The organism is Geodermatophilus sp. SYSU D00691, from assembly GCF_054050275.1.
In genome coordinates this window covers 1-112,804 of sequence record NZ_JBJGYZ010000006.1, presented here as the reverse complement: position 1 = coordinate 112,804, position 112,804 = coordinate 1, and the positions used below count along the sequence as shown (strand labels likewise).

Genomic DNA, 112,804 nt, shown 5'->3' with positions numbered 1-112,804 from the left:
CCACCTCCAGCTGGTCGAGCTGCGCCGGGGCGCCCGCGTCCGGTCCTCCGTCGGCGCCGGCGCAGCCGGCCAGCAGGAGCGCGGCGAGCAGCAGCGGCGCGCGCACGGCTCAGATGCGCGACGCGTGGATCTTCGTGACCAGGATCGCGCGGGCGCCGAGCTCCCAGAGCTCGTCCATCAGCCGGTTGGTCTCGCCCTGGGGCACCATCGCGCGCACCGCCGACCAGCCCGGCGTCTGCAGCGGGCTGACCGTCGGCCCCTCCAGGCCGGGCGTGATCGCGGTGGCCTTCTCGAGCAGCTCGTTCGGGCAGTCGTAGTCGAGCATCACGTACTGCCGGGCCACCAGGACGCCGCGCAGCCGCCGGCGCAGCTGCGCCACGGCCGGGATCTCCTCGGCGCCCTCCCGGCGGACCAGGATCGCCTCGCTGCCCAGCACCGGCTCGCCGATGATCTGCAGGCCCGCCGCGCGCAGCGTCGTCCCGGTCTCGACGACGTCGCACACCGCGTCGGCCACGCCCAGCCGGCAGGCGGTCTCGACCGCGCCGTCGAGCTTGACCACCGCGGCCTTGATGCCGGCCTCGGCGAGGTGCCGCTGCAGCAGCACCGGGTAGGCGGTGGCGATCCGCTTGCCGGACAGCTGCTCGATGGTCGAGATGCCCGACTCCACCGGAACGGCGAAGCGGAACGACGAGCGCCCGAAGCCCAGCGGCATGACCTCGACCGCTGCCGGTCCCTCGCCGTCGGCCGGCGCGGTCTCCATGAGCATGTCGCGGCCGGTGATGCCGACGTCGAGCGTGCCGGAGGCGACGTACACGGCGATGTCCCGCGGCCGCAGGTAGAAGAACTCGGTGTCGCTCTCGGGGTCGTAGACGGCGAGGTCCTTGGTGCTGCGCCGCTGCCGGTAGCCGCTCTCGGCGAGCATCTCGGCCGCGGGCTCGCTCAGGACGCCCTTGTTGGGCACGGCGATGCGCAGCACGGGACGAACTCCTAACCGACGGGGATCACAGGTGAGCGTAGACGTCGTCGAGGGTGAGACCCCGCGCCAGCATGAGCACCTGCACCCGGTAGAGGAGCTGGCTGATCTCCTCCGCCGTCCGGTCGAGCGACTCGTGCTCGGCGGCCATCCACGACTCGGCGGCCTCCTCGACCACCTTCTTGCCCGCCGCGTGCACGCCGTCGCGGACGGCGGCGACGGTGCCCGAGGCCGGGTCCCCGGCGGCGACCTTGCCGGCCAGCTCGCCGAAGAGCTCGTCGAAGGTCTTCACGCGCGACCGTCCCCGGCCGGCGTGATCCGGAAGCCGGTGGGCCGGGCCGGGGTCCGCAGGTCGCGGAGCACCAGCGCGGTCCGCAGCGCCGCGATGGTGGCCTCCCAGCCCTTGTCCTCGGCCGAGCCGGGCAGCCCGGCCCGGTCGCGGGCCTGCTGCTCGTCGTCGGTGGTCAGGACGCCGTTGCCCACCGGCTTGCCGGCGTCGAGGGCGACCCGGGTGAGCCCGGCGGTGACCGAGTCGCAGACGTACTCGAAGTGCGGGGTGCCGCCGCGGACCACCACGCCGAGCGCGACGACGGCGTCGTGCCGCTCGGCCAGCGCCTGGGCGACGACCGGCAGCTCCACGGCCCCGGGCACCCGGACGACGGTCGGCGCCGCGACGCCGCTGGCCTCGGCGGCGGCCAGCGCCCGCCCGAGCAGGGAGTCGGTGATCTCGGCGTGCCAGGTGGTGGCCACGATGCCGACGGACAGGCCGGCGGCGTCGACCGGCTGGGCCTCCGGCGCTCCCTGGCCGCTCACAGCTGCTGCTCCTGCTGGCCGAGGGGCACGTCGGTGCCCGGGACGGTGTCGGCCGGGCCGGCCTCGGTCTCCGGCTCGATGATGTCGAGCAGGTGGCCCATGCGGTCGCGCTTGGTGCGCAGGTAGGCCAGGTTCTCCTGGGTGACGTGGCTGGGCAGCGGCACGCGGCCGACGATCTTCAGCCCGTAGCCCTCCAGCCCCGCGCGCTTGGCGGGGTTGTTGGTGAGCAGCCGCATGGTGTGCACCCCGAGGTCGACCAGGATCTGCGCGCCGGTGCCGTAGTCGCGGGCGTCGGCGGGCAGGCCCAGGTCGAGGTTGGCGTCGACGGTGTCCACGCCGGCGTCCTGCAGCTGGTAGGCCTGCAGCTTGTGCAGCAGGCCGATCCCCCGGCCCTCGTGCCCGCGGATGTAGAGCACGACGCCGCGGCCCTCCTGGGCGACCGCCTCCAGCGCGGCCTGCAGCTGGGGGCCGCAGTCGCAGCGCAGCGAGCCGAAGACGTCGCCGGTGAGGCACTCGGAGTGCACGCGGACGAGCACGTCCTCGCCGTCCCCGATGTCGCCCATGACGAACGCGACGTGCTCGCGGTTGTCGTAGCTGCTGGCGTAGCCGACCGCGGTGAAGGTGCCCGGCGCGAGCGGCACGGTCGCCTCGGCGACGCGCTCGACCAGCTTGTCGAAGCGCTTGCGGTAGGCGATCAGGTCGGCGATCGAGATGAGGCAGAGGTCGTGCTCGTCGGCGAAGACCCGCAGCTCGTCGGCCCGGGCCATGCCGGTGGGGTCCTTCTCGCTGACCATCTCGCACAGCGTCCCCGACGGCCGCAGCCCGGCCAGGACGGCGAGGTCGACCGCGGCCTCGGTGTGGCCCGGCCGGCGCAGCACGCCGCCGTCCTTGGCCCGCAGCGGCACGATGTGGCCCGGCCGCGACAGGTCGGCCGACGACGTCGACACGTCGGCGAGCAGGCGGATCGTGTGCGCGCGGTCGGCCGCCGAGATGCCGGTGGTGACGCCCTCGCGGGCGTCGACGGTCACCGTGTAGGCGGTGCCGCGGCGGTCCTGGTTGACCCGGAACATCGGCGGCAGGTCGAGCCGGTCGGCGTCGGCCTCGGTGAGCGCCACGCAGATGTAGCCCGAGGTGTAGCGGACCATGAAGGCCACCAGCTCGGGGGTGGCGAGCTCGGAGGCGAAGATCAGGTCGCCCTCGTTCTCGCGGTCCTCGTCGTCGACGACCACGACGGGCTTGCCGCTCTTGACCGCCGCGATGGCGTCCTCGATCGAGTCGAGCCGCGTGCCGCTCACCGCCGGGCCTCCAGCAGTCGTTCCACGTACTTCGCGATCACGTCGACCTCCAGGTTGACCGGGTCCCCCGGAGCGCGCGTGCCGAGCGTGGTCTCGCGCAGGGTGGTGGGGATGAGGCTGACCTCGAGCCAGGGCTCGGGGGCTGTGTCGGCTGACCCGCCCGCCGTCCCCAGCGGGCTGACCGCGCTGACGGTCAGCGAGACGCCGTCGACGGTGATCGAGCCCTTCTCGACGACGTAGCGGGCCAGCTGCGGCGGCACGGCGATCCGCACCACCTCCCAGTGCTCACCGGGGGTGCGGGAGACGACCGAGCCGACGCCGTCCACGTGGCCCTGTACCAGGTGCCCGCCGAGCCGGGTGTGCGCGGTCACCGCGCGCTCCAGGTTGACCGGGTCGCCCGCGCCGAGCGCGCCGAGGCTGCTGCGCGACAGGGTCTCGGCCATCACGTCGGTGCCCCACACCGCGGCGTCCCCGTCGGGGCGGACGTCGGTCACGGTCAGGCAGACGCCGTTGACCGCGATCGAGTCGCCGAGCGCGACGCCGTCCAGGACCTTGCGCGCCCGGATGGACAGGCGGACGGCGTCCGACTGCTCCTCGCGGACCAGCAGGGTGCCGACCTCCTCGACGATCCCGGTGAACACCTTCACGACCTCCCGTTCGCGCGCGCTGCGCCACCCTCAGTGTGCCGGGTGGGGCGCAGCAGGAGCTGCACGTCCCCGCCCAGCAGGGTGACGTCGACGACTTCCAGGGTCAGCGCGTCGGCGATCGTCCCGATTCCCAGGTCCCCCACCAGGGAGGGACCGGCCCCGAGCAGCTTCGCGGCGAGGTGGACGACGACCTCGTCGACCAGCCCGTCGCGGAGGAAGGCGGCGGCCAGCGTGGGGCCGCCCTCCAGCAGCACCCGCCGCACGTCGCGGGCGAACAGCTCGTCGAGGACGGCGCGCGGCGTCGCGGCGGCGGTGACCAGGGTGGGCGCGGCGTCGTCGAGGACGCGCGCGGTCCGCGGCAGCCGGCCGCGTCGGTCGACCACGACCCGCAGCGGCTGCCGGGGGGCGTTCCGGCCCCCGGCGTCGCGCACGGTCAGCTGCGGGTCGTCGGCCAGCGCCGTCCCGCCGCCGACGACCACGGCGTCGCAGGCGGCGCGGATCCGGTGCACCGCGGCGCGGGCCTCGGGGCCGGTGATCCAGCGGCTGGTGCCGTCGGCGGCGGCCACCCGGCCGTCGAGGGTGGCGCCCGCCTTCCACACCACCCGCGGGCGGTGCTCGCGGACGCCGGTGAGCCACGAGGCCAGCGCGCCGTCCTCCGCCTCGGCCTGCTCGACGGGCAGGACGACGTCGACCCCGGCGGCGCGCAGCCGGTCCGCGCCGCCGACGGCGAGCCGGGTGGGCTCGGGGACGGCGACGACGACGCGGGCGACGCCGGCAGCGATCAGGGCGTCGGAGCAGGGGCCGGTGCGGCCGGTGTGCGCGCACGGCTCGAGGGTGACGACGGCGGTGCCGCCCCGGGCGCGCCCGCCGGCCTGCGCCAGCGCGCGCACCTCGGCGTGCGGCCCGCCGGGCGGGGACGTGGCCCCCTCCCCCGCGACCGCGCCGTCGGCGTCCAGGACCACGGCCCCCACCGGCGGGTTGGGGCTGGTCGTGCCGAGCACGCCGAGCCCGAGCTCGCGGGCGCGCGCCATCGCGGCCCGCTCGGCCGGGGTGACCTCCACGGTCAGCCGCGGAACGCCGTGCTCGCCTGCGCGCGCAGCGCGGCGATCGCCTTGGCCGGGTCGTCGGCGCCGTAGACGGCGGAGCCCGCGACGAACACGTCGGCGCCGGCCGCGGCGGCCTGCTCGATGGTGTCGGCGTTGATGCCGCCGTCCACCTCGACGAACAGCTGCAGGTGGCCGCTCTGCACCAGCTCGCGCGCCCGGCGCACCTTCGGCAGCACCTCGGCCATGAACTCCTGGCCGCCGAAGCCGGGCTCGACGGTCATCACCAGCAGGGTGTCGAAGTCGGGCAGCACCTCGAGGACGTCGTCCAGCGGCGTCCCCGGCTTGATGGCGAGGCCGGCGAGCGCCCCCGCCGCGCGCAGGTCGCGGGCGACCGACCGCGGGTCGCCGGTGACCGCCTCGGCGTGGACCGTCACGTTGCGGGCGCCGGCCTCGGCGTAGCCCGGCGCCCAGCGCTCGGGCGCCTCGATCATCAGGTGGCAGTCCAGCGGCACCGGGCTGACCTCCTGGATCGCCCGGACCACCGGCAGACCCAGCGTCAGGTTCGGCACGAAGTGGTTGTCCATGACGTCCACGTGCAGCCAGTCGGCGTCGGCGACCCGCTGCGACTCCTCCGCCAGGCGCGCGAAGTCGGACGAGAGCAGGCTCGGCGCGATCAGGGGGGCACGGGACACGTCTGCCGAGTCTAGGTGCGGCCTGATCAGCTCCTGACCTAGCCTGCGCCCGTGACGGATGCGCAGTTCACCGGGGGCGTCGCGGCCCGGGTCGCCGCCCTGTGCCTCGACCGCCGCGGCCGCGTGGGCGACTGGACCATCTGCGGCCCCGCCGTCCGGGCGGGGCTGCTGCTGGACCTGGCGCTGGCCGGCCGGATCGAGCAGACCGCCGACAGCGTGGTCGTCGACGAGACCCCGACCGGGTTCGCCCCCGCCGACCGGCTGCTCGCCGCGATCGGTGCCGAGCCGGAGCGCTCGCTCGACGGCTGGCTGGACGAGCGCCGGATCGGGCTCCGCGACCTCGTCGAGGCCAACGTGGCCTCCGGGCGCTGGCACCGCCGGCGGTTGCGCTTCCGCCGGGACCGGTACGACGCGCCCGGCCGGGACGACGACCTGGACCGCGACCCCGCGCACCCGGACGGCACGTGGACGCCCGCCGACGCCTGCGTGACCGCCGTCGCGCAGGCCGCCGACCTGCTCAACCGCACCCGCCTCCCGTCGGAGCTGCCGTCCCCGGCGCTGGTGGCCGCCGGCGGGCCGGTCGCGTGGCTGTGCCAGGCCGTCGTCGAGCACCTGCACCGCACGAGCCGGCGGATGCACTCGCAGGCCGGCGCGCTCCGCGTCGGCGACGCGGGGCCCGGCTGAACCGTGCTCACCCCCGACGACCTGCGCACCGCCGCGGCGTGGGCGGGGCGGCGCTTCGCCCTGCTGCCCGACGCCGACCTCGCGCCGCCGGCCCCCGGGTGGACCGCCCGCCGCACGCTGGACCACCTGGTCGACACGATGGAGCTCTACGCCGCGCACGTCGGCACCCGCGCCACCGGCCGGCTCCCGCCGCCGCGGGACGGCGACCCGGGGGCCGGCCGCGCCGAGCTCGCCGCCCAGCTCGCCCTGCCGGCGGAGGAGCTGGCCCGGCTGCTCGACGGCATGGGCGACGACGAGCGGGCCTTCCACCCCTCCGGCCGGGCCGACCGCACCGGCTGGGTCGGGATGGCCTGCACCGAGCTGCTGGTGCACACGCGGGATGCGTGCGGCCCCGACCCGGTGGACGCGGCGCTCGAGCCGCTGGCCGCCGCCGTCGTCGACCGCGTGCTGCCGTGGACGCCGCCCGGTGCGGGGTGGGCGCGGTTGCTGCAGGCGACCGGCCGCGCGCCCCTGGGCGACGTGCCGCCCGCGGACGCCGACTGGTGGTGGCAGAGCGCGCCGCTCGCCGAGTGGGACGGCGCCCCGCGGCGCCGCACCAGCCCGCCCCAGTGGCGCTGAGCCCGGTTCCCGCCCCACCGGGATGCGCACGGGGAACGCAACGGCGGGCCGGGTGACGTCCCTCGTGCGCATCCCGGCGCCGGAGGTGGCGCTGCTCCCGTGAACGGTCAGTCGCGGTCTGGCAGGGCGGTCCACTGCGCCCAGGTCAGGTCGCGGCCGACGTAGCGGGGCGCGCGCAACGGCCACTCGCGGGCCAGCCAGGCCGGCACGAGTTCGTCGAGGGCGCGCTCGGTGTCGCTGCCGACCAGCCGGTCGACCACCCACCAGGAGACCTCCGCGTCGGCGTCGCCGGCCTTCTCCGGCGGGTCGACGTACACGCAGCCGAGCAGCTCCGACTCGTCGTCGGGGAAGAGCCCGTAGAGGAAGCTCTCGTGCGCGGCGATCTCCCGCGCGTGCCGGGCGAGGTCCTCGCGGTCCTGCTCGACGGTCATCGTCGCCGGCGGCCACCCCCAGGCCTCGCCGTAGGTGGCCCACAGCCGCTCGCGCGAGCCCATCACGGCCGGATGGTCGATGTCGGTGTCCGCGTCGCTCATCGGGCGCAGGTGCTCCCCGGTGGGCAGGTCGACGCGGAGGGGGTGCTCCCACCCCTCGGGCAGCCACGGCACGGGGGGCACCGTAGCGGTCAGGTGGTCCGGCGGAGCAGGGCCATGAACATGGCGTCGGTGCCGTGCCGGTGCGGCCACAGCTGCGCGTACCGGCCGCGCTCTATGCCGGGCACCTCGGGGAACAGCGGCGCGACCGGCAGCACCTCGACGTCGTCCCGCCCGGCCGCGGCGTGGACCACGGCGGCGGTCTCGGCGGTGTGCGGCGAGCAGGTCACGTACGCCACGACGCCGCCGGGCCGGACCGAGCGCAGCGCGCCGGCCAGCAGCTCGGTCTGCAGCTCGGCCAGCGGGCCGACGTCGTCGGGCGTCCGCCGCCACCGCACCTCGGGCCGGCGGCGCAGCGCGCCGAGACCGGTGCACGGGGCGTCGAGCAGGACGCGGTCGAAGGACGCCTCCGGCCACGGCGGCTGCCGGCCGTCGGCCACCTCCACCGCGACGTCGTCGGCGCCGGCGAGGGCCCGGCGGACCAGGTCGGCCCGGTGCGGGGCGCGGTCGGCGGCGGTCAGCCGCACGCCGGGCGGGCGGACGGCGGCGAGCAGCCCCGCCTTGCCGCCCGGGCCGGCGCACATGTCCAGCCAGGCGCGGTCGGGCCCCTCCAGCGGGGCCCGGGTCAGCGCGAGCGCGGCGAGCTGGCTGCCCTCGTCCTGCACCGCGGCGGCGCCGTCGCGCACCGCGGCCAGCCGGCCGGGGTCACCGCCGTGCAGCCGGACGGCGAACGGCGACCACGGCCCCGGCTCGCCGCCGGACTGCGCCAGGAGCTCCTCACGGGAGATCCGCCGGGCCGCGAGGTGCACCTCGGGCGCGGCGTCGTCGGCCAGCAGCGCCGCCTCCAGTTCCGCGTCGTCGAGGGGGTCGCCCCCGAGGGCCTCCCGCCAGGCCCGCACGATCCACAGCGGGTGGTCGGTGGCCAGCCCGAGCCGCTCGTCGCCGCCGGCGCCGAGCTCCGCGAGCCACGCCGCCCGGTCGCCCCCCGCGGCCACCCTGCGCAGCACCGCGTTGACCAGGCCGGAGGCGCCGGGACCGACGATCGCCCGGGTCAGGTCGACGGTGGTGTCGACGGCGGCGTGCGCGGGGACGCGCAGGTCGATCAGCTGGTAGGCGCCCAGCCGCAGCAGGTCGAGCACGCGGGGGTCGAGGTCGGCCAGCGGCCGGTCGACCAGCCGGGCGAGGATCGCGTCGAGCGTGCCCTGCGCGCGCAGTGCCCCGTAGGCGAGCTGCGTGGTGAAGGCGGCGTCGCGCGGCTCCAGCTGCCGCTCGCGCAGCAGCTGCGGCAGCAGCAGGTTGGCGTAGGCGTCGCGGGAGGTGACGGCGTCCAGCACGTCGTAGGCGGTCAGCCGGGCGCCGTCGAGCTCCCGGCGCGGGACCGGCCGGCGGGGCCGCCGTCCCGACCTCGGACCGCCGCCGGGACGACGGGGCGGGCCGCTCATGCGAGCCGCTCCCCCGCCTCCGGGCGCGCCCCGCGGGCCCAGTCGGCGGCCGGCAGCACGCGCTTGCCCGCCGGCTGCACCTCGCCGAGCCGGACCGGGGCCGAGCCGGTGCCGACCAGCACGTGCTTGCCCACCGCCAGCTCCCCCGGCGCGAGCGCGGGGCCGTCGGCGACCGGCTCGACCGGGCCGACCCGCAGCCGCTCGCCGCGCCAGGTGGTCCACGCCCCGGGCGCGGGCGTGACGCCGCGGACCCGCCGGTCGACCACGTGCGCCGGCAGCGCCCAGTCGACGCGGGCGTCGGCGGTCTCGATCCGCGGGGCGAGGCTGACGCCGTCGGCCGGCTGGGGCTGCGCCTCCAGGGCGCCGGCCGCGATGCCGTCGAGCGTGGCCACGAGGAGCCGGGCCCCGCTGACCGCGAGCCGCGCGAGCAGGTCACCGGCGGTGTCGCGCGGGCCGATCGGCTCGGTCAGCGTGCCGAACACCGGCCCGGTGTCCAGCCCCTTCTCGATGAGGAAGGTCGAGGCGCCGGTGACGTCGTCGCCGGCCATGATCGCGTGCTGCACCGGCGCCGCCCCGCGCCAGGCCGGCAGCACGGAGAAGTGCAGGTTGACCCAGCCGTGCCGGGGGATCTCCAGGGCCGGCACGGGGATCAGCGCGCCGTAGGCGACCACCGGCACGCAGTCGACGGCGAGCCCGGCGAGCTGCGCCTGGAACTCCGGGTCCTTGGGCGAGGCCGGCTGCAGCACGGGCACGCCGGCGGCGTCGGCCCGCTCCGCGACCGGTGAGCGGCTCACCCGGCGGCCGCGGCCGGCCGGGGCGTCGGGCCGGGTGAGGACGGCGACGACCTCGTGGTCGGAGGCGAGCAGCGCCTCCAGCGAGGGGACGGCGGGCGCCGGCGTCCCGGCGAAGACGAGCCTCAGTGCGGGCTCACCTTCACCACCGGCACGGGCTCGCCGGCCGGCTGGTAGGCCTGCTCCCCGGCCCACTCCGCGTCGCGCAGCACGGCCAGCGCGGCCTCGCGGGCCTCGGCGTCGAGCCGGTCGACGAAGAGGACGCCGTCGAGGTGGTCGACCTCGTGCTGCACCGCCCGGGCCAGCATGTGCGAGCCCTCGACCCGGACCGGCTCGCCGTGCACGTTCCACCCGGTGGCGGCGACGTAGAGGTGCCGGCGGCAGTCGAACCGGAAGCCCGGGATGGACAGGCAGCCCTCGGGGTCGATCTGCTCCTCGTCGCCGACCGCGGTCACCTCGGGGTTGACCAGGTGCCCGACCTCGCCGTCGACGTACCAGGTGAACACGCGCAGGCCCACGCCGATCTGCGGGGCCGCGAGGCCGGCGCCGCCGGCGGCGTGCATGGTGTCGGTCAGGTCGGCGACGAGCTGGCGCAGCTCGGCGTCGAAGTCGACGACCTCCTCGGCCCTGCGGCGCAGGACGGGGTCGCCCATCAGGCGGATCGGGGTGACGCTCACCGATCCAGGGTAAGCGGGCCGCTCCCTACCCCAGCGCGGCGGCCACGGCCGCCTCGACGTGCAGCTGCGTCGTCGGGAACACCGGCAGGTCGACGTCGCCGGCCCCGAGCAGCAGCTCGATCTCGGTGCAGCCCAGCACGACCCCCTCGGCACCCCGGCCGGCCAGCCGGCCGACGACGTCGCGGTAGAACTGCCGCGACTCCTCCCGGACGACGCCGAGGCAGAGCTCCTCGTAGATGACCCGGTGCACCTCGGCGCGGTCCTCGTCCCCGGGGACGAGCACCTGGAGGCCGTGCGCGGCCATCCGCTCGACCAGGAACGGCTGCTCCATCGTGAACGCGGTGCCGAGCAGCCCGACCCGGGTGAGCCCGGTCGCCCGGACCGCCGCGGCGGTCACGTCGCCGATGTGCAGCAGCGGGACGCCGAGGACGTCGGTCAGCGCGTCGGCGACCCGGTGCATGGTGTTGGTGCAGAGCAGGACGAGCTCGGCGCCGGCGGCCTCGACCGCCTTCGCGTCGGCGGCCAGCAGCTCCCCGGCCCGGGCCCAGTCGCCGCTCACCTGCAGCCGCTCGATCTCGGCGAAGTCGACCGACAGCAGCACGCAGCGCGCCGAGTGCAGCCCGCCCAGCCGGTCGCGCACCCCCTCGTTGAGCAGCCGGTAGTACAGGGCGCTGCTCTCCCAGCTCATCCCGCCGAGCAGTCCGATCGTCCTCACCGGCGCATCACACCAGATCCAGGGGGTCCAGCTGGACCCGCACGTGCTCGGCGACCTTCTTCGCGCTGCGCACGCCCTGCACCTCGGCCAGCGCCCGGGCCAGCGCCAGGCCCTCGCCGCGGGGCACGCGCACCAGGTAGCGCTCGCGCTCGTCGTCCTGGCCCGGCCGCGGCGGCTCGGGGACGGGACCCAGCAGCTCGGCGTCGGCGGGCAGCCGGGCGGCGTCGAGGAACTCGGCCACCGCCGCGGGCGTGCCCGAGACCGCGGCCATGCGGGTGACCGGCGGGAAGCCGAGCTCGCGGCGGTCGGCGAGCTCGCGCTCGGCCAGCCAGGCGGGGTCCCAGCGGACCAGCGCCTGGACGACGGGGTGCGCGGCGTCGGCGGCGACCACGACCTGCCCGCCGGCGCGCACCAGCGTCGCCGCGTTCATCCAGCGGCGCAGGGTCTCCTCCCCCGCCCGCAGGTCGGCCCGCCCGAGCAGCGCCCAGGAGTCGAGCAGCAGCGCGGCCCCGTACCCGCCCTCGGCGACCGGCTCGGCGCCGGGTGTGGCGACGACGACGGCCGGGCCGCCGGGGACGGTCGCCAGCACCCCGGAGCCGCGGCCCGAGACCCGCACGGTCGCCCCCGCGAAGGCGCGGCCCAGCTCCTCGGCGGTGCGCGCGGCCCCGACGACGGAGGCGCGCAGCTTGGTGTGGTGGCAGTGCGGGCAGTCGAAGGTGGCGGCCGGGCGGGCGCACCAGCGGCAGGCCGGCACCCGCGAGCCGCCGGGCCCGGGCGTGGCGGAGATGCCCAGGGGCCCGGAGCAGACCGCGCAGCGCGCCGGCGCCCGGCAGCGGGCGCAGGACAGGCCGGGCGCGTAGCCGGCCCGCGGCACCTGCACGAGCACCGGGGCACCGTCGGCCAGCGCCTGCCGCGCCACCCGGTGGGCCAGGCTGGGCAGCCGGGCGGTCCGCGCGGCGGGGTCGCGGGCGAGCTCGGCGTCCTCGCCCAGGGCCTGCACCCGCGGCGCGGCGGCGCGCAGCGTCGCCCGGTCGGCGACGAGCTCGTGCGCCCAGCCGGACTCGACGAGCAGCGCCGCCTCGGCGGTGCGCGCCGTCGCCGCGAGCACGGCCGCGCACGAGGCCAGGTGCGAGCGGTGCACCAGCACGTCGCGGGCGTGCGCGTAGGGCGCCCGGGGCTCGGCGTGCAGGTCGTCGCCGTCGTCCCAGATCGCCACCAGCCCGAGGTCGGCGACCGGGGCCAGCGCCGCCGCGCGGGTGCCGAGGACGACCTTCGCCGTGCCCCGCGCGGCCTCGAGGAACCGGCGGTAGCGGGTGTCCGGGGCGGCGTCGGCCCGCAGGACGACGAACGAGCCCGTCGGCAGCACCCGGTCGGCCGCGGCCTCCAGCCGGTCGAGGTCCTTGCCGTCGGGGACGACGACGAGCGCGCCGCGGTCGCCGGAGAGCGCCGCGCGGCACAGCTCGGCCAGCCGGGTCGGCCAGTCCTCGCCGGGCAGCGACGTCCAGACCGCGCGGGCCGGGGCGCCGGAGGCGATGGCGTCGAGCAGCATCGGCCCCGTCGGGTACCGGGCGAAGCCGGCCGGGTCGGGCGGCTCCGGGAGCGGCGGCGGGTCGGCCGGCGGCCGCTTCTCGGCCGACGCCCGGCGCGGCGGGACCGCCAGCCGCAGCACGTCGGTCACCGTGCCGCCCCACCGGTCGGCGACCGACCGGGCCAGCGCGGCCACCTCGGGGGTGAGCACCGGCTCGGGCGAGACCACCTTGGCCAGCGGCGCCAGCCTGCCCGTGTGCTCGGTGGAGTCGCCGAGCTCGAGCACGAACCCGTCGACCAGCTGCCCGGCGAAGCGCACCCGCACCCGGCACCCGGGCCGGACCTGCTCGGCGAGCTCGTCGGGGACGGCGTAGTCGAACGGCCGGTCGAGGTGGGCCAGGGGCACGTCGACGACGACTCGGGCCACCCGCGCGTGGCGGGTGCCCGGGTCGGCGTCGGTGGTCTCGACCGCGGTCAGCGGGGTCTCCGTTCGGGCCGGGAGCGGTGGTCCGGCCCAGTGTCGCCCCGGCTGACGACGATCCTGCGCGCGCTTAGGCCCCGACCGCCGAGCGCAGCGCGTCGGCGCGGTCCACCCGCTCCCACGGGACGTCGAGGTCGGTGCGGCCGAAGTGGCCGTAGGCGGCGGTCGGCTTGTAGATCGGCCGCAGCAGGTCGAGGTCGCGCACGATCGCACCCGGGCGGAGGTCGAACACCGAGGTGATCGCCTTCTCCAGGACCTCGTCGGCCACCGTGCCGGTGCCGAACGTCTCGACGAACAGGCCGACCGGGTGGGCGGCACCGATGGCGTAGGCGACCTGCACCTCGCAGCGCTTCGCCAGCCCCGCGGCGACCACGTTCTTGGCCACCCAGCGCATCGCGTAGGCCGCCGAGCGGTCCACCTTCGACGGGTCCTTCCCCGAGAAGGCGCCGCCGCCGTGCCGCGCCATGCCGCCGTAGGTGTCCACGATGATCTTGCGGCCGGTGAGGCCGGCGTCGCCCATCGGGCCACCGATGACGAACTTGCCGGTGGGGTTCACCAGCAGCCGGTAACCGTCGGTGGGCAGGTTGAGCGCCGCCAACTCGGGCTCGACCACCAGCTCGCGCACGTCGGGGGCGAGCAGCTGCTCGATCGAGATGTCCTCGGCGTGCTGCGAGGAGACGACGACCGTGTCGACGGCGACCGGCCGGTCGTCCTCGTAGACCACCGTCACCTGCGTCTTGCCGTCCGGGCGCAGATAGGGGACGGAGCCGTCCTTGCGCACCGCGGACAGCCGCCGGGCCAGGCGGTGGGCCAGCGCGATCGGCAGCGGCATGAGCTCGGGGGTCTCATCGGTCGCGTAGCCGAACATCAGGCCCTGGTCGCCCGCGCCCTGCCGCTCGATCTCGTCCTCGGCCGAGCCGGAGGTGCGGGCCTCGTAGGCGGTGTCGACGCCCTGGGCGATGTCCGGGGACTGCTGACCGATGGAGACGCTCACGCCGCAGGAGGCACCGTCGAAGCCCTTGCGCGAGGAGTCGTAGCCGATCCCGAGGATGGTCTGCCGGACGATCTCGGCGATCTCGACGTAGCCGTTGGTGGTCACCTCCCCGGCGATGTGCACCTGGCCGGTGGTGATGAGGGTCTCGACGGCGACCCGGCTGCGCGGGTCCTGCTCGAGCATCGCGTCCAGGATCGAGTCGCTGATCTGGTCGGCGATCTTGTCGGGGTGGCCCTCGGTCACCGACTCGGACGTGAAGAGACGGCGTGCCACTCGGAACTCCTCGGGTCGTCGGACGGGTGCGGCGGCAACCCGGCGTGCGCAACGTTACCGGCGCAGTGGGCGGGGTCGGTGATCAGCCGTCGGCAGGGGCGGGCAGGCGGCCGCCGACCGCGGCCCAGATCCCCGCGGCGACGGCGTCCTTGCTGCCCCGCGGGATGTCGGTCGCGGCGCCGTCGGCGGCCAGCACGACGGCGGCGTTGTCGGGCCGGCCGAACGCCTGGCCGGCGGAGACGTCGTTGACGACGAGCAGGTCGCAGCCCTTGCGGGCCAGCTTCGCGCGGCCGTGGGCCAGCACGTCGCCGTCGGCGTCGCCGGTCTCGGCGGCGAAGCCCACCACGAGCTGACCGGGCGCCCGCGAGCCGACCAGCTCGGCGAGGACGTCGGGGTTGCGCACCAGGGGCACCGAGGTGGGCTCCCCGGCGGTGCCCTTCTTCATCTTGGTGGCGGCCACCGTCTCGGGGCGGAAGTCGGCGACGGCGGCGGTCATGACGACGACGTCGGCGTCCTTGGCCTCGGCCAGCACCGCGGTGCGCAGCTCCTCCGCCGTCCCGACCGGGACGACGCGGACGCCGAACGGCGCGGGCAGGTCGACGTTGGCGGCGACCAGCACGACCTCGGCGCCGCGCGCGGCGGCGACCCGGGCCAGCGCCCAGCCCTGCTTGCCCGAGGAGCGGTTGCCGAGGTAGCGCACGGGGTCCAGCGGCTCGCGGGTGCCGCCGGCGCTGATGACGACCCGGCGCCCGGCCAGGTCGGGGGCGAGCGCGGCGGCCCCCTGCTCGAGGACGACCAGCGCGAGGGCGGCGATGTCGGCGGGCTCGGGCAGCCGGCCGGGGCCGGAGTCGGGGCCGGTGAGCCGGCCCACGGCGGGCGGCAGGACGACGGCGCCGCGGCGGCGCAGTGTGGCGACGTTGTCCTGGGTGGCCGGGTGCAGCCACATCTCGGTGTGCATCGCGGGGGCGAACACGACCGGGCAGTGCGCGGTGAGCAGGGTCGCGGTGAGCAGGTCGTCGGCGCGGCCGGCCGCGGCGCGGGCGAGCAGGTCGGCGGTGGCCGGGGCGACGACGACGAGGTCGGCGGTCTGGCCGATGCGCACGTGCGCCACCTCGGGCACGTCGTCCCAGACGTCGGTGGTGACCGGGTTGCCGGACAGCGCCTCGAACGTGGCGGCGCCGACGAAGTGCAGGGCGCCCGGGGTGGGGACGACGCGGACGTCGTGCCCCGCCTCGGTGAACTGGCGGAGGAGCAGGGCGGCCTTGTACGCGGCCACGCCGCCGCTGACGCCCAGCACGATGCGACTCACGCCGTCCATCCTCCCGACACGACAACGCACCCGGCAGGAGCTGCCGGGTGCGTTCTCACCCATTGGGGTGCTGGAACGGCCCCCTTGCAGGGTCCCGCCGCGAGCCTGCGAGCGGTGGGGGCAAGGGGGTCCTTTGTCAGTTCTCGCCCGCGGTGTGGGTGAGCAGACCCTCGTTGATCTCGCGCAGGGCGATCGAGAGGGGCTTCTCCTGCGGGGCGGTGTCGACCAGGGGGCCGACGTACTCGAGCAGGCCCTCGGAGAGCTGGCTGTAGTAGGCGTTGATCTGCCGCGCGCGCTTGGCGGCGAAGATCACCAGGCCGTACTTGCTGCTGGTGCGCTCGAGCAGCTCGTCGATCGGCGGGTTGGTGATGCCCTCGGGGTGGGGTGCGACTCCGGACACGTGCGGGCGAGCTCCTCAGTCGGTGGTGGGAGCGCCGCTGCCCTGGCACAGGCCGGGCGCAGGCGCAGTCAGCAAGCCTACCAACTCGTCGGCGGCCCTGGCCACGTCGTCGTTGACGACCACCACGTCGAACTCCCCCGCGGCGTCCAGCTCGGCCTGCGCGATGGCCAGCCGGCGCTCCTGGACGGCGGCCGGTTCCGACCCGCGGCCGGCCAGCCGGCTGACCAGCTCCGACCAGGACGGCGGGGCGAGGAACACCAGCTGGGCCTCCGGCTCGCGGGCGCGGACCTGGCGCGCGCCCTGCAGCTCGATCTCCAGCAGGGCCGGCGCCCCGGCCGCGAGCCGTGCGCGGACCGGGGCGGCCGGGGTGCCGTAGCGGTTGCCTGCGTACTCGGCCCACTCGAGCAGGCCGTCCTCGGCGATCAGCCGGTCGAACTCCGCGTCGTCGACGAAGTGGTAGTGCACGCCGTCGACCTCGCCGGCGCGGCGGGCCCGCGTGGTGGCCGACACCGACACCCACACGTCGGGGTGGCGCCGCCGGACCTCCGCGATCACGGTGCCCTTGCCCACCCCGGAGGGGCCGGAGAGCACGGTGAGCCGTGCCGGGGTGCGTTCTGCCACGCGTCGAGTCTCTTACGCGGGGTCGGCCACCGGTCGCCCGGGGGTGGCAGGGCTCAGGAGGAGACCTTGTCCCCGCCGAACTCGGCCTCCAGCGCCTTGCGCTGGTTGGCGCCGAGGCCCCGCACGCGGCGGGTCGGCGAGATCTCCAGCCGTTCCATGATCTTGGCCGCCCGCGCCTTGCCCACGCCGGGGAGGGACTCGAGCACGGCGGAGACGCGCATCTTGCCGATCACCTCGTCGGTCTCGCCCTTCTTCAGGACGTCGCCGACCGTGGCGCCCTTGCTCTTGAGCTGCTCGCGGAGTTCGGCGCGGGCCTTGCGGGCCGCGGCGGCCTTCTCGAGAGCGGCGGCACGTTGCTCGGGGGACAGGGAGGGGAGAGGCATGGTTGCGACCCAATCGTGTCGTCGCCGGCGATCTGGACCCGGCGGGTCGGGTGGTGCTTCTTTCGGTGCCGGGCACGCCGTTGCGGGCCCGGCGATCAACCTAGTTCCCGGCATATGCGCTGGTCACGCGCCCTCTGGCGAAGATCGTCGACGGATTCGGCCGGTTCGTTCACCCGTCGTTCCCGCATTCGGTGACGGATAGTCATCTGCGCTGGTCAGCGGGATTCTGGACGCTTGCGTTCCGTAGTGGTTGCAACCTGCACCGGTTCGACACGCCGGTTGCGACACGCCGAGGGGTGATCCGGCGGTGACCGAGGAGCGGCTCTGAGCAGGGACTTTGGACCCGCTCCACCCACTCGCGGCGGGCGGGCGAGCAGGCGTCAGGGGCGCGCCAGCTCGTCGGCCCAGCGGTCGGCGGCGGCCCGCAGCGCCGCGGCGTCCGGCCCGGCGGCGAGCACGTCGCGCGAGACGGTCGGGACGACGGCGGGGTCGCGGCCGAACAGGCGCCGGAGGCCGGCCACCGAGCCCCCCTGCGCGCCCAGGCCGGGGGCCAGGACCGGCCCGCCGAGGCCGGTCAGGTCGACGTCCAGCTCGGGCAGCGTGGCCCCCACGACCAGGCCGAACGAGCCCGAGCCGTCCTCGGCGTTCCACGCCCGCACGGTGTCGACGACCACCTGCGCGGCCGACCGCTCCCCCACCAAGGCGTGCTGCAGCGTGCCGGCGTCGGGGTTGGAGGTGCGGGCCAGCACGAACAGCCCGCCGCCGCAGCGCCGGGCGGTCTCCACGGCCGGCTGCAGGGAGCCCGGGCCGAGGAAGGGGCTGACGGTCATCGCGTCGACGGCGAGCGGGTGCGCCGGGTCGAGGTAGTCGGCGTAGGCGTCCATCGTCGAGCCGATGTCGCCGCGCTTGGCGTCGAGCAGCACCAGCGCCCCGGCGGCCCGGGCCCGCGGGACGGCGTCCTCCAGGACGGCCAGGCCGCGCGAGCCGTGCCGCTCGTAGAACGCCAGCTGGGGCTTGAGGACGGCGACGTGCCCGGCGAGCGCGTCGACGACCGCGTCGGTGAACCGGGCCAGGCCCTCGGGGCTGTCGGGCAGCCCCCACCTCGCCAGCAGCGGCACGTGCGGGTCGATGCCCACGCACAGCGGCCCGCGGGCGGCCACGGCCTCGGCCAGCCGCTGCCCGAAGCTCATCGGTGCGCGTACCCGACGGCGTCGGCCAGCGAGCCGAACCCGCGGGCGGCGAGCGCCTGCTCGAGCTCGGCGTGCACCCGGGCGACGGCGGACGGGTCGTTGAACACCGCCGTCCCGACGCTGACGGCGCTCGCCCCGGCGAGGACGAACTGCAGGGCGTCCAGGCCGGTGCGGATGCCGCCCATGCCGAGGACCGGCACCTCGGGCAGCGCCTGGTGCACCTGCCAGACGCAGCGCAGCGCCACCGGGCGGATCGCCGGGCCGGACAGCCCGCCGGTGACCCCGCCGAGGACCGGCTTCATCGTGTCGGGGTCGATGACCAGCCCGAGCAGGGTGTTGATCATCGAGAGCCCGTCCGCGCCCGCGTCGGCGACCGACCGGGCGACCGCGACGATGTCGGTGACGTCGGGGCTGAGCTTGGCGTAGACCGGCTGCGCCGGGTCGGCCGCCTCCCGCACCGCCCGCACGACGTCGTGCGCCGCCACGGGGTCGCAGGCGAACACCTCGCCGCGGCTCTCCACGTTCGGGCAGCTGATGTTGACCTCGAGGCCGAGGACGCCGGGGACGCCGGCGAGGCGGCGGGCCAGCTCGGCGAAGTCCTCGACGCGGGTGCCGGCGATCGAGACGAACGAGCGCACCCCGCGCTCGGCCAGCCACGGGAGCTCGTCGGCGAGCAGGCCGTCGATGCCGGGACCCTGCAGGCCGATCGAGTTGAGCATCCCGCTCGGGGTCTCGGCCATCCGCGGCGTGGGCCGGCCGGAGCGCGGGCGCAGCTGCACCGACTTGGTGACCACCGCCCCGATGGCGGTGAGGTCGACGAACGGCTCGAGCTCCCGGCCGAACGACGAGCAGCCCGACGCCGTGAGCACCGGGCTCGGGATCTCGGCCTTGCCCAGCCAGGTGGTCATGTCGACGGCGGTCATGCCGGCAGCACCCCCATCGCGTCGGCGCCCACGACGTCGGCGGGCAGCGAACCGACGTCGGCGAAGCGCACCCGGTCGCCGCCGAACACCGGCCCCTCGGTGCAGGAGCGGGTGAAGCGGCTGCGGCCGTCGGCGCCGATCACCGGCAGCACGCAGGTCATGCAGACCCCGATCCCGCAGGCCATGGCCTCCTCGACGGCGACGTACGAGGGCAGCCCCCGTGCGCTCGCCGCCCCGGCCACCGCCCGCAGCATCGGCATCGGCCCGCAGGCGTAGACGACGCCGGCGTCGGCGAGCCGTTCGTCGACCGCGACCGTGACCAGGCCCTGCCGCCCGGCGCTGCCGTCGTCGGTGGTGACGACGACCTCGGCCCCGGCGGCGGCCAGCTCGTCGAGGGAGCACAGCCGGTCGGCCGAGGCCGCCCCGGCGACGGCGGCCACCCGTGAGCCGCGGCCGGCCAGCAGCGCGGCGAGGCCGACCAGCGCCGCGGCGCCGTAGCCGCCGCCCACGAGCAGGGCGGGCGTGCCGGGGTCGGGCAGCGGGAACGGCCGGCCCAGCGGGCCGATCACGTCGACGGTGTCCCCGGGCTGCAGCTGCGCCAGCCAGGTCGAACCGGCGCCGTGCGGCGCGACGACGACGGTGACCCGGCCGTCGCCGGTGCCGGCGATGGCGATGGAGCGGCGCAGCAGCGCGGCCGACAGCGGCCCGCCGACGGCGAAGGCGACGAACTGGCCGGGTTCGGCGGCCGCCGCGATCTCCGGGGCGTCGAGGGTCAGCTCCACGTAGGCGGCCACCGGTCGGCGGCCGACGACCTCGACCACCCGCTGCACGGGCGGGTTCGCCGCCGGCTCCGCCGGCCGGGTGAGCAGCCCGCTCACGGCCGCCGCCCGTCCAGGGAGGCGGCGAGGCCGGCGTGGACCTCCTGCAGGCTGCGCACGCCCAGCGCACCGGCCCGCAGCGCCTCCACCGCCTGCACCGCCGCGGCGATGCCCTGCACCGTGGTCATGCACGGGATCCCGGCGGTGACGGCGGCCGTGCGGATCTCGTAACCGTCCAGCCGCGGCCCGCTGTTGCCCGGGGCGCCGAACGGCGTGTTCATGACCAGGTCCACGTCGCCGGCCTGGATGCGCTCCACGACGTTGCCCGGGCCCTCGCTGTACTTGCCGACGACCTCGCAGGTCACCCCGTTGCGGCGCAGCACCTGGGCGGTGCCCGACGTGGCGAGGACCTCGAAGCCGAGGTCGGCCAGCCGCTTGACCGGGAAGATCGCCGAGCGCTTGTCGCGGTTGGCCAGCGACACGAACACCGTGCCCGAGGTGGGCAGCTCCCCGTAGACGGCGGCCTGCGACTTGGCGAACGCCGTCCCGAAGCCGGTGTCGAGCCCCATGACCTCGCCGGTGGACTTCATCTCCGGGCCGAGCACGGTGTCGACGTTGTGCCCCTCGACGGTGCGGAACCGGTGGAACGGCAGCACCGCCTCCTTGACCGCGATCGGCATGTCCTCGGGCAGGTCGGCGCCGTCGCCGGTGGCCGGCAGCACACCGGCCGCGCGCAGTTCGGCGATCGACTCCCCCACCGAGATCCGGGCCGCGGCCTTGGCCAGCTGCACCGCGGTCGCCTTGGACACGAACGGCACCGTCCGGCTGGCCCGCGGGTTGGCCTCGAGCACGTAGAGGACGTCGTCCTTGACCGCGTACTGGACGTTCATGAGGCCGCGCACGCCGATCCGCGCGGCCAGCTTCTCGGTGGCCGCGCGGATGCGGACCAGGTCGCCCGAGCCGAGCGTGATCGGCGGCAGCGCGCACGCCGAGTCCCCGGAGTGGATGCCGGCCTCCTCGATGTGCTCCATGACGCCGCCGAGGTAGAGCTCGGTGCCGTCGTAGAGGGCGTCGACGTCGATCTCGACGGCGTCCTCCAGGAACCGGTCGACCAGCACCGGGTGCTTCGGGCTGACGTCGGTGGCCTTGGCGATGTAGCTCTCCAGCGTGGCGTCGTCGTAGACGATCTCCATGCCCCGCCCGCCGAGCACGTACGACGGGCGCACCAGCACGGGGTAGCCGATCGCCGCGGCGATCTCCCGCGCCTCGGGGAACGCCGTGGCGGTGCCGTGCTTGGGCGCGAGCAGGCCGGTGTCGGCCAGCACGCGGGAGAAGGCGCCGCGGTCCTCGGCGGCGTCGATCGCCTCGGGCGCCGTCCCCAGCACCGGGACGCCGGCGTCCTTGAGCCGCTGCGCCAGGCCCAGCGGGGTCTGCCCGCCGAGGGTGCAGATGACGCCGGCCACCGGGCCGGCGGCGCGCTCGGCCTCGACCACCTCGAGGACGTCCTCGAAGGTCAGCGGCTCGAAGTAGAGCCGGTCGGCGGTGTCGTAGTCGGTCGAGACGGTCTCGGGGTTGCAGTTGACCATCACGGCCTCGTAGCCGGCGTCCTTGAGCGCCATGACCGCGTGCACGCACGAGTAGTCGAACTCGATGCCCTGCCCGATCCGGTTGGGCCCGGAGCCGAAGATGAGCACCGCCGGCTTCTCGCGCGGCTCGACCTCGGTCTCCTCGTCGTAGGACGAGTAGTGGTACGGCGTGCGGGCGGCGAACTCGGCCGCGCAGGTGTCGACGGTCTTGTAGACCGGCCGGACGCCGAGGCGCCAGCGCAGCCGCCGGACGCCGTCCTCCCCCGCCAGCTCCGGCCGCAGCGCCGCGACCTGCCGGTCGGACAGGCCGTGCCGCTTGGCCTTGCGCAGCAGCGCCCCGGTGAGCGCCGGGGCGTCGCGCACCTCGTCGCCGACCTCCTGGACCAGCGCGATCTGGTCGACGAACCAGGGGTCGAAACCGCTGGCCTCGGCGACCTGCTCGACGCTCGCGCCGGCCGCCAGCGCCCGCTCGGCGAGGTAGAGCCGGCCGTCGACCGGGGTGCGCAGCTGCTCGAGCAGCTCGGCGGGGTCGGCGTCGGGGTCCTCGGCGCCGGTCCAGAAGCCGGCCACCGACGTCTCGGTGGACCGCATCGCCTTGCCCAGCGCCTCGGGGAAGTTGCGCCCCAGGGCCATGATCTCGCCGACGCTCTTCATCGTCGTCGTCAGCCGCGGGTCGGCGCCGGGGAACTTCTCGAACGCGAACCGCGGGATCTTGACCACGACGTAGTCCAGGGCGGGCTCGAACGCCGACGGGGTGACCCCGGTGATGTCGTTGGGGATCTCGTCGAGCGTGTAGCCGATCGCCAGCTTCGCCGCGATCTTGGCGATCGGGAAGCCGGTCGCCTTGGACGCCAGGGCGCTGGACCGGGAGACGCGCGGGTTCATCTCGATGACGACGAGCCGGCCGTTGTCGGGGTTGACCGCGAACTGGATGTTGCAGCCGCCGGTGTCGACGCCGACCGCCCGCAGCACCGCGATGCCGACGTCGCGCATCCGCTGGTACTCGCGGTCGGTGAGGGTCATCGCCGGGGCGACGGTCACCGAGTCGCCGGTGTGGACGCCCATCGCGTCGATGTTCTCGATCGAGCAGATGACGACCACGTTGTCGCTGCGGTCGCGCATCAGCTCGAGCTCGTACTCCTTCCAGCCGAGCACCGACTCCTCGATCAGCACGGTGTGCACCGGCGAGTCGGCCAGGCCGTGCGCGGCCATCCGCCGCAGCATCGGCTCGTCGGTGGCGAAGCCCGAGCCGAGGCCGCCCATGGTGAACGACGGCCGGATGACGACCGGGTAGCCGACCTCGGCCGCGGTCTCCAGGGCCTCCTCGACGCTGGCGCAGACCCGCGACCGGGGCGCGTCGGCACCGACCGAGCGCACGATCTCCTTGAACAGCTGCCGGTCCTCGCCGCGGTTGATCGCGTCGACGTCGGCGCCGATGAGCTGGACGCCGTACTTCTCGAGCACGCCGCTCTCGTAGAGGCCGATCGCGAGGTTGAGCGCGGTCTGCCCGCCGAGGGTGGCCAGCAGCGCGTCGGGGCGCTCCTTGGCGATGACCCGCTCGACGAACTCCGGCGTCAGGGGCTCGACGTAGGTGGCGTCGGCGACCTCGGGGTCGGTCATGATCGTGGCCGGGTTGCTGTTGACCAGGCTGACCCGCAGCCCCTCGGCCTTGAGCACGCGGCAGGCCTGGGTGCCGGAGTAGTCGAACTCGCTGGCCTGGCCGATGACGATCGGCCCGGAGCCGATCACCAGCACGTGGTGGATGTCGTCCCGCTTGGGCATCAGGCCTTCTCCCCCATGAGGTCGACGAAGCGCTGGAACAGCGGGGCGGCGTCGTGCGGCCCGGCGGCCGACTCGGGGTGGAACTGCACGCTGAAGGCCGGCGCGTCCAGCAGCCGCAGCCCCTCGACGACGTCGTCGTTGAGGCCCACGTGGCTGACCTCGACCGGCCCGAACGGGGTGCCGGTCGGCCGGTCGAGCGGGGCGTCGACGGCGAAGCCGTGGTTGTGGCTGGTCACCCGCACCGTGCCGCTGACCCGGTCGAGCACCGGCTGGTTGAGGCCACGGTGGCCGAAGCGCAGCTTGTAGGTGCCCAGGCCCAGCGCGCGGCCGAGGATCTGGTTGCCGAAGCAGATGCCGAACAGCGGCCGGCGCGCCTCCAGGACGCCGCGGACGGCCGCGACCGCGTAGTCGGCGGCGGCCGGGTCGCCCGGGCCGTTGGAGAGGAAGACCCCGTCGGGACCGGCGGCCAGCAGCTCCTCGGCGGTGGCCGTCGAGGGCAGCACGTGCGTCTCGACACCCAGCTCGGCCAGGTGCCGCGGGGTGGCGGTCTTGATGCCGAGGTCGAGCGCGGCGATGGTGAACCGCCTCTCCCCCACCGCCGGGACGACGTACGGCTCCGCGGTGCTCACCGTCGGGGCGAGGTCGGCGCCGACCATGCTCCCGGCGGCCCGCACCCGCTGGCGGAGGGCCTCGGCGCCGAGCTCGGTGCTGATGCCGGCCCGCATCGCGCCGCGCTCGCGCAGGTGCCGGGTGAGCGCCCGGGTGTCGACGCCGCTGATGCCGACGACGCCCTGCGCGGCCAGCTCGTCGTCCAGGGTCCCGGTGGCCCGCCAGTTGGCCGGGCGGCGGGCCGGGTCGCGGACGACGAAGCCGGCCACCCACATGCGGCGGCTCTCGTCGTCCTCCTGGTTCACGCCGGTGTTGCCGATGTGCGGCGCGGTCATGGTGACGATCTGGCCGGCGTAGCTGGGGTCGGTCAGCGTCTCCTGGTAGCCGGTCATCCCGGTGGCGAACACCGCCTCGCCGACCGTCGTCCCGACCGCGCCGTAGGCCTCGCCCCGGAACGTCCGCCCGTCCTCGAGGACGAGTACCGCCTCTGTCAACGCACTGCCTTTCCGTCGAGCACGGTCGCCGTCCCGCGCAGGAACGTGGCGACCACCCGGCCGGGCAGCTCCCGGCCGGCGTAGGGGCTGTTGCGGCTGCGGCTGGCCAGCGCGGCCGGGTCGACGGTGGCCCGGTGCGTCGGGTCGAGCAGCAGCAGGTTGGCCGGCTCGCCGGGGGCGAGCGGGCGGCCGTGGCCGGCCAGCCGGCCGATCGCCGCCGGGCGGACCGACATGCGGTCGGCGACGCCGCGCCAGTCGAGCAGCCCGGTCTCCACCATCGTGCGGACGACGACGCCGAGCGCCTGCTCCAGCCCGAGCATGCCGGGCCGGGCCAGCGCCCACTCGCACTCCTTGTCCTCCACGGCGTGCGGGGCGTGGTCGGTGGCGACCGCGTCGATGGTGCCGTCGGCCAGGGCCGCCCGCAGCGCCTCGACGTCCTCGTCGGTGCGCAGCGGCGGGTTGACCTTGAACACCGCGTCGTAGCCCTCGACGCACTCGTCGGTGAGCAGCAGGTGGTGCGGGGTCACCTCGGCGGTCACCTGGACGCCGCGGCCCTTGGCCCAGCGGAGGATCTCCACCGACCCGGCGGTGGAGACGTGGCAGACGTGCAGCCGCGCGCCGACGTGCCCGGCGAGCAGCACGTCGCGGGCGATGACCGCCTCCTCCGCCGCGGCCGGCCAGCCGCCGAGCCCGAGCCGGGCCGAGCGGTCGCCCTCGTTCATCTGCGCGCCGGCGGTGAGCCGCGGCTCCTCGGCGTGCTGGGCGACGACGCCGTCGAAGGCCTTGACGTACTCCAGCGCCCGGCGCATCAGCGCGGGGTCGGCCACGCACCTGCCGTCGTCGGAGAAGACCCGGACGCGGGCCGCGGAGTCGGCCATCGCGCCGAGCTCGGCCAGCCGCTCGCCGGCCAGCCCGACGGTCACCGCGCCGACCGGGACGACGTCGACCAGCCCGGCCTGCTGGCCGAGCCGCCACACCTGCTCGACCACGCCGGCGGTGTCGGCGACCGGGTCGGTGTTGGCCATCGCGTGCACCGCGGTGAACCCGCCGAGCGCGGCGGCGCGGCTGCCGGTCTCGACGGTCTCGGTGTCCTCGCGGCCGGGCTCGCGCAGGTGGGTGTGCAGGTCGACCAGGCCGGGCAGCGCGACCAGCCCGTCGGCGTCGACCACCTCGGCGTTCGACACCGACAGCCCGGCACCGATCGAGGTGACCACGCCGTCCTTGAGCACGAGGTCGACGGGGTCCTCGCCGTAGAGGCGGGCCCCCTTGATGAGCGTCGTCACTGGGTCGCGCCTCCGAGCAGCAGGTACAGGACGGCCATGCGGACGCTGACGCCGTTGCCGACCTGCTCGACGATCGTCGAGCGGACCGAGTCGGCCACCTCGGCGGCGATCTCCATGCCGCGGTTCATCGGGCCGGGGTGCATGACGATCGCGTCGTCGGCGAGCGCCGCCATGCGGACGGCGTCGAGGCCGTAGCGCCGGCTGTACTCGCGGGCGCTGGGGAAGAACGAGGCGTTCATCCGCTCGGCCTGGACGCGCAGCATCATCACCACGTCGGCCTTGGGCAGGACGGCGTCGAGGTCGTAGCCGACCGAGACCGGCCAGCTGCCCACACCCACCGGGAGCAGGGTCGGCGGGGCCACCAGGGTCACCTCGGCGCCCAGGGTGTGCAGCAGCCGGACGTTGGAGCGGGCGACCCGGCTGTGCAGCACGTCGCCGACGATCGCCACGCGGACGCCGTCGAGCCGGCCCAGCCGCTGCCGGATCGTGTAGGCGTCGAGCAGCGCCTGGGTGGGGTGCTCGTGGGTGCCGTCGCCGGCGTTCACCACGCTGCCGCGCACCCAGTGCGCCAGCCGGTGCGGGGCGCCGCTCGCGCTGTGCCGCACCACGATCGCGTCGGACCCCATCGCCTCGAGGGTGAGCGCGGTGTCCTTGAGGCTCTCCCCCTTGGACACGCTCGACCCCTTGGCCGAGAAGTTGATGACGTCGGCCGACAGCCGCTTGGCGGCCAGCTCGAAGCTGATGCGGGTGCGGGTGGAGTCCTCGAAGAAGAGGTTGACCACCGTGCGGCCGCGCAGCGTCGGCAGCTTCTTCACCTCGCGGCCGGCCAGCGCCGACTCGATCTGCGCGGCGGTGTCGAGGACCAGGGTGGCGTCGTCGCGGTCGAGGTCGGCCGCCTCCAGCAGGTGGCGCTTCACTTCTCCCCCTCGGTGAGCAGCACCTCGTCGGCGCCGTCCACCTCGGCGAGGTGGACCTTGACCGACTGGCTGCGCGACGTGGGCACGTTCTTGCCCACGTAGTCGGCGCGGATCGGCAGCTCGCGGTGCCCGCGGTCGACGAGGACGGCCAGCTGCACCGCCCGCGGCCGGCCGAGGTCGCGCAGCGCGTCGAGCGCGGCCCGCACCGAGCGGCCGGAGTACAGGACGTCGTCGACGAGGACGACGAGCCGCCCGTCGATGCCCGCGTCGGGCACCACCGTGGGCTCCAGCGCGCGGACCCCGCGCATGCGCAGGTCGTCGCGGTAGAGCGTGATGTCGACGGTGCCGACGTCGATCGCGGTACCGGAGAACGCCTCGACGCGCGCGGCGAGCCGGCGGGCCAGCGGGGCGCCGCGGGTGGGGATGCCGATCAGCACGAGGCCGGCGAGTTCGTCGCCGGCCTTCTCGATCAGCTGGTGGGCCATCCGGTCGACCACTCGGGCGACGTCGGTGGCGGAGAGCAGCGCCCCGGGCGCTGCGGTGCTGCGGGCTTCTCGGCTGCTCGGCGCAGCCGGGGACGAGCCGGCCATCAGGCCTCCTTCCCCGCCTCACGGGACGGGTCGTTAAAGGAGTGGGGTGGTCCGGCGCCCACCGTACTGCACGGCCCGCGTTCCCCCGACCGGGTGTCCGGGTCCCGCCCCTCGGCCGGACCTCCCTCGCGCGAGTACCCCACAGGCGGGACGCGCCTGCCACCGTGTGTCTCCTGTTGCGTGTATGAAGTGACCAGTACGCTCAGTCACCGATGATCACCACCGCCGACGACGGACAGTGAGCAGGACGCCCATGAGCACCGACTACTCACGGGCCCTCGGGGCCCGCCTCCGCGCCATCCGCAACCAGCAGGGCCTGTCCCTGCAGGGCGTGGAGGACAAGTCCCACGGCCGCTGGAAGGCCGTCGTCGTCGGCTCGTACGAGCGGGGCGACCGCGCCGTGACCGTGCAGCGGCTCTCCGAGCTGGCCGTCTTCTACGGCGTGCCGGTCTCCGAGCTGCTCCCCGACCCGCGGCCGAGCTCCGCGGTCACCTCGACCACCAAGATCGTGCTCAACCTGGAGTCGCTGGGCTCGCTGCCCGCCGACGAGGCCGGCCCGCTGGCCCGGTACGCCTCGACCATCCAGGCGCAGCGGCACGACTACAACGGCAAGGTCCTCTCCATCCGCGCCGAGGACCTCAAGTCGCTGGCCATCATCTACGACATGAGCCCCGACGAGCTGACCTCGAAGCTCATCGAGTGGGGCGTGCTCAACCCGGGCATGGAGGGCATCGCCGGCGGGGACGACGACGACGACGACCCCGACCCGCACTGGGAGCGCCGCCGCTCGCCCCGCTGACGGCGGCGCGCCCCGCGCGGTAGCTGTACGCGCACGTCTCGCTGTGCCAGGGTGCCCCCACCCTGCAGCGAGGAGGTGCCGTGCCCGCAGTGGAGATGACGGGGGTCACCAAGACCTACCGGCGACGCGGCCGGCCCCCGCAGAAGGCGCTCGACGGCCTCGACCTGCTCGTCGAGACCGGCGGGGTGCACGGTTTCCTCGGCCCCAACGGCTCGGGCAAGACCACGACCATCCGGGTGCTGCTCGGGCTGGTCGCCGCTGAGGCCGGCGACGTCCGCCTGCTCGACCGGCCGGTGCCCGGCGCGCTCCCCGAGGTGGTAGCCGACGTCGGCGCGCTGGTCGAGACCCCGCTGTTCTTCCCCGAGTTCTCGGGCCGGCTCAACCTGCGGCTGCTGGCCGAGGCAGCCGGCCTACCGCGCACGCGGGTCGAGGAAGTCCTCGAGCTGGTCGACCTGCACGACCGCGCCGACGACCGGTTCAAGGGCTACTCGCTCGGCATGAAGCAGCGGCTGGGCATCGCCGCGGCGCTGCTGAAGGCGCCGCGCCTGCTGATCCTCGACGAGCCGAGCAACGGCCTGGACCCGGCCGGCATCCGCGACGTCCGCGAGCTCATCCGCCGCCTGGGCGGCGACGGGCGGACGACGGTGCTGCTGTCCTCCCACCTGCTCGCCGAGATCCAGCAGGTCTGCGACTCGGTGTCGATCCTCGCGCGCGGCCGCCGCGTCGCCAGCGGGCCGGTCGCCGAGGTGCTGGCCAGCCGCTCCAGCGGTGACGTGCGGGTGCGCGTCCCCGAGCCGGTGAGCGCCGCCGCCGTCCTGACCGGGGCGGGCTTCGCCGTCTCCCCCGCCGACGGCGCGCTGCTCGTGCACGCCGTGGCCAGTCCGGGCGAGATCACCCGCGTGCTCGCCGAGCACGGCCACTACCTCGAGGAGCTGACCCCGGTGAGCGCCGACCTGGAGAGCGCGTTCCTCGCGATCACCGGGGACCAGACGTGAGCGCCCCGCCCGTCACGCCGGCCGCCGGGCTCGGCGGCCTGGTGCGCGCCGAGGCGCACCGCTTCCGCGCCCGCCGGTTCATCCAGGTGCTGCTCGGGCTGCTGCTGCTCGGCTGGCTGACCGCCGTCCTCGTCGCGCTCCCCCAGTTCGGGCAGCCGACCGCCGACGAGCTCGCCGCGGCCCGGCAGCTGCAGGCGGAGAACGTCACGGCGTCCAACGAGGGGCGCGCCGAGTGCCTCGCGGACCCGGACCTGCCCGACGACGTCCCGCCCGAGGAGTTCTGCGGACCGCCGATCACGGCGGAGGACCTGCCGCTCGGCATGTTCCTCGAGGAGGCGCCGTTCTCCTTCGTCGCCGCGGCCCGGGCCGGCGCGCTCGGGTTCGCCGCGGCGGCCGCCGTCCTCGCGTTCCTGCTGGGCGCGACGTGGATCGGCGCCGAGTGGTCGACGCGGTCGATCGTCGCCCTGCTGTTCTGGGAGCCCCGGCGGTACCGGGTCATGGGCGTCAAGCTCGGCGTGCTGGCCGCCGGGGGTGCGCTGCTCGGCGTCCTGGCCCAGGCCGCGTGGCTGGCCATGGCGGGGATCCTCTCGGCGGTCGCCGGCGACGGCGCCGCCCCGCCGGAAGGATTCTGGAGCAGCTTGCTCGCCCTGCAGGGGCGGGCCGTCGTCCTCACCGTGCTCGCCGCGCTGGCCGGCTTCGGCCTGGCCAACCTGGTCCGCAACACCGGCGCCGCCCTGGGCGCGGGCTTCGTCTACTTCGCTGTGCTGGAGACCGCGATCCGGGCGCTGCGGCCCACGTGGCAGCCGTGGCTGCTGACGAACAACGCCGTCGCGCTGGTCAACCCGGGCGGGCTGCAGCTCTTCCTCGAGACCGGGGCGCCGGACGAGAACGGCTTCGTCGCGATGACCGGGTACGTCGTCGGGAACCTGCAGGGCGGCCTCGTCCTGGGCGGGGTGACGGCGGCCCTGGTGGTCGCCGGCGTGGTGCTGTTCGCCCGGCGCGACCTGCACTGAACGCGAGCGCAGTTCTCCACAGGGATTGATGCTGACCTGCGCGTTCTGTCGGCGCTGCCACTAGGATCGAACACATGATCGAGGCGGAGCCGGCGACGGCGGGTGTCGCGCTCGCGGTCGAACTGCTCCCCCACGACGAGCAGCTCTCGCCGCAGGCGCCGCGGCGCCGGCTGGGCCAGGTCCTGCCGGTCGGGTCCAGGTCCGACGTCGAGCTGTGCACCGAGCTGCAGCGCATCGTGCAGATCGAGTCCATGCTGGCCGCCTACAAGATGGAGGTCACCCTCGCGCTGGCCGCGCTGCGCCCGGCCGACGACCTCCCACCCGGTGCGGAGCCCACGTGGGGTGCGGGCGAGGTGCGGCTGCCGGACGTGTCGGAGTCCTTCTCCGACGAGCTCAGCGCGGTGCTCAACTGCTCGCGTGCCACGGCCACCGGGCTGGCCGAGCTGTCCAACGTCCTGCTCACCCGGCTGACCGCCACCTGGGGGCGGCTGGCCGACGGGCAGCTCGAAGCCCCGTGCGCGTGCGATGGCCGCCGAGCTGGGCTGGCCGGCTCGCGACGTGCCCGACGCGGTCGTGCACGCCGTGGAGGCCGAGGTGCTGCCCCGGGCCGGAGAGCTGTCGGTCCGCCGGCTGCGGGAGCTGATCCGCGCCCGGCTGCTCGCCCACGACGTCGACCTGTCCGAACGCCGCCGCAAGGACGCCGAGGAGCTGGCCCACGTGCGCGTGGCCCACCACCGCGACGGCATGTCCGAGCTGATCGCGTTCCTGCCCACCGCCTCGGCCACCGCCTGCGCCGACGCGGTCGACCAGTACGCCCGGATGCTCAAGGCCGACGGTGACACCCGCCCGATCGGCCTGCTGCGCGCGCTGGTGCTCGAAGACCTGATCCTGCGGCCGTGGGACACCTCCCGGCCGCCGGTCACGGCCCAGCTGCACCTCACCGCCCCCGTCCGCGCGACCCGGGCGGACGCCACCGACGTCGCCGACCTCGACGGGCAGCCGATCACCGGCGCGCTGCTGCGCGACCTCCTCGAGCAGCTCGACGCGGTCTGCCCCGGTGGGCTGCAGGCCCCCGCCGGCGGCGCCCTGCACCTCTCGCTGGTCGACCCGGTGTCGGGGAAGCTTCGCGCGGTGGTCGATCGCGCGCAGCTGGCCAAGCTGGCCGCCCGCGGCTGCCCCGACCACCCGGCGGGCGACTGCAGCTGCCCGGTGCTCGAGTCCCCCGGGACGGTGGACCGCTACCGGCCCAGCCCGGGGCAGTACGAGTTCGTGCGCACCCGCGACCGTGGCTGCCGCTGGCCCGGTTGTCCGAACACCGCAGCGTGGGCCGATCTGGACCACGTCGTCCCGCACGCCTGCGGCGGCGAGACCGCCTGCGACAACCTCTGCTGCCTGTGCCGGCGCCACCACCGGATCAAGACCCACGACCGGCGGTGGGGCTTCCGGCTCGACCCCGACGGGACCTTCTCCGTGACCACCCCGGCGGGGGTCACCCGCACCAGCCGACCACCCGGCCTCGCCCCGCCCACCCGCCCGCCACCGGCGCTCCCCGACCAGCCGCCCTTCTGACCGACCTCAGCCGACCGGCGCCTGCACCCGGCATCCCGCAGGCGCCCATCGGCACGTCGTCCCGCAGGTGTCGCCCGGGCAGGCCGGGGCGTCAGCTCGGGCGACGCGCGGCGAGCGCCACCTGCGGTCGCCCGGTCTGGTCCTCCGACAGCCTGAGCTCGGAGACGACCTCCAGCCCCGCACCGGCGAGCATCGCGGCGAGCTGCTCGGGGCGCCACAGGTGCGTCGTCCACCTGACCGGCACGCCGCCGTAGGCCTCCGTGCGGACGACGTCGCCGTCCCCGACGTGCGTGCCGATGAGGACCAGCCCGCCGGGCACCACCGCGTCGGCGAAGGACGCCAGGACGTCGGGCAGCACGGAGCGGGGCAGGTTGAACAGCGACCACCAGCCCAGCACGCCGCCGAGGGAGGCGTCGTCGACGGCGAGGTCTGTGGCGGACGCGACGTCGAACCGCAGGTGCGGGTGCAGCCTTCGCGCCTGCGCCACCATGCGCGGCGACAGGTCGACTCCCCGGGCATCGACACCCAGACCGGCGAGATGCGCCGTCACGTACCCCGGGCCGCAGCCGACGTCCAGCACCGGACCGCGCCAGCGCACCTCCTCGGCGAACGCGGCGAGCACCGCGCGCAGCCACGGGTAGGGGTCCAGCTCGCCGACGCCCATGGCGACGTAGCGATCGCCACCCGGTCGTAGGAGTCCCGCACGGCCTCCAGGTCGGCGGGTCTCGCCACAATCCTCGGCACGCCGACACCGTAGGGAGCCCCGGCTGCGCCTCCCCGGGGCCGCTACTCCTGCGGTGGGGTCGCCGGTGCCGGTGCCGCCACCGCGCCCCGCCGCCGCACCAGGCGGATCGTCCCGAGCACCGCGGCGGCGACGACCAGCGCGAGCGCCGCCCACGGCAGGAGCAGGCCGATCCCGACGACCACCGCCCCCAGGGCCGAGACCAGGGCCCGCCAGCCGGTGCCGAGCCCGTCGACGAAGCTGTCCGGGCCCCCGGCCGGCGCCACGCCGAACGGCTCGAGGTGGAGGTTCACCGTCGACAGCTCCACCTGGTCGGCCAGCAGCGCCCGCTGGGACTGCAGCGACTCGAGCTCGGCCTGCCGCTCGGAGAGGGCCGACTCGACCTCCAGGAGGTCCCGCGTGCTGGCCGCGGTCTGGATCAGGGTCTCCAGCCGCGCCACCGACGCCTGCAGCGCCGAGATCCGGGCGTCCAGGTCGACCACGGTGGAGGTCACGTCGGAGCGGGACACCGACACGCTCTCCACGTCGCCGAGGTCCTCCAGGTCGGCCAGGAAGTCGGTCAGCCCGTCGGCCGGCACCCGCACCACCAGGTCGGCGGCGGCGCCCTCGGCCCCGTCCTCCCCGGACGCCGTCCGCTCGCTGCGCTCCTCGACCCGACCGCCGGCGGACTCCACCATCTCGCTGACCTGCTGGGCGCCGTCCGCCGGGTCCTCCACGGCGAGGAAGGCCGTGGCGGTCGTGACCACCTGCCGGTCGCTGTCGACCACCGGCGTGCCCCCGGGGTCCGCGGGGCCGGCGGGAACGGGCCCGCCGGAGTCCTCGCCCGCACCGCCGGCCGAGCCGGACGAGTCCGCGCCGGGGCCGGTGCAGCCGACGAGCAGGGCCAGGACCAGCGCCGCGAGTGCCGCGCCCGGGGAGCGCCTCATCTCCGGGACGCTAGGCGCGGGATCGAGCCGCCGACCAGCGCCGATGCCCAATCGTGCCTGCGTCGACACCCGATCGTGACACCCGGTCAGCCGGCCGGTGCCGGCCACCGCAGGACCCGCGGTGCCCTGACGTCCTCGAGGTCGACGAGCACGTCGGCCCGCGCCTCCGGGTCGGGCCGGGCGGCGCCCGGCAGCCCGGCGAGCCGGTCGGCGGGGTCCTTCCTCAGACCTTCGCGGCGGCGATCGCGGAGAGGACGCCGTTGACGAACGCCGGCGAGTCGTCGGTGGACAGCGACTTGGCCAGCTGCACCGCCTCGTCGATCACCACGGCGTCCGGCACGTCGTCGGCCCACAGCAGCTCGAAGGTGGCCATCCGCAGGATGGCCCGGTCGACGTCGGGCAGCCGCTCCAGCGCCCAGCCGGTGGCGTGGTCGTCGATCAGCCGGTCGATGTCCGCCCCGTGCTCGACGACGCCCTCGACCAGCCGGACCGTGTAGTCGTTCAGCGGCGGCTGGCCGGCGCCCACCTCGTCGCCGAGCTGCTCGCGCCGGTCGCGACCGCGGAGGTCGGCCGCGTAGAGGACGTCGACGGCGCGCTTGCGCGCCTTGGACCGTGCGGCCATCAGCTGGCGGAGCTCAGTTGGCGCGGCCGAGGTACCGGCCGTCCCGGGTGTCGACCTTGAGCTTGTCGCCGGTGTTGACGAACAGCGGCACCTGGATCTGCGCGCCGGTCTCCAGCGTGGCGGGCTTGGTGCCGCCGGTGGAGCGGTCGCCCTGGAGGCCCGGGTCGGTGTGCTCGACGACGAGCTCCATGGTCACCGGCAGCTCGACGTAGAGCGGCGTCCCCTCGTGCACGGCGACGACGGCCTCGGTGTTCTCCAGCAGGTAGTTCGCGCCGTCGCCGACGGTCTCCGCCGGGACGTGGATCTGGTCGTAGGTCTCCAGGTCCATGAAGACGAAGTCGCTGCCGTCCTTGTACAGGTAGGACATCGAGCGCTTGTCGACCGTGGCGGTCTCGACCTTGGTGCCCGCGTTGAACGTCTTGTCGACGACCTTGCCCGAGAGCACGTTCTTCAGCGTGGTGCGCACGAACGCGCCGCCCTTGCCCGGCTTGACGTGCTGGAACTCGGTGACGGTCCAGAGCTGGCCGTCGAGGTTGAGGACCAGGCCGTTCTTGAGGTCGTTGGTGGTAGCCATCTAGAGGACCAGCAGTTCCTTGCTCGTGAGGGTCAACAACTCGGGCGCGCCCTCCGTGACGACGAGCGTGTCCTCGATCCGGACACCGCCGTGCCCGGGCAGGTAGACGCCCGGCTCCACGGTGACGGCCATGCCGGCGGCCAGGGTACCCGCGCCCAGCGGTCCGATGCCCGGCGCCTCGTGGATCTCCAGGCCCACGCCGTGCCCGAGCCCGTGCGTGAAGTGCTCGGCGTGGCCGGCGGCGGCGATCACGTCGCGGGAGGCCTTGTCGACGGCGACGACGTCGGCCCCCACCGCCAGCGCGGCCCGCCCCGCCGCCTGCGACTCCGCGACCAGCGCGTAGACCTCCCGCTGCCAGTCGGCCGCGGCGCCCAGCACGAGCGTGCGGGTCATGTCGGAGTGGTAGCCGTCGACCGTCGCCCCGAAGTCGAGCTTGAGGAAGTCGCCGGCGCGCAGCTCGGTGCGGTCCGGCCGGTGGTGCGGGATCGCCGAGTTGGCCCCCGTCGCGACGATCGTCTCGAAGGACGGCGCCTCGGCACCCAGCGCCAGCATCCGCGCGTCCAGCTCGCGCCCGACCTCGAGCTCGGTGCGGCCGGGCCGCAGCGCCCCCTCGGCGGCCAGCTCCGCCAGCGCCTGGTCGGCGACCGCGCAGGCCCGGCGCAGCGACTCGATCTCGGCGTCGTCCTTGACCGCCCGCTGCGCCTCGACCGCCCGGCGGATGCTGGCGAGCTCCGGCAGCGGACCGCCGCCGGCGGCCTCGGCCAGCACCTTCTCCAGCGCGGCCAAGCCGTCGACGGTGAGGTCGTGGCTCTCGTAGCCGATCCGGCCGGCGCCCCGGCGCACGGCCTCGGTGGCCAGCCCGGCCACCGTGGCGCGGTCGACCAGCAGCTCGACGTCGGGCACCTGGGTGCCCGCCTGGGTGGTGTACCGCCCGTCGGTGCCGAAGACGTCGGCGCCGTCGGTGCGCACCAGCAGCGCGCCGTTGGAGCCGGTGAACCCGGTCAGGTAGCGCACGTTGAGCAGGTTGGTGACCAGGACGGCGTCGAGGCCCCGCTCGGCGGCGGTGGCCCGCAGCACGTCCCGGCGCTGCGCGGTGCGGCTCACCGGATCCCCCGCAGCGCCATCCACTGCAGCGCCAGCACGTACCCCTCGATGCCCAGCCCGGCGATGACGCCGTCGGCGACCCCGGAGACGTACGAGTGGTGCCGGAACGCCTCCCGCTTGTGGATGTTGGTGATGTGCACCTCGACCAGCGGCGCGTCGAGCCCGGCGAGGGCGTCGCGCAGGACGACGGAGGTGTGCGACCAGCCGCCGGGGTTGAGCACCACCGGGTCGCGGGCGTCGGCCGCGGCGTGCACCCAGCGGATCAGCTCGCCCTCGTCGTCGGTCTGCCGCACCGCCACGTCCATCTCGAGCTCGTGCGCCGTCTTCTCCACGATCTCGACCAGCTGCGCGTAGGTGGTCGAGCCGTAGATCTGGGGCTCGCGCAGCCCCAGCCGGCCGAGGTTGGCGCCGTTGAGGACCTGGATCGTCACGCGTTCTCCTCGCGTACGGCCGCCCAGGCGGCGTCGAGCCACGCCTGGTCGGGGTCGGTCAGGATCGTCGGGTTGCCGAGACCGTCGAGGACGACGAAGCGCAGCGAGGCGCCGCGGGCCTTCTTGTCGACCCGCATGACCGCCTGCAGCCGCGCCCAGTCGCCGGCGTACCGGGTGGGCAGCCCCATCCGCTCGACCAGCGAGCGGTGCCGGTCGACGTCCGCGGCGGTCAGCAGCCCGGCCTGGTGCCCGAGCTCGGCGGCGAAGACCAGGCCGACGGCGACCGCCTCGCCGTGCCGCCAGCCGAAGTCCTCGACCCGCTCGATGGCGTGGCCGAGGGTGTGTCCGTAGTTCAGGAACTCGCGCACGCCGGTGTCGAAGAGGTCCGCCCCCACGGCGTCGGCCTTGACCTGCACCGAGCGCTCGATCAGCTCGGCGGTGCCGGACCGGCCGGTCGGGTCGGCGTCGAGCAGGTCGAGGATCCGGCCGTCGGCGATGAAGCCGCACTTGACCACCTCGGCCAGGCCGGAGCGGAACTCCGGCTCGGGCAGCCCGGTGAGGACGTCGGTGTCGGCCAGGACGGCGGCCGGCGGGTGGAACGCCCCGACCAGGTTCTTGCCGGCCGCGGTGTTGATGCCGGTCTTGCCGCCGACGGCCGCGTCGACCATGCCGAGCAGGCTGGTGGGCACCTGCACGACCCGCACGCCGCGGGTCCAGGTGGCGGCGAGGAACCCGGCGAGGTCGGTGACCGCTCCCCCGCCGACGCCGACCACGGCGTCGGAGCGGGTCAGCCCGAGCCGGCCGAACTCCTCCCACACCTCCGCCGCGACCTGCGCGGTCTTGGCCGCCTCGCCGTCGGGGACGACGACCGCCTCGGCGGCGACGCCGGCCGTCTGCAGCGCCTCGACCGCCGCCCCCGCGGCCGCGGCCAGCGGCGGGGCGTGCACCACGGCGGCGCGGGCGGTGCCGGCGAGTACGCGACCGAGCTCGGCGGCCGCGCCGGGGCCGATGACGACCTCGTAGGGCTTGTCGCCCGCGACGGTCACCACGCGCCTCATGCGCGCGCCTCCCTCGCGGCACGCACCAGCGCGCTCACGTCGGCGATGACGTCGCCCGGCTCGCGGCCGCCGGTGGGCACGGTGTGCGTGGACACCTCGGCGTAGAGCGGCGCCCGGGTCTCCAGCATCTGCCGCAGCATCGCGCGCGGGTTCACGCCCAGGATCGGCCGGTCGCGGGAGAGCCCCACCCGCTTGGCGGCCGACGGCAGGTCGACGTCCAGCCACACCACCGTGCCGCCGGCCCGGGCGTGGGCGACCAGCAGCTCGCGGGTGGCCGCGCTGGTCACGGCGCCGCCGCCGAGGGCCAGCACGCCGTCGTGCTCGGCCAGGGCGCGGGCGACGGCCTGCTCCTCCAGCGCGCGGAAGTGCGGCTCGCCGTGCTGCACGAACAGGTCGGCCACCGTCGTCCCGGCGACGTCCTCGACGTCGGAGTCGGTGTCGCGGAACACGACCCCGAGCAGCTCGGCGACCCCGTTGCCCACCGTCGTCTTCCCGCTCGCCGGGGGCCCGACGAGCACCAGCACTGGGCCGGTCACCGGATCGCGAGGGAGTCGAGGTAGGCCTGCGCGTTGCGGCGGGTCTCGGCCACCGAGTCGCCGCCGAACTTCTCCAGCGCGGCGTCGGCCAGCACGAGGGCGACCATCGCCTCGGCGACGGCGGTGCCGCGCGGCACGGCGCAGGCGTCGCTGCGCTGGTTGATCGCCACCGCCGGCTCGCCGGTGGCGACGTCGATGGTGGCCAGCGCGCGCGGCACGGTGGAGATCGGCTTCATCGCCGCCCGCACCCGCAGCACCTCGCCGTTGGTCATGCCGCCCTCGATGCCGCCGGCGCGGTCGGTCAGCCTCCGGACGTGCCCGTTCTCGGTGACGATCTCGTCGTGGGCCACCGAGCCGCGGCGGCGGGCGGTCTCCAGGCCGTCGCCGACCTCGACGGCCTTGACCGACTGGATGCCCATGAGCGCGGCGGCCAGCCGGGCGTCGAGCCGGCGGTCCCAGTGCACGTGGCTGCCGAGGCCCGGCGGCAGGCCGTGCACCACGACCTCGACGACGCCACCGAGGGTGTCGCCGTTCTTCCGGGCGTCGTCGACCTCGGCGACCATCAGCTCGCTGGTGGCCGGGTCGGCGCAGCGCACCGGGTCCTCGTCGATGCGCTCGTTCTCCCCGGGGCCGGGGACGACGCCGTCGGGCACCGTGACCGGGCCGATGGCCACGACGTGGCTGACCACCTCGACGCCCAGGGTCTGCCGGAGGAAGGCCTGCGCGATGGCGCCGAGCGCCACGCGGGCCGCGGTCTCGCGGGCGCTGGCCCGCTCGAGCACCGGCCGGGCGTCGTCGAAGCCGTACTTCTGCATGCCGGGGAGGTCGGCGTGGCCGGGCCGCGGGCGGGTCAGCGGGGCGTTGCGCGCCTGGCCGGCGAGCACCTCCGGGTCGACCGGGTCGGGCGACATGACCGTCGTCCACTTGGGCCACTCCGTGTTGCCCACCTGGACGGCGATCGGGCCGCCCATCGTCCGCCCGTGCCGGATGCCGCCGGTGAGGGTGACCTCGTCCTGCTCGAAGGACATGCGCGCGCCGCGGCCGTGGCCGAGGCGGCGGCGGGCCAGCGCGGCGGGGGGGGGGGGGGGGGGGGGGGGGGGGGCGCCCCCGCGGCGCGGGGGGGCGGGGGGGGGGGGGGTGGGGGGGGGGGGGGGCGGGCCGGCGGGGGGGGGACCGGACCCCGGCGGCCGTCGCGCGTCTCAGCCGCGCGGGTCGGTGAGGTCCGGGCGCAGCGCGGGAGGCCGGGTTCCGACGCAGACCGCGGGTGGCGCGGCCGCCGTACCGTGAGGTCATGACCGCATCCGCTGAGCAGCAGCCGAAGGTCGTCAAGAGCGACGAGGAGTGGCGGGCGCAGCTCTCGCCGGAGGAGTTCGCCGTCCTGCGGCAGGCCGGCACCGAGCGGCCGTGGACCGGCGAGTACGTCGACACCAAGACCGTCGGCGTCTACTCGTGCCGGGCGTGCGGGGCCGAGCTGTTCCGGTCGGAGACGAAGTTCGACTCGCACTGCGGCTGGCCGTCGTTCTGGGAGCCGTCGGCGTCGGACGACGTCGTCCTGCGCGAGGACCGCAGCTACGGGATGGTGCGCACCGAGGTGCTGTGCGGCACCTGCCACAGCCACCTGGGCCACGTCTTCGACGACGCCCCGCAGACGCCGACCGGCGACCGCTACTGCATCAACTCGCTGTCGATCCGCCTCGAGCCGGTCGAGGGCTGAGGACGCCCACCGGGCACGACCGTGCTCGAGCTCGACCACGTGTTCTGCATGGTCGACCCGGCGGAGCCCTGGCCGGAGCGGCTCGCCGCCGGCGGCTGGACGCTGGACAGCGGGTCGGCGCACCCCGCGCAGGGCACCCGCAACCGCCGGCTGAGCTGGGGCGAGCAGTACCTGGAGCTCGTGTGGGTCGAGGACCGCGACCGCGCCCGGGACAACCCGCTGCGCCTGGACCGCCGGGCCGACTGGGCCGGGACGGGCGCCAGCCCCTTCGGTGTCGGGCTGCGCGGACGGTTGGCGCCGCGGCAGGAGCCGGCGTTCTGGCGCTACACCGACCTCGGCTTCCCGATCTGGGTGCACCGGGACGGCGAGCGGCACCCGGAACGGCCGCTGGTCTTCGTGCTGGACCTGCCGGCCCGCCGGCCCGCCCGGCCGACGCCCGGGACGCTGCGGGAGGTGCACCACCGCGGTCCGGCTGCCCCGGACCTGCCCGACCACGTCGGACCGCCCTGGATCCACCGCCCCGGCCCGCACCGGCTGCAGCTCGTGGTCGACGGCGGCAGCCCGGTCGAGGTGACCGACCAGCTCGCCGTCGTGCGGACCGCGTCCCTCCCGCCGGCTACGGCAGGTCGGTGACGAGCTCGGCGACGGGCTTGCGGACGCCGGTGTAGAACGGCACCTCCTCGCGGACGTGCCGGCGGGCCCGGGAGGCGCGCAGGTCGCGCATCAGGTCGACGATGCGGTGCAGCTCGTCGGCCTCGAAGGCGAGCATCCACTCGTAGTCGCCGAGGGCGAACGAGGCGACGGTGTTGGCGCGCACGTCGGGGTAGCCCCGGGCCATCCGGCCGTGCTCGGCCAGCAGCTCGCGGCGCTCCTCGTCGGGCAGCAGGTACCACTCGTAGGACCGCACGAACGGGTAGACGCAGACGAAGCGCCGCGGCTCCTCCTCGGCGAGGAACGCCGGGATGTGGCTGCGGTTGAACTCGGCCGGCCGGTGCAGCGCCATCTGCGACCAGACCGGGTCGAGGTGCCGGCCGAGCGCGGTGCGGCGCAGCCGGCCGTAGGCCTCCTGCAGCGCCTCCGCCGACGGCGCGTGCCACCAGACCATGAGGTCGGCGTCGGCCCGCAGCCCGGAGACGTCGTAGGTGCCGCGGACGACGACGTCCTTGCCGGCGAGCTCCTCGAACAGGGCGGCGACCTCGTCGGCGGCGGCGGCGCGCTGCTCGTCGCCGAGCGGCCGGGCGAGCCGGAACACCGACCACATCGTGTAGCGGATCGTCGCGTTGAGCTCGTTCGCCCGCTTGCCGATGCTGCGCTCCTCGGGCTGTCCCTGGGTCTGCTCGCTCATGCCCCCATCATCCCCCGCACCCGGCACCCGCCCGACGGCGGCGGGCGCCGGTGCGAGGAGGCTCACGGCAGCGCGGGGGTGAGCCAGGCATCGATCGCGATGCGCACCGTGCGGCCGACGACGACCGACGGCACCCGGATGCCCACCGCGGTCCGGTCGAGGACGCCGGCGGCGCGGACCCGCAGCCACGCACCGTCCGGGGCCGCCGCCTCCGGCCCGCCCACCAGGGTGAGCGGCGCCGAGGTCCCGCGCAGGGCGAGCACGCCCTCGGCGGTCCACGCGCCGTCGCCGTCCCGGGAGAACCGGTCGGCCGACCAGGTCATCACCGGGTGCCGGTCGATGTCGAGGAACCGCGGCTTGCGCAGGTCGGAGTCCCGCTTCGCGATGCCGGTGTCCAGGCTCTCCAGGTCGATCTCGGCCTCGACCCGCAGCGGGGCGCCGTCCGGACCGAGCTCCACCCGGCCCCAGCGGCAGGCGACCGAGCCGTGCACGGCACGGCCGAAGTTGCCGACGCCGAAGGTGACCCGGGTGCGGCTGTCGGAGACCGACCAGGTCCCGGCGGCCAGCCGGGCCTGGAGCTGCGCCGTCACGACCGCACCGCCTGCGGGACGTCGGCGCGCACGACGCGGCCGAGCTCGAGGCGGTCGGCGCCCGGCAGCAGTGCCGGGTCCTCGCCGGGCAGCAGCGGGGTGCGCGCGATCCGGTCCTGCACCTCGGTGTGCGCCTCCAGCGAGGTGGCGGTGCCGAGGACGACGATGCGGTGGTCGGCCGACTCGAGGACGAGGCCGCCGACGAGGCCCTCGACGTCGCGGATCGCGGGGTTGATCCGCTCCCGGCCGCCGAACTCGGCGGCCCGGGCGACGGCGGGGTCGCCGGTGCCGTTGACCCAGGTCAGCTGGGCGAACAGCGGCGCCCTGCCGGCGGCTGGGCCGTCGAAGGCGTCGACGACCCGGTAGACCCGCTCGCCGGCCGGCGCCGAGTCCTCGTCGGGCCAGAAGGCGATCGTGGTGCTCTCGGCGCCGTCGAGGTGGGCGACCTCGACCGAGCCGACGGGCTCGCCGCTGGGCGGGGTGGCGGTGACGGTGGCGAACACGGGTGCTCCCTCCGGTTCGGGGGCCGGTGGTTCCGGTCCCGGCGCGGAGAACGATCCGGCGCCGGGAGACCCGGGACATCCGTGGAAGCACGGGACCCGGGCACTGAAACGCGGTACTCAGGAGCGCCGCGGCCCTGGATACTGCGCGCCGTGTTCGTCGGACGCACCGCCGAGCTGGACGAGCTCACGGGGCGCATCGCCGCGGCCGCCGGGGGCCGGGGCGGCCTGCTGCTGCTCTCGGGGCCCGCGGGCATCGGCAAGACCCGGACCGTGGAGGAGGCGACCGCGACCGCGCCGGCCGTCGCCTGGGGCCGGTGCGTCGACGACCCCGGCGCGCCCCCGCTGTGGCCGTGGCGGCGGGTGATGCGCACCCTGCCCGCCGTCCAGGCGGCGGTCGCCGAGGCGCTGGCGGGCGTCGACGGCGCCACCGACCTGGAGGCCGCCCGCTTCGCGCTGGTCGCCACCACGACCGAGGCGCTGCTCGACGCGGCCGAGCCGGACGGGCTGGTCGTCGTGCTGGAGGACCTGCACTGGGCCGACGAGACGTCGCTGCGGCTGCTGCGCCACCTCGCCGGTGAGCTGCACGGCTCGCGGCTGCTCGTGGTCGGCACCTACCGCGACCCGGCCGGCCCGGTCGCCGAGCGGCTGGACGCTGCGCTGCCGGACCTGCTGCGCTGGCCGTCCAGCGGCTCGCTGCCCCTGGCCCCGCTGACCGAGGACGACGTCCGCGCCTTCCTGCCCGGGGCGACGGTCGACGCGGTCCGCGCCGCGCACCGGCGCAGCGGCGGCAACCCGCTCTACCTGCGCGCGGTCGCCCGGGCACCCGCCACGGGGGACGGCGACGGCGGCACCGAGCTGCGGCACCTGGTGCGGACGACGCTGACCGCCCTGCCGCCGGCGGCGCTGGACCTGCTCGACACCGCGGCCGTCCTGGGCGAGGAGGTGGACGCCGACCGGCTGGCCGCGGTGACCGGGCGCCCGCCCGGCGAGGTGCGCGCCGGGCTGGACGCCGCCGTGCGGGCGGGCGTGCTGACCGCCGTGCCGGACGCGCCGGGCCGGCGGCGCTTCGCCCACGCCGTCGTCCGCGACGCCATCCACGCCGACCTCTCCCCCAGCACGCGCGAGGAGCTGCACCGCCGGGCCGCCGAGGCGCTGGAGCGGTTCGCCGGGGACGACGACACCGGCGCCGGCGTCGTCGCCGGGCACTGGCTGCGCGCGGCCGCGGAGCCCGCCACCCTGCGCCGGGCGGCGAGGTGGGCGCGCCGCGCGGCGGTCGCCGCGACCCGCTCGCTGGCGTTCGAGGAGTCGGCGCGGTTCCTCGCGACGGCGCTGGACGCCGCCGACCGGGCCGGCGTCGAGCCCGGGGAGCGGGCCGAGCTGCTGCTGGAGCTGGCGACGGCGGAGTTCCGGGCCGGCCGGTCCGGCGAGGCGCTGGAGCACGCCACCGCCGCCTCCGACCTGGCGGCCGCCTGCGGGCGGACGGACCTGCACGCGCCGGCCGCGCTGACCGTGCACGACATCGCCGCGCCCGGCTTCCCACCCGCGGTTCTGCGGATGTGCGAGCGGGCGCTGGCCGACCCGGCGCTGCCCGCCGCGGTGCGGGCCCGGCTGCTCGCCCAGTCGGCGTCGGTGCTCGCCGACGCGGGGCGGCTGGCCGCCGCCGCGGCGCGGTCGGCCGAGGCGCTGGCCCTCGCCGAGGGGACCGGGGACCCGGAGGCGGTGCTCGACGCCGTCCGGGCGCGGATGAAGGCCAGCCCCGCCGCGCTGCCCCGCGAGGAGCGGATGCGGCTCGGGCTGCTGGCGATCGAGCACGCCGGGACGACGGGCCAGCCGCTGGTCGAGCTGTGGGGCGCGAAGTGGCGGATCGACGCGGCGCTCGAGGCCGGCGACACCGCCACCGCGGAGGACGAGCTGGCCCGCGTCAGCGCGCTGGCGCGGCGCACCCGGCTGCCGCTGGTCCGGTGGCACGACCTGCGGCTGCGGGCGTCGGTGGCCGCGCTGTACGGCCGGTTCGACGAGGCGCTCGCGCTCAACGAGGAGGCCCGGGTCGTCGGCGAGCAGGACCTGGCGCAGGACATCTCGGCGGCCGGCATGTCGGGGGCGTTCCTGTACCAGCACTCCCTGGTCACCGGCGTGCAGATGGACCTCGACGCCAACCCGGTGCGGCTGCTGCAGCTGGCCGACGACGTGCCGATCGTGCAGGCGAGCCGGGCGGTGACCGCGCTGGTCGGCGGGCTGCGTGACGAGGCCGCGGCGCGGTACGCCCAGCTGCGGCCGCGGATGGTCGAACCCGACTTCGTGGAGTCCGCAGGGGTCGCGGAGACGCTGGTACCGCTGGTGGAGGCGTTCGGCGACGCGGCCGCGGCGGTCGACCTGACCCCGATCGTCGCCGGGCTGCAGCGGATCGCCGCGAGCGGTGCCGGCGTCTACTGCTGCGGGTCGGTGGAGGTGCTGCTGGGCCGGCTGGCCGTCGTCCGGGCCGAGTGGGACGCGGCGGTGGCGCACTTCGAGGAGGCGCTGGCGGTGGACACCCGCACGGGTGCCCGCCCGGCCGCGGTGAACGACCGGGTCGGGCTCGCGGGTGCGCTGCTGGCGCGGGGCCGGGCCGCCGACCTGGCGCGGGCCGGGGAGCTGGCCCGGTCGGCGCTGCCGGAGGCGCGGCGGCTCGGCATGCCGGGGCCCGAGCGGCAGGCCGCGGCGCTGGTGGAACGGGCGGGCCGGGCGGCGCGCGCGGCAGACCCGCTCACCGAGCGGGAGCGGGAGATCGCCGCGCTCGTCGCCGAGGCCCTGACCAACCGGCAGATCGCCGATCGGCTGGTGCTCTCCGAGCGGACGGTGGAGAGCCACGTGCGGAACATCCTGGCCAAGCTCGGGCTGGCCAACCGCACGGAGATCGCGACGGCGGTCGTCAGCGGGCCGTCGCGGTCCGCTCCTCGGTCCGGCCGCTGACCTGGGCGGAGTGCGCGGCGCGGCAGTCGTCGCAGACGGCCATCCAGACGCTGTGCCGGAGGCAGCGGACGGGTCGGTCGGGGATCAGGTTCGTCTTGGCGTGGAGGTGGTGCTGGTGGTTCACCCCGAGCGCAACGCCGGCGCCTGTCCCGGCATGCCCGCGCCCTCCGTGGCGTCGGCCACCTACCCGAGGGCGTCCAGCGCGTGGTGGGCGTCGCGGATGCAGGCGGGGACGCCGACGCCGCGGAAGGCCGCGCCGGCGATCGCCAGCCGCGGGACCTCGCTGACCGCGGCCCGGACCGCGTCCACCCGGTCCTGGTGGCCGACCAGGTACTGCGGCAGCCCGCCGCCCCACCGCGTCAGGTGCGTGGCCACCGGCTCGGGGCGCTCCAGGCCCAGCAGGTCGGCCACGTCGGCGACGACGGCGGCGGTCAGCTCGTCGTCCCCCCGTTGCAGCTCCGACTCGTCGCGGAACCGGCCGACCGAGGCACGGACCAGCAGGTGCTCCCCCGCGAGGTGCGGCCACTTGGCCGAGGAGACGGTGACGCCCTTGACCAGCCGGCCGGCCACCGGCGGCACGAGCAGCCCGGAGCCATCGGCGACCGGCTGCGCCGGGAACGCCATCGCGACCACGGCCATCGAGGCGTACGGGATGCCGGTCAGCGGCTCGACCGCGGCCGGGACGACGTCGGCGAGCAGGCGGGCCGCCTTGGGCGCGGGCGCCGTCACGAGGACGGCGTCGGCGGTCAGCGTCTCCGGCCGGGCGACCGGCCCGACCGAGAGCTCGAAGCCGCCGGCCGTGCGGCGCAGGCCGTGCGCGGGCGTGCCCAGCCGCACCTCGGCGCGGGCGGCGGCGACCAGCGCGGCCGGCAGGGCGCCGATGCCCTCGCGCACGGTGGTGAACACCGGACCGTCGTCGTCCCCCCGGCTGCGGGTGCCGGCGTCCCGCGCGGCCGCCGCGGCGGCCAGCACCGACCTCGCCCCCGGCAGCTGCGCGGCGAGCGCCGGCATGGTCGCGGCGAGCGAGAGCTCGTCGGCCCGGCCGGCGTAGACCCCGCCGAGCAGCGGCTCCACCAGGCGGTCGACCACCTCGTCGCCGAGCCGCTCGCGCAGCAGCACGCCCACGCCGACGTCGCCGTCGAACGCCGGCGGCGGCAGTTCGACCTCGGCGCGCACCCGCGCGACGCCGTCCGGGGAGAGCAGCCCGTCGAGACCGTCGGCCGACGCCGGCACGCCCAGCACGGTGCCGGCCGGCAGCGGGTGCCGCCCGTCGGGCAGGACGACGGCGGCCTGCGTGGTCGCCGGCGCCACCAGCTGGTCGCCCAGGCCGAGCGCCTCGACCAGCGCGACCGCCTCGGGCACCCGCGCCAGGAGGGCCTCGGGCCCGGTGTCGTACCAGTGCCCGGCCAGCTCGACGCGGTGCAGCTTGCCGCCGATCCGGTGGCCGGCCTCGAGGACGACGATCTCGTCGTCCGGACGCCGGCGGCGCCACTCGAACGCGGCGGCCAGGCCGGTGATGCCGGCCCCGACGACGACCAGCCGGCTCATCGGGCCGAGAGCTCGTGGACCAGCTCGACGACGTGGGTGAGCACGTCGGGGTCGGTCTCGGGCAGCACCCCGTGGCCGAGGTTGAAGACGTGCCCCCGGGCGGCGCGGCCCTGCTCGACCACCCGGCGCACCTCGCGGTCGACGGTCGCGCGGTCGGCGAGCAGCACCGCGGGGTCGAGGTTGCCCTGCAGCGAGTAGGCCGGGCCGACGCGGCGGGCCGCCTCGTCGAGCGGCACCCGCCAGTCGACGCCGACGACGTCGGCCCCCGCGTCGCCGATCAGCGGGAGCAGCTCGCCGGTGCCGACGCCGAAGTGGATCCGCGGCACGTCCCGCTCCCCCAGCCCGTCGAACACCGCCCGGGAGTGCGGCAGCACCCGCTCGGCGTAGTCGGCGGCCGACAGCACGCCGGCCCAGCTGTCGAAGAGCTGGACCGCGCTCGCGCCGGCGTCGACCTGGGCGCGCAGGAAGGTGGCCGCGGAGATGGCCAGCCGGTCGAGCAGCCGGCCCCAGGCCTCCGGCTCGGCGTACATGAAGGCCTTGGTCCGGGCGTGCTCCTTGGACGGGCCGCCCTCGATCAGGTAGGTGGCCAGGGTGAACGGCGCCCCGGCGAAGCCGATCAGCGGCGTCGCGCCCAGCTCGGCGACCAGCCGGCGGACGGCGGTCTGCAGGAAGCCCAGCCGCTCGGGCTCGAGGGGCGGCAGGGCGTCGACGTCGGCGACCGTGCGCACCGGCGCCGCCACCACGGGGCCGACGCCGGGCTTGATCTCGATGTCGACGCCGGCGACCACCAGCGGCAGCACGATGTCGGAGAAGAGGATCGCCGCGTCCACGCCGTGCCGCCGCACCGGCTGCAGGGTGATCTCGGTGACCAGGTCGGGGTCCTGGCAGGCCTCGAGCATCGCCGTCCCGGCGCGCAGTGCCCGGTACTCGGGCAGCGACCGGCCGGCCTGGCGCATGAACCAGACCGGCGTGCGGTCCACCGGCAGCCCCCGGGCGGCGCGGACGAGGGCGGAGTCGGCAGCGGCGGCGCTGTCGGGTGCGGCGTTCACGACCGCCGAGTCTCCCAGACGGAGAACGGCACACCCTCTGCGACCAGGGAATCACGGACGGAAGCGGGCTGGCCGGATGCGGCGTGGCGGGCGCGCGACGGCCGTTCTCGCCCTACCCTGCGTGCGTGGAGCCGCACAGCCTGGCGGGCGGCGGGGACGCGGCCGACGGCCCGCCCCCCGCGGCGTTCCGGGCTGCGCTCGAGGCCATGGCCAGGGTCGCCCCCCGCGAGGAGATCGTCCTCGAGACCATCCCGGCGCCGCAGCGCCTGGCCCCCTTCGCCCACGCCCTCGGCGCGCAGGTCTTCGAGCCCGACGGCGACGAGGAGGTCGAGGTCGCCAGCGGGCGGTTCATCGTGCTGTTCGACCCCAACGGCCACCAGGCCTGGGACGGCACCACGCGCTGCGTCGGCTACGTCTCCGCGGTGACCGACGAGACCCTCGTCGACGACACGATGTTCTCCGAGGTCGCGTGGAGCTGGCTCACCGACGCCCTCGCCGAGGCCGGCGCCGGGCACCACGCCGTGGGCGGCACGGTCACCCGCACCGCGTCCACCCGCTTCGGCGACCTGGCCGGCCCCGAGCACTCCGTCGAGGTGGAGATCCGCGCCTCGTGGACGGCGGAGGACAACAGCCAGCTCGACCGGCACCTGTCGGCCTTCCTCGAGGTGCTGGGCACCGCGGCCGGGCTGCCCCCGCCCGGGGTGCACCTGCTGGGTCCCTCCGGCCGCCCGGGCGGCGAGACCACCTAACATCGCAGGGCGGCCGTGCCTGCTGCACGGCATCGAGACTGCGAGAAGGTGGACGAGCGCTGAGCACCGTGCCGCTGAGAGACGAGGCCACCCCGGCGCCCGAGGAGGACGCGCCGTCCGCCGTTCCGCTGCTCGCCCCGCGGGACGGCCTGCCTCCGGTCATCGAGACGTCGACCCAGCTGGTGGACTACGCCGCGGCGCTGCGCGCCGGCAGCGGCCCGGTCGCCGTGGACGCCGAGCGGGCGTCGGGCTACCGCTACGGCCAGCGCGCCTACCTCGTGCAGCTCCGCCGCGCCGGCTCGGGCACGGGGCTCGTCGACCCCGTCCCCCTGCCGGACCTGTCGGTGGTCCAGGAAGCGATCGCCGGCGAGGAGTGGGTGCTGCACGCGGCCAACCAGGACCTGCCGTGCCTGGCCGAGATCGGGCTGGTGCCCGGGCGCATCTTCGACACCGAGCTGGCGGCCCGGCTGGCCGGCCTGCCCCGCGTCGGGCTCGGCGCCGTCGTGGAGTCGCTGCTCGGGTACTCGCTGCAGAAGGGCCACTCCGCCGCCGACTGGAGCACCCGGCCGCTGCCCGAGGAGTGGCTGGTCTACGCCGCGCTCGACGTCGAGGTGCTGGTCGAGCTGCGGGACGCGCTGGCCGCGCTGCTGGAGGAGCAGGGCAAGACCGAGTGGGCGCGGCAGGAGTTCGACGCGATCCTCGCGTCCGGGCCGCCCGCGCCGAAGCCCGACCCGTGGCGGCGCACCTCCGGCGTGCACGGGCTCCGCAACCGCCGGCAGCTGGGCATGCTGCGCTCGCTGTGGCAGGCCCGCGACGACCTGGCCCGCCGGCGCGACCTCGCCCCCGGCCGGGTGCTGCCCGACGCCGCGATGGTGTCCGCCGTCCAGGCCGACCCGAAGACCGAAGCGGCGCTGCTGGAGCTGCCGGTGTTCCGCGGCCGCGCCAACCGCAAGCTGGTGAGCACGTGGTTCGGCGCGCTCGCCCGCGGCCGCGCGCTGCCCGAGGCGGAGCTGCCGCTGCAGAGCCGGCCGGGCGACGGCCCGCCGCCGGTGAACCGCTGGGCCGACCGCGACGCCGCCGCCGCGGCGCGGCTGCAGCACGCCCGCGCCGGGCTGGCGGAGCTGTCGGAGGAGCACTCCGTGCCGGTGGAGAACCTGCTCTCCCCCGACCTGGTGCGGCGGCTGATGTGGACCCCACCCGAGCCGCGCACCGCCGAGGTGGTCGCCGAGGCGCTGCGGGCCGGCGGTGCCCGCGAGTGGCAGGTCGAGCTGACCCGCGACCTGCTGACCGAGGCCGTCACCGCCGCCTGAGCGCGGGCCGCACCGCCCTTCGGGGTGCCGTGCCTGGCCCCGGCGGTTACCAGCGGGTAACTTGAGCCGCGCCGGTTGCTACCGGCCGGTAATCACCCCCGCTGCGGAGGTCCCATGTCCCGCTCCCTGCGCGAGGTCGTCTTCGTCGACGGCGTCCGCACCCCGTTCGGCAAGGCCGGCCCCAAGGGCCTGTACGCCGAGACGCGCGCCGACGACCTGGTCGTCCGCTGCATCCGCGAGCTGCTGCGCCGCCACCCGGCGCTGCCGGCCGACCGGATCGACGAGGTCGCCATCGCCGCGACCACGCAGATCGGCGACCAGGGCCTGACCATCGGGCGGACGGCGGCGCTGCTCGCCGGGCTGCCGAAGTCGGTGCCCGGCTACGCGATCGACCGGATGTGCGCCGGCGCGATGACCGCCGTGACGACGACGGCCAGCGGCATCGCCTTCGGCGCCTACGACGTCGCCATCGCCGGCGGCGTCGAGCACATGGGCCGCCACCCGATGGGCGAGGGCGTCGACCCCAACCCGCGGATCGTCAGCGAGAAGCTGGTCGACCCCTCGGCGCTGGTCATGGGCTCCACCGCGGAGAACCTGCACGACCGCTTCCCGCACCTGACCAAGGAGCGCGCCGACGCGTTCGCCCTGGCCAGCCAGCAGAAGTACGCCAAGGCCGTCGCCAACGGGCAGATCGGGCCCGAGCTGGTGACCGTGGCGACCCGCTCCGCCGAGAACGGCTGGGGCCTGGCCGCCGTCGACGAGCCGCCGCGACCGGGCACCACCCTCGAGGGCCTGTCGACCCTCAAGACGCCGTTCCGCCCGCACGGGCACGTCACCGCCGGCAACGCGGCGGGCCTCAACGACGGCGCCACCGCCTGCGTGCTCGCCGACGAGGAGACCGCCCGCGAGCTGGGGCTGCCGCTCGGCATGCGGCTGGTCGGCTACGGCTTCGCCGGCGTCGAGCCCGAGGTGATGGGCGTGGGCCCGGTGCCCTCCACCGAGAAGGCGCTGGCGCGCACCGGCCTGTCCATCGGGGACATCGGCCTGTTCGAGCTGAACGAGGCCTTCGCCGTCCAGGTGCTCGCCTTCCTCGACCACTTCGGCATCGCCGACGACGACGAGCGGGTCAACCCGTGGGGCGGGGCGATCGCCGTCGGCCACCCGCTGGCCTCCTCGGGCGTGCGGCTGATGACCCAGCTGTCCCGCCAGTTCGCCGAGCGGCCCGACGTCCGCTACGGCCTGACCGCCATGTGCATCGGGCTCGGCATGGGCGGCACCGTGATCTGGGAGAACCCGAACTGGGAAGGGGCTGCTGCCGCGTGACCGCCGTCTTCGAGAACGAGGTCGTGACGGCCGCGCACGTCCGGTACCTGCGGGTGCCCGGGCTGGCCGGCGAGCTGGCGCTGATCACCCTGGACAACGGCCACGACCACACCCGGCCGTCCACCTTCGGCCCGGGCGGGCTCGCCGCGCTCGACGCCGCGCTGGACCAGGTCGCGGCGCACTCCCCCGCGCCGGTGGCCATCGGCGTCACCGGCAAGCCGTTCATCTTCGCCGTGGGCGCCGACCTCTCCGGCGTCCCGGCGCTCACCTCGGCGGCCGACGCGCGGGAGATCGCCTCGACCGGGCACCGGGTGTTCCGCCGGCTCAAGGACTCGGCCGTCCCGACGTTCGCCTTCGTCAACGGCGCCGCCATGGGCGGTGGCCTGGAGCTGGCGCTGCACTGCCACTACCGCTCCATCGCCTCGACCGCCGTCGTCGCCTTCCCCGAGGTCTTCCTCGGCCTGGTGCCCGGCTGGGGCGGCACGCAGCTGCTGCCGAACCTCATCGGCATCGACCCGGCGGTCACCGTGGTCGTCGAGAACGCGCTGGCACAGAACAAGGTGACGCCCGGCCCGAAGGCGGCGGCGCTCGGCATCGCCGACGTCGTGCTCGAGCCGGCCGACTTCCTCGAGCGGTCGCTGGAGTGGGCGGCCGGCGTGCTGTCCGGCGACGTCGCCGTGGCGCGTCCCGACGTCGACCGCTCGGCCTGGGACGACGCGATCGGCCGCGCGCGGGAGATCGTGCGGGCCCGCACCCGCGACGCCTCCCCGGGCGCGCGGCGCGCCGTGGAGCTGCTCGACCTGGCCCGGTCCGGGGTGGACGGCGAGGCGTTCACCGCCGGGACGTCGGCCGAGGACGACGCCCTGACCGACCTGCTCATGAGCGACGAGCTGCGGGCCGGGCTGTACTCGTTCGACCTGGCCAACAAGCGGGCGAAGCGGCCGGCCGGCGCGCCGGACAAGGGCCTGGCCCGCAAGGTCACGAAGGTGGGCGTGGTCGGCGCCGGGCTGATGGCCTCGCAGCTGGGGCTGCTGTTCGTGCAGCGGCTCGAGGTGCCCGTCGTCCTCACCGACATCGACCAGGCCCGCGTCGACAAGGGCGTGGCCTACGTGCACGGCGAGCTCGACAAGCTGGCCGCCCGCGGCCGGCTGTCGAGCGACCGGCTCAACCGGCTCAAGGGCCTGGTGTCGGGCGCGCTGGACAAGGCCGCCTTCGCCGACGCCGACCTCGTCATCGAGGCGGTGTTCGAGGAGATGTCGGTCAAGCAGCAGGTGTTCGCCGAGGTGGAGGCCGTCGTCTCCGCCGGGTGCGTGCTGGCCACCAACACCTCGGCGCTGTCGGTGACCGAGATGGCCTCGAAGCTGGAGCACCCCGAGCGCGTGGTCGGGCTGCACTTCTTCAACCCGGTCGCCGTCCTGCCGCTGCTGGAGGTCGTGCGCGCCGAGCAGACCGACGACGCCACGCTGGCCACGGCCTTCGCCGTGGGCAGGCAGCTGAAGAAGTCCTGCGTGCTGGTCGCCGACGCCCCGGCGTTCGTGGTCAACCGGCTGCTCACCCGGTTCCTCGGCGAGATCACCGCGGCCGTGGAGCAGGGGACGCCGGTGGCCGTGGCCGACCGGGCGCTGGACCCGCTGGGCCTGCCCATGACGCCGTTCGAGCTGCTCACGCTGGTCGGCCCGCCGGTGGCGCTGCACGTGGCCGAGCGGATGCACGAGGCCTTCCCCGACCGGTTCGCCGTCGGCGAGGGGCTGCGCCGCATGGTCGAGCTGGGCAAGGCGAGCGTCTACTCCGAGCCCGGCGTGGTCGACCCCGACCTGGCCGGCATCGATGCCGGCGACGACCCGCTGACCGAGGACGAGGTGCGGGTGCGGGCCGAGCGGGCGCTGGCCCAGGAGATCCGGCTGATGCTCGACGAGGGCGTCGTGCAGGCGGTGCAGGACATCGACCTGTGCATGCTGCTCGGCGCCGGCTGGCCGTTCTGGCTGGGCGGGATCTCCGCCTACCTGGACCGGACCGGGGTCAGCCAGGCCGTCACCGGCTCGCGCTTCCTCCCCCGCGGGGTCGCCTCGCTGCCGGCCACGATCAACTGAGCTGATCCCAGCGGGTCCTCCCCCGCGGTGCACCGTGGGGGAGGACCCGCTGCCGTGAGGGAGGACGCCGCCCGGGAGCGGTCAGCCGAGGACCGTGTCCCCCGCGGTCGACGCGACCGGGTCGGGCAGCCGGCGCATGCGCAGGGCGTTCCCGACGCCGAGGAGACCGGCCAGGATCGGGATGCCGAGCGCCACCTGCAGCGCGATCGGCCGCACGTCGGCGTTGATGGCCAGGATCTCCTCCTGGACGTCGCTCGGCTGGTCGACCAGCAGTTCCTGCAGGTGGGTGTCGGAGAGCACCTGGGCGTCCTCCTCGAGCGCCGTCGCCACCTGCTGCTGCTCCCCGGGTGCCAGCACGGAGCTCGACTCCGACCGCGCGGTGAACACCAGCGACAGCGCGGCCAGCATGATGGCGCCGGCGAACGCCAGGCCGAAGGAGAGCCCGAAGGAGCCCGCCGCGGAGTTCACGCCGGCGGCCTCGCTCACCCGCTCGTCCGAGATCGGGGAGAGCGTGTAGTTGTTCAGCTGCGAGACGAGCATGCCGAGCCCGCACCCGGCGACCACCAGCGGGATCGTCAGCCACCAGCCGGAGTCGGCTCGGGGCACGACGACGACGAGCGCGGCCAGCCCGATCACGAGCAGGGTGAAGCCCAGCAGGATGACCGAGCTCGGCCGCCCCGTGCCCCGCCGGCCGGCGAGCAGCGCGATCGCGAACATGCTCAGCGAGAGCGGCGCGATGGAGAGGCCGGAGAGCAGCGCGTCGTAGCCGAGCACCATCTGCAGGTAGATGGGGAGCACGATCATCGTGCCGCCGAGGGCGATCTGCTGCAGCAGCTGACCGCTGACCCCTGAACGGAACAGCGGGGAGCGGAAGAGGTCCGGATCGACGAGCGTGGCGCGCCCGCGTCGCTTGCGGTCGCGCAGCCACCACGCGAGGCCGCCGAGCGCGACGACGCCGATGCCGATGAGCAGGCCGACGTACTGTCCGCCCTCCTGCCAGACCAGGATGCCCAGCACGACGCCACCCATGCCGACGACCGAGATGCCCGCCCCCACCCAGTCGACGGTCCGCGGCCCCTCGTACGGCACGTCGTGCACCAACGCGATGCCCGACAGCACGACGGCGATGATCACGGCTTCGAGCAGGAAGCCGACGCGCCAGGACAGGAACGTCGTGATGAAGCCGCCGAGCAGCGGCCCGACCGCGGCCGCGATGGCGGCCGAGGCGCCGACCAGCGCGTAGACGCGCTTCTGGTGCGCGCCCTCGAAGTTGCCGTGCACGAGCGACTGCATGGCCGGCAGCAGCAGGGATGCGCCGATCCCGCCGATGGCCGCCCAGAAGACGATGACCGCGGTGAGGCTCTGGGCCAGCGTCATCGCGACCGCCCCGACGGCGTAGCCGAGCAGGCCGAGCACGTAGGCCCGCTTGCGGCCGATGAGGTCGCCGGTCTTGCCCCCGATGAGGATGAACGCCGCCGACACCAGCGCCTCGAGCGCGATCGCGCCCTGCACGCCGCTCACCGTCGTGCCGAGGTCGTCGACGACGGCGGAGATCGACACGTTCATCAGCGAGGTGTCGACCACCAGGACGAACATCGCCATCGCCAGCAGCAGCGCGAGGCGGCCGTTGAACGGCACCGTGCGGGTCGCATCGGTGTCCATGGCGCACCCAAGCACGACGGGTCCGGCCGGTGGCCCACCCGCCGCGGATGAGAGCCGGGCCCGCCGGTCAGCGGAACTTGGCGGTGAGGCTGTCCATGCTGCGCTGGACGGACGCGATCTTGACGTGCGAGAGGCCGCCGTTGGCGCCGGCGAGCAGCATCGCCTCGTGGGCGGCGCGCAGGGTGTCCCACACGCGGTCGGCCTCGCCCTCGAGCGTCGTGCCGAGCGCGCCGACCTCGTACCGCAGCCCCGAGCCGGCGATCACCTCGATCGCCGCCTCCACGTGGGCGTGCGGGTCGTCCGGGGTGCCCGGCGGGGAGGGGGCGACCTGGATCTCCGCGATCACCCACTCCCCCGTCGGCTCGGTCACTGCTGGCCCTCGACCGACGGCTCGCTCTGGAGGGCGCCGGGCGCGCGCTCGGCCCGCTCGGTGAGCACCGCCGTCCACTCGGCGATGCGGCGGGCGACGTCCTGCTCGGTGAGCCCCGCGTCGGCCAGCACCTGACCGCGGCTGCCGTGCTCGAAGAACTGCTGCGGCAGCCCGAGCGACCGCACCGGGACGTCGATCTGCCGGTCCTGCAGCGCCTGGCTGAGCGTGGTGCCGATGCCGCCGGCCCGGCCGCAGTCCTCGACGGTGACCACCAGGCGGTGCCCGACGGCCAGGTCGACCAGCTTCGACGGCACCGGGATGACCCAGCGCGGGTCGACGACGGTCACCTCGATGCCGTGGTCGGCGGCCCGCTCGGCGGCGGCCAGGCAGGTCGGCGCCATCGAGCCGACGGCCACCAGCAGCACGTCCGGCCGCGCGCCGCGGCGCAGCACGTCGACCGGCCCGCGGCGGTCCAGCGCCGGGATGTCCGGCGGCAGCGACCCCTTGGGGAAGCGCAGGACGGTCGGCCCGTCGGTCACCTCGACGGCCTCGCGCAGCGCCTCGCGCAGGGTGGCCTCGTCGCGCGGGGCGGCCAGCTGCAGCCCCGGGACGACGGACAGGATCGACATGTCCCACATGCCGTTGTGCGAGGCGCCGTCGTCCCCGGTGACCCCGGCGCGGTCCAGGACGACGGTCACCGGCTGCCGGTGCAGCGCGACGTCCATCAGCAGCTGGTCGAACGCCCGGTTGAGGAAGGTCGAGTAGACGGCGACGACCGGGTGCAGCCCGCCCATCGCCAGCCCGGCCGCCGAGGTGAGCGCGTGCTGCTCGGCGATGCCGACGTCGAAGGTCCGCTCGGGGAACCGCTCGGCGAACGGCGCCAGGCCGGTCGGGTGCAGCATCGCCGCGGTGATCGCGACGACGTCGGGCCGCTCGGCGCCGATGCGCACCAGCTCGTCGGCGAAGGCGTCGGTCCACGCCTGGCCGGTCTTGCGGACGCTGGCGCCGCTGTCGGGGTCGAACACGCCGGTGGCGTGCCAGGCGTCGATCTGGTCGGTCTCGGCCGGCGGGTAGCCGAAGCCCTTGGTGGTGACGGCGTGCACGATCACCGGGCGGCCGAACGAGCGGGCGCGGCGCAGCGCCGACTCCATCGTCTCGACGTCGTGGCCGTCGACCGGGCCGAGGTACTTCAGCCCGAGGTCCTCGAACATGCCCTGCGGCGAGAGGACGTCCTTGAGGCCCTTCTTGATCGCGTGCAGGGCGTCGTAGAGGGCCGAGCCGACCACCGGCGCCTTGTGCAGGGCCTGGCGGACCTGCAGCAGGGCCTGCTCGTAGCCCGGCCGCAGCCGCAGGGTGGCCAGCGCGTCGGCGACGCCGCCGATCGTCGGCGAGTAGGAGCGACCGTTGTCGTTGACGACGATGATCACCGGCCGGTCCTGCGCGGCGGCGATGTTGTTCAGCGCCTCCCAGGCCATGCCGCCGGTCAGCGCCCCGTCGCCGACGACGGCGACCACGGGCCGCCGGTCGCCGCGGATGGAGAATGCCTTCGCCAGGCCGTCGGCGTAGGACAGCGCGGTGGAGGCGTGGCTGTTCTCGACCCAGTCGTGCTCGCTCTCGGCACGGGAGGGGTAGCCGGAGAGGCCGCCGCGCTGGCGCAGCCGCTCGAAGCCCTCGACCCGGCCGGTGAGCATCTTGTGCACGTAGGCCTGGTGGCCGGTGTCGAAGACGATCGGCTCGCGCGGGGAGTCGAAGACCCGGTGCAGCGCGATGGTGAGCTCGACCGCGCCGAGGTTGGGGCCGAGGTGCCCCCCCGTCTTCGCGACGCTGGTGACCAGCGCGTCGCGGATCTCCGCCGCCAGCACCGGTAGCTGGTCGGCGGGCAGCGCCCGGAGGTCCTCGGGGCCCCGGAGCGTCGGCAGGAGCGGCACGGCGCGGCTGGTGTCCTCTCTGGTGGCGGCGCGGCCGGGGAGCGGGCCGCCGATCCACTGTAGCCGCGGGCGGGCGACCGCTCAGACCGAGCGCTCACGCCCCCACCAGCCCGCGCACCGACGCGGCGAGCCGGTCGGCGAAGACCTGGTGCCCGAGGTCGCTCGGGTGGATGCTGTCGGCCCACAGCCGCGCGTCGTCGCGGTCGAGCCAGGCCTCGGCCGCGGGGTCGACGAACGCCAGGCCGGCGTCGTCGGCCGCCGCCCGCACCGCGCGGTTGATCCAGTCGATCGTCGCCTCGGGGGTGCCCGGGTTGTCGGCCGCCCCGACGACGAGGACGCGGGTGGCAGGGGCGGCCAGGTCGCGCAGCGCCGCGAGGGTGGTGCGGGCCGCCGGGGCGAGCACCCCGGGCGAGCTGCGCCGCTCGTTGAGGCTGCCCTGGACGACGATCAGCGCGGGGTCGCCCTCGACGGCGAGCTCGAGCCGCTCGGCGAAGACGGCGTCGTACGGCCCCGGGACGCTGTAGCCGCTGCCGCCCGCACCCAGGACGCGCACGTGCCAGCCCAGCTCGGCCGCGGTGCGCACGGCGTAGCCCTGGTCGTCGGTGGCGCCGCGGCCGACCGTCCAGGAGTCGCCGACGAAGACCACCGTAGGGGCGTCGTCCGGGACGGCGGGGCCGCCGTCGAACACCGGCCCGGCCGGGCTCGCCCCGGCGATGCGGGGCAGCAGCACGGCCAGCCCGACGGCGACCGCGAGCACCACGAGGACGGCGACCGCCCTCCCGGTGCGAACGCCGCGCTGACCGGGCACGACCCGGGAAGGTACGACCAGGGAGGGCCCGGTGGGGGCGGTTCGTGCGGGATCGGGACCGTCGTCCTCCTCACCGGTGACTTCCGTCCCACGCGTGCTTCACAACCGGGGGACCCAGCGCTCCCCGCGCAGCGCGCCGGCGACGACCTCCACACCGCGCGCGGCCGCGGACAGGCGGGTGCCCTCGCGCTCGTACGCGGCGACGGCCGCCTCGATCGCGTCGGGGGGCAGGTGGTCGGCGAGCTCGACGCGCACCGTGCGCCAGCCCTCGCGGGCGGCCTCCAGGCCGGCCCGCACGTGGTCGCCGGCGAAGCGGGCGAGCAGCACCGGGTAGCGGCGCAGCACCTCGTGCGCCCGGTAGTCGGGCGGCACGAGGTCGTACAGCCACGACACCGCCGTGCGCTCCCAGTCGGGAGCACCCGGCGGACGGACCTCCTCCGGCCACCCGGGCGGCACGCTCGCGTCCACCCCGCCAGTCTGCCGCATCCGTCGAACGCATGTTCGACGAATGCGAGCTCAGTCCTTCGGCCGCTTCAGCCAGAACTGCTCGAAGCCCCACGTGCCGGCGCCGCTGGAGTGGTAGCTCACCAGCTCCCAGCCCTCGCCGCCGAGCCGGTTGAGCACCGAGCTGATGTCGCCCTCCTGCCGCTCCATCGGCCCGCCGGGGAGCTTGACGCTCACCCCGGCCTTCTGGCTCTCGGCGTCGTTGGCGGTGATGACCGAGGCGTACTCCCAGGAGGTCACCCGAGCACGGTAGCCGCCGCCGGGACCAGCACCGCCACGCACTCCACGTGCGCGGTCATGGGGAAGGCGTCGAACCCGCGGATCCCGGCGAGCCGGTAGCCCGCCCCGGCGAACGCCGCGACGTCGCGGGCGAGCGCGGCGGGGTCGCAGGCGACGTAGACCACGGCCCGCGCGCCGGTGCCGGCCAGCAGCCGGCTCACCGCCGCGCCGGCGCCGGCCCGCGGCGGGTCGAGGACGACGACGTCCGGCGCGCTGCCGAGCTCCGCCAGCAGCCCGGTCAGCCCCTCGGCGTCCACCTCGCCCTGCCAGACCTCGGCCTGCGGCAGGTCGGCGAGGTTGGCGTCGGCCGCGGCGCACGCGGCGGCGTCGGCCTCCACGCACACCACCCGGCCCGTCGGCCCGACCAGCGGCGCGAGGGCGCCGCCGAACAGCCCGGCGCCGGCGTAGAGGTCGAGCACCGTCTCCCCCGGGCCGACGTCGGCGAACGCGGTCACCGCGGCGACCAGCGCGTCGGCGGCGGCCGGGTGCACCTGCCAGAAGCCGGTGCCCTCGACCTCCCAGTTCCGGCCGGCCGCCGTCCGCCCCGCCCGGCCGGCCGGCTCCTCCGGCACGTCCGAGCCGGGCCGCAGGACGCGCGTCGTCTGCGGCTTGCCGCGGCGGTCCAGCCGGGTCGTCGTGACGACGCCCGCGGCGTCGACCGAGACGTCGACCGCACCGGCGCCGGGCCACCGGCGGTCCAGCACGGCGCGCGCGGCCGGCTCGGCGGTGATCGGGCAGTCGTCGAGGCAGACGACGTCGTGCGAGCGGTGCCGCCGCAGCCCGGGGGCGCCGGTGCGGTCGACGGCGAACCGCGCCCGCGACCGCCAGCGCAGCGGCCCGCCGGGGAGCTCCTCGACCACCACGTCGACGTCCTCGAGGGAGGCCAGCCGGGCCAGCTGCTCGCGGACGACGGCGGCCTTGAGCCGCCGCTGCTCGGCCGGGGCGACGTGCTGCCAGTCGCAGCCGCCGCACCGCCCGGGGCCGCTGTACGGGCACGGCCGCTCCACCCGCTCGGGGTGGGCCTCCAGCACGGTGACGGCGTCGGCGCGGCAGTAGCCGGGGTGCCGGTCCTCGGTGACGCGGGCGACCACCCGCTCCCCCGGCAGGGCGTGCCGCACGAACACCACGCGGCCCTCGTGCCGGGCGACGCAGTGCCCGCCGTGGGCGACCGGCCCGACGGTCAGCTCGAGCTCGCGGCCGGCCCACCCGGCCCCGTGGTCGGGCGCCGGGCGGCGGCGTCGCTCAGCCATAAGGCGTGGCCTGGACCTCGTCGTCCGTGATCCCGCGCCGCAGGTCGCCGGGCATGGGCTTCTCGCCGCGGTGCCCGTTGTCCTCGTGGCCGATCGAGCTCTCCAGCTGCCACGGCACCGTGGTGATCATGACGCCGGGGGTGAACTGCAGCCGCGCCCGCAGCCGCAGCGCGCTCTGGTTGTGGAGGACGTTCTCCCACCAGTGCCCGACGACGTACTGCGGCACGAAGACGACGACCAGCTCGCGCGGGCTGTCGCGGCGGATGGCCTTGACGTAGTCGAGCACCGGCCGGGTGATCTCGCGGTACGGCGACTCCAGCACCGTCAGCGGCACCGGGATGTCGTAACGCTCCCACTCCGCCTGCAGCGCCCGGGTCTCGGCGTCGTCGACGTTGACCGTCAGGGCCGTGAGCGCGTCCGGGCGGGTGGCGCGGGCGAAGGCGAGCGCCCGCAGCGTCGGCTTGTGCACCTTGGAGACGAGCACGATCGCGTGCACCTTGCTGGGCAGCAGCCGCGCGTCGGAGTCGGGGACCAGCTGCGCGGCGACGTTCGAGTAGTGCCGGTTGATCGCCTTCATCAGGACGAACAGGACCGGCATGGCCAGCAGCACGAGGTAGGCGCCACGGGTGAACTTGGTGACCACGATGATCAGCAGGACGACGGTGGTGAGCGTGCCGCCGATGAAGTTGATCACCTGCGAGCGGCGCATGCGCGCCCGGGCCGCGGCGTCCTCGGAGAGCCGGATCTCCCGGTTCCAGTGCCGCACCATGCCCCACTGGCCGATCGTGAAGCTGGTGAACACCCCGATGATGTAGAGCTGGATCAGCCGGGTGACGTCGGCGCCGAAGGCGACGATCAGCAGCGCGGCGAAGCCGGCCAGCAGCAGGATGCCGTTGCTGAAGACGAGCTTGTCGCCGCGGGTGTGCAGCTGGCGCGGCAGGAACCGGTCCTGCGCGAGCACCGAGCCCAGCAGCGGGAAGCCGTTGAAGGCGGTGTTCGCGGCGAGGATGAGGATCAGCGCCGTCGCCGCCTGGATGTAGAAGAAGCCGACCGAGGTGTCGCCGCCGAAGGTGGCCGCGGCGAGCTGCGCGATCACGGTGCGCTGCGGATCGGTCTCGCAGTTGCCCGCGAAGCCCTCGAGGTCGCAGGTGAACTCGGTGTACTTCACGTCGCCGAGGAGGGCCATCGCGGTCACCCCGGCGAACATGGTGGCGGCCAGACCGCCCATGATCGCCAGCGTGGTGGCCGCGTTGCGGCTCTTCGGGGGCTTGAACGCCGGGACGCCGTTGGCGATCGCCTCGACGCCGGTGAGCGCGGTGCAGCCGGAGGCGAACGCACGCAGCGCGAAGAACAGCAGCGCCAGCCCGGTCATCTGCGAGAAGCCGGGCTCGGGCGTGATCGTGTAGCCGGCGCTCTCGGCCACCACCGGGTCGTCGGTGAAGAAGTCCCGGAACAGCCCTGTGGCGAGCATCACCATGATGCCGCCGATGAACAGGTAGGTCGGGAGGGCGAACGCCCGGCCCGACTCCCGCACGCCGCGCAGGTTCAGCGCCGCCAGGAGCGCCACCAGCCCGACGGCGATGAGCACGCGGTGCTCGTTCCACGAGGGGAAGGCCGAGATGATGTTGTCGGTGCCGGCCGAGACCGACACGGCCACGGTGAGCACGTAGTCGGTGAGCAGCGCGCTGGCCACCACCAGGCCGGCGAACTGCCCGTGGTTCTTCATCGCGACCTCGTAGTCGCCGCCGCCCGAGGGGTAGGCGCGGACCACCTGGCGGTACGACAGCACGACCGTGACCAGCAGCAGCACCACGGCGATGGCCAGCCACGGGGCGAGGTAGAGGAACGCCGTGCCGGCCAGGGTCAGCACGATCAGGATCTCCTGGGTGGCGTAGGCCACGGAGGAGAGCGGGTCGCTGGCGAAGATCGGCAGCGCGAGGCGCTTGGGCAGCAGCGACTCCCCGACCCGGTCGCTGCGGACGGGGCGGCCGAGGACGAGGCGTTTCGGGAGTTGTCCGAGGTCGGACAGCGATGGCACGGCGGCGATCGTACGAGCGTGTGGCACCCCGTGCCGCCACCCCGGCGCCGCGACCCGCCCGGGAGGGGGAGATCGCCGTCGGCGCGGCCGCTGCCGGTCACCTGGCGGGTGTAGCTTCGCGCCGTCCCGGCTCTCTCGCGTCGACAAGGAGTTCCACGTGCACGTGGTCGTGATGGGCTGCGGGCGTGTCGGCTCCGCGATCGCCCGACGACTGGAGGAGATCGGGCACAGCGTCGCGGTGATCGACCAGGACCCGGAGGCGTTCCGCCGGCTGGGCCCCGACTTCGCCGGGCGCCAGGTCACCGGGCTCGGCTTCGACCGGCAGACGCTGCTCGACGCCGGCATCGACTCCGCCGGCGCCTTCGCCGCGGTGAGCAGCGGCGACAACTCGAACATCATCAGCGCCCGCGTGGCACGCGAGACCTTCGGCGTCCAGCACGTCGTCGCGCGCATCTACGACGAGAAGCGGGCCGAGATCTACGAGCGCATGGGCATCCCGAGCGTGGCCACCGTGCCGTGGACGGCCAGCCGGCTGCTGCGCGAGCTGCTGTCGGTCAAGGTCAGCGAGATGTGGCGCGAGCCCACCGGCCAGGTGCTGCTCGAGCGGGTCACCGTCACCGAGTCCTGGGTGGGCCGCAAGCTCGTCGAGTTCGAGGCGGCCTCGGGAGCCCGCGCGGCCTGGATCGTGCGCTTCGGCGACGCCCAGCTGCCGACGTCGTCCACCGTCCTGCAGGACGGCGACCACCTCGTCGTCGCCGTCACCGACGCGATCGCCCCGCGGGTGCACGCGGTGGTCGAGCACGGCGCAGAGGGGGGCCGGGAGCGATGAGGGTCGCGATCGTGGGCGCCGGCGCCGTCGGCCGGTCCATCGCCGGCGAGCTGCTGGCCAACGGGCACACCGTGATGCTGATCGAGAAGGACGGCCGCAAGGTGCGCACCCGCGCGGTGCCCGGCGCCGAGTGGGTCCAGGCCGACGCCTGCGAGGTCAGCTCGCTGGAGGAGGCGCAGCTGGCGACCTGCGACGTCGTCGTGGCCGCCACCGGCGACGACAAGGCCAACCTGGTCGTGTCGCTGCTGGCCAAGACCGAGTTCGCGGTCAACCGCGTCGTCGCCCGGGTCAAGGACCCGCGCAACGAGTGGCTCTACACCGAGTCGTGGGGCGTCGACGTCGCCGTCTCCACCCCGCGGGTGCTCGCCGCCCTGGTCGAGGAGGCGGTGACCGTCGGCGACGTGGTCCGGCTCATGAGCTTCCGCAAGGGCGCGGCCAACCTGGTCGAGATCACCCTCGCCGAGGACACCCCGTGGGTGGGCAAGCCGCTGCGCGAGGTGCCGCTCCCCCGGGAGACGGTGCTCACCGCGATCCTGCGCGGTGAGCGGGTCATCAACCCCACGCCCGACGAGCCGCTGGAGGCCGGCGACGAGCTGCTGTTCGTCGCGCACGCCGAGGTGGAGGAGCAGCTGCAGGCGGTGCTCGCCCCCGAAGGCGCGGCCGGCGCCCTCTAGGCCGCCGGGGCCTCGCCCTCGCGGCGCCGGGCCGGCGGCTGGTCGGCGGCGGGCTCGTCCTCCGCCGGGCGGCCGCCCGGCTCCTGGTAGCGGTGCCGGTGCAGCCGGGACACCACCCACAGCGTGACCAGCAGCTCGGCCGCGGTGACCGGGATGCCCAGGACCAGCGACGCCGTCCCGAGCAGCTCGACGTCGTTGCGCTGGTAGAGCAGCCCCTGGACGGCGACCCGCAGCAGGAACGTGCCGCCCCACAGCGCGGTCAGCCAGGAGTAGGCCCGCAGCATGCGCGGGTCCTCGCGCCAGTGCTGCTCGGGCTCGGGGTCCTTCGGCCGCTCCCCGGTCTCGGGGTCCCGCGGCGGGCGGTGGTGCAGGGTGGCGCTCACCCGGTCGATCCGGTTGCGCAGCCCCGGCAGCCGGTGCGAGGCCATCGCGCCGAGGTGGCTGGGGGCGAGGAACTCGGCGATGTAGCCGACCAGGGGCCGGCGCACCAGGATCGAGCCGATCAGGACGACGCCGATCCCGGCGTTGCGCACGATCCCCAGCACGAAGAAGTCGCGGGCCTGGCCCGAGGCGGCCGCGATCGCCACCGCGACGGCGACCCCGATCAGCCCGCTGATGCCCTGCTGGAGGCTCTCCCGGCGGACCAGCCGCAGGAGGAAGACGAGGACGGCCGCGCCGAGCGCGGTCCAGATGCCGATCCGCAGGCCGCCGAGGCTGTTGGCGACGATGAACGCGACGGTCGGCAGGGTCGCGTCGACCATGCCGCGCCAGCCACCGAGCTGCTCGAGCACCAGGTGGCGGTCGAAGGCCAGCGGCGAGGACGGCGTGCGGTCGGCGCCCGCCGGCTCGTCGCGGTGCTCGTCGCGTGGCCCGTCCGGTGCGCTCACCGACGCCTCCCGCCCTGTCGCTGCCCCCGGTCCTCCCCCGGCCCCGGTACCCGGCGGCGGGTGGTCAGCCGGCACCCAGCTCGTACCACGGGTTGTAGATGACCCGCTTCCCGTCGAAGGCGGCGAACCGGCCGCGGGCGGTGATCGTCCGGCCCGGCTCGATGCCCGGGATGCGCCGCCGGCCCAGCCAGACGAGCGTCACCGAGCCGGAGCCGTCGAACAGCTCCGCCTCGAGCGTGGGCACCGTCTCGCGCGGGGTGTAGACCACCGACTTCAGCCGCCCGGTCACGGTGACGACCGCGCCCTTGCGGCACATGCTCACCGGCTCGCAGCCGACCTTCGCCGCCTCGGCGCGGAGCGCCTCGGCGTCGATCTGGTGGTCGTCGGCGGTCAGGCGCTCGAGGGTCCTCGAGAACCAGCCGCGCGACTTCGCCTCAGTCACCGCTCCAGCGTAATCCGCTCGAGGCGCCCCGTACGGCGCGCCTCGAGCCAGTCGCGGGCGATCCGCCAGCCCGGCCCGGCCGGGTCGATCAGCGCCATGTGGTCGCCGGGCAGCACGCGGACCTCCACCACGTCGCCCACGGCGGCCGCGGCGCTGGCGTAGGTCTCGCTCTGGCTCACCGGGACGACGTCGTCGTCGAGACCGTGCACGCAGAGCACCGCCGCGCCGGTCGGCAGCAGCCGCGCCGGGTCGGCCTCCGCCCACCGCTCGGGCGCCTCCGCCGGGGCCGCGCCCAACAGGTCGCGGGCCGCGCCCGAGCCGAGCCCCTGCTCGTCGGCCAGGGCGAGGTCGAGCACGCCGGCCTGCAGCACCGCGGCGGTGACCCGCACCCGCGGCCCCGCGCCCGCGGCGCCCGGGTGCAGGTGCGCCCGGCCGGCGGCCCAGGCCGCGAGGTGGCCGCCGGCGGAGTGCCCGACGACGGCGAGCTCGCCGAGGTCGAGCCGGTCGGGGGCCAGGTCGGGCAGCGCGTCGAGCGCGGCGGCGACGTCGGTCAGGGTCGCCGGCCAGCCACCCCCGCCACCGACGCGGCGGTACTCGACCGCGACGGCGGCCCAGCCCGCGGCGGCGAGGTCGGCGGCCAGCGGCCGGGCCAGTTCGACGCCGTACGCGGCCCGCCAGAACCCGCCGTGCAGGACGACGGCGACCGGCGCCGGCCCGTCACCGCCGGGGAGGGTCAGCTCGAGGAACTGGTCGGGTCCCGGCCCGTAGGCGACCGTCCGGGTCGGCACGTCAGGCGTCGGGCGCGGCGTGCCGGGCGGTGGCCTTGCGAGCGGCCTGCACGGCCTGCTGCGCGGCCTGCTGGGCCGCGACCTGCGCGGCGGCCTGCGGCGGCAGGGTCATGGGCAGCTGCTCGCGCACCGGCATCGGGTCGGTCCCGCGGACGACGACGATCTGCCGGAACGCCTCCTCCAGCGGGCCGGCCGCGGCGGGGTCCTCCCCGGCCGGGCCGGCGATCATGCCGCGCAGGAACCAGCGCGGGCCGTCGACGCCGATGAACCGGGCCGGCCGGCGGACCGGCTTGGGCGCCGTGGTCTGCCCCTGCTGCGGCGGCTGCTGGACGAGCACGCTGCCGGCCAGCTCCGGGCCGAACGGCCCGTCGACCTCCTTGAGGGAGGCGCCCTGGCCGGACGCGCCCTTGGCGAGGTCCTCGCGGACGGCGTCCCAGATGCCGGCCGCCCGCGGCGCGGCGAAGGCCGACACCGACAGGGTCGACTCCCCCGACCGCAGGGTGGCGCCGATGACCTTCTGCTGCTGGTTGACGTCGACCCGCAGCTCCATGCCCGCGATGGCGGGCAGCCGCAGCGAGCCGAGGTCGACGCGGTTCACCCCGTCGTCGGGGGCGTCGGCCTCGTCGTAGGGCCCGCTGGTCTCGGCGCGCTCGCGCTCGCGGTGCTGCGGCTCCGGGGGGACGCCGCGCTCGCGGAGGCTGCGGTCGATCCGGTTGCGCCGTCGTCCGAACGGCATGGTCAGTCCTCTCCTGCGGCGAGCCCGTCGTGCCCGCCGGTCGATCCGTGCCCGCCCGCCCCGCGGGAGCTGCCGGGCAGCTCCTCCACGGGGACGAACCGTGCGCGCACCACGGGTTGCACCACCAGCTGGGCGACGCGGTCACCGCGGCGCAGCGTCAGCGGCGTCGTCGGGTCGAGGTTGATGAGGTTCACCTTGATCTCGCCGCGGTACCCCGCGTCGATCGTGCCCGGCGCGTTGACCAGGCTGAGCCCGAGGCGGTGGGCCAGGCCCGAGCGCGGGTGCACGAAGCCGGCGTACCCCTCGGGGATGGCCACGGCCACGCCGGTGCCGACGAGCGCCCGCTGCAGCGGCGCCAGCTCGACGTCCTCGGCGGCGCAGAGGTCGGCGCCCGCGTCGCCGGGCAGCGCGTAGGCCGGTGCCGTCGCGGCCGGGGAGGTGAGCCGGAGCGGGACGTCCACCTCGCGTGCTGGGTCGGCCACCCCGCGACCCTATAAGGACCCCGGTCCTCCTCCCGCCTCGCAGGCTCGGCGCGAGCCTCTGGTCCGGGGCCGTCGCCTCAGGTCACCGGGCGCGGCGCAGGTCTGCGACGACCCGGCGGGCCAGGGTCTCCGTGGCCCGGCGGTTGCTGCGGCCGGCGATCGCCGCACCCACCAGGAAGGGGGCGGCGACGGGCAGACCGCGGGTCAGCCGGCGGCCCATGCGGCGGCTCAGCGACCGCAGCCCGGCGGTGGTGAGGGTCGAGACCAGGCCGGTGCGGCCCGTGCCGTCGACGGCGCGCTGCGCGGACCAGCTGCCGAGGTAGGCGGCCGCCCGCGCCCGGGCGTCGCCGGGGGCGCGGCGGCCGTGCAGTTCGTGGAGCTCGCCGAGCAGCACGACCTCGACGGCGGCGACCAGCACGGTCTCCGCGCCCAGCTCGAGCGGCAGGGCGAGCATCGAGGCGGGGGCGAGCCACTGGGCGGCGGTCAGGCCGCCGGTGGCCGCGCCGACGGCGGCGGTGATCCGGCCGTAGCGGGCGACGAGCGCCTCGCCGATCTCGTCGTCGGTCAGGCCGGGGTAGGCGGCGCGCAGCCGCGCCCCGTCGCGGATCGGCAGCCGGGGCGCCGCGGCGGCCAGCAGGTCGCCCAGGAAGGCCCCGGGCGACCGCTGGCCGTTCTCGCGGTCGTCCGGCGGCGGTGCGGCGCTCGCCGTCCGGTCCCGCCAGGCGCCGGCGGCTCCCGCCAGGGCGCCGAGGACGTCGCGCAGCCCGGCCGCCGCCGAGGGGCCGGAGCCGGACGCCGGGGCGTCGGGTGCCGCGGTGCCGAGCAGGCCGCCGACCGCGTCGGCCACCGCCCGTGCGGCGCGGCCCAGCGGGCCGCCGTCCTCGGGCTCGGGCGGCGGGACCGCCGCGCGCACCGGGCGCGGCGGGGGGACGTCCCTCGCCGCGCCGGTGCGTGGACCGTGCTCGGTCATGGCTGCCGTCCGCTCAGGCCGCGCAGTCCCGGCAGTACATCTGGTCGCCCTTGGTGGCGGCGAGGCGGCTGCGGTGCTGCACGAGGAAGCAGCGGGAGCAGGTGAATTCGTCCTCCTGCTTGGGCAGCACGCGGACGGTGAGCTCCTCGTTCGACAGGTCCGCGCCGGGGAGCTCGAGGTTCTCGTTGAAGTCGGTCTCGTCGACGTCGACCGATGCGGACTGCGCCTCGGCGCGCCGGGCCTTGAGCTCCTCGAGCGAGTCCTCGCCGAGCTCGTCGGCCTCGCTGCGCCGTGGGGCGTCGTAGTCGGTGGCCATGGGGTGTGCCCCTCCTCCGGGGTTGCTCGCGGGCGTCGTGCCCGCAGTGCGTCTGACGGCGGCGAGGTGCGCCGCCGTCCGGTCCGGCCGCCTGTGGGCGACCGGAGGTCTGGTGCCGGGACCCCGCGAACGGGGCCCCGACGGGGTCGAGCTCCGGCTCCGCGTCGTTCCCTTCGGCCGCCGGGGCGCCTCCGGTTGCGGAACCGGCAGCCCCCCAACGCCAGGAGGCCCCCGTTTGTGCCCGGCGCGGGTGCGCCCACACCTCGGTCCGGAAAGGGCCTGGCGGGGCGCGGAGCGCCAGAGGTTACCCTGCCGCCGTGTCGACTCCCGTGGGTGCTGATCCAGCCGTCGTCGGGCCGTACCTGGCCTCCGTGCTCGGGGACGAGAAGTGGCGCTCGGTGTCCGTCGACCTCATCGCGGCGGGCATGTCGAACCTCACGTACACGGTCACGCCCGAGGGCGGTTCGCCCGACGACGCGGTGATCCTGCGGCGGCCCCCGACCGGCGCGGTGCTGGCCACGGCGCACGACATGGGGCGGGAGTACACGGTCATCACCGCGCTCGGCCCGACCGCGGTCCCCGTCCCGCGGACGCTGCACCTCTGCCAGGACACCGCCGTCCTCGGCGCCCCCTTCTACGTGATGGAGCGGGTCGCGGGCGTGCACGTGGTGAACGAGATCCCGCCCGGCTACGCCGACGAGCCCGATCAGCGGCGGGCCATCGGCGAGGGGCTCGTCGACGTCCTCGCCGACCTGCACACCGTCGACTACGTCGAGGCCGGGCTGGCCGAGTTCGGCCGGCCCGAGGGCTTCATGGGCCGGCAGGTGCGCCGCTGGACCAAGCAGTGGGACGCCACCCGCGACCGCGACCGGCCCGGTCTCGACGCCCTCGCCGCGAAGCTGGCCGAGACCGTGCCCGGCACCCAGCGGCACGCGGTCGTCCACGGCGACTACCGGCTCGACAACTGCCTGCTCGACCCCGAGCGCCCGGGCGGCATCCGCGCCGTCCTGGACTGGGAGATGTCGACGCTCGGCGACCCGCTGGCCGACCTCGCGATGCTGCTCGTCTACTGGCCGCAGGCCGGGGAGAACCTGCCGGCGACCCAGGCGGCGGTCACCGCGCTGCCCGGCTTCCCCACCCGGGTCGAGGTCGCGCAGCGCTACGCCGAGCGCACCGGCCTCGACCTGACCGACCTCCACTGGTACGTCGGGTTCGCCTACTTCAAGTTCGCCGCGATCGTGGCCGGCATCGTCGCCCGCTCGGCCGCCGGGGCGATGGCGGGCAAGGACACGTCCGGCTACGCGGAGCGCATCGATCCCTGCGTCGAGCTAGGACGCGCCGCACTGGACCGAGGTGCCATCTAGGGCCCGCGTGTCGTCCTAGACTCCCGCCGGATTCCAGCGAGGAGGGCACGTGACGAGCGTGGGTGAGCGGACCGACCGGCCACCGGTGCGGGCCCGGAGCGGACGGCGTCCCATCCCGCCGCTGATCTTCCTGCTGGTGCTCGCCCTGGCGGCGCTCGGCGTGTGGTGGAACGTGCTGCGCACTGAGGAGACCCGCCAGGCGGAGCAGGAGGCGGCCTGCACGACCGCCCAGGAGGCGGCGCCGTCGATGGACCCGACGACGATCAACCTGCGTGTCCTCAACGCCACCGACCAGCAGGGCCTGGCCGGCACGGTGGCCTCGCAGCTGCAGGCCCTCGGGTTCGTGGTCGACGAGATCTCCAACGACAGCAGCGGCCGCGAGGTGACCGGCGCCGGCGAGATCCGGCACGGCCCGCGCGGCGCCGACGCCGCCCGCTTCATGACCGTCTACCTCAGCGGCGCGACCACCTACGAGGACACCCGCGCCACGGCCGTGGTCGACGTCGTCATCGGGCCCGACTTCGCCGGCCTGGCCAGCCCCGAGCAGGTGGCCGCCGCCCTGTCGGCCGGCGCCAGCGCCCAGGCCGCCTGCTGAGCCCCGCGCGGCTCAGGCCGCGTGGAGGCGGGCCAACAGGGCGACGAACTCGTCGGCGACGGCGGGAGCGACCGCGATGCCCAGCGGGTCGGCGAACGCCCGGCCCGGCAGGCCGGTGACCACGGCGCCGGCCTCGGCGGCCACCAGGGCGCCCGCGGCGTAGTCCCACGGGTTGAGGTGCTGCTCGAAGTAGGCGTCGACCCGGCCGGCGGCGACGGCGCACAGGTCCAGCGCGGCCGACCCGTACCGGCGGATGTCGCGGACCTGCGGCAGCAGCTCGGCCACGACCGCGCCCTGCCGGCGGCGCTGCTCGGCCCGGTAGCCGAAGCCGGTGGCGACCAGGGTCCGCTCCAGCGACTCCGGCGCGCCCACCCGCAGCGGCACCCGCCCGGCGTCCGGCGCCGCCAGGTGGGCCCCGCCGCCAAGGGTGGCGGTGAACAGCTCGCCGGTGGCCGCGTTGAGCACCGCGCCGGCCCGCACCCGCCCGTCGACCTCCGCGGCGATGGAGACGGCGTAGGCGGGCAGCCCGTAGACGAAGTTCGTCGTCCCGTCGATCGGGTCGACGATCCAGCGCACCCCGCTGGTGCCGGCCCGGTCGCTGCCCTCCTCCCCCAGCAGCCCGTCGTCCGGGCGGGCGTCCAGCAGCCGGCCGAGGATCAGCTCCTCGCTGGCCTTGTCGACGGCGGTGACCATGTCCACCGGGCTGGACTTCACGTCCACCGACGCCGAGGCGCCCGCGCGGCCGCGGGCGACCAGGGCCGCCGCCTCCCGGGCGGTGGCGACGGCGAGGTCGAGCAGGTCGTGGTCGGCCGGGCGCGGGGAGGTCACGGGGCGATCCTGCCCGAGCGGGGGACGGCGGTAGGCCGGGTGTCGGGCTGATCACTACGCTGACGCCCGTGGCGCACGGCTTCGGAGTGGACATCGGCGGCAGCGGCATCAAGGGCTGCCCGGTCGACCTGCACAAGGGCGAGCTGATCGGCCAGCGGGTGCGCATCGAGACCCCGCAGCCGTCGCTTCCCGAGCCGGTCTACGACGTCGTCGGCCAGATCGTCGCCTCGTTCGACTGGACGCACCGCATCGGCGTCACCTTCCCCGGCGTGCTCAAGCACGGCGTCGTGCACACCGCGGCCAACGTCGACAAGAGCTGGCTCGGCACGAACCTCGCCGAGGGCCTGCGCGCGCGCATCCCCAGCGACCACGTGGAGACGCTCAACGACGCCGACGCGGCCGGGGTGGCCGAGATCCGCTACGGGGCCGGCCGCGACCGCAAGGGCGTCGTCCTCATGCTCACCTTCGGCACGGGGATCGGCAGCTCCCTGTTCGTCGACGGCGTCCTGGTGCCCAACACCGAGTTCGGCCACATCCAGGTCGACGGCGAGGACGGCGAGCGGCGCGCCTCGGCCGCGGCCAAGGACCGCGAGGAGCTCAGCTACCCCGAGTGGGCGAAGCGGGTCGACCGGTACCTCGACGTCCTCGAGGCGAGCGTGTGGCCCGACCTGATCATCGTCGGCGGCGGGGTCAGCAAGAAGGCGCACAAGTGGGTGCCGCTGCTGTCCACGCGCACCGAGGTGGTCGCCGCCGAGCTGCAGAACGACGCCGGCATCGTCGGCGCGGCGCTCGCCGCGCACGAGCACATCGGTCGCTAGGCGCGCCCGCCCGCCTCGTCGGAGCGAGGGAACCCCGGCCGGAACGGTGGAATAGCCGTTGGCGGTCGTTACAATGGGAGAGCCCCACCCCGTCGTCCACCAGCCGGGAGGGATCCCCCGCTCGACCGCCGGTCAAACGCCGTACCGGTCTGCGCGGGTCCGTCCGGCGGCCGAGCGGCGGTCGGGGCCGCTGCCCGGGAACCAGTCGGTGTCCCGGGGAACGACCCAGCACGGGAAGGAACCCCTGAGTGCCCGCCGACAAGCCAGCACCGGAAGCAGCCGCCGGGAGCACCCCCTCCCGCTCCAGGACGGTCGCCGCCGGTATCCGGGCCCCTCGGGCCACCGCTGCGGTCGCCCCGGAGAAGGCCGCCGCCAAGAAGAAGGCTCCCGCGAAGACCGCGGGCGGGCGTGCCAAGCCGGCCATCACCCCCTCCCCCGCCGCCGAGGGGGCCGTGCTGACCGCCGTCGCCGACGGCGAGCCCCCCGCTGAGGGTCTGGCCCTGGACGAGGCCGTCGTCGCCGGCACCGACGGCGTCGCCGAGGGCCCGGCCGAGGGCGAGGTCGCCGCGGCCGCCGAGGAGGAGGCCGAGTCCAGCGACTTCGAGTGGGACGACGAGGAGGAGTCCGAGGCGCTGCGGCAGGCCCGCAAGGACGCCGAGCTCACCGCGTCGGCCGACTCGGTCCGCGCCTACCTCAAGCAGATCGGCAAGGTCGCGCTGCTCAACGCGGAGGAGGAGGTCGACCTCGCCAAGCGGATCGAGGCCGGCCTCTACGCCGCCGAGCGGCTGCGCCAGGTCGAGGAGGAGGGCCAGAAGCTCTCCCCGCAGCTGCGCCGCGACCTCAACTGGATCGTCCGGGACGGCGAGCGGGCCAAGAACCACCTGCTCGAGGCCAACCTCCGCCTGGTGGTCTCCCTCGCCAAGCGCTACACCGGCCGCGGCATGGCGTTCCTGGACCTCATCCAGGAGGGCAACCTCGGCCTGATCCGCGCCGTCGAGAAGTTCGACTACACCAAGGGCTACAAGTTCTCCACGTACGCCACCTGGTGGATCCGGCAGGCGATCACCCGCGCCATGGCCGACCAGGCCCGCACCATCCGCATCCCGGTGCACATGGTCGAGGTCATCAACAAGCTCGGCCGCATCCAGCGCGAGCTGCTCCAGGACCTGGGCCGCGAGCCCACCCCGGAGGAGCTGGCCAAGGAGATGGACATCACCCCGGACAAGGTGCTGGAGATCCAGCAGTACGCCCGGGAGCCGATCAGCCTCGACCAGACCATCGGTGACGAGGGCGACAGCCAGCTCGGCGACTTCATCGAGGACTCCGAGGCCGTCGTCGCGGTCGACGCGGTGAGCTTCACGCTGATGCAGGACCAGCTGACCAGCGTGCTGCAGACCCTCTCCGAGCGGGAGGCCGGCGTCGTCCGGCTGCGGTTCGGCCTCACCGACGGCCAGCCGCGCACCCTCGACGAGATCGGCCAGGTCTACGGCGTCACGCGCGAGCGGATCCGCCAGATCGAGTCGAAGACGATGTCGAAGCTGCGCCACCCGAGCCGCTCGCAGGTCCTCCGGGACTACCTGGACTGACCGAGGACCCCGCGTCCCCCCGTTCCTCGCAGGCTCGGACGGGACCCTGACGCGGGGCCGCTCCAGCACGTCACGACGAGGGCCCCGTCCGCCACCGGCGGACGGGGCCCTCGTCGTCTGTGAGCCCGGTCACGCGGGCGCGGGTGCGCCGGGGGTGGTCGCGGGGCCGGGTCGGACGCGGCGCCGCCGTCACCTGCGGCATCGCGCCGGCGCCGTCCCGATCTCGACTCGGTCACGATCTCACCCGTCCGCGCTATGGCGGCGGTGTACGCCGCTCGGCCCCGGGTAAGCCGCGTACCGTGGGCCTCGTCAGACAAGCAGAGGACCCACCCACCGGCCGCCGGCCGGTGCGCACCACCCAGCCCGACAGCACCACCAGCGCGACCGAGTAACGCACCGCACCAGTGACGTCCCCTGCTGGCTCGTTCCCTCTCGTCCCACCGGTTCCCGCCCCCGGCGAGTCCCGGTCGGAATGGACGGGGAGCGGGAATGGGAGGGGCCATCCTGGCGCTGTGCAGGAGGCCGATCCGCAGCCGCGGGTCCGTGCGGTAGAGAGCGAGTGATCCCAGATGACCCAGACGCTGACGACGACCCCGCCCACCGACGACCTGGTCGTGCCGTTCCACTGTGACCGTTGTGGCGCCCTGGCCAAGGTGCGCGTCGTGCTCGCCAGCGGTAGTGACCTCGTCTTCTGCGGTCACCACGCCCGTGAGTACGAGAGCAAGTTGCGTGACATCGCGGTCGACATCATCGAGACTGACGGTGAGCAGCGCATCACAACGTGAGAGAGGCGCTATCTTGGCGCCGCAATGAAGCTCTCTCCCGACGATGCCGCCGCGTCCTCCGTCCCGCTCCGTGCGGGCGAGGGGCCGGCGGCTCCGTCGTTTCCGGGGACGCCCGAACGACGGCGACCCGAGGACGACCCCGCCATGCAGCAGCACGCCGGCGCCGAGCAGGCCGCCGCACCCGACGAGACCACGCGCCTCTCGGGCGGTCCCGCCGGCACCCCGCCGCCGGCCGGGGGCCCGTCCACCGGTCACGGCCAGTCCGCCGTCGCCAGCCGACCGGGTCAGCCCGGGCCGCAGGCGACCGAGCCCGTCCCGGGCGCGGTCCCGCCGCCGGCGTACGTCGAGCAGGCCGATGACACGCGGCCGGTCTCGAAGGAGTGGATGAAGGTCTCCCCGGAGACCCCCGCGGCGGCACCCTCCGCCGCGGCCGCGCCCGTCGCCGAGGAGGACCGGTCGACCCAGCAGCTGCCCGGCTACGCCGAGCCGCCCGCGGCGCCGGCCACGGAGGACACCACGCAGCTGCCGGTCGACGACGGCCCCGGCACCCCCGGGGAGCCGCCCTCCGGCGGCACCGGCGAGGGCGCCGGCCCGGACGGCACCGGCGACGACACCTCGCAGCGCCCGTGGTGGCGGCGGAAGGCCGTGCTGGTCCCCGCGGCCGCGGTCGTGGTCCTCGGCGGCGCCTACGGGGCCGACGTGCTCCTCTCCGCCGGTGACGTCCCCCGCAACACCGTCGTGGCGGGCGTCGAGATCGACGGCCTCTCCCCCGCCGAGGCGGCCCGCACGCTCACCGACGAGCTGGGCGCCCGCGTGGCCGCCGACCACACCGTCGTCGCCGACGACTTCTCGACGACGCTGTCGCCGGCCACCGCGGGCATCGCGCTGGACGTCGACGCCACCGTCGACGTCGCCGACGACCAGCCGCTCAACCCGTGGACCCGGGTGACCTCCTTCTTCACCGACCGCGAGGTCGAGCCGGTGCTCGACGTCGACGAGGCCGCCCTCGACGGGCAGGTCGAGGCGATCGCCGGGCAGGTCGACGTCGCCCCGGTCGAGGCCTCCATCGCCCTCGACGGCACCACCGCGTCCCTGGTCGAGCCGGTCGAGGGTCGCGCCATCGACCGGGAGGGCGCCGCCGAGGCGATCACGTCGGCGCTGGCCTCCGGCGCCGACCCGGCCGAGCCGATCGAGCTGCCGGTCGAGGTGGACGCCCCCGTGGTGGACGCCGCCGAGGCCCAGCGGGTGCTCGACGAGACCGTGACGCCCGCGCTCGCGGCGCCGGTCGAGCTGGTCAGCGAGGACGGCGCCACCTCGGTCGAGATCCCGGTGACGGCGATCGCGGCGGCGCTGCGCTTCACGCCCCAGGGAGACGGCGTCCTCGCGGTCTCCCTCGACCCGGCGGCGCTGCAGAGCGAGCTCGGCGAGGAGCTCGGCCAGTTCGGCACCCCGGCGCAGGACGCCACCTTCGAGGTCCAGGGCGACGCGATCACCGTCGTCCCGTCGGTCGACGGCACCGGCGTCGCGCCGGCCGCGCTGGCCGAGCAGCTGCTGCCGGTGCTCGCCGCGCCGGCACCGCGCAGCCTCACCGCGCAGCTCGGTCCGGTGCCGGCGTCCTTCACCACCGAGCAGGCGCAGTCCCTGGGCATCGTGGAGCAGGTCAGCACCTTCACCACGAACTTCACCAGCCAGGCCAGCGGCACCAACATCCGCGTCGTCGCCGCCGAGGTGGACGGCGCGATCGTCCGGCCGGGCGAGACCTTCAGCCTGAACACCTACACCGGCCCGCGCGGCACCGCGCAGGGCTACGTGCCGGCCGGCGTCATCAGCGGCGGCCAGATCACCCAGGCGGTCGGCGGTGGCGTCAGCCAGTTCGCGACCACGATGTTCAACGCGGTCTTCTTCGCCGGCCTCGAGGACGTCTACCACAAGCCGCACAGCTTCTACATCAGCCGCTACCCGGCCGGCCGCGAGGCGACGGTGTACGAGGGCCAGATCGACCTGGTCTGGAAGAACGACACCGACACCGGCATCTACGTGCAGACGGCGTGGACGCCGAACTCGCTGACGGTGACCTTCTGGGGCACCCGGCACTACGAGATCGAGTCGATCAGCAGCGACCGGCGCAACATCCGGCAGCCCGCCGTGATCGAGAAGCCCGACGACGGGAACTGCACCCCGCAGTCCGGCTCGACCGGCTTCGACATCACCGTGACCCGGGTGTTCCAGGACCTGAACACCGGCGCGGAGATCCGGCGCGAGAACTTCAACACCCACTACGCGGCCGAGGACATCATCCGCTGCGTGCCGGTGGCACCCACCACGCCCGAGGGCACCGCTCCCCCGGCGGGCACGACACCGGGCGGCTGACCCGTCGTCCCTGCGGGGGAACCGACAGGCCGGACGACGGTCGGTGCGGCTCACCCGCAGGTGGGCGCGTGCACACTGGGTCCATGAGCGCGGTCCTGCCGAGCGGTTCCCCGGCGCGCGCCGGGGACGAGCAGGACGCCGAGCCCCGCCCCGCGGCCGCGGTACCGACGACGGAGAAGGCCCCCGCCGAGGGGTCCGGGTCGGCCCGCGCCGACCTCTCCGGCGCCGGCCGCACGGCCGGCTGGCCGGCCTGGGTGCGCACGCCGCTGCAGGTCGCCGGCCGGACGGTGGCCAAGGCGTGGCAGGACCGGATCCTCGGGCTGTCGGCCGAGGCGTCGTTCTGGCAGATCCTGTCGGTGCCGCCGCTGCTCATCGGGCTGCTGGGCAGCCTGGGCTACCTCGGGACCTTCATCGGCACCGGGTCGGTGCAGGAGGTCGAGGACCGGCTGCTCACCGCCTCGGCGGAGGTGCTCACCCCCGACGTCGTCGACTCGCTGGTCGCGCCGACCCTGAACGACATCCTGGGTTCCGGCCGGCTCGACGTGGTCAGCGTCGGGTTCCTGCTCTCGCTGTGGGCGGGGTCCTCGGCCACCGCCACGTTCATCAACACCGCGGTCATCGCCTACGACCAGCGCGACGTGCGGGGGCCGATCGCCACGCGGCTGATGGCGCTGTGGCTGTTCGTCGTCGGCCTGGTCGTCGCCGTCCTGACCCTGCCGCTGCTGGTGCTCGGCCGCGAGGTGCTGGTGAACCTGCTGCCCGGCACCTGGCGGCCGGTCGCGACCGTGCTCATCAACGCCGTCTACTGGCCGCTGGTCGTGGTGGGCCTCGTCCTGGTGCTGACCAGCTTCTACCACGTCATGCTGCCGCGGCGGCTGCCGTGGCGGCGGCACGTGCCCGGTGCGCTGCTGGCGGTGGCGTTCTCGCTCGTCGCCGCCCTGGTGCTGCGCACCTACGTCGCCGACATCCTGGTGACGGCGCTGCCCTACGGCGCGCTGGCCACCCCGATCGCGGCGCTGCTGTTCTGCTTCTTCTTCGCCATGGGCATCCTGCTCGGCGCCGAGCTCAACGCCACGATCCAGCAGCGCTGGCCGGCGCCGCTGCGCCGGCACGAGCGACGCCGCCAGGCCCGGCGGGCGGCGAAGCTCGCGTCGGAGGCGCGGAAGCTGGGCCTCGGCGACTCAGCCGCCGACCCTCACTCGGGCCGCAGCGACTCGTAGATCTCCTTGCACGCCGGGCACACCGGGCTGCCGGGCTTCGGCGCCTTGGTGACCGGGAAGACCTCGCCGCAGAGCGCCTGGACCATCGTGCCCATCACCGCGCTCTCGGCGATCTTGTTCTTGCGGACGTAGTGGAACACCTCGTCCGGCTTGTCGGTGTCGGCGTCGCGGACGTCGGGCTTCTCGAGGATGTCGGTGCTGCTCATGGTGCCTCCCTGCGGACCGGCGGTCTCTCGTCGACGTCCATGATGGCAGCGTGCAGCCCTCCACCCCTGTTCCCGGCACGGTCCTCTCGCCGGAGGTGGCCATCTCCCCGGAAGTGGCACAGGCGATCGCGGCCGGACGCCCCGTCGTCGCCCTCGAGAGCACGCTTCTCGCCCACGGCCTGCCGCGCCCCGACAACCGCAAGGCCGCCGATGACGTCGAGGACGCCGTCCGCCGCGGCGGCGCGGTACCGGCGACCATCGCCGTCCTGGACGGCGTGCCGCACGTGGGGCTGGAGCCGGCGCAGGTGGACCGCGTCTGCGGGGACCCGGGGCTGGCCAAGCTCGGCATCCGGGACCTGCCGGTGGCGGCGGCCCGCGGCCTGTCCGGCGCGACGACGGTGTCGAGCACCGCGCTGCTGGCCGCCCGGAGCGGCATCGAGGTGTTCGCCACCGGCGGGCTGGGCGGCGTGCACCGGCAGTCGGCCGAGACCTTCGACGAGTCCGCCGACCTCGGCGCCCTGGCGAGGACGTCGATCGTGGTCGTCTGCGCGGGCGTGAAGTCGATCCTCGACGTGCCGGCCACCCTGGAGCGGCTGGAGTCGCTGTCGGTCACCGTCGTCGGCTACCGGACGACGACCTTCCCCGGTTTCTACGTCGCCGACTCCGGCTCGCCGCTGGACTGGTCGGTGGACGACCCGGCGCAGGCGGCCGCCGTCTTCGCCGCCCGGCGCGAGCTGGCGGCCGGCTCGGTCGTCGTCGCCAACCCGCTCCCGGACGACGAGCAGCTCGACCCGGCGCTGCACGACCGCGTGATCGCCGACGCCCTCGCCGCGGCCGACGCCGCCGGCGTGCGCGGCAAGGCGGTCACCCCGTTCGTGCTCGACCACCTGCACCGGGCCAGCGAAGGCGCGACGCTCGCGGTCAACGTGCGGCTGGTGCTGCGCAACGCCGAGCTCGCCGGCCGGATCGCCGCGGCGCTGCGGGCCGGCTGAGCCGTGCGCCCCGTCCTCGTCGTCGGCGACCTGGCCACCGACGTCGTCGCCGTCCTGGACGGCGATCCCGCGCCCGGGTCGGACCGGCCGGCCGTCATCCGCACGCGCGGCGGCGGGGCCGGGGCCAACGTCGCGGTGCACCTGGCGCGGGTCGGCGTCCCGGTGCGGTTCGCCGGGTGCGTCGGCGACGACCCGGCCGGGGTGGCGCTGGCCCGCGAGCTCGCCGCCGCCGGCGTCGAGCCGCTGCTGCGCACGGTGCCCGGGACCCCCACCGGCACCATCGTCAGCCTGGTCGAGCCGGACGGGCAGCGCAGCATGCTCGCCGACCGCGGCGCCAACCTGGCCCTGCGCCCCGGCGACGTGCCGCCGCTGCCGGCCGGCGGCCACCTGCACCTGTCGGGCTACACGCTGCTCGACGACCGGCCCCGCGCGGCCGGGCTGGCCGCCCTGGCGGCGGCGGTCGAGGCCGGGGCCACCGTGTCGGTGGACCCGGCCAGCACCGGACCGCTGCGCCGCTACGGCGTGGACCGCTGGCTGGCCGACACCGCCGGCGCCACGCTGGTGCTGCCCAACGCCGAGGAGGCGCTGCTGCTCACCGGCTGCGGCGACGTCGCCGACGCCGCCCGCGCGCTCGCCGGGCGGCACCGGTGCGCGGCGGTCAGCCTGGGCGCCGACGGCGCGCTCTGGGCGTCGGGCGTGCAGGTCGTGCACCGGCCGGCGCACCCCGCGGCCGTCGTGGACACCACCGGAGCCGGCGACGCGTTCGCCGCCGGGCTGCTGTCGGTGTGGCTGGCCGACCCCGAGGGCGACCCGGCGACGGCGCTGGATGCCGGGCTGGCGCTGGCCGCGCGGGTGGTGGGGCGGGCGGGCGCCCGTTAGCCGTCGATGATGCGCGAGCGCTCGATGGCCTTGAGGTCGGGCGTCTCGAGGGTGCGCTCGGGGCGGTAGCGGTTGACGTGCTGCTTGCTCTTCGGCGGCCCGTCGTTGGCCATGACCACGGCGATCCAGGGCAGGACGGTGCCGAGGATGGCCAGCAGCAGCACCAGCCAGAGGATGTGCGTCGCGGTGTACACCACGGCTGCCGCCACGATGCTCAACGCGCGGACGCCCATGGTGAGCACGTAGCGCTTCTTGCGGGCGGCGTACTCGTCGAACTGGCTCGGCTGCGCGTCGGTGATCAGCACCGGCTCGGCCCGGCGGGAACGTGCGGTCTCTCGGCTCGAGGCCACGGCTGTGCCATCCCTCCGCCGGCCGATCGCGTGAGGTGTCCACGCGGACGGGGCCCGGCTCGCACGGCCCATCGTGCCACCGCTTCCGGGCCGGTGCAGGTGCCTCTCCCTGGACCTTCAGGCGCCGGTCCGGGCCGCCTTCGCGGCCTGCTTCTGCGCCTGCTTGAACGCCCGGACTTCGGCGAGGGACTCGGCGCCGGTGATGTCGGCGACCGAGCGCCGGGACCCCTCCTCGCCGTAGGCGCCGGCCGCCTCCCGCCAGCCGGCGGGCGTCACGCCGTACTGCTTGCCGAGCAGCGCCACGAAGATCTTGGACTTCTGCGCGCCGAAGCCGGGCAGCTCGCCGATCCGCTCCACGAGCGTGTCGCCGTCCGGGGCGTCGGCCCACAGGTTCTCGGCCCGGCCGTCGTAGCGCTCGACCAGCAGCCGGCACAGCTCCTGCGTGCGCGCGGCCATCGAACCCGGGTAGCGGTGCACGGCCGGCGGCCCCTGGAAGTGCCGCGCCAGCTCCTCCGGGTCCGCGGCGGCGAGGGCCGCGGCGTCGAGGGTGTCGACGCCGAGCCGGTCGGCGAGCAGGCGGGGGCCGGCGAAGGCGCGCTCCATCGGGAACTGCTGGTCGAAGAGCATGCCGAGCAGCAGCGCGAGCGGGTCGCGGCCGAGCAGCTCGTCGGCGCGCGGGTCCTGGGTGAGGGTCAGGGTCGGCACGGTCCAGATGGTGCCGTATGTGGATGCCGGCGCACCTACCACTGACGTCTCTCACCGGGACCGCGCTGAACGCCGATACTCGCCGGCTGCCTCCTGGGCGCCTGGGTGGGCGCTCGCCGAGACCGCCGACCTCGCAGGCTGTTGCACAAGCGTTGAGCAGATGTTTAACATCGTTCTGTGAGCAAGACGATCGGCTTCCGTCCGACCGAGGACGACGAGCGGATCATCCGTGAAGCCATGCGGGACGACGAACGCACTGCCGATGTCATCAGACGTGCACTACGCCTGCTCGACCGTGAGGCCTGGCTCGCGCGCGCTCGTGCCGATGCCGAGCGGTTGGTGGACGAGGACCTGTCCGACGAGGCCGACGCCTGGTGATCCGGGGTGCCGTGTACCGGGTCGACCTCGGTGATGCCCGTCGCGGACACGAGCAACGCGGCCGGCGGTACGGCCTGGTGCTGAGCCCGACCGACATGGCCTGGAACGTCGCCACCATCGTTCCCACATCGACACAGGCGCAGCCGGCGGTGTTCCGGCCCGAGATCGAGCTGGGCGGAGTTCCCACCCGGTTCCTCGTCGATCAGCTGCGCAGCATCGACGTGCGCTTCGTGCATGACGAGCCCGCGTTCTTCCTCCACCGCGACGAACTGGAGGAGATCGAGCTCGCCGTCGCCCGGTATCTCGGGCTCTGACCGGCGCCGCACGTTCACGTTTCCTTACCGGGCGGACACGCCCCGGCGCACGACGGCCTCCCTGCTTCATCGACGCATGTGCTGGTCGAGGAGCATGCCGAGCAGGAGGGCGAGCGGGCCGCGGCCGAGCAGCTCGTCGGCGCGTGGGTCCTGGGTGAGGGTCAGGGTCGGCACGCCGGAGATGTGTGCCAGAGGGCGGTCCCTGGGCGATCACCCGCCCACACGGGCGGCCGAACCGGCGCCACCTACTGCATGCCGCCCCCGCCGGCTCCGCCGCTCCCGAGGCCGTGGGCGATGATCGCGGCCTTCGTCACCCGCTCCTCCGGCGGCAGATCGTCGGGGTTGGTCCCGTAGACGGCCTCCGTGTCGCCGGTCGAGTGCCGAACCCAACTGCCGAACCGCCAGGCCGATCGGAATGGCGCTCCGGCGAGCCGGCCGGCCCGGCGGATCCCCGACCGCAGCTGCGCACGTCTCCCACCCATCACCCGTCCTCCTCGCCGGCCGTTGGGTGCAGGTTCGTCCCGGGACGGCAGCGACCGCGAGGGACAGAGGGTCTCGGCCCGCAGAGACCTTCCGCTCTGCGGGTGCGACGGCCACCGGAGAACCTCGAACGGTGACCGGCACACCGCTCCGCCGCCGCCCGGGAGTGCACTCGCCGGTGCCCCGCCACCCGGCCGACGAACGCTCCGAGGGAACGGCCGGAGAGGACGCTGAGGGCTCCCTGCCCTCGCGGAGGCGTCGCTGCAGAGGGACCTGCTGACCGACCCGGCCGCGCCGTCGCGGGTGCGCTGGGTGCTCACCGTGGAGAGCGGTCTCAACGTCGGCATCGCCACGCCGATCGTCATGGTCGCGATCGCCGGCACCGCGGCCGCGGAGGACGCCGGCGGCCCGGGAGCCGGCGCCCTGGTCGAGCCGGCGATCGGTGCGGGGGTGGGGGTCGTCGCCGGGTCCACCGGGGGGTGGCTGCTGCGGTGGGCCCGCCGGCGGGGGCTGGGCGGCGGAGGACGTCGCGGGCGTCGGCGTCCTCGCCCTGGCCCTGCTGGCCCACGGGACGGCGCCGGCCGTCGACGGCAACGGGTTCGTCGCCGCGTTCTGCGCCGGCATGGCCTTCGGCGCCGCCGCCGGCCGCCGCGGTCCCGCGGAACTCGCCTTCCGGGAGCAGGCGAGCGGCGCGGTTTCGCCGCTGGTGTGGCTGGTCACCGGCGCGATCGCCGTGCCGATCGTGGTGGACCGGCTGGACCCGACCCTGGTGCTCTACGCCGTCCTCAGCCTCACCGTCGTGCGGACGGTCCCGGTCGCCCTCTGCCTGCTGGGCAGCCGCCTCGACCGGACCACCGTCGCGTTCGTGGGCTGGTTCGGCCCGCGCGGGCTGGCCTCCCTGGTCTTCGCGCTGCTCGCCCTCGAGGACCTGGGCTCGGCGGCGGACGAGGCGGGGGCGGTCATCGCGGTCACCGTGCTCCTGAGCGTCCTCGCCCACGGGCTCACCGCGGCACCCCTCGCCGCCCGGTACGGCCGCACCGTCCCTCCCGATCCGGAGCCCGGCACCGCCGAGGGTGCCCGGCACCTCGTCGGCGCGCGGGTGCCGGGTGAGGGTCAGGAGTGGTACGCGCCCGATCCCGCCGCCTGGCCCTCGGCGGGCTCGTCGGACCGCAGCGCGGTCATGTGGTGGCGGCCGATCGGCAGCATCAGCGGCTTGCCCGACGTCGGGTCGACGACGACCCGGCTGTCGAGCCCGAAGACGGCGCGCACGGTCTGCTCGGTGAGCACCTCCGCCGGCGTCCCGGCGGCGTGGATCCGCCCGTCGGCCAGCGCGACGAGGTGGTCGGCGTAGCGGGCGGCGAGGTTGAGGTCGTGCAGGACCATGACGATCGTCGTCCCGCGGGTGCGGTTGAGGTCGGTCAGCAGGTCGAGGACCTCGATCTGGTGGGCGACGTCGAGGAACGTCGTCGGCTCGTCGAGCAGGAGCAGGTCGGTCTGCTGGGCCAGTGCCATGGCGATCCAGACCCGCTGGCGCTGGCCGCCGGAGAGCTCGTCGACGGCGCGGTCGGCCAGGGCCGTCGTCTGCGTCGCCTCCAGGGCCGCCGCCACCGCGGCGTCGTCCTCCTGGCGCCAGCGGGTGAAGATCCCCTGGTGCGGGTTGCGACCGCGGCCGACCAGGTCGGCGACGGTGATGCCCTCCGGCGCGATCGGCGACTGCGGGAGCAGGCCCAGGGCGCGGGCGAGCTCCTTGGCGGGCATCCGGTGCACCGACCGGCCGTCGAGCAGCACCTGGCCGGTCCGGGGCGCGAGCAGGCGCGACATCGACCGCAGCAGCGTGGACTTGCCGCAGGCGTTCGCGCCGACGATCGCCGTGATCTCCCCGGCGGGGACGACCAGGTCGAGGTCCTCGATGACGGTGCGCTCGCCGTACCCGAGCGTGAGGTCCTCCGCCGCGAGCGAGCGGGTGTCGGTCACAGCGAGCCTCCGGCGCGGTTGGTGCGGACGATCAGGTAGATCAGGTACGGGGCCCCGAGCACGCCGGTGACCACGCCGACCGGGTAGCGGGTCTCCAGGGCGAACTGGCCGACGAGGTCGGCCACGAGCACCAGCAGCGCCCCGACCAGCCCGGCCGGCACGAGCAGCGAGCCGTTCGGGCCGACCAGGCGCGCCGCGATGGGCCCGGCGAGGAAGGACACGAAGGCGATCGGGCCGCAGGCGGCCGTGGCGAACGCGATCAGGCCGACCGCCGCGGTGATCGCCACGACCCGGGTCCGCTCGACGCGGGTCCCCAGCGCGGAGGCGGTGTCGTCGCCGAGCTGCAGCGCGGAGAGGTCGCGCGTCTGCGCGAGCAGCACGGGGCCGAGCACGACGAGGGCGACCACCGCCGGCACGGTCGCCTCCCAGGTGCTGCCGTTGAGGCTGCCGGTCAGCCAGCGCAGCGCCTCGGCGAAGTCCCAGGCGCCGGCCTGGGCCAGCACGTAGGAGGTGGCGCTCGTCGACATGGCGGCGACGCCGATGCCGATGAGGACCAGCCGGGTGCCCACGACGCCGTCCTTGAACGCCAGGGTGTGGACGAGCAGGGCGACGCCGAGCGCGGCGACGATCGCGGTGACCGACACCGCGGTGCCGGACCACCCGAGGACGACGATGGCGAAGGCGGCCGCGGCGCTGGCGCCGGTGCTGATGCCGATGACGTCGGGGCTGGCGAGGGGGTTGCGCAGCATCGTCTGGAACGTGACGCCGGCGAGGCCGAACGACAGCCCGGCCACGACCGCGAGCACCGCCCGCGGCAGCCGCAGCCGGCCGACGGTGAAGGAGGCGCCGGGAACGTCCTCGCCGAGGACCACCCGGACCACGTCGCCCGGCGGGTAGAACGTCCGCCCGACCATCAGCGTGGCCGCGAACACCGCGACGACCAGGACGGCGAGCACGACGACCACCAGCCGCCGGCGCGCGGCGCGGCGGACGCGGCCGCGGGCGACGACCTCGACGGCCTCGACCGCCGGCGCCGTCGCCACGCCCGTGCTCACAGCTCACGCACCTTCCGCCGGCGGACCAGGGCGATGAAGAACGGAGCACCGAGCAGCCCGGTGACGATGCCGACGTCGATCTCGCTCGGGCGGGCCACGATCCGGCCGAGCACGTCGGCGGCGATGAGCAGGCACGCGCCGGTCAGGGCGGAGAACGGCAGCAGCCAGCGGTGGTCGACGCCGATGAGCAGCCGGCAGAGGTGCGGGACGACCAGCCCCACGAAGAAGAGGGGCCCGGCGACCGCGGTCGCCGTGCCGCACAGCAGCACCGCGCCGCCCGCCGCGACCGCGCGCGCGAGGGCGACGCGCTCGCCGAGGCCCGCGGCCAGGTCGTCGCCGAGGGCGAGCGAGTTGAGGCTGCGCGCCGACAGCAGGCTGACCAGGAAACCGGCCGCCAGGAACGGCAGCACCGGGGTGGTGGACCCGAAGGTCGCCCCACCCACGCCGCCGACCTGCCAGGACTGGACGCTGGCCGCGATGTCACCGCGCGGGAGGGCGACCGCTGTGATGAACGACGTCAGCGCCGCGGAGGTGGCGGACCCGGCCAGCGCGAGCTTGAGCGGGGTCGCGCCGCCCCGCCCCAGCGAGCCCACGCCGTAGACGAACACGGCGGCGACCGCCGCTCCGAGGATCGCCGTCCAGATGATGCTGGTCGCCGAGAACAGCCCGAACCAGGCCAGGCCGGCGACCACGGCCAGGGACGCGCCCGTGTTCACGCCGAGGATGCCCGGGTCGGCCAGCGGGTTGCGGGTCACGCCCTGCATGACGGCGCCGGAGACCCCGAGCGCCGCACCGACGAGCGCCGCCAGCACGGTGCGGGGGATGCGCTTGGTCACCGCCGCCTGGCCCAGGTTCTCCGACGAGCCGCCGAGGGCGGCGAGGATGTCGGACCAGCCGACCCCGCGGGACCCCACCGCCACCGAGGCCGCCGTGAGCAGGGCCAGCAGGGCCAGGACGGCCAGCAGCCACAGGAACCGGACCGACCCCGGGCGTCGCGCGGCGGCGACGTCCGGGGTCGGGAGGGAGTCGACCGGGGTCACGGGGCGGTGATCACGCGGCCTCGTCGGCCGCCTCGGCCAGCATGGCCAGGTAGTCCTCGAGCACCCAGGAGATCGCCAGCGGGGTCGGGTTCGCCGCGGTGCCCAGCGGGGTGTCGGGCAGCAGGACGATCGCCCCGTTGGCGACGGCGGGGATCTGGGACAGCAGCGGGTCGGCGTTGAGCGCGTCGACCAGCTCCTGGTCGCCGTAGGTCACGATGATGTCCACGTCGTCGAAGACGTCGACCTGCTCCGCGCTCACCGTGCCCGAGAACTGCTCCGGGTCGGTCGAGGCGGCGGCGATGCTCTCCGGCGTGCTCAGCCCGAGGTCCTCGAAGAACGCGCTGCGCGTGTCGTAGGGCGTGTAGAAGCTGACCTCGCTGAGGTCGGTGGTGTCCACGTGCGTGAGGAACATCGTCGCCTTGCCCTCGAGCTGGGGGTGCTGCGCGACGGCGTCGGTGATGTCCTGCTCGATGCTCGCGATCAGCTCCTCGCCCTCCTCGGCCATGCCCATGCCGGCGGAGTTGATCTCGATCATCTCCCGCCACGGCGTCGCCCACGGCGCCTCCGGGTAGGCCACGACCGGCGCGATCTCGCTGAGGGTGTCGTAGTCCTCCTGGGTCAGGCCCGAGTAGCCGGCGAGGATGACGTCGGGGTCGGTGTCGGCCACCGCCTCGAAGTCGATGCCGTCGGTCTCGTCGAAGAGCACCGGCTCCTCGCCACCGAGCTCCTCGAGCTCCTCGGCCACCCACGGCAGCAGGCCGTCGCCGTCGTCGTCGCCGAAGTTGGCGGCGGCCATGCCGACGGGGACGACGCCGAGGGCCAGCGGCACCTCGTGGTTCGCCCAGTTCACCGTGGCGATCCGCTCGGGCCGGGCGTCGATCGTCGTCGTGCCGAAGGCGTGCTCGACGGTGATCGGGGTGAAGTCCCCGGAGCCCTCCGCCTCGTCCTCGGCGGCCGAGGACGAGCCGCCGCAGGCGGCCAGCCCGCCGGCGAGCAGGGCGGCGGTGGAGAGTGCGACCAGTCTCGGTGCGCGGCGCATGGTGTCCTTCCAGGTAGGAGTGCGGCGCCGCGGTGTCGGGGCGACCGGGGGGAGCCTAGAACTAAGGCTTGGCTAACCAAACTTAGGGTCCACTCACCGACCTGTCGGTCACGGCCGGACCACGGTTCGGGAGGATGCTTCCGTGCGTGCGGTGGTCAGCCGGGTCGGGTCGGCGTCGGTGACGGTCGACGGCGCCGTCGTGGGCGAGATCGGCGCCGGGCTGCTGGCCCTGGTCGGCGCCGGCCGGGAGGACGACGCCGACCGGGCCCGTGCGCTCGCCCGCAAGATCCACGAGCTGCGGGTGTTCGCCACCGACGAGGGTGCGCGCTCGGCGGCCGACCTCGGCCGGCCGGTGCTGGTGGTGAGCCAGTTCACCCTCTACGCCGACACGCGCAAGGGCCGCCGTCCCTCCTGGGACGCCGCCGCCCCCGCCGAGGTCGCCGAACCGCTGGTCGACGAGGTGGTGGCCGAGCTGCGCCGCCGCGGCGCGCCGGTCGCCACGGGCGTGTTCCGGGCGTCCATGCAGGTCAGCTCGGTCAACGAGGGGCCCATGACCCTGCTGCTGGAGACCTGAGGAAGAAACGTCGGCGCACCGGCGTTGAGCTGTGAATCACACGGGTACCACTCCCGTGACGGAACCCACGCCTGTGCTTTCCCTGTGATTCACGCCCTCGTGGAACACGGGGGCCGGTGGCCGCCGTTGGACTCGGCGTACCACACCGGAACGAGAGCCAGGTACCGGGCCCGGCGATCCCGGGTCCGGGGACCACGACGAACGGATGAGCCTGCGCCACGGCGGGCAGTGCATCCGACCTGAAGGCAAGGACGAAGACCCATCGTGACGCTGTTGCAGTCTTCCCCCAACGACACCCTCGAGGTGCGCTCGCCGCGCCGGGAGTCCGACACCACCGGCCTGGTGTCGACCGACCTGGTGCGCGTGTACCTCAACACCATCGGCAAGACCGCTCTGCTGACGGCCGAGCAGGAGGTGGAGCTGGCCAAGCGGATCGAGGCCGGGCTCTACGCCGACCGGCTGCTCGCCGAGAAGAAGCTGACCCCTGCCCTGCAGCGGGACTACCGGGCCCTGGCCATCGACGGGAAGGCCGCCAAGGCGCACCTGCTCGAGGCGAACCTGCGCCTGGTCGTCTCGGTGGCCAAGCGCTACACCGGCCACGGCATGACGTTCCTGGACCTGATCCAGGAGGGCAACGTCGGCCTGATCCGCGCGGTCGAGAAGTTCGACTACACCAAGGGCTTCAAGTTCTCGACCTACGCCACGTGGTGGATCCGCCAGGCCATCACCCGCGCCATGGCCGACTCCGGCCGCACCATCCGGCTGCCCGTCCACCTGGCCGAGCAGGTCAACAAGGTGGTGCGCACCCGCCGCCGGATGCACCAGGAGCTGGAGCGGGAGCCCACCCCCGAGGAGCTCGGCCTCGAGCTCGACATGCCGGAGGAGCGGGTCACCGAGCTGCTGGAGTACAGCCGCGACCTGGTCAGCCTCGACCAGACCGTCGGTGCCGACGAGGAGTCCCGTCTCGGTGACTTCATCGAGGACGCCGACGCCGCGGTGGCCGAGGACGCGGTCGCCTTCCAGATGATGAAGGGCGACGTCCGCACCGTGCTGTCGACGCTGGAGGACCGGGAGCGCGACGTCGTCGTCCTCCGGTTCGGCCTGGACGGCGGCCAGCCGCGGACGCTGGAGCAGATCGGCAAGCAGTTCGGTCTCTCCCGCGAGCGGGTGCGGCAGATCGAGCGCGAGACGATGGCCAAGCTGCGCGACCCGCAGCGGGCCGACGCCCTGCGCGACTACCTCGCCTGAGACGAGGCCCCCCAGGGGGCCGCTGACGAGCCGGGCCCCGGCAGGGGTCCGGCTCGTCGCGTCTGCAGGGCCGCCTGCGTGCGGCTGCGGACGCCGAGCTTGGCGAAGACGCTGCCGACGTGGTGCTCGACCGTGCGCTTGCTGAGGACCAGCCGTTCGGCGATCTCGCCGTTGGACAGCCCCGCGGCGAGCAGCTCCAGCACCTCCCGCTCGCGCCGCGTCAGCGGGCCCGGGCTGCGCGGCGACGGCGCGGGGCGCACCCCCGCCCGGCGCAGCAGCCCGGCGACCCGGTCCGCCTCCCCGCCGGCGCCGAGGTCGTGGAACACCCGCCAGGCCGTGGACCACTCGGCCGCGGCCACCTCGGGCGAGACCTGCGCCAGCGCCCGGCCGAGCGCGACCCGGCAGCGCGCCGCGTCCCAGGGCAGCCCGGCACGGGTGAACCGGCTCAGGGCCGCCTCCAGGTGCGCGACCGCGCCGTCGGCGCCCTCGGCCGCGAGCAGCAGGCCGCTGACCAGGTCGGCGCGGGCCTGCACGTGCGCCAGCCCGGTGCGCGCGGCCAGCGACCGCAGCCGCACGGCGCAGTCGCCGGCCTCGGCCGGACGGCCCGCGGCGGCGTGCAGCTCGGCCAGCAGGCCGACCTCCTCGTACCCGAGCACCTCGGCCGGGAGCTCGTCGACCGCCCGCCGGAGCACGGTCGCGGCGAGCTCCGCCCGGCCCTGCGCCAGGTGCAGCCGGGCGAGCGGGACCGCGGCGCGGCGGTCGCCCTCGGCGCCGTCCAACAGCGCCGAGGCCTCCTCGAACCGCCCCTGCCTCGTGCGCAGGTCGGCCAGCCGCGCCGCCGCGGCCGCCCGCAGCGCGCGGAACCCGGACTCGTGCAGGCGCAGCGAGGTGGTCAGGTCCCGCTCGGCCTCGGTCCACCGCCCGGCCGCGGTCAGGACGCCGCCGTGGTGCATCCGGCAGATCGCCGGCACCCACAGGTCGTGCGAGGCGCGGCCGGCGGCGTCGGCGACGTCCACCCACTCCTGCGCGCGGCGCACGTCGAGCACGAGCTCGCAGCAGACCAGCATCTTGCAGTAGATCTCGCCGACGACCAGGTGGTCGCGGACCTCCCCGCTGGCGGCCGCGACGACCGCCTCGTCCAGCCGGCGCATGCCGTCCGCCACCCGGCCGTCGAGCACCAGGCCCGCGCCCTCGTACGCCAGCGCGCAGAACTGCAGGTCGGCGTCGGCGCAGCGGCGGGCGATCGCGGCCGCCGTCCGCACGTGCCCGGCGACCGCGGCCGGGGACTCGGTGGTCATGGCCTCGGCCAGCTCGACCCAGCCGCGCTCCGGGCACTCGCCGGCGTCCTCGGCGAGGCTGCGCGCACGGGCGAGCCAGCCGCCGGCGGCGGTGCCGTTGCCGTGCACCGCGGCGTGCAGGAACGCCAGCTCGCGCCCGGCGATGAGGGCGGGCCGGCGGACCTCGCCCCGGGCGCGGTAGCCGGTGAAGGCCCGCTCGTAGGACCGGACGGCGGAGGCGAAGTCGCCGGCCCACTCCTCGGCTCGGGCCAGGCCGTACCAGGCGTCCGGGGAGTCCTGCTGCCGCAGGGCGTCGGCGAACAGGCCGCGGGCCGCCGCCCAGTCGCCGCGCTCGAGGGCCGCCTCGCCGTCGGTCAGGAGCCCGGGCTCCGCCGCCATGCGCCGAGGATGCCACCGGCGGCGCGGGGGCGGACGCGCGCCGAGCACGGGTGCGCAGATGGGTGCGCGCACCCATGTGCGCGGCGACGGCGACCGCCATCCTCGGCGTCGTTCCCGACGAGGAGGGGCGCGATGAGCACGGAGACCTTCCAGATCCCCGCCGAGGCCGCCGAGCTGTACGAGGCGCGCTTCGTCCCGGCGATCTTCGCGGAGTGGGCGCCGCTGCTGGCCCACGCGGCCGGCGTGCGGCCGGGGCAGGCGGTGCTGGACGTGGCGTGCGGCACCGGCGTGGTCGCTCGCGCGGTCGCCGACCTGGTGGGCACGGAGGGCCGGGTCGTGGGCCTCGACCTGAACCCGGCCATGCTGGACGTCGCCCGGCGCGTCCGGCCCGACCTGGAGTGGCGGCAGGGGGACGCCGCCGACCTGCCGTTCGCCGACGGCGGCTTCGACGTCGTCCTGTGCCAGATGGCGCTGATGTTCTTCCCCGACCGGGCGGCGGCGCTCGGCGAGATGGCCCGGGTGGTGCGGCCGGGCGGCGTGGTCGGGGTGTGCGTGCCGGCCGCGCTGGACGACCAGCCCGCGTACGGGCCGTTCGTCGAGATGGCGGTCGACGTCGCCGGGCCGGCGGCCCGGTCGCTGCTCGGCAGCTACTGGTCGTGCGGTGACGCCGGCGAGCTGGTGCGGTGGTTCGCGGCCGCCGGCCTGCCCGCCGCGACGGTCACGACCCGGGTGGGGACGGCGGCGTTCGGCTCACCGGAGGAGCTGGCGGCCACCGAGGTCGACGGCTCGCCGCTGCGCGCGCGGATCGGCGCGGACCAGCACGCCCGCATCCTGCAGCGCAGCCGGGCGGTGCTGGCGCCGTTCACCGGGCCGTCGGGCCGGGTGGCCGCGCCGCTGCGCTGCCACCTCGTGGTGGCCGCGGCCCGCTGACCGTCACACCGGGTTGCGCAGGCGGCGCGGGCCGGGGTCGACCCGTCCGGACGGCGGGCCGACGCGGATGCCGCCGCCCGCGACCACCAGCGAGCGACCGCCGTGCCACGGCTCGGCGGGGCCCACGATGACCGGCTCGAGGGTGAGGGTGAGCACCTCCGGCAGGTCGTCGGCCAGCCGCGCGACCCGCAGCAGCAGCTCCTCCAGCGCCCGGGTGTCGACCGGCTCGGAGCCGCGGTAGCCGTCGAGCAGCGGCCAGGCGCGCGGCGCCCGCACCAGCTCGGCCGCGTCGAGGTCGGTCAGCGGCAGCGTGCGGTAGGCGCGGTCGCCGAGCAGGTCGGTGGCCACTCCCCCGAGGCCGAAGCTGACCAGCGCGCCGAACGAGGGGTCGTCGACGATGCCCACCACCGTGGCCACCCCCGGCGCGGCCATCTCCTGCACGACCACCGGGTCGCCGGCCGGGATGGCGGCGTGCGCGGCGCGGACGTCGTCGGCGTCCTTGAGGTCGAGCCGGATCCCGCCGAGGTCGGTGCGGTCGCGCAGCCACGGCGCGGTGGACTTGAGGACGACGGGGTAGCCGATCTCCTCCGCGGCGGCGACGGCCTCCTCCGCGGTGCTCGCCCGCCGGCTGCGCAGCAGCGGGATGCCGTAGGCGCCGAGGACGGCGATCGCCTCCTCGTCGGTGAGGTCGCGGCCGGCCGGGCGCTCGGCCAGCACGGCGCGGACCACCGCGCGGGCGGCGGCCTCGTCGACGTCGGGCAGCTCGGGGATCTGGCCGACCGGCCGCTGCCGCCAGCGGGCGTACTCGGTGACCATGGCCAGGGCGATCACGGCCCGCTCGGGCGTGGAGAACGACGGCACCGACCCGCGGGCCGGCATGCCGCCCTCGTCGAGGACGGCGAGCTCGGGCGGGATGCCCTCGGTGGAGAGGAAGGTCGCCACGATCGGCTTCGTCGAGCCGGCCGACACGTCGCGCAGCGCCCGGCCCATGGCCTCGGCGCCGCGGACCTGCGGCGGCAGGTAGACGGCGACCACCGAGTCGACGCCGTCGTCGTCCACGGCCGCCTGCAGCGCGGCCCGGAACGCCTCCGGCCCGGCGCTGGTGCCGATGTCGACCGGCGCGCCCTCGGCCAGCTGCAGCCCCTCCTCCAGCACGGCGTCGGCGACGAGCACGCCGAGCGCGGTGGAGTTGCCGACGACGGCGACGCGGCGGCCCCCGGGCAGCGGCTGGTGCGCCAGCAGGGTGCCGACGTCGAACAGCTGGGCGACGGTCTCCACGCGGATCACGCCGGCCGAGGCGAACAGCGCCGCCACCGACTGCTCGGGGACCTGCACCGACGTCCCGGCCAGGCCCGGGGCCATGCCGACGTGCCGGCCGCTCTTCACCGCGACCACCGGCTTGGTGCGGCCGACCCGCCGGGCCAGGCGGGCGAACTTTCGCGGGTTGCCGAAGCTCTCCAGGTGCAGCAGCACGACCTCGGTGCTGGGGTCGGTGGCCCAGTACTGCAGCAGGTCGTTGCCGCTGACGTCGGCGCGGTTGCCGGCCGAGACGAACGTGGACAGGCCGATACCGCGGCTGCGGGCGCGCTCGAGCAGGGCCACGCCCAGCGCGCCGGACTGGGCGAAGAACCCGACCCGGCCGCGGCCGGGGACCATGGGCGCGAGGCTGGCGTTGAGCCGCACTGCCGCGTCGGTGTTGACCACGCCCAGGCAGTTCGGCCCGACCACCCGCATGCCGGAGGCGCGGGCGGCGGTGACCAGGTCGCGCTGGGCCACCCGGCCCTCCTCCCCGGCCTCGCCGAACCCGCCGGACACCACGACCAGGCCGCGCACGCGCTTGCGCCGGCAGGCCTCGACCACGCCGGCGACCTGCTCGGCCGGGACGGCGATGACGGCCAGGTCGACGTCGTCGGGGATGGCCTCGACGTCGGCGTAGGCCGGGACGCCGCGGACGTGACGGGCGCCGGGGTTGACCGGGTACACCGGGCCGTCGAAGCCGTAGCCGAGCAGGTTGCGCAGCAGGACGTTGCCGAGCTTGCCCTCGTCGTTGCTGGCGCCGACCACCGCGACCGAGGACGGGGTGAGCAGGCGGCCGATCGAGCGGGACTCGCTGCGCTGCTCGCGCTCGTAGGCCACGGCCAGCGCCGTCTCGGTCTGCGCGATCGGGAAGGTCAGGTGGACGACGCCGTCCTCGTACTCGCGGCGGGGCTCGTAGCCGGCGTCGAGGAAGACCCGCACCATGCGGCTGTTCTGGGCCAGCACCTCGGCGACGAACTTCGCGACGCCGCGCTCGCGGGCCGCCGCCGCCAGGTGCTCGAGCAGCACCGAGCCCAGGCCGCGGCCCTGGTGGGCGTCCTCGATGAGGAAGGCGACCTCGGCCTCGTCGGTGCCGGGCAGCCGGTCGTAGCGGCCGACGCCGATGACGTCGCCGCCGAGCACCAGCACGAAGGCCACCCGGTCGACGTGGTCGACGTGGGTGAAGCGGTGGAGGTCGCGGTCGGAGAGCTTCTTCATCGGGCCGAAGAAGCGGTAGTAGCGGGTCTGGTCGGAGCTGCGCTCCATGAGCCCGACCAGGCCGTCGGAATCCTCGGGGGTGATCGGCCGCAGGTGGGCGGTGCCGCCGTCGGCGGCGATGACGTCGGCCTCCCAGTGGGCCGGCGGCGGCGCCGGCGGGACGTCGGGGGGCGCGGTGGTGGTCTGCTCAGTCACGGGGGTCGTCCGGGTCCAGGCCGAAGTAGGGGAAGCTGGCGCGGCGGGTGCGCAGGATCGCACGGTCGACGCGGGACTCGGTGAAGGGGTCCCAGGCCGAGAAGCCGGTCCAGCCGCCCTCGGTCATGTGCGTCGGGGGGCGGGCGCGCAGCCCGCGGCGGGCGACGTCCTCCCGCCAGGACTCCGGGATCTCGGTGGCGGGGTCGAGCGGCACGCCGCCGGCGACCGCGAGCAGGTGGGTCCAGGCCCGGGGGACGCAGCGGACCAGGCCGTACCCGCCGCCGCCCAGGGCGATCCACCGGCCGTCGCAGAGCTGGTGCGCCAGGTCGTGCATCAGCCGGTAGCTCGCCCGCTGGCCGTCGACGGTGAGCCCGAGGTCGGCCAGCGGGTCCTCGTGGTGGGCGTCGCACCCGCACTGGCTGACCAGGATCTGCGGCTGGAAGGCCTTGAGCACGCTCGGGACGACGGCGCTGAACGCGCGCAGCCAGCCCGAGTCGTCGGTGCCGTTGGGCAGGGCGAGGTTGACCGCGCTGCCGAGCGCCGTGGAGGGGTCGCCGGTCTCCTCGGGGAAGCCGGTGCCGGGGAAGAGGGTGAGCGGGGTCTGGTGGACGCTCACCGTGAGCACCCGCGGGTCGTCGTAGAACACCGTCTGGACACCGTCGCCGTGGTGGACGTCGACGTCGACGTAGGCGATCCGCTCGTAGCCCCGGTCGAGCAGCCAGCGGATCGCGATGGCCGCGTCGTTGAAGACGCAGAACCCCGACGCGCGGTCGGGCATGGCGTGGTGCAGCCCGCCGGAGATGTTCACCGCGTGCTGGGCGCGGCCCTCGTGCACCAGCTCGGCGGCCCGGACGCTGCCGCCGGCGATGAGGGCGGCCGCGTCGTACATGCCGTCGAAGATCGGGTTGTCGGCGGTGCCGAGGCCGTGGCCGACGTCCGGGTCGGCGGGCGCGCGCTTCACCGCCTCGAGGTACGCCGGGTCGTGCACCAGGGTGAGCAGGTCGACGCCGGCCGGGGTGGGCCGCACCACCTCGACCCGGTCGCCGGAGAGGACGCCGAGGGAGTCGGCCAGCCGCATCGTGAGGTCCAGGCGCACGGGGTGCAGCGGGTGCTCGCCGCCCATGGTGTAGCCGAGCAGGGCGTCGTCCCAGACCACGGTCACCGCGTCGCTCATCGGGCCTCCTCGCCAGGACGCGCCGGCGGCCGTACGCCGCCCCCGCCGCCTTCGGACGCTACCTGCTCCGCCGAGTGCGCGACGCCGCACCGACCACCCGGTCGGGGACCCCGCCGCGGGCGCCGGAGTCCGTAGAATTCGGGGCCGGACACGGAGGAGCTGCTTGTGAACGACCTCATCGACACCACGGAGATGTACCTCCGGACGATCTTCGAGCTGGAGGAGGAGGGCATCACGCCCCTGCGCGCGCGGATCGCCGAGCGCCTCCACCAGAGCGGTCCCACGGTCAGCCAGACGGTCGCCCGGATGGAGCGCGACGGGCTCCTGCGCGTGGAGGGCGACCGCCACCTGCAGCTGTCGGACACGGGCCGCGCCCTGGCCACGGCCGTCATGCGCAAGCACCGGCTGGCCGAGTGCCTGCTCGTCGACGTGATCGGCCTCGACTACGCCGACGTGCACGAGGAGGCGTGCCGCTGGGAGCACGTCATGAGCGAGGCGGTGGAGCGCAAGCTGCTCACCCTGCTGGGCAACCCGACGGTCTCCCCCTTCGGCAACCCGATCCCGGGCCTGGACGCGCTCGCCGGCGAGTCCCCGCTGGGCGGCGAGACGTCCACGGTGCTCGACGCGCTGACCCTGCTGTCGGCGACCGCCACCGCCACCGGCCGGCCGGTGACCATCGCCCGGATCAGCGAGCAGCTGCAGGACCCCGAGACGCTGCGCGTGCTGGACGAGCGCGGTGTGCGCCCGGGCGCCTCGATGACCGCCCGCCTGGTCGACGGCACGGTCACCCTCGACGACTACCCGCTCCCTCCCGGCGCCGCGCAGCACCTGTTCGTGCGGGCCGAGGACGAGGACCTCACCCCGCAGGAGGCCGCCGCCGTGCTCTGAGGCGGTAGCTCCGGCCGGACGACCACCCGAGAGCCGCGGTCCCCACGGGGGCCGCGGCTCTCGGCGTTCCCGGGCCAGGGCCCAAGTACCCTTGGCATCTGGATACCGCCGGTATCTGATAACGGCGTGAGCACCCGGCTGTCCCGCACCGAGCAGGTCGAGCGCAACCGCGCGCTCCTCCTGGACGCCGCCCGGACGGTCTTCCTCGAGCGGGGGTACGCCGGCGCGACGCTGGAGGCGATCGCCGAGGAGGCGGGCTTCTCCAAGGGCGTCGTCTACTCGCAGTTCGCCGGCAAGGCGGACCTCTTCCTGGCGCTGCTGGAGCGCCGCATCGCCGCCCGCGCGGAGGAGAACGCCCGGGCCGTCGCCGACGGCACCGGGCCGGACCGGTTGCGCGCGCTGATGGCGACGAGCGCGCGCGACGGCCGTGCCGAGGCCGGCTGGGCCCGGCTGCTCATCGAGTTCCGCCTGGTCGCCGCGCGCGATCCCGAGCTCAACGCGCGCTACGCCGCCCTGCACACCACCACGCTGGACCGGCTGGCCGCGGCGATCGCCGCCGCGCTGGACGGCGAGGGCTCCGGCGTACCCCCGCGCACGCTGGCGCGCCTGGTGCTCGCCCTGGGCAGCGGCGCGGTGCTCGAGGAGGCGGCCGACCCCGGTGCACTGCCGGTCGAGCTGCTCCAGGACGTCGTCGTCCGGCTGACGACGTCGAGCTGATCCGTCACCACGGGGGCCGTCTCTCGTACGAAGGGATCCGCCATGCAGGCGAGGACCGTCTCCCCCGTCACCCGGCTCCGCGAGGACCTGCAGTCGGAGCTGTCCGCCTCCTACGACGAGCTGATCGCCCGCACGACCTAGGACCGGACCGCGATCCTGCGGCACCAGCGGGCGCGGCTGCACGAGCTGCTGCGCACGGCGGTGGCGCGCTCGCCCTTCCACGCCCGCCGGCTGGCCGGCCTCGACGTGGCGTCGGTCGAGCCCACCGACCTGTCGCCGCTGCCGGTCATGACCAAAGCCGAGCTGATGGCGTCCTTCGACGACGTCCTCACCGACCGGCGGATCACCCGGGCCGCCGCCGAGGCCGCGCTGGCCGCCGCGACCGACGAGCCGGCCGTGCTGCCCGGTGGGGTGCTCGTGCTGGCCTCGGGCGGGAGCTCGGGACCCCGGGGCGTCTTCCTCCACGACCTGCCCGCCGCGCGGCAGTTCGTGGGGTCGCTCTCGCGCGGGCTGGTCGCCCGGTTGCGGACCACGGGTGCCCCGCCGGGTGGTCTGCGGGTCGCCATGGTGGCCGCGGCGTCCCCGGTGCACGCGACGGGGGCGGCGGTGTCGCTGACCGCCGGCGGCGCGCTCGGCTTCTCCTTCCTCCCGGTGCCGGTGACCCTGCCGCTGCCGGAGATGGTCGACCGGCTCAACGCGATGCAGCCGCAGGCGCTGTACGGCTACCCGACGATGCTGTTCCGGCTGGCGCTCGAGCAGCAGGCCGGCCGGCTGCGTATCTCCCCCGCGGCCGTGAACTGCACGAGCGAGACGCTCACCGGAGGGCTGCGGGCCGCGATCCGGTCGGCGTTCGCCGTGCCGGTCGGCGACACGTTCGGCTCCACCGAGCAGCTGGTCGGCACGAGCCTGCCCGACGACGAGGCCCTCGTCCTCGCCGAGGACGGGTGCATCGTCGAGCCGGTCGACGGCGCCGACCGCCCGGTCCCGCCCGGGACGCCGTCGGACTCGGTGCTGGTGACCGTCCTCGAGAACCGACTGCAGCCGTTGATCCGCTACCGCCTGCCGGACAGCTTCGTCGTGCTGCCACCGGTCCCCGGCGGGCCGGGGTACCTGCGGGCGGTGGTCCGCGGCCGCTCGGACGACGTCCTGCGGTTCGGCGACCACGTGCTGCACCCGCTGGTGCTGCGGTCGGCGCTGGTCCACTCCCCCGAGGTCGTCGACTACCAGGTGCGGCAGACGCCCCGCGGCCTCGCAATAGACGTGCTCGCGCCCGGCGGGCTCGACGTGGCCGGGCTGCGGACGCGGCTCGCGGAGGCCCTCGCCGGCGCGGGGCTGCGCGGTCTCGTCGTCGACGTGGCGGTGGTCGCCGAGCTGCCGCGCGACGCGCGCACCGGCAAGCTGCGCCGGTTCGTGCCCGTGGGGTGAGCCCCCCGGAGGCGCCGGGCGGGCGCTCGGGTGGTGCTCACTACGGTGGATCCGTCGATCCCCGCACGTGAGAGAAGGCGCCCCGTGAGCCAGGCCGACGCGTCCGAGACCCCCGCCGAGTCGCCCGCCCCCAGCCCGTTCCACCGGCTCGCCGACTTCGTCGCGCTCCCGCGCATCGGCGGGCTGGCCCTCTCCCGGGACGGCCGCCGGTTGGCGATCTCGGTGCAGACGCTGGACCCGGAGGGCAAGAAGTGGCAGTCGGCGATCTGGGAGGTCGATCCCGAGGGGCGGGGCGACGCCCGCCGGCTGACCCGCAGCGCGCCGGGTGAGTCGTCGCCCGCGTGGGCGCCCGACGGCTCGCTGCTGTTCACCTCGGCGCGGCCCGACCCGGGTGCCGCGAACGGGGACGGCGAGCCCAAGGCGGCGCTGTGGAGCCTCCCGCCCGGCGGGGGTGAGGCCCGCCCGGTGCTGACCCGCGGTGCGGGGATCGGCGGTTTCGCCGTCGCGGCCGACAGCGGCGACGTGGCCGTGGTCGTCCCGACGATGCCCGGTGCGGTCGACGCGGAGGGCGACGACGCCCGGCGCAAGGAGCGCAAGGACGCCGGGGTCTCGGCCGTGCTGCACGAGAGCTACCCCGTCCGCTACTGGGACCACGACCTCGGCCCGGCCGCGCCGCACATCCTCTGGCTGGGCCCGGTGCCGGCCGAGCCGACGGCCGGGAGCCCGGTCGAGGCCCCGGAGCTGCGCGACCTGACGCCCGACGCCCGGCCCCCGCTGGGCAGTGGTGACGAGATCGTCCTCTCCCCCGACGGAGGGCTGCTCGCCCGCAGCGAGGACGTGCCCGACGGGCCGGCGGGGCGCCGGCTGCGGCTGCTGCTGACCGACACCGCCACGGGTGAGGCGCGGGTCCTCGTGGACGACCCGCTGGCCGACGTCTACGGCGCCCGCTTCTCGCCGGACGGGAGCACCGTCGTCTGCGTGCGCGAGGCGATGTCGACCTACAGCGAGCCGCCGGACTACACCCTGCTGCTGGTCGACGTCGGGACGGGGCGGGCCACCGAGCTCACCGAGGGCTTCGACCGCTGGCCCAGCGCACCCCAGTTCAGCGCCGACGGGTCGGCCGTCTACTTCCTCGCCGACGACGACGGCCGGCACGCGGTGTTCCGCGTCGGCCTCGACGGCGGGCAGCCGGTGCGGCTGACCGGCGACGGCGCCTACAGCGACCTGGAGGTCGCCCGCGACGGCAGCGCCCTGTACGCCCTGCGGTCGGCGTACGACTCCCCCGCCGTGCCCGTGCGGCTGGACCCGGCGGCGGAGCGGCAGGACGCGGTCGTCCTGCCCAGCCCGGGTGCGGTCGGACCGCTGCCCGGCCGGCTGGAGGAGGTCGAGGCAACCGCCGCCGACGGCTCGCGCGTGCAGTCCTGGCTCGTGCTGCCGGAGGGCGCGTCGGCGGAGAACCCCGCACCGCTGCTGCTGTGGATCCACGGCGGCCCGCTGATGAGCTGGAACTCGTGGTCGTGGCGCTGGTGCCCCTGGGTGCTCGCCGCCCGCGGCTACGCCGTCCTGCTGCCCAACCCGGCCCTGTCGCAGGGCTTCGGCCAGGACTTCGTCCGGCGCGGCTGGGGCGAGTGGGGCGGCGCGCCGTACACCGACCTGATGGCCGCCGTCGACGCCGCCGAGCAGCGGCCGGACATCGACGAGACGCGCACCGCGGCGATGGGCGGCTCCTTCGGCGGGTACATGGCGAACTGGGTCGCCACGCAGACCGACCGGTTCAGGGCGATCGTCACGCACGCCAGCCTGTGGGACCTCGACGCCTTCACCGGCACGACGGACGCGGCGTACTACTGGGAGAAGGAGTGGGGCGACCCGCTGCGCGAGCCCAAGCGCTACGAGCAGAACTCGCCGCACCGGTTCGCCGACGCCATCCGGACGCCGATGCTGGTCATCCACGGCGACAAGGACTACCGGGTGCCGATCGGCGAGGCGCTCCGGCTCTGGTACGACCTGCAGAAGCGCGGGATCCCGTCGAAGTTCCTGTACTTCCCCGACGAGAACCACTGGGTGCTCACCCCGGGGAACGCGGCGGTCTGGTACGAGACGGTCATCGCCTTCCTGGCCGAGCACGTGCTCGGTGAGGAGTGGCAGCGCCCGCAGCTGGTCTGACCGCGGCTCAGCCGGCACGGCGGAGGTCGTCGACGTCGGCCCGGGTGGCGACGATCAGGGCGCGCAGCTCCTCGGGCCGGACGCAGGCGGCCAGGCCGGAGCGGAGGAGCCGCGCCAGGTCGTAGTCCTCGTCGTGGTCCAGGGCGTGCTCCAGCGCGATCCCGGCCATCGCGCCGTCGCCGCGCAGCCAGGCGCTGACCGCGGCCAGCGTCGCCGGCGGCGCCGCGAGCGGGAACGGTGCGCGGCGGGTGCACTCGGTCCACAGCGACTCGGCCGCGGCGGCGTCCGCGCCGAGCGCCAGCCCGAGCGCCCGGTCGCGGACCGCCCGGTGCTGGAGGGCGCACAGGACCTCCGCCAGCTCGCCGGGCGGCAGGAGCGCCGGCGCGGCGCCGTCCCGGCGGGCGCTCAGCGCCCGCTCGACGGTGGCCCAGCCGTCCTCGCGGGCGCGTGTCCGGTCGGCCGGGGTCATCGCCAGGTACGCGGCCCGCACCGCCTCGACGTCGAGGCGGTCGAGGGAGCGCAGCCGGGTGGCCAGCTCCCCGCGGCTCTGCGCCACCACCTGACCGGTCACCACGGAGGCGGCCGCGAGCGGGCTGACCCCCGCGGGCAGCGGCGTGCCGGCGCCGGGCGCGCAGCAGGGATCGGGGCAGTCGTAGGACCACCACCGCCCGTCGCGGATCAGCAGGACCTCGCGCACCGGGATGCCCGCGGCGGCGAGGGTGAGGACCAGCTCGTGCACCAGGGGGCGGTGCGGCAGGTCGGGCTCGTCCGGCGCCTCGGACACGAGGGCGATCAGCACCGCCTCGGGCGCGTCGGTGGCGATCCCGCGGGCGACGGCGCCGGCCAGCGGGACGGCGTGCTGCGGGGGCGGGATGTCCATCCGCACCGTCATCCCCACCCGGCCGCCGGACTCCCCGCCCAGCCCGACGACCACCACCGACTCCGCCGGCCGGAAACCCAGCAGGTGCGGGAGCCCGGCAGCGAGCTCGCCCGGGTCGGTGAGGCGGACCTCGTACTCGTGCTCGTCCATGCCGAGGGACCGTGCCCGTCCGCAGCCCGCTCCGAGGGCGTTCGAGCGGATCTGTGGACAGCGCCGCCGGCTGTGGACGGCGGACGGCGGTCAGGCGGACGGCCGCCCTACCGTGCGCCTCAGTCGAGCGCCTCCGACTGCGTGTCGTAGGCCTCCTGCAGGAGGGCGGTGAAGGATGCGGGGTCCAGCTCCTCGTCCCACGACATCTGGGCGAGCCCGAGCACGCGGTCGCCGTCCTGGGCGACCCCCACCAGCTTCGTGGCGTCCCACGTGCCGTCCGGCCGCTCGCCCGAGATCGTGACCCGGAAGGCCGCCATGCCGTCCGGCACGTCCAGCTCCTCGATGCTCACGCTCGACGGCCCGTACCCGTCGTCGCCCTCCCCGCGGTCGAAGGTGACCGACCGGCACGCGTCCACGACCGTCTGCACCTCGGCCAGCACGTCCACGGAGGGGTCCGCGGTGGCCAGCACCTCGAACGTGCGCACGCCGTCGGCCCGGGCCACCTGGCCGACCGCGTCCTGCACGCCGGACACGAGGGACGCCGCCTGCTCGAGCGCGGTGCCGCACTCGCCCGGCGCGACCGGGGCATCGGCGTCGGCGTCGGCGTCGCGGTCGTGCCAGGGAGGCCCACCGCGGTCGCCGTCGCCGAACGGGAGGCCGTCGAGCGGGAACCGGTGCACCTCGGCGCCTTCGCCGAACGCGGTGTCGGGCAGCAGGCCGTCGGCCAGGGGGGAGTCGTCGGCGGAGGGTTCGTCGGTCGGCGCGGCCGACCCGGTCGGTGTGGCGGACTCGGTCGCGGCGGCCGGCACCGTCCGGGTCGGCGTGGCGCCGCCGCAGCCGGTCAGCGCCAGGCCCGCGAGCAGGCAGGCCCCCAGGACGACAGCGGAGCGACGGTTCGGCAGCGCGCGGCGCGGCATGGGACGACGGTAGGACGGTCTCCGGCCGGCGCACAGCACCTCGGCAGGATTCACAGCACCTTGCCAGGTGCGTGCGGGTGGGCTCAGAGCTCGTACTGGACCGCGCTGCGGGTGGCTACCCACGGCTTGACGTGCTCCTCGATCACCGCGAGGTGCACCGGGTCGGAGGCGTAGCGCCGGTAGGCCTCGACGTCGGGGAAGTCGGCGACGAGCGCGGTGTCGGCGTTGCCCTCGCGCAGGCCGGCGTCGTCGCCGACGGCGAACGCGGTCATCCCGCCGACGTCCTCGGGCAGCCGGCGCAGGGCGGCGAGGGTGGCCGCCCTGCGCTCGGCGTCGGCGGCGTCGGACCAGGTGAAGAGCACGACGTGGCGGAGCACGGGCACAGCCTGTCAGGTCGGGTTGACCGGCGGGTGACAACGGCTGGTTAGAGTCCCGCCCATGGGACGGTCGTTGCGCATCGCACTGCTGTCCTACCGGAGCAAGCCGCACAGCGGGGGCCAGGGCGTCTACGTGCGCGCGCTCTCCCGCGAGCTGGTCGAGCTGGGCCACCGGGTGGAGGTGTTCAGCGGCCAGCCCTACCCGGAGCTCGCCGACGGCGTCCCGCTCACGCCGGTGCCGAGCCTGGACCTCTACCGCGAGCCCGACCCGTTCCGCACGCCCCGGCCGTCGGAGTTCCGCGACTGGGTCGACGTCGCCGAGTGGGCCACGATGTGCACCGCCGGCTTCCCGGAGCCGCTGACCTTCAGCCTGCGCACGGCCCGCCTGCTGCTGCGCCGCCGGGCCGAGTTCGACGTCGTCCACGACAACCAGTCGCTCGGCTACGGGCTGCTGAGGCTGCCCGGGGCCGGCCTGCCGACGGTCGCCACCGTCCACCACCCGATCGCGATCGACCGCGCCCTCGAGCTGGCCGCCGCCCCGACGCTGCGCCGCCGGCTCACCCTGCACCGCTGGTACGCCTTCACCCGCATGCAGGCCCGCGTCGCGCAGCGGCTCGACGGGCTGACCACGGTGTCGGAGAACTCCCGCCGCGACATCGAGGCGCACATGGGCGTTCCCGGCGCCGGCATCGAGGTGATCCCGGTCGGCATCGACCCCGACGTGTTCACCCCGCCGCCGGCCGACCGGCCGCGCGACCCCGGCTCGATCGTCGTGATCACCAGCGCCGACGTCCCGCTGAAAGGGCTGGTGCACCTGCTGGAGGCGGTCGCGAAGCTGCGCACCGAGCGAACCGTGCGGCTCACCGTCGTCGGCACCGCCCGCCCGGGCGGCCCGGCGGCGGCCGCGCTGGACCGGCTGGCCCTGCACGACGCCGTGCGGTTCACCGGCTTCCTCCCCGAGCCCGAGCTGGTCGAGCTCCTGCAGTCGGCCTCGGTGGTGGCGATCCCGTCGCTGTACGAGGGGTTCTCGCTCCCGGCGATCGAGGCCATGGCCTGCGCCACCCCGCTGGTCACCACCGACGCCGGGGCGCTGCCCGAGGTCGTCGGCAGCGAGGCGGGCCTGCGGGTGGGGGCCGGCGACGTCGGGGAGCTCACCTCCGCCCTCGCGCTGGTGCTCGACTCCCCCTCCCTCGGCGAGCAACTCGGCCGCGCCGGCCGCCGGCGGGTCCTGGAGTCGTTCACCTGGCGGGCCACCGCGCAGCGCACCGCCGACTGGTACGCCGAGGTGCTGCGCGCGAGGGGAAGCACGTGCTGACGATCGACTACGACCGGCTCGACCTGCGGCCGGGCATGCGGGTGCTCGACCTCGGGTGCGGCGAGGGCCGGCACGCCTTCGAGGCCTACCGCCGCGGCGCCCACGTCGTGGCCGTCGACTGGGGGCAGCACGAGGTCGAGACCACCAAGCGCTGGCTGGGTGCGATCGCCGAGGCCGGCGAGGCGCCGGCGGGCGCCCGCGCCGAGGTGGTCCGCGGCGACCTCACCACCCTCCCCTTCCCCGACGCGAGCGTGGACCGGGTGATCGCCTCGGAGGTCCTCGAGCACGTCCCCGACGACGCCGCCGCCTTCGCCGAGATCGCCCGCGTGCTCGTCCCCGGCGGGCGGGTCGCGGTCACCGTCCCCCGCTACGGCCCCGAGCGCGTCTGCTGGGCGCTGTCCGACGCCTACCACGCCAACGAGGGCGGCCACGTGCGCATCTACCGCGGCGACGTGCTGCGCACCCGGCTGCTGGCGGCCGGGCTGACCCCCGGGGGCAGCCACCACGCGCACGGGCTGCACGCCCCGTTCTGGTGGCTCAAGTGCGCGGTCGGCGTCGACAACGACACCGCCGCCGTCCGCGCCTACCACCGGCTGCTCGTCTGGGACCTGGTGCGCCGGCCGTGGCTCACCCGCACCGCCGAGAAGGTGCTCGACCCGCTGATCGGCAAGAGCTTCGTCCTCTACGCGGACAAGCCGGCGCGCGAGCGGCCGGTGGCCGCCGCGGGCAGCACGGACGCGGAGCGGACCGCTGCGGCGCGCTGACCCCGGCGGCCTGCCCGACCTGCCGGGGGTGCTCGGCGCCGACCAGGTCCGCGCCACCGTGGCCGCCATCGCCGCCGAGCAGGACCGCGACGGCGCCCTCCCCTGGTTCCGCGGCGGCCAGCTCGACCCGTGGGACTCCGTCGAGGCGGCCATGGCGCTCGACGTCGGCGGCGAGCACGCCCGCGCCCGCGCGGCCTACCGGTGGCTGGGTGCCCGGCAGCGCCCCGACGGCTCCTGGGCCGCCGAGTACCGCGGCGGCGTGGAGACCGCCCCCGCCGCGGAGAGCAACCACGCCGGCTACCTCGCCGTCGGCCTCTGGCACAGCTGGCTGGTGAGCGGGGACGAAGGGCTGGTCGCGGAGCTGTGGCCGGCGGTCCGCCGCGGGCTGGACCTGGTCACCCGCATGCAGCTGCCGGGCGGCGCCGTCGGCTGGGCGCTGCGCCCCGACGGCAGCCCCGACGACGTCGCCCTGCTCACCGGCAACGCCAGCCTGTACCAGGCCCTGCGGTGCGGCATCGCGCTCGCCGGGCTGCACGGCGAGGCCCAGCCCGACTGGGAGCTGGCGGTCACCGAGCTCGGCACCGCGCTGCGGGAGCGGCCCGAGGCCTTCGCCGACCGGTCGCGCTACTCGATGGACTGGTACTACCCGGTCCTCGGCGGCGCGGTGACCGGCGACGACGCCCGCGACCGGCTGGCCGCCGACTGGGACCGCTTCGTCGTCCCCGGGCTCGGGGCCCGGTGCGTGGCCGACCGCCCCTGGGTCACCGGCGCCGAGACCTGCGAGCTCGCCCTGGCGCTGGCCGCCGCCGGGCAGCGCGACGCCGCGGTCGAGCAGCTCGCCGCCATGCAGCACCTGCGTGCCGACGACGGCTCCTACTGGACCGGCTACGTCTACCCCGACGACGCCCGCTGGCCGGTCGAGCGGACGACGTGGACCGCCGCGGCCGTCGTCCTGGCCGCCGACGCCCTCACCGGGGCCGGCGGCGGGTCGCGGCTGTTCACCGATCCCGGCGCGCTGCCCGCGCCCGGCGCCGCGGACGCCCCGCGATCGGCCGATTGGCTGCCGGGGAGGGCGGGCAGAGTCCTCCCGTGAGTTCCCGCACCGAGGTCGCCGTCGTCGTCGCCAGCCGCAACCGCCGGGAGGACCTGCTGGCCACGTTGCCGCGGCACGAGGCGCCGGTGGTCCTCGTCGACAACGGCTCGACCGACGGCACCGTCGAGGCGGTGCGGGCGGCCCACCCGCAGGTCGCCGTGCTGCCGCTGGAGCGCAACGAGGGCGCCCACGGCCGCACGCTCGGGGTCGCCCACGCCGGCGCGGAGTTCGTCGCGTTCGCCGACGACGACTCGTGGTGGGCCCCGGGGGACCTCGCCCGGGCGGTCGAGACGCTGCGCGCCCACCCGCGGCTGGCGCTGCTCAACGCCCGCATCCTCGTCGGCCCCGAGGAGCGGCTCGACCCGGTCTGCGCGGAGATGGCGGCCAGCGCGCTGGGCACGCCCGACGACCTCCCCGGCCCCGCCCTGCTCGGCTTCGTGGCCTGCGGCGCGGTGGTGCGGACCGAGGCGTTCGAGGCGGTCGGCGGCTTCGACCCCGTCGTCCGCTTCCCCGGCGAGGAGGAGCGGGTCGCGCTCGACCTGGCCGCCGCCGGCTGGGAGATGGCCTACGTGGACGACGTGACCGTCCACCACCACCCCTCGCCGCGCCGGGACGCCCCGGCGCGGCGGCAGGCGGCGATCTGGCGCAGCAAGCTGCTCACCGCGCTGATGCGGCACCCCGCCCGGGAGCTGCCCGGGCTGCTGCTCCGCGCCGTCCGGGCCGGCGGGCCGGGCCTGCGCGGCCTGGCCCGTGCCCTCCCCGACCTGCCCGCCGCGCTGCGCCGCAGGAAGCCGGTCCCCCCGGCCGTGTGGGCCGACGTCCGGCGGCTCGCCGCGGCATGACCGACCCGCGGATCGCCGTCGTCGTCATCACCCACCAGCGCCGCGACGAGCTGCTGCGCACCCTGGCGCTGCTGCGCGACCTCCCCGAGCGCCCGCACGTGGTCGTCGTCGACAACGGCTCCACCGACGGGACGTCGGACGCCGTGCGCCGGGGGTTCCCCGAGGTCGAGCTGGTCGTCAGCCCGAGCAACCTGGGGGCGGTCGGCCGCAACGTGGGCGTCGCCCGGCTCGCCACGCCGTACGTGGCCTTCTGCGACGACGACACCTGGTGGGATCCGGGCTCGCTGCGGGCCGCCGCCGACGTCCTGGACCGGCACCCGGAGCTGGCCGTGGTGACCGCCCGGATCCTCGTGGAGCCGGGCGGGCGCGAGGACCCGATCGTCGCCGAGCTCCGCGACTCCCCCGTCCGCGGCGCCTCGTGGCTGCCCGGGCCGGCGCTCGGGTCGTTCCTGGCCGGCGCGTCGGTGGTCCGGCGCGAGGCGTTCACCGGGGTGGGCGGCTTCTCCGAGCGGCTGTGGCTGGGCGGCGAGGAGGAGCTGATGGCCGGCGACCTGGCCGCCGCCGGGTGGGAGCTGTGCTACCTGCCGGCGCTGACCGTCCACCACCAGGCCAGCACGGCCCGCGATCCGCACGTGCGCCGCCGCGACGGCATCCGCAACACCCTCTGGACCACGTGGCTGCGCCGCCCCCTGCGCCCGGCCCTGCGCCGCACGGGCCACCTGCTGCGCACGCTGCCCCGCGACCGGGTGAGCGCGCACGGCGTGCTCGACGCCGCCCGTGGCCTGCCCTGGGTGCTGCGCGAGCGCCGGGTGCTGCCGCCGCACGCCGAGGCCCGGTTCACCGCCCTGGAGGCGGCCCAGCAGCGGTCGACGGCCCGCCGGTACGTCAGCTGACGGCGAGCACGTCCGGCTCCCCGGCCGGTGCCGGCCCCGGCCGCCCGGTCGCCCGGGCGTCGGCCCGCGCCAGGACGTCGACCGCCCGGCGCAGCACCTCCGGCGGCTGGGTGAACGGCAGCCGCAGCCGGTCCTCCAGCGCGTGGCCGGTGCCGAACAGCGGCCCGGGGGCCAGCCGCACCCCGAGGCGCTCGGCCTCGAGCACGAGGCCGCTCGACCGCGGCTCCGGCAGGGCGCACCACAGGAACAGCCCGCCGGGCGGCACCGGCACCCGCCACCCGGGCAGCCGCTCGGCCAGCGCGTCCAGCAGCGCGGCGCGCCGCTCCCGCAGCCGCGCGCGCACGCCCTCGCGGGCGGCGTCGGCGCCGTCGAGCAGCACGCACGCGGCGAGCTGCTCGACGACCGCGCCGGCCATCGTGGTCCGGGCCAGCGCCACGGTCAGCCGGCGGACCAGGTCGGCGTCGCCGCGGACCCAGCCGACCCGCAGGCCGCCCCAGAACAGCTTCGACAGCGTCCCGACGGAGATGGTGCCCGGGGCGAACGCGCCGAACGGCGCCGGCGGCTCGGCGTCCAGGCCGAGCTCGACGAACGCCTCGTCGACGACGGCGACGGTGCCCGCCCGGCGCAGCTCCCGGGCCAGCCGCTCGCGGTCGGCGGCGCCGAGCAGCCGGCCGGTGGGGTTGGCGAAGTCGGGCACGAGATAGGCGGCCGTCGGGCGGACGGTGCGCAGCGCCCGCGCGGCGGTGGCCGGCCACTCGTCCGGCGCCTCGGGGTCGAGCGCGGTGGGCAGCAGGCGGGCGCCGAGGCCGCGGGCGGCGTCGAGCGCGGTCGGGTAGGTGGGCTGCTCGACCAGCAGCGGACGGCCCGGCCCGAGCAGCAGGGACAGGGCCAGCGAGACCCCGGCCATCGCCCCGCCGGTCACCAGCACCTGCTCCGGCGCGGTGGGCAGGCCCCGGGCGGTGTACCGGTCGGCGATGCGGGCCCGCAGCTCCGGCAGCCCGGCCGGGTGGTAGCCGTGACCGGGCAGGTGGCGCGGGAGCTCGGCCAGCGCGGCGGCGAAGGCCGCGGGCACCTCGGGCGGGGCGGCGGGCGCGGCGTGGGCCAGGTCGATCGCGCCGTCCCCGGGCGGCGCCGGCATCCAGGCGCCGCGGGCGGGACCGGCCGGCAGCACCGCGAACGTGCCGGCCCCCTGCCGCGCGTCGGCCCAGCCGTCCTCGCGCAGCCGCGCGTAGGCCGCGGTCACCGTGGCCCGGCTCAGCCCGAGCGCCCCGGCCAGCTCCCGCTCGGCCGGCAGCCGGGCGCCCAGCGGCACCCGGCCGTCGGCGATCAGCAGCCGCACCCGGTCGGCGAGCGCGGCGTACCGCGGCGGGCGGACGGCGGCCAGGTCGCCCAGCAGCTGCGCCAGGCGGACGGCGGAGACGGCGACCACGCCACTTCCTCCCGATTGGCATGTGGGGAACAGGCCAATCCTGGCGCACGATGGACCGGTGACGCGAGTCCCCGCCCATCTCCCCCGCCGGCTGGTCCAGCTGTACCTCGGCCTGGCCCTCTACGGCGTCTCGATGGCGCTGATGATCCGCTCCGCGCTGGGCAACATGCCGTGGGACGTGCTGCACCAGGGCCTGTCCGAGCGGCTCGGGTGGTCGCTGGGCACCGTCACCGTGGTCATCGGCGCCCTGGTGCTGCTCTGCTGGATCCCGCTGCGCCAGCGCCCGGGGCTCGGCACGGTCAGCAACGTCGTCGTCATCGGGCTCGCGGTCGACGGCGCGCTGGCCCTGGTCCCGGACGTCGACGCGCTCGCCGGCCGGATCGCGCTGGCCGCCGGCGGCATCCTGCTCAACGCCGTCGCGACCGCGCTCTACATCGGCGCCCGGTTCGGCCCCGGTCCGCGCGACGGGCTGATGACCGGCCTGGTGGCGCGCACCGGCTGGTCCCTGCGGCTGGTGCGCACCGGGATCGAGGTGGCCGTCGTCCTCACCGGCTGGGCGCTCGGCGGGACCCTCGGCGTGGTGACCGTCGTCTACGCCCTGGCGATCGGGCCGCTGGTGCACGCGCTGCTGCCGCTGCTCACCGTGCCGGGCGCTCAGCGGGCGCAGGAGATGCAGGTGCGCGCGGCCGGCCGGGCGGCCAGCCGCTCGGGGGCGATGGCCCCGCCGCAGACCTCGCAGACCCCGTAGCCACCCGCGTCGCGGCGGGCCAGCGCGGCCTCGACGTCGGCCAGCCGGCGCCGCGCCGACTCCAGCAGCGCCGCGACCTGCTGCCGCTCGAAGGCGATCGTCGCCCCCTCCGGGTCGTGCTCGTCGTCGGCGTTCGACGACGCCGAAGCCGCCACGACGTCGTCGAACTCCCGGGTCAGCGCCGCGATCTGGGCCAGCGCGGCCGCCCGCTCGGCCGCCAGGGCGTCACCGGTCACGGCGCAGCAGCCGCAGCGAGCCCGTGCCGGGCAGCTCGGTGAAGTTCCCGCTCGCCAGCACCCGGGTGTAGACGCCGAACGGCGCCTGGCCCCCGTCGGCCGGGTCGGGGAAGACGTCGTGGATGGCGAGGGTCCCGCCGACGGCGAGCTTGGCGACCCAGGCGTCCTGGTCACGGCGGGCGGACTCCTCGGTGTGGCTGCCGTCGAGGAACAGCAGCGCCAGCGGGGTGGTCCACAGCGGCGCCAGCACCTCGGAGCGGGCGACGACGGCGATCACGACGTCCTCGGCACCGGCGTCGGCGACGGTCCGGCGGAACCGCGGCAGGGTGTCGATCCGGCCGACGGCGGGGTCGACCAGCGACGGGTCGTGGTACTCCCAGCCGGGCTGGTGCTCCTCGGAGCCGCGGTGGTGGTCGACGGTGACGACCTGGCGGCCGGTCTCGCGGGCCGCGGCGGCGAGGTAGAGCGCCGACTTGCCCATCCAGCTGCCGACCTCCAGCAGCGGCCCCGGCACGGCGACCTCGCGCGCCGCCTCGTACAGCGCCCGCCCCTCGTCGGGGGGCATGAACCCGGGCGCGGCCTCCGCGGCCACCAGCAGATCGTCCATCGGTTCGCTCGCCAGCTCGCTCACCGCGCCAGTCTCGCCCTCAGGGACGACAACCCGCGCGCCTCCCCCGGCTGCGAGAACCGCGCGAGGAACGCGCCCACCGCCGTCGTCACCGGGGTGGCGAGCACGAGGCCGATCCCGCCCACCAGCGTGCGGATGACCTCCTCGGCCACCGCGTCGCCGGTCAGCACGGTTCCCGCCGGCCGGCTGGAGATGCTGAAGAGCAGCATCAGGGGCAGCGCGGCGCCGGCGTAGGCGAACACGATCGTGTACACCGTCGAGGCGATGTGGTCGCGGCCGATCGCCATGCCGCGGGAGAACAGCCGCCGCCAGCTCATGCCCGGGTCGACCTCGTGCAGCTGCCACACCGCCGAGGCCTGCGTGATCGTCACGTCGTTGAGCACGCCCAGCCCTGCGACGACGACCCCGGCGATGACCAGCCCGGAGAAGCTCAACGTCGGGTCGTACTGCTGCAGCTGGATCGTCTCCTCGCTGGAGTAGCCGGTCAGCCGGCTGACCTCCACGGCCAGCGCCCCGAGCCCGGCGACGAGCACGAGCCCGAACAGCGTGCCGACCAGCGCCGTCGTCGTCCGCGCGGAGAACCCGTGCGCGAGGTAGAGGACGACGAACATGATCGCCGCCGAACCGGTCAGGGTGACCAGCGTGGGCGAGGACCCCTCCAGCAGCGCCGGCAGCATGAACCACAGCAGGATGAAGAACGCGAATCCCAGGCCGAGCAGGGCGGCGAGCCCGCGCAGCCGCGCGACCGCCCCCACCACCACCGCGAACGCGATCGCCAGCACGACCATCGGCGTCGTCCGGGCGTAGTCGTAGAACGTGTAGCTCGGCCCCTCGGCCGCCCCCGGGTCGCGCTCGAGGACGATCTCGTCGCCCTCCTCGATGCCGTAGGACACGACCTCCGCGGGCACGTCGATCTGCACGAACTCGCCGGCGCCGTCGCCCTCGGTGACCTCGACGACCAGCGTCGCGCAGGTGAGCTGCTGCGCGCGGCCGGTCTGGTCGGTCACCGAGCAGTCGTAGGGGGTGACGGTCGAGACCGTCCCCTCGGGGTAGGTCGTGCCGGCCGGGACGGCGGCCGCCGCGGCCTGCTCGGCACGGCCCGGCTCCCCGCTCGGCCACAGCAGCACCAGGCCCAGCACGGTGGCCAGCCCCACCGGGACGAGCAGGAACAGCATCAGCCGGACGGCGCGGCGCCGGCGGGCCAGGGTCTGCTCGTCCGGCGGCGGCGCGTCCGGGTCGGGGCCGTGGCTGTGCGGGTGAGAAGGCGGCACCCGGTCAGGCTAGGAGGCGCCGTCCTCCTCCACCGGGAAGCGGTGCCACAGGCCGGCGAGCTGCAACGGGCGGGCGACGGCCTCGGGCGGGCCGACCAGGACGACGTCGACCGCGCGCGGCTGGCCGAGCTTCTGCAGCTGGACCAGCACCGCCATCCCCGCCGAGTTCATGAAGGTGGTGCCGGCCAGGCGCAGCTCGGCGCGCTGCAGCGGGGCGTGGCTCAGCAGCAGGTCGGTGAAGGTGCGCACCAGCGGCCGGCGGGCCGCCTCGGTGAGCTCCCCCACGACGGTGACGACGGCGGTGTCCCCCCGGAGCTCCGAGGTGACCTCCGGCTCCCCGGGCGCCGGCTTCTCGTCGGGATCGCGGGTCGGTGCGGTCGGGTGCTCGTCCACGCCCCCCGGGTAGCCGGGACGGCCGCCGTTCACACGCCGGGGGCCGGGAACAAAAGTGAGCGGCAGACGTTTACTTCCATGCGTGACCGAGGTAACCTCTAGTCGCCACTAGAGGTTGATCCTCGGGCAGCGGACAACACCAGAGACACCCAGGAGGTTGCACAGCGATGGCCATGCTGACCGCCTACGACCCGTTCGCCGCCACCAACAGCGCCTTCCGGCTGCTGGACCAGCTGACCGGCCGCATGGGGACCGCCCGCCCGCTCTCGGGCATGCCGATGGACGCCTACAAGGTCGGCGACAACTTCGTCGCCCACTTCGACCTGCCCGGCGTCGACCCCGGCTCGATCGACCTGTCGATCGAGGGCAACACCCTGACGGTGACCGCCGAGCGCTCGGTCCCGCAGCTGGAGAACGCCGAGTGGCTGGCGGCCGAGCGGCCGTACGGCAGCTACACCAGGCAGCTCGTCCTCGGCCGGAGCCTCGACACCGACCGGCTCGAGGCCAGCTACCACGACGGCGTGCTCACCGTGAGCATCCCGGTGGCCGAGAAGGCGCGCTCGCGCAAGATCCAGGTGAGCCGCGCCGACACCCCCGCCCCGGTCGAGCACCGCACGATCGAGGGCGAGTCGAAGGCCGTCGAGGCCTGAGCCGACGGCCGACGGGGGGGGGGGGGGGGGGGCGCGCGGGGGGGCGGGGGGGGGGGGGGGGGGGGGGG

The 112,804-nt window shown here is 75.6% G+C and carries 115 protein-coding genes and 1 pseudogene (1 of these 116 cut by a window edge); 41 read left to right on the top strand and 75 right to left on the bottom strand.

The annotated features are described in order from the left end of the window. The 8 genes in view from ACI797_RS06385 to rpe are tightly spaced (at most 25 nt apart) and all read right to left on the bottom strand, a layout consistent with a single transcriptional unit that may run on beyond the window. On the bottom strand, nt 1-106 hold the start of the coding sequence (locus ACI797_RS06385; protein ID WP_456857677.1) for an SSI family serine proteinase inhibitor. Its footprint begins 290 nt before the window's first position; only the first 106 of its 396 coding nucleotides appear in the window; its start codon is at nt 104-106; its stop codon lies off the left edge, out of view. Between the two features lie 3 nt (nt 107-109). After that, nucleotides 110-976 carry an ATP phosphoribosyltransferase gene (gene hisG / locus ACI797_RS06380; protein WP_456857676.1) on the bottom strand — a complete coding sequence of 289 codons (867 nt, stop codon included), beginning with the start codon at nt 974-976 and terminating at the stop codon, nt 110-112. 25 nt (nt 977-1,001) lie between these two features. After that, nucleotides 1,002-1,265 (bottom strand): phosphoribosyl-ATP diphosphatase, encoded by a 264-nt coding sequence (locus ACI797_RS06375; RefSeq protein ID WP_456857675.1) that lies wholly within the window; start codon nt 1,263-1,265, stop codon nt 1,002-1,004. After that, nucleotides 1,262-1,786, bottom strand: coding sequence for a 6,7-dimethyl-8-ribityllumazine synthase (ribH, locus tag ACI797_RS06370; protein WP_456539668.1), 525 nt, complete (start codon nt 1,784-1,786; stop codon nt 1,262-1,264). The genes ACI797_RS06375 and ribH overlap by 4 nt, the downstream gene beginning before the upstream one ends. Further along, a complete protein-coding gene (locus ACI797_RS06365) occupies nt 1,783-3,081 on the bottom strand; it encodes a bifunctional 3,4-dihydroxy-2-butanone-4-phosphate synthase/GTP cyclohydrolase II (RefSeq protein ID WP_456539667.1) in 1,299 nt (432 codons plus the stop codon). The genes ribH and ACI797_RS06365 overlap by 4 nt, the downstream gene beginning before the upstream one ends. Then, entirely contained in the window at nt 3,078-3,722 is a 645-nt protein-coding gene (locus ACI797_RS06360; RefSeq protein WP_456539666.1) for a riboflavin synthase, read from the bottom strand. The genes ACI797_RS06365 and ACI797_RS06360 overlap by 4 nt, the downstream gene beginning before the upstream one ends. Before the next feature lie 2 nt (nt 3,723-3,724). Next, nucleotides 3,725-4,789: a bifunctional diaminohydroxyphosphoribosylaminopyrimidine deaminase/5-amino-6-(5-phosphoribosylamino)uracil reductase RibD gene (gene ribD / locus ACI797_RS06355; protein WP_456857674.1), complete on the bottom strand. Its 1,065-nt coding sequence runs from the start codon at nt 4,787-4,789 to the stop codon at nt 3,725-3,727. Between the two features lie 2 nt (nt 4,790-4,791). Beyond that, nucleotides 4,792-5,466, bottom strand: coding sequence for a ribulose-phosphate 3-epimerase (gene rpe / locus ACI797_RS06350; protein ID WP_456857673.1), 675 nt, complete (start codon nt 5,464-5,466; stop codon nt 4,792-4,794). Nucleotides 5,467-5,517: 51 nt separating this feature from the next. Here rpe and ACI797_RS06345 point away from each other — a divergent pair, with 51 nt between their 5' ends. Continuing rightward, nucleotides 5,518-6,150 (top strand): GPP34 family phosphoprotein, encoded by a 633-nt coding sequence (locus ACI797_RS06345; protein ID WP_456857672.1) that lies wholly within the window; start codon nt 5,518-5,520, stop codon nt 6,148-6,150. Between the two features lie 3 nt (nt 6,151-6,153). Beyond that, complete coding sequence (locus ACI797_RS06340; protein ID WP_456857671.1) at nt 6,154-6,768, top strand: DinB family protein; 615 nt, start codon at nt 6,154-6,156, stop codon at nt 6,766-6,768. A 107-nt stretch (nt 6,769-6,875) separates the two neighbouring features. On the opposite strand, the gene ACI797_RS06335 is transcribed toward ACI797_RS06340, so the two are convergent. The 19 genes from ACI797_RS06335 to pyrR all read right to left on the bottom strand — a co-directional run bounded on the left by ACI797_RS06335 (nt 6,876) and on the right by pyrR (nt 27,163). Continuing rightward, nucleotides 6,876-7,373 (bottom strand): hypothetical protein, encoded by a 498-nt coding sequence (locus ACI797_RS06335; RefSeq protein WP_456857670.1) that lies wholly within the window; start codon nt 7,371-7,373, stop codon nt 6,876-6,878. Nucleotides 7,374-7,390: 17 nt separating this feature from the next. After that, complete coding sequence (locus tag ACI797_RS06330; protein WP_456857669.1) at nt 7,391-8,800, bottom strand: RsmB/NOP family class I SAM-dependent RNA methyltransferase; 1,410 nt, start codon at nt 8,798-8,800, stop codon at nt 7,391-7,393. Next, nucleotides 8,797-9,786, bottom strand: coding sequence for a methionyl-tRNA formyltransferase (gene fmt / locus ACI797_RS06325; protein ID WP_456857668.1), 990 nt, complete (start codon nt 9,784-9,786; stop codon nt 8,797-8,799). The genes ACI797_RS06330 and fmt overlap by 4 nt, the downstream gene beginning before the upstream one ends. Further along, entirely contained in the window at nt 9,717-10,268 is a 552-nt protein-coding gene (def, locus tag ACI797_RS06320) for a peptide deformylase (RefSeq protein ID WP_456857667.1), read from the bottom strand. Before def ends, fmt begins: the two co-directional genes overlap by 70 nt. A gap of 25 nt (nt 10,269-10,293) precedes the next feature. Beyond that, nucleotides 10,294-10,983: an aspartate/glutamate racemase family protein gene (locus tag ACI797_RS06315; RefSeq protein ID WP_456857666.1), complete on the bottom strand. Its 690-nt coding sequence runs from the start codon at nt 10,981-10,983 to the stop codon at nt 10,294-10,296. A gap of 7 nt (nt 10,984-10,990) precedes the next feature. Further along, nucleotides 10,991-12,937: a primosomal protein N' gene (locus ACI797_RS06310; RefSeq protein WP_456857665.1), complete on the bottom strand. Its 1,947-nt coding sequence runs from the start codon at nt 12,935-12,937 to the stop codon at nt 10,991-10,993. 124 nt (nt 12,938-13,061) lie between these two features. Further along, nucleotides 13,062-14,258 carry a methionine adenosyltransferase gene (gene metK / locus ACI797_RS06305; protein ID WP_456857664.1) on the bottom strand — a complete coding sequence of 399 codons (1,197 nt, stop codon included), beginning with the start codon at nt 14,256-14,258 and terminating at the stop codon, nt 13,062-13,064. Between the two features lie 82 nt (nt 14,259-14,340). Continuing rightward, a complete protein-coding gene (coaBC, locus tag ACI797_RS06300) occupies nt 14,341-15,576 on the bottom strand; it encodes a bifunctional phosphopantothenoylcysteine decarboxylase/phosphopantothenate--cysteine ligase CoaBC (protein ID WP_456857663.1) in 1,236 nt (411 codons plus the stop codon). 127 nt (nt 15,577-15,703) lie between these two features. After that, nucleotides 15,704-15,967, bottom strand: coding sequence for a DNA-directed RNA polymerase subunit omega (gene rpoZ, locus ACI797_RS06295; RefSeq protein ID WP_179720069.1), 264 nt, complete (start codon nt 15,965-15,967; stop codon nt 15,704-15,706). 15 nt (nt 15,968-15,982) lie between these two features. Next, the gene (gmk, locus tag ACI797_RS06290) at nt 15,983-16,588 is read right to left on the bottom strand and encodes a guanylate kinase (RefSeq protein WP_456857662.1); all 606 of its coding nucleotides are present in this window, start codon (nt 16,586-16,588) and stop codon (nt 15,983-15,985) included. A 53-nt stretch (nt 16,589-16,641) separates the two neighbouring features. Next, nucleotides 16,642-16,971 carry an integration host factor, actinobacterial type gene (gene mihF / locus ACI797_RS06285; RefSeq protein WP_456539652.1) on the bottom strand — a complete coding sequence of 110 codons (330 nt, stop codon included), beginning with the start codon at nt 16,969-16,971 and terminating at the stop codon, nt 16,642-16,644. A 380-nt stretch (nt 16,972-17,351) separates the two neighbouring features. Next, nucleotides 17,352-18,161, bottom strand: coding sequence for an orotidine-5'-phosphate decarboxylase (pyrF, locus tag ACI797_RS06280; RefSeq protein WP_456857661.1), 810 nt, complete (start codon nt 18,159-18,161; stop codon nt 17,352-17,354). Next, nucleotides 18,158-19,084, bottom strand: a complete 927-nt coding sequence (locus ACI797_RS06275) for a dihydroorotate dehydrogenase (protein WP_456857660.1) — start codon at nt 19,082-19,084, stop codon at nt 18,158-18,160. The genes pyrF and ACI797_RS06275 overlap by 4 nt, the downstream gene beginning before the upstream one ends. After that, nucleotides 19,081-19,962: an iron-sulfur cluster-binding protein gene (locus ACI797_RS06270; RefSeq protein ID WP_456857659.1), complete on the bottom strand. Its 882-nt coding sequence runs from the start codon at nt 19,960-19,962 to the stop codon at nt 19,081-19,083. Before ACI797_RS06270 ends, ACI797_RS06275 begins: the two co-directional genes overlap by 4 nt. Beyond that, on the bottom strand, nt 19,959-23,270 hold the full coding sequence (carB, locus tag ACI797_RS06265) for a carbamoyl-phosphate synthase large subunit (protein ID WP_456857658.1): 3,312 nt from the start codon (nt 23,268-23,270) through the stop codon (nt 19,959-19,961). Before carB ends, ACI797_RS06270 begins: the two co-directional genes overlap by 4 nt. Then, the gene (gene carA / locus ACI797_RS06260) at nt 23,270-24,373 is read right to left on the bottom strand and encodes a glutamine-hydrolyzing carbamoyl-phosphate synthase small subunit (RefSeq protein WP_456857657.1); all 1,104 of its coding nucleotides are present in this window, start codon (nt 24,371-24,373) and stop codon (nt 23,270-23,272) included. Before carA ends, carB begins: the two co-directional genes overlap by 1 nt. Continuing rightward, nucleotides 24,370-25,656, bottom strand: a complete 1,287-nt coding sequence (locus ACI797_RS06255) for a dihydroorotase (RefSeq protein WP_456857655.1) — start codon at nt 25,654-25,656, stop codon at nt 24,370-24,372. The genes carA and ACI797_RS06255 overlap by 4 nt, the downstream gene beginning before the upstream one ends. After that, complete coding sequence (locus ACI797_RS06250) at nt 25,653-26,573, bottom strand: aspartate carbamoyltransferase catalytic subunit (protein WP_456857654.1); 921 nt, start codon at nt 26,571-26,573, stop codon at nt 25,653-25,655. The genes ACI797_RS06255 and ACI797_RS06250 overlap by 4 nt, the downstream gene beginning before the upstream one ends. Continuing rightward, nucleotides 26,570-27,163, bottom strand: coding sequence for a bifunctional pyr operon transcriptional regulator/uracil phosphoribosyltransferase PyrR (gene pyrR / locus ACI797_RS06245; protein ID WP_456539644.1), 594 nt, complete (start codon nt 27,161-27,163; stop codon nt 26,570-26,572). Before pyrR ends, ACI797_RS06250 begins: the two co-directional genes overlap by 4 nt. 253 nt (nt 27,164-27,416) lie before the next feature. Between pyrR and bldD the strand changes: the two genes are divergently transcribed. The 4 genes from bldD to ACI797_RS06225 all read left to right on the top strand — a co-directional run bounded on the left by bldD (nt 27,417) and on the right by ACI797_RS06225 (nt 31,539). After that, nucleotides 27,417-27,962: a transcriptional regulator BldD gene (gene bldD / locus ACI797_RS06240; protein WP_456857653.1), complete on the top strand. Its 546-nt coding sequence runs from the start codon at nt 27,417-27,419 to the stop codon at nt 27,960-27,962. Between the two features lie 80 nt (nt 27,963-28,042). Continuing rightward, a complete protein-coding gene (locus tag ACI797_RS06235) occupies nt 28,043-28,957 on the top strand; it encodes an ABC transporter ATP-binding protein (RefSeq protein ID WP_456857652.1) in 915 nt (304 codons plus the stop codon). Then, nucleotides 28,954-29,970 carry a hypothetical protein gene (locus tag ACI797_RS06230; protein ID WP_456857651.1) on the top strand — a complete coding sequence of 339 codons (1,017 nt, stop codon included), beginning with the start codon at nt 28,954-28,956 and terminating at the stop codon, nt 29,968-29,970. Before ACI797_RS06235 ends, ACI797_RS06230 begins: the two co-directional genes overlap by 4 nt. Nucleotides 29,971-30,495: 525 nt before the next feature. Beyond that, nucleotides 30,496-31,539: an HNH endonuclease gene (locus ACI797_RS06225; RefSeq protein WP_456857650.1), complete on the top strand. Its 1,044-nt coding sequence runs from the start codon at nt 30,496-30,498 to the stop codon at nt 31,537-31,539. A 91-nt stretch (nt 31,540-31,630) separates the two neighbouring features. Here ACI797_RS06225 and ACI797_RS06220 read toward each other — a convergent pair whose 3' ends face one another. From ACI797_RS06220 to aroC, 9 genes are all read right to left on the bottom strand, one after another. Next, nucleotides 31,631-32,203, bottom strand: a complete 573-nt coding sequence (locus tag ACI797_RS06220) for a class I SAM-dependent methyltransferase (protein ID WP_456857649.1) — start codon at nt 32,201-32,203, stop codon at nt 31,631-31,633. A 122-nt stretch (nt 32,204-32,325) separates the two neighbouring features. After that, on the bottom strand, nt 32,326-33,207 hold the full coding sequence (locus ACI797_RS06215) for a DUF4349 domain-containing protein (RefSeq protein WP_456857648.1): 882 nt from the start codon (nt 33,205-33,207) through the stop codon (nt 32,326-32,328). A 223-nt stretch (nt 33,208-33,430) separates the two neighbouring features. Next, nucleotides 33,431-33,829 carry a transcription antitermination factor NusB gene (gene nusB / locus ACI797_RS06210; RefSeq protein WP_456857647.1) on the bottom strand — a complete coding sequence of 133 codons (399 nt, stop codon included), beginning with the start codon at nt 33,827-33,829 and terminating at the stop codon, nt 33,431-33,433. A 13-nt stretch (nt 33,830-33,842) separates the two neighbouring features. Next, on the bottom strand, nt 33,843-34,403 hold the full coding sequence (efp, locus tag ACI797_RS06205; RefSeq protein WP_456539638.1) for an elongation factor P: 561 nt from the start codon (nt 34,401-34,403) through the stop codon (nt 33,843-33,845). Continuing rightward, nucleotides 34,404-35,507, bottom strand: a complete 1,104-nt coding sequence (locus ACI797_RS06200; RefSeq protein WP_456857645.1) for a M24 family metallopeptidase — start codon at nt 35,505-35,507, stop codon at nt 34,404-34,406. It lies immediately after the preceding gene. Further along, nucleotides 35,504-35,938 carry a type II 3-dehydroquinate dehydratase gene (aroQ, locus tag ACI797_RS06195; protein WP_456539636.1) on the bottom strand — a complete coding sequence of 145 codons (435 nt, stop codon included), beginning with the start codon at nt 35,936-35,938 and terminating at the stop codon, nt 35,504-35,506. The genes ACI797_RS06200 and aroQ overlap by 4 nt, the downstream gene beginning before the upstream one ends. Further along, nucleotides 35,935-36,996 carry a 3-dehydroquinate synthase gene (gene aroB / locus ACI797_RS06190; RefSeq protein WP_456857644.1) on the bottom strand — a complete coding sequence of 354 codons (1,062 nt, stop codon included), beginning with the start codon at nt 36,994-36,996 and terminating at the stop codon, nt 35,935-35,937. The genes aroQ and aroB overlap by 4 nt, the downstream gene beginning before the upstream one ends. Continuing rightward, nucleotides 36,993-37,532: a shikimate kinase gene (locus tag ACI797_RS06185; protein ID WP_456857642.1), complete on the bottom strand. Its 540-nt coding sequence runs from the start codon at nt 37,530-37,532 to the stop codon at nt 36,993-36,995. The genes aroB and ACI797_RS06185 overlap by 4 nt, the downstream gene beginning before the upstream one ends. Beyond that, nucleotides 37,529-38,599: a chorismate synthase gene (gene aroC, locus ACI797_RS06180; RefSeq protein WP_456539757.1), complete on the bottom strand. Its 1,071-nt coding sequence runs from the start codon at nt 38,597-38,599 to the stop codon at nt 37,529-37,531. The genes ACI797_RS06185 and aroC overlap by 4 nt, the downstream gene beginning before the upstream one ends. A gap of 224 nt (nt 38,600-38,823) precedes the next feature. On the opposite strand from aroC, the gene msrB reads away from it, so the two are divergent. Both msrB and ACI797_RS06170 read left to right on the top strand, forming a co-directional pair. Continuing rightward, a complete protein-coding gene (msrB, locus tag ACI797_RS06175) occupies nt 38,824-39,246 on the top strand; it encodes a peptide-methionine (R)-S-oxide reductase MsrB (protein ID WP_456857641.1) in 423 nt (140 codons plus the stop codon). 21 nt (nt 39,247-39,267) lie between these two features. Further along, complete coding sequence (locus tag ACI797_RS06170) at nt 39,268-39,879, top strand: VOC family protein (RefSeq protein WP_456857640.1); 612 nt, start codon at nt 39,268-39,270, stop codon at nt 39,877-39,879. Here ACI797_RS06170 and hemQ read toward each other — a convergent pair. The 3 genes from hemQ to ACI797_RS06155 form a co-directional block, all read right to left on the bottom strand. After that, on the bottom strand, nt 39,863-40,591 hold the full coding sequence (hemQ, locus tag ACI797_RS06165; RefSeq protein WP_456857638.1) for a hydrogen peroxide-dependent heme synthase: 729 nt from the start codon (nt 40,589-40,591) through the stop codon (nt 39,863-39,865). The two genes, ACI797_RS06170 and hemQ, sit on opposite strands and share 17 nt — an antisense overlap. Before the next feature lie 62 nt (nt 40,592-40,653). Next, the gene (locus ACI797_RS06160; RefSeq protein WP_456857637.1) at nt 40,654-41,181 is read right to left on the bottom strand and encodes a YceI family protein; all 528 of its coding nucleotides are present in this window, start codon (nt 41,179-41,181) and stop codon (nt 40,654-40,656) included. After that, nucleotides 41,178-41,684, bottom strand: a complete 507-nt coding sequence (locus ACI797_RS06155) for a hypothetical protein (RefSeq protein WP_456857636.1) — start codon at nt 41,682-41,684, stop codon at nt 41,178-41,180. Before ACI797_RS06155 ends, ACI797_RS06160 begins: the two co-directional genes overlap by 4 nt. A gap of 150 nt (nt 41,685-41,834) precedes the next feature. Between ACI797_RS06155 and ACI797_RS06150 the strand changes: the two genes are divergently transcribed. After that, the gene (locus tag ACI797_RS06150) at nt 41,835-44,633 is read left to right on the top strand and encodes an ATP-binding protein (RefSeq protein ID WP_456857635.1); all 2,799 of its coding nucleotides are present in this window, start codon (nt 41,835-41,837) and stop codon (nt 44,631-44,633) included. Between the two features lie 183 nt (nt 44,634-44,816). On the opposite strand, the gene hemG is transcribed toward ACI797_RS06150, so the two are convergent. Both hemG and hemE read right to left on the bottom strand, forming a co-directional pair. Continuing rightward, a complete protein-coding gene (hemG, locus tag ACI797_RS06145; protein WP_456857634.1) occupies nt 44,817-46,181 on the bottom strand; it encodes a protoporphyrinogen oxidase in 1,365 nt (454 codons plus the stop codon). Further along, entirely contained in the window at nt 46,178-47,230 is a 1,053-nt protein-coding gene (gene hemE / locus ACI797_RS06140; protein WP_456857633.1) for a uroporphyrinogen decarboxylase, read from the bottom strand. Before hemE ends, hemG begins: the two co-directional genes overlap by 4 nt. Before the next feature lie 125 nt (nt 47,231-47,355). On the opposite strand from hemE, the gene ACI797_RS06135 reads away from it, so the two are divergent. The 4 genes from ACI797_RS06135 (at nt 47,356) to ACI797_RS06120 (ending at nt 52,702) form a co-directional block, all read left to right on the top strand. Beyond that, nucleotides 47,356-47,979, top strand: coding sequence for a DUF3000 domain-containing protein (locus ACI797_RS06135; protein ID WP_456857632.1), 624 nt, complete (start codon nt 47,356-47,358; stop codon nt 47,977-47,979). 68 nt (nt 47,980-48,047) lie between these two features. Further along, a complete protein-coding gene (locus ACI797_RS06130; RefSeq protein ID WP_456857631.1) occupies nt 48,048-49,289 on the top strand; it encodes an HRDC domain-containing protein in 1,242 nt (413 codons plus the stop codon). Between the two features lie 114 nt (nt 49,290-49,403). Continuing rightward, the gene (locus tag ACI797_RS06125) at nt 49,404-50,612 is read left to right on the top strand and encodes a thiolase family protein (RefSeq protein WP_456857630.1); all 1,209 of its coding nucleotides are present in this window, start codon (nt 49,404-49,406) and stop codon (nt 50,610-50,612) included. Continuing rightward, nucleotides 50,609-52,702 carry a 3-hydroxyacyl-CoA dehydrogenase NAD-binding domain-containing protein gene (locus ACI797_RS06120; protein WP_456857629.1) on the top strand — a complete coding sequence of 698 codons (2,094 nt, stop codon included), beginning with the start codon at nt 50,609-50,611 and terminating at the stop codon, nt 52,700-52,702. The genes ACI797_RS06125 and ACI797_RS06120 overlap by 4 nt, the downstream gene beginning before the upstream one ends. An 81-nt stretch (nt 52,703-52,783) precedes the next feature. Here ACI797_RS06120 and ACI797_RS06115 read toward each other — a convergent pair whose 3' ends face one another. The 8 genes from ACI797_RS06115 to ACI797_RS06080 form a co-directional block, all read right to left on the bottom strand. Further along, a complete protein-coding gene (locus ACI797_RS06115; protein WP_456857628.1) occupies nt 52,784-54,364 on the bottom strand; it encodes an MFS transporter in 1,581 nt (526 codons plus the stop codon). Nucleotides 54,365-54,431: 67 nt separating this feature from the next. Further along, the gene (locus ACI797_RS06110; protein WP_456541799.1) at nt 54,432-54,734 is read right to left on the bottom strand and encodes a thiamine-binding protein; all 303 of its coding nucleotides are present in this window, start codon (nt 54,732-54,734) and stop codon (nt 54,432-54,434) included. Further along, entirely contained in the window at nt 54,731-56,662 is a 1,932-nt protein-coding gene (gene dxs, locus ACI797_RS06105) for a 1-deoxy-D-xylulose-5-phosphate synthase (protein ID WP_456857627.1), read from the bottom strand. Before dxs ends, ACI797_RS06110 begins: the two co-directional genes overlap by 4 nt. A gap of 94 nt (nt 56,663-56,756) precedes the next feature. After that, nucleotides 56,757-57,470 (bottom strand): SGNH/GDSL hydrolase family protein, encoded by a 714-nt coding sequence (locus tag ACI797_RS06100; RefSeq protein ID WP_456857626.1) that lies wholly within the window; start codon nt 57,468-57,470, stop codon nt 56,757-56,759. A gap of 99 nt (nt 57,471-57,569) precedes the next feature. Then, on the bottom strand, nt 57,570-57,938 hold the full coding sequence (locus ACI797_RS06095) for a hypothetical protein (RefSeq protein ID WP_456541802.1): 369 nt from the start codon (nt 57,936-57,938) through the stop codon (nt 57,570-57,572). A 48-nt stretch (nt 57,939-57,986) separates the two neighbouring features. Then, nucleotides 57,987-58,214, bottom strand: coding sequence for a DUF4177 domain-containing protein (locus ACI797_RS06090; RefSeq protein WP_456857625.1), 228 nt, complete (start codon nt 58,212-58,214; stop codon nt 57,987-57,989). Beyond that, nucleotides 58,211-59,503, bottom strand: coding sequence for a class I SAM-dependent RNA methyltransferase (locus ACI797_RS06085; protein ID WP_456857624.1), 1,293 nt, complete (start codon nt 59,501-59,503; stop codon nt 58,211-58,213). Before ACI797_RS06085 ends, ACI797_RS06090 begins: the two co-directional genes overlap by 4 nt. Continuing rightward, nucleotides 59,496-61,541: an APC family permease gene (locus tag ACI797_RS06080; protein WP_456857622.1), complete on the bottom strand. Its 2,046-nt coding sequence runs from the start codon at nt 61,539-61,541 to the stop codon at nt 59,496-59,498. The genes ACI797_RS06085 and ACI797_RS06080 overlap by 8 nt, the downstream gene beginning before the upstream one ends. Before the next feature lie 157 nt (nt 61,542-61,698). Here ACI797_RS06080 and ACI797_RS06075 point away from each other — a divergent pair, with 157 nt between their 5' ends. Together ACI797_RS06075 and ACI797_RS06070 are read left to right on the top strand one after the other, a co-directional pair. Further along, nucleotides 61,699-62,370, top strand: a complete 672-nt coding sequence (locus ACI797_RS06075; RefSeq protein ID WP_456541806.1) for a potassium channel family protein — start codon at nt 61,699-61,701, stop codon at nt 62,368-62,370. Continuing rightward, the gene (locus ACI797_RS06070; RefSeq protein WP_456541807.1) at nt 62,367-63,044 is read left to right on the top strand and encodes a potassium channel family protein; all 678 of its coding nucleotides are present in this window, start codon (nt 62,367-62,369) and stop codon (nt 63,042-63,044) included. The genes ACI797_RS06075 and ACI797_RS06070 overlap by 4 nt, the downstream gene beginning before the upstream one ends. On the opposite strand, the gene ACI797_RS06065 is transcribed toward ACI797_RS06070, so the two are convergent. The 7 genes from ACI797_RS06065 to ACI797_RS06035 form a co-directional block, all read right to left on the bottom strand. Then, nucleotides 63,041-63,931: a DUF3159 domain-containing protein gene (locus ACI797_RS06065; RefSeq protein ID WP_456857621.1), complete on the bottom strand. Its 891-nt coding sequence runs from the start codon at nt 63,929-63,931 to the stop codon at nt 63,041-63,043. The two genes, ACI797_RS06070 and ACI797_RS06065, sit on opposite strands and share 4 nt — an antisense overlap. Nucleotides 63,932-63,995: 64 nt before the next feature. After that, nucleotides 63,996-64,373, bottom strand: a complete 378-nt coding sequence (locus ACI797_RS06060) for an OB-fold nucleic acid binding domain-containing protein (protein WP_456541809.1) — start codon at nt 64,371-64,373, stop codon at nt 63,996-63,998. Next, nucleotides 64,370-65,161, bottom strand: coding sequence for an alpha/beta hydrolase family protein (locus tag ACI797_RS06055; protein ID WP_456857620.1), 792 nt, complete (start codon nt 65,159-65,161; stop codon nt 64,370-64,372). Before ACI797_RS06055 ends, ACI797_RS06060 begins: the two co-directional genes overlap by 4 nt. A gap of 1 nt (nt 65,162) precedes the next feature. Beyond that, on the bottom strand, nt 65,163-65,897 hold the full coding sequence (locus ACI797_RS06050) for a DUF3710 domain-containing protein (protein WP_456857619.1): 735 nt from the start codon (nt 65,895-65,897) through the stop codon (nt 65,163-65,165). A gap of 2 nt (nt 65,898-65,899) precedes the next feature. Then, nucleotides 65,900-66,379 carry a dUTP diphosphatase gene (gene dut / locus ACI797_RS06045; protein ID WP_456541812.1) on the bottom strand — a complete coding sequence of 160 codons (480 nt, stop codon included), beginning with the start codon at nt 66,377-66,379 and terminating at the stop codon, nt 65,900-65,902. Between the two features lie 82 nt (nt 66,380-66,461). Then, nucleotides 66,462-67,349 carry a hypothetical protein gene (locus ACI797_RS06040; protein ID WP_456857618.1) on the bottom strand — a complete coding sequence of 296 codons (888 nt, stop codon included), beginning with the start codon at nt 67,347-67,349 and terminating at the stop codon, nt 66,462-66,464. Nucleotides 67,350-67,362: 13 nt separating this feature from the next. Next, nucleotides 67,363-67,665: a DUF4193 domain-containing protein gene (locus ACI797_RS06035; protein ID WP_456541814.1), complete on the bottom strand. Its 303-nt coding sequence runs from the start codon at nt 67,663-67,665 to the stop codon at nt 67,363-67,365. A 317-nt stretch (nt 67,666-67,982) separates the two neighbouring features. Between ACI797_RS06035 and ACI797_RS06030 the strand changes: the two genes are divergently transcribed. Both ACI797_RS06030 and ACI797_RS06025 read left to right on the top strand, forming a co-directional pair. Next, complete coding sequence (locus ACI797_RS06030; RefSeq protein ID WP_456857617.1) at nt 67,983-69,029, top strand: phosphotransferase family protein; 1,047 nt, start codon at nt 67,983-67,985, stop codon at nt 69,027-69,029. 49 nt (nt 69,030-69,078) lie between these two features. Further along, nucleotides 69,079-69,624, top strand: a complete 546-nt coding sequence (locus ACI797_RS06025) for a LytR C-terminal domain-containing protein (protein ID WP_456857616.1) — start codon at nt 69,079-69,081, stop codon at nt 69,622-69,624. 12 nt (nt 69,625-69,636) lie between these two features. Here ACI797_RS06025 and ACI797_RS06020 read toward each other — a convergent pair whose 3' ends face one another. After that, on the bottom strand, nt 69,637-70,452 hold the full coding sequence (locus ACI797_RS06020) for an inositol monophosphatase family protein (RefSeq protein ID WP_456857614.1): 816 nt from the start codon (nt 70,450-70,452) through the stop codon (nt 69,637-69,639). Between the two features lie 68 nt (nt 70,453-70,520). Between ACI797_RS06020 and ppgK the strand changes: the two genes are divergently transcribed. The 5 genes from ppgK (at nt 70,521) to ACI797_RS05995 (ending at nt 77,231) form a co-directional block, all read left to right on the top strand. Next, nucleotides 70,521-71,270: a polyphosphate--glucose phosphotransferase gene (gene ppgK / locus ACI797_RS06015; RefSeq protein ID WP_456857612.1), complete on the top strand. Its 750-nt coding sequence runs from the start codon at nt 70,521-70,523 to the stop codon at nt 71,268-71,270. A gap of 248 nt (nt 71,271-71,518) precedes the next feature. Beyond that, nucleotides 71,519-72,856 (top strand): RNA polymerase sigma factor, encoded by a 1,338-nt coding sequence (locus ACI797_RS06010; RefSeq protein WP_456857611.1) that lies wholly within the window; start codon nt 71,519-71,521, stop codon nt 72,854-72,856. Between the two features lie 569 nt (nt 72,857-73,425). Next, nucleotides 73,426-73,641 carry a DUF7455 domain-containing protein gene (locus ACI797_RS06005; protein ID WP_448627903.1) on the top strand — a complete coding sequence of 72 codons (216 nt, stop codon included), beginning with the start codon at nt 73,426-73,428 and terminating at the stop codon, nt 73,639-73,641. Between the two features lie 144 nt (nt 73,642-73,785). Continuing rightward, nucleotides 73,786-76,011, top strand: coding sequence for a VanW family protein (locus tag ACI797_RS06000; protein ID WP_456857609.1), 2,226 nt, complete (start codon nt 73,786-73,788; stop codon nt 76,009-76,011). An 83-nt stretch (nt 76,012-76,094) separates the two neighbouring features. Further along, nucleotides 76,095-77,231 carry a YihY/virulence factor BrkB family protein gene (locus tag ACI797_RS05995; protein ID WP_456857607.1) on the top strand — a complete coding sequence of 379 codons (1,137 nt, stop codon included), beginning with the start codon at nt 76,095-76,097 and terminating at the stop codon, nt 77,229-77,231. On the opposite strand, the gene ACI797_RS05990 is transcribed toward ACI797_RS05995, so the two are convergent. Continuing rightward, on the bottom strand, nt 77,207-77,437 hold the full coding sequence (locus ACI797_RS05990; protein WP_456541822.1) for a DUF3039 domain-containing protein: 231 nt from the start codon (nt 77,435-77,437) through the stop codon (nt 77,207-77,209). The two genes, ACI797_RS05995 and ACI797_RS05990, sit on opposite strands and share 25 nt — an antisense overlap. A 50-nt stretch (nt 77,438-77,487) precedes the next feature. Here ACI797_RS05990 and ACI797_RS05985 point away from each other — a divergent pair, with 50 nt between their 5' ends. Continuing rightward, a complete protein-coding gene (locus tag ACI797_RS05985) occupies nt 77,488-78,429 on the top strand; it encodes a pseudouridine-5'-phosphate glycosidase (protein ID WP_456857606.1) in 942 nt (313 codons plus the stop codon). A 3-nt stretch (nt 78,430-78,432) separates the two neighbouring features. Then, nucleotides 78,433-79,308, top strand: coding sequence for a carbohydrate kinase family protein (locus ACI797_RS05980; RefSeq protein ID WP_456857605.1), 876 nt, complete (start codon nt 78,433-78,435; stop codon nt 79,306-79,308). On the opposite strand, the gene ACI797_RS05975 is transcribed toward ACI797_RS05980, so the two are convergent. Together ACI797_RS05975 and ACI797_RS05970 are read right to left on the bottom strand one after the other, a co-directional pair. After that, nucleotides 79,305-79,658: a DUF3099 domain-containing protein gene (locus tag ACI797_RS05975; protein ID WP_456541825.1), complete on the bottom strand. Its 354-nt coding sequence runs from the start codon at nt 79,656-79,658 to the stop codon at nt 79,305-79,307. The genes ACI797_RS05980 and ACI797_RS05975 overlap by 4 nt on opposite strands. Before the next feature lie 117 nt (nt 79,659-79,775). Continuing rightward, the gene (locus ACI797_RS05970; protein ID WP_456857604.1) at nt 79,776-80,363 is read right to left on the bottom strand and encodes an HhH-GPD-type base excision DNA repair protein; all 588 of its coding nucleotides are present in this window, start codon (nt 80,361-80,363) and stop codon (nt 79,776-79,778) included. Nucleotides 80,364-80,540: 177 nt separating this feature from the next. Here ACI797_RS05970 and ACI797_RS05965 point away from each other — a divergent pair, with 177 nt between their 5' ends. The 3 genes and pseudogenes from ACI797_RS05965 to ACI797_RS05955 form a co-directional block, all read left to right on the top strand. Further along, nucleotides 80,541-80,741, top strand: a complete 201-nt coding sequence (locus ACI797_RS05965; protein ID WP_456857603.1) for a hypothetical protein — start codon at nt 80,541-80,543, stop codon at nt 80,739-80,741. Between the two features lie 11 nt (nt 80,742-80,752). Then, complete coding sequence (locus ACI797_RS05960) at nt 80,753-81,055, top strand: type II toxin-antitoxin system PemK/MazF family toxin (RefSeq protein ID WP_456857602.1); 303 nt, start codon at nt 80,753-80,755, stop codon at nt 81,053-81,055. Between the two features lie 922 nt (nt 81,056-81,977). Further along, nucleotides 81,978-82,496: pseudogene (locus ACI797_RS05955) on the top strand (cation:proton antiporter domain-containing protein); the annotation flags it as partial. A 152-nt stretch (nt 82,497-82,648) separates the two neighbouring features. Here ACI797_RS05955 and ACI797_RS05950 read toward each other — a convergent pair. From ACI797_RS05950 to ACI797_RS05935, 4 genes are read right to left on the bottom strand one after another with little or no spacing between them, the layout of a single operon-like run. After that, complete coding sequence (locus ACI797_RS05950; protein ID WP_456857601.1) at nt 82,649-83,509, bottom strand: ABC transporter ATP-binding protein; 861 nt, start codon at nt 83,507-83,509, stop codon at nt 82,649-82,651. Then, nucleotides 83,506-84,564, bottom strand: coding sequence for a FecCD family ABC transporter permease (locus ACI797_RS05945; protein WP_456857600.1), 1,059 nt, complete (start codon nt 84,562-84,564; stop codon nt 83,506-83,508). Before ACI797_RS05945 ends, ACI797_RS05950 begins: the two co-directional genes overlap by 4 nt. Continuing rightward, on the bottom strand, nt 84,561-85,604 hold the full coding sequence (locus ACI797_RS05940) for a FecCD family ABC transporter permease (RefSeq protein WP_456857599.1): 1,044 nt from the start codon (nt 85,602-85,604) through the stop codon (nt 84,561-84,563). The genes ACI797_RS05945 and ACI797_RS05940 overlap by 4 nt, the downstream gene beginning before the upstream one ends. Before the next feature lie 10 nt (nt 85,605-85,614). Next, entirely contained in the window at nt 85,615-86,643 is a 1,029-nt protein-coding gene (locus ACI797_RS05935) for an iron-siderophore ABC transporter substrate-binding protein (RefSeq protein ID WP_456857598.1), read from the bottom strand. A gap of 142 nt (nt 86,644-86,785) precedes the next feature. Between ACI797_RS05935 and dtd the strand changes: the two genes are divergently transcribed. Together dtd and sigB are read left to right on the top strand one after the other, a co-directional pair. After that, entirely contained in the window at nt 86,786-87,217 is a 432-nt protein-coding gene (dtd, locus tag ACI797_RS05930; protein WP_456857597.1) for a D-aminoacyl-tRNA deacylase, read from the top strand. Nucleotides 87,218-87,481: 264 nt separating this feature from the next. Beyond that, nucleotides 87,482-88,465, top strand: coding sequence for an RNA polymerase sigma factor SigB (sigB, locus tag ACI797_RS05925; RefSeq protein WP_456538654.1), 984 nt, complete (start codon nt 87,482-87,484; stop codon nt 88,463-88,465). On the opposite strand, the gene ACI797_RS05920 is transcribed toward sigB, so the two are convergent. Further along, nucleotides 88,453-90,141 carry a LuxR C-terminal-related transcriptional regulator gene (locus tag ACI797_RS05920; RefSeq protein WP_456857595.1) on the bottom strand — a complete coding sequence of 563 codons (1,689 nt, stop codon included), beginning with the start codon at nt 90,139-90,141 and terminating at the stop codon, nt 88,453-88,455. The two genes, sigB and ACI797_RS05920, sit on opposite strands and share 13 nt — an antisense overlap. Before the next feature lie 132 nt (nt 90,142-90,273). Between ACI797_RS05920 and ACI797_RS05915 the strand changes: the two genes are divergently transcribed. Beyond that, a complete protein-coding gene (locus ACI797_RS05915; RefSeq protein WP_456857594.1) occupies nt 90,274-91,071 on the top strand; it encodes a methyltransferase domain-containing protein in 798 nt (265 codons plus the stop codon). A 3-nt stretch (nt 91,072-91,074) separates the two neighbouring features. Here ACI797_RS05915 and ACI797_RS05910 read toward each other — a convergent pair whose 3' ends face one another. Together ACI797_RS05910 and ACI797_RS05905 are read right to left on the bottom strand one after the other, a co-directional pair. Continuing rightward, a complete protein-coding gene (locus tag ACI797_RS05910; protein WP_456857593.1) occupies nt 91,075-93,780 on the bottom strand; it encodes a bifunctional acetate--CoA ligase family protein/GNAT family N-acetyltransferase in 2,706 nt (901 codons plus the stop codon). Further along, nucleotides 93,773-94,954, bottom strand: a complete 1,182-nt coding sequence (locus ACI797_RS05905) for an acetoin utilization protein AcuC (protein WP_456857592.1) — start codon at nt 94,952-94,954, stop codon at nt 93,773-93,775. Before ACI797_RS05905 ends, ACI797_RS05910 begins: the two co-directional genes overlap by 8 nt. 165 nt (nt 94,955-95,119) lie before the next feature. On the opposite strand from ACI797_RS05905, the gene ACI797_RS05900 reads away from it, so the two are divergent. The 4 genes from ACI797_RS05900 to ACI797_RS05885 all read left to right on the top strand — a co-directional run bounded on the left by ACI797_RS05900 (nt 95,120) and on the right by ACI797_RS05885 (nt 100,150). Then, on the top strand, nt 95,120-95,842 hold the full coding sequence (locus ACI797_RS05900) for an iron dependent repressor, metal binding and dimerization domain protein (RefSeq protein WP_456857591.1): 723 nt from the start codon (nt 95,120-95,122) through the stop codon (nt 95,840-95,842). A 126-nt stretch (nt 95,843-95,968) separates the two neighbouring features. Beyond that, nucleotides 95,969-96,559 carry a TetR/AcrR family transcriptional regulator gene (locus tag ACI797_RS05895; protein ID WP_456857590.1) on the top strand — a complete coding sequence of 197 codons (591 nt, stop codon included), beginning with the start codon at nt 95,969-95,971 and terminating at the stop codon, nt 96,557-96,559. A gap of 201 nt (nt 96,560-96,760) precedes the next feature. Continuing rightward, a complete protein-coding gene (locus ACI797_RS05890) occupies nt 96,761-97,984 on the top strand; it encodes a hypothetical protein (protein WP_456857589.1) in 1,224 nt (407 codons plus the stop codon). A gap of 84 nt (nt 97,985-98,068) precedes the next feature. Beyond that, complete coding sequence (locus ACI797_RS05885; protein WP_456857588.1) at nt 98,069-100,150, top strand: S9 family peptidase; 2,082 nt, start codon at nt 98,069-98,071, stop codon at nt 100,148-100,150. A 7-nt stretch (nt 100,151-100,157) separates the two neighbouring features. Here ACI797_RS05885 and ACI797_RS05880 read toward each other — a convergent pair whose 3' ends face one another. The 3 genes from ACI797_RS05880 to ACI797_RS05870 all read right to left on the bottom strand — a co-directional run bounded on the left by ACI797_RS05880 (nt 100,158) and on the right by ACI797_RS05870 (nt 102,474). Continuing rightward, nucleotides 100,158-101,180, bottom strand: a complete 1,023-nt coding sequence (locus ACI797_RS05880) for a DUF4192 domain-containing protein (protein ID WP_456857587.1) — start codon at nt 101,178-101,180, stop codon at nt 100,158-100,160. A 119-nt stretch (nt 101,181-101,299) separates the two neighbouring features. Continuing rightward, nucleotides 101,300-102,097, bottom strand: a complete 798-nt coding sequence (locus ACI797_RS05875; protein ID WP_456857586.1) for a hypothetical protein — start codon at nt 102,095-102,097, stop codon at nt 101,300-101,302. An 83-nt stretch (nt 102,098-102,180) separates the two neighbouring features. Next, a complete protein-coding gene (locus tag ACI797_RS05870; protein WP_456857585.1) occupies nt 102,181-102,474 on the bottom strand; it encodes a Dabb family protein in 294 nt (97 codons plus the stop codon). A gap of 61 nt (nt 102,475-102,535) precedes the next feature. Here ACI797_RS05870 and ACI797_RS05865 point away from each other — a divergent pair, with 61 nt between their 5' ends. Genes ACI797_RS05865 through ACI797_RS05845 form a run of 5 tightly spaced genes read left to right on the top strand, consistent with a single transcriptional unit; the run spans nt 102,536 to nt 107,381 of the window. Then, on the top strand, nt 102,536-103,789 hold the full coding sequence (locus tag ACI797_RS05865) for a glycosyltransferase family 4 protein (RefSeq protein WP_456857583.1): 1,254 nt from the start codon (nt 102,536-102,538) through the stop codon (nt 103,787-103,789). Continuing rightward, nucleotides 103,783-104,553: a class I SAM-dependent methyltransferase gene (locus ACI797_RS05860; protein ID WP_456857582.1), complete on the top strand. Its 771-nt coding sequence runs from the start codon at nt 103,783-103,785 to the stop codon at nt 104,551-104,553. The genes ACI797_RS05865 and ACI797_RS05860 overlap by 7 nt, the downstream gene beginning before the upstream one ends. 28 nt (nt 104,554-104,581) lie before the next feature. Beyond that, the gene (locus tag ACI797_RS05855) at nt 104,582-105,646 is read left to right on the top strand and encodes a prenyltransferase (protein ID WP_456857581.1); all 1,065 of its coding nucleotides are present in this window, start codon (nt 104,582-104,584) and stop codon (nt 105,644-105,646) included. Continuing rightward, nucleotides 105,643-106,488, top strand: a complete 846-nt coding sequence (locus ACI797_RS05850) for a glycosyltransferase family 2 protein (protein ID WP_456857579.1) — start codon at nt 105,643-105,645, stop codon at nt 106,486-106,488. The genes ACI797_RS05855 and ACI797_RS05850 overlap by 4 nt, the downstream gene beginning before the upstream one ends. After that, on the top strand, nt 106,485-107,381 hold the full coding sequence (locus ACI797_RS05845) for a glycosyltransferase family 2 protein (protein WP_456857578.1): 897 nt from the start codon (nt 106,485-106,487) through the stop codon (nt 107,379-107,381). Before ACI797_RS05850 ends, ACI797_RS05845 begins: the two co-directional genes overlap by 4 nt. On the opposite strand, the gene yczR is transcribed toward ACI797_RS05845, so the two are convergent. Beyond that, on the bottom strand, nt 107,374-108,810 hold the full coding sequence (gene yczR, locus ACI797_RS05840) for a MocR-like transcription factor YczR (protein ID WP_456857576.1): 1,437 nt from the start codon (nt 108,808-108,810) through the stop codon (nt 107,374-107,376). The genes ACI797_RS05845 and yczR overlap by 8 nt on opposite strands. Before the next feature lie 58 nt (nt 108,811-108,868). Here yczR and yczE point away from each other — a divergent pair, with 58 nt between their 5' ends. Next, complete coding sequence (gene yczE, locus ACI797_RS05835) at nt 108,869-109,558, top strand: membrane protein YczE (protein WP_456857575.1); 690 nt, start codon at nt 108,869-108,871, stop codon at nt 109,556-109,558. On the opposite strand, the gene ACI797_RS05830 is transcribed toward yczE, so the two are convergent. From ACI797_RS05830 to ACI797_RS05815, 4 genes are read right to left on the bottom strand one after another with little or no spacing between them, the layout of a single operon-like run. Beyond that, complete coding sequence (locus ACI797_RS05830; RefSeq protein WP_456857574.1) at nt 109,465-109,794, bottom strand: TraR/DksA family transcriptional regulator; 330 nt, start codon at nt 109,792-109,794, stop codon at nt 109,465-109,467. The genes yczE and ACI797_RS05830 overlap by 94 nt on opposite strands. Then, the gene (locus ACI797_RS05825) at nt 109,784-110,425 is read right to left on the bottom strand and encodes a class I SAM-dependent methyltransferase (RefSeq protein WP_456857573.1); all 642 of its coding nucleotides are present in this window, start codon (nt 110,423-110,425) and stop codon (nt 109,784-109,786) included. Before ACI797_RS05825 ends, ACI797_RS05830 begins: the two co-directional genes overlap by 11 nt. After that, a complete protein-coding gene (locus ACI797_RS05820) occupies nt 110,422-111,693 on the bottom strand; it encodes a YibE/F family protein (RefSeq protein WP_456857572.1) in 1,272 nt (423 codons plus the stop codon). Before ACI797_RS05820 ends, ACI797_RS05825 begins: the two co-directional genes overlap by 4 nt. A gap of 9 nt (nt 111,694-111,702) precedes the next feature. Further along, a complete protein-coding gene (locus ACI797_RS05815) occupies nt 111,703-112,086 on the bottom strand; it encodes an STAS domain-containing protein (protein WP_456857571.1) in 384 nt (127 codons plus the stop codon). A 167-nt stretch (nt 112,087-112,253) separates the two neighbouring features. Between ACI797_RS05815 and ACI797_RS05810 the strand changes: the two genes are divergently transcribed. Then, nucleotides 112,254-112,736 carry an Hsp20/alpha crystallin family protein gene (locus ACI797_RS05810; RefSeq protein WP_456857570.1) on the top strand — a complete coding sequence of 161 codons (483 nt, stop codon included), beginning with the start codon at nt 112,254-112,256 and terminating at the stop codon, nt 112,734-112,736. The last annotated feature ends 68 nt before the right edge of the window (nt 112,737-112,804 follow it).

Excerpts from the sequence above, each read along its gene's own strand:
- ACI797_RS06330 (WP_456857669.1), bottom strand. The coding sequence starts at position 8,800 with ATGAGCGGCCCGCCCCGTCGTCCCGGCGGCGGTCCGAGGTCGGGACGG.
- coaBC (WP_456857663.1), bottom strand. The coding sequence starts at position 15,576 with ATGGACGGCGTGAGTCGCATCGTGCTGGGCGTCAGCGGCGGCGTGGCC.
- mihF (WP_456539652.1), bottom strand. The coding sequence starts at position 16,971 with ATGCCTCTCCCCTCCCTGTCCCCCGAGCAACGTGCCGCCGCTCTCGAG.
- pyrF (WP_456857661.1), bottom strand. The coding sequence starts at position 18,161 with ATGAGCTTCGGGCAGCGGCTGGCCGAGGCCGTGGCCGCCCGCGGGCCG.
- ACI797_RS06275 (WP_456857660.1), bottom strand. The coding sequence starts at position 19,084 with ATGACCGCCGTCGACATGACCACCTGGCTGGGCAAGGCCGAGATCCCG.
- carB (WP_456857658.1), bottom strand. The coding sequence starts at position 23,270 with ATGCCCAAGCGGGACGACATCCACCACGTGCTGGTGATCGGCTCCGGG.
- pyrR (WP_456539644.1), bottom strand. The coding sequence starts at position 27,163 with ATGGCCGGCTCGTCCCCGGCTGCGCCGAGCAGCCGAGAAGCCCGCAGC.
- bldD (WP_456857653.1), top strand. The coding sequence starts at position 27,417 with ATGAGCACCGACTACTCACGGGCCCTCGGGGCCCGCCTCCGCGCCATC.
- ACI797_RS06225 (WP_456857650.1), top strand. The coding sequence starts at position 30,496 with ATGGCCGCCGAGCTGGGCTGGCCGGCTCGCGACGTGCCCGACGCGGTC.
- ACI797_RS06220 (WP_456857649.1), bottom strand. The coding sequence starts at position 32,203 with ATGGGCGTCGGCGAGCTGGACCCCTACCCGTGGCTGCGCGCGGTGCTC.
- ACI797_RS06215 (WP_456857648.1), bottom strand. The coding sequence starts at position 33,207 with ATGAGGCGCTCCCCGGGCGCGGCACTCGCGGCGCTGGTCCTGGCCCTG.
- nusB (WP_456857647.1), bottom strand. The coding sequence starts at position 33,829 with ATGGCCGCACGGTCCAAGGCGCGCAAGCGCGCCGTCGACGTCCTCTAC.
- efp (WP_456539638.1), bottom strand. The coding sequence starts at position 34,403 with ATGGCTACCACCAACGACCTCAAGAACGGCCTGGTCCTCAACCTCGAC.
- aroB (WP_456857644.1), bottom strand. The coding sequence starts at position 36,996 with ATGAGGCGCGTGGTGACCGTCGCGGGCGACAAGCCCTACGAGGTCGTC.
- msrB (WP_456857641.1), top strand. The coding sequence starts at position 38,824 with ATGACCGCATCCGCTGAGCAGCAGCCGAAGGTCGTCAAGAGCGACGAG.
- hemQ (WP_456857638.1), bottom strand. The coding sequence starts at position 40,591 with ATGAGCGAGCAGACCCAGGGACAGCCCGAGGAGCGCAGCATCGGCAAG.
- hemG (WP_456857634.1), bottom strand. The coding sequence starts at position 46,181 with ATGAGCCGGCTGGTCGTCGTCGGGGCCGGCATCACCGGCCTGGCCGCC.
- ACI797_RS06125 (WP_456857630.1), top strand. The coding sequence starts at position 49,404 with ATGTCCCGCTCCCTGCGCGAGGTCGTCTTCGTCGACGGCGTCCGCACC.
- ACI797_RS06115 (WP_456857628.1), bottom strand. The coding sequence starts at position 54,364 with ATGGACACCGATGCGACCCGCACGGTGCCGTTCAACGGCCGCCTCGCG.
- ACI797_RS06085 (WP_456857624.1), bottom strand. The coding sequence starts at position 59,503 with ATGGCTGAGCGACGCCGCCGCCCGGCGCCCGACCACGGGGCCGGGTGG.
- ACI797_RS06070 (WP_456541807.1), top strand. The coding sequence starts at position 62,367 with ATGAGGGTCGCGATCGTGGGCGCCGGCGCCGTCGGCCGGTCCATCGCC.
- ACI797_RS06050 (WP_456857619.1), bottom strand. The coding sequence starts at position 65,897 with ATGCCGTTCGGACGACGGCGCAACCGGATCGACCGCAGCCTCCGCGAG.
- ACI797_RS06040 (WP_456857618.1), bottom strand. The coding sequence starts at position 67,349 with ATGACCGAGCACGGTCCACGCACCGGCGCGGCGAGGGACGTCCCCCCG.
- ACI797_RS06035 (WP_456541814.1), bottom strand. The coding sequence starts at position 67,665 with ATGGCCACCGACTACGACGCCCCACGGCGCAGCGAGGCCGACGAGCTC.
- ACI797_RS06005 (WP_448627903.1), top strand. The coding sequence starts at position 73,426 with ATGACCCAGACGCTGACGACGACCCCGCCCACCGACGACCTGGTCGTG.
- ACI797_RS06000 (WP_456857609.1), top strand. The coding sequence starts at position 73,786 with ATGCAGCAGCACGCCGGCGCCGAGCAGGCCGCCGCACCCGACGAGACC.
- ACI797_RS05995 (WP_456857607.1), top strand. The coding sequence starts at position 76,095 with ATGAGCGCGGTCCTGCCGAGCGGTTCCCCGGCGCGCGCCGGGGACGAG.
- ACI797_RS05990 (WP_456541822.1), bottom strand. The coding sequence starts at position 77,437 with ATGAGCAGCACCGACATCCTCGAGAAGCCCGACGTCCGCGACGCCGAC.
- ACI797_RS05935 (WP_456857598.1), bottom strand. The coding sequence starts at position 86,643 with ATGCGCCGCGCACCGAGACTGGTCGCACTCTCCACCGCCGCCCTGCTC.
- ACI797_RS05920 (WP_456857595.1), bottom strand. The coding sequence starts at position 90,141 with ATGGCGGCGGAGCCCGGGCTCCTGACCGACGGCGAGGCGGCCCTCGAG.
- ACI797_RS05915 (WP_456857594.1), top strand. The coding sequence starts at position 90,274 with ATGAGCACGGAGACCTTCCAGATCCCCGCCGAGGCCGCCGAGCTGTAC.
- ACI797_RS05905 (WP_456857592.1), bottom strand. The coding sequence starts at position 94,954 with ATGAGCGACGCGGTGACCGTGGTCTGGGACGACGCCCTGCTCGGCTAC.
- ACI797_RS05880 (WP_456857587.1), bottom strand. The coding sequence starts at position 101,180 with ATGGACGAGCACGAGTACGAGGTCCGCCTCACCGACCCGGGCGAGCTC.
- ACI797_RS05875 (WP_456857586.1), bottom strand. The coding sequence starts at position 102,097 with ATGCCGCGCCGCGCGCTGCCGAACCGTCGCTCCGCTGTCGTCCTGGGG.
- ACI797_RS05865 (WP_456857583.1), top strand. The coding sequence starts at position 102,536 with ATGGGACGGTCGTTGCGCATCGCACTGCTGTCCTACCGGAGCAAGCCG.
- ACI797_RS05845 (WP_456857578.1), top strand. The coding sequence starts at position 106,485 with ATGACCGACCCGCGGATCGCCGTCGTCGTCATCACCCACCAGCGCCGC.
- ACI797_RS05810 (WP_456857570.1), top strand. The coding sequence starts at position 112,254 with ATGGCCATGCTGACCGCCTACGACCCGTTCGCCGCCACCAACAGCGCC.